Here is a 115,343-nt window from a genome sequence, read left to right as displayed (position 1 = left end):
GACTTTCTACCGATTGGAGAAATTCAATAGTGAAAGGGCACGTATTACTAGCCTATTGCGCAATAATGGCTTCTATAATTTTCAGCAAAGTGCTATAGACTTTACCATAGCACGGGACACGGTAGTGTATAACAACGATTCGCTGATCAATGTGACCACTACCATAGCCAACTACATAGATCGCTCTACCGATCCCCCCACGCAAAAACCTTATAAGGTTCACAAAATAAGGAAAGTACGCCTCTATACTGATTATGATTCTTCTTCTGAGAATACCCCCTATGATTCGCTAGAATACAAAGGGATTACTTACTATTACCGCCATAAGTTGCGCTATCGTAAGCAAACCCTCTATGATGCTATTGCCTTGCGTTCGGAGAGTATTTACCGAGATATAGACCGCAACAATGCTTATAGGCAGATTAACAACCTTAGGGCTTTTAAGTATCCCAATATACAATATCACTATGCCAAGAATGATACCTTGGAAAGGGTTTTGGAAGCGGATATACACTTGGAACCACTCAAACGCTTTTCTATAGAGACCAATTTGGAACTCTCTCGCTCCTCTATACAGGAGTTTGGGATAGGGTTTAGTACTTCTTTTATTGCAAGAAACGTCTTTAGAGGGGCAGAAACCCTAGAGGTAACTCCACGCATCACCATGGGAGCACAGCAATTCTTGGATGGTAGTTCTGCCTTTTTCAATCTCTTTGAATATGGAGGCGGTTTGCGCCTGACCATTCCGCGTATATGGTTTTTTGGTAGGATAGAATCACTTGTTCCTTATTCTAAGACCCCCCAGACCATGTTACAACTCTCCACTAGTACCCAAGAGAATATAGGTTTGGACAGGCAGAAGACCTCAGGGGTACTCCGCTATACCTGGAGTCCTAATACGGCCAATCGCAACATATTGGAAATCATGGATATAGAGTATGTACATAACAAAAATCCTGAGAATTATTTCAATGTATATGAGAGTTCGTATGAAGCACTCAATAGCATTGTAAGGAAAGAAGGCACTGCGCCTGCTCACTACTTAGATGATAGGGGCAATCTCAAAAGAAGAGAAGCCTATGAGTATTTCATCTATGATATGTTTCGCAGGGATTGGACGAATCCAGCCCAGAGGAATTTGGACTTGCTCAACCTCTATGAGCGTTTTTACCATCTGACACGCAATGACCTGATTATGGCTACCAGTTTCACCTATATGTCCAACAATACGCTGAATTACTATGAGCCTACCTATGAGCAATTCCGAGTGAAGGTGGAGACAGCGGGGAATCTTCCTCAGCTGGTGAATATCATACGTAAGCACCCTGAGGATGAGGAAGGCCAACGTAAGTTTTTGGATGTGGCTTATGCGCAATATGCCAAGGCAGAGGTGGAATACATCAAGCACTTTCCGCTATCGACTAGAAAAAATAGCGGAGAGGTCTTAGCCTTACGCGGTTTTATTGGCTTTGCCATGCCCTATGGGAATGGGAAGAATATCCCATTCTCGCGTAGCTACTTTGCGGGAGGAGCCAATGACAACCGAGGTTGGCGTGCCTACTCCCTAGGACCAGGCTCATCGGGTTCGGTTTTAGAGTTTAACGAAGCCAATTTCAAATTGGCCGCCAATGCAGAATACCGCTTTACCATAGCCAGTGCGCTGAAGGGAGCACTTTTCTTGGATGCGGGGAATGTATGGCACCTCATGGATAGTGAAAATAGGACAGAGGCCATGCTGGATAGGCTCTCGGATATATCGGATATAGCCTTATCCACTGGGTTTGGTTTGCGCTATGATCTGAATTACTTTGTCATACGTGGGGATTTCGGAATGAAGCTATACAACCCCTCACAGCGGGTTACTCAACACTGGACAAATAAGCTGAAACTCTCTAATTTTGTTTTTAACATAGGAATTAATTATCCTTTCTAATAAATTGTACAACAACTAATTAAATATTTTTAAGATGAATAAAGGACCCATTTCTCAATTTATTGAGAAGCATTTTCTACATTTTAATGCAGCAGCCTTAGTAGATGCAGCTAAGGGCTATGAAACTCACCTACAAGAAGGAGGAAAGATGCTTGTGGCGCTAGCAGGTGCGATGAGTACAGCAGAGCTAGGGATTTCCTTGGCTGAGATGATACGTCAAGGCAAGGTGGATATTATCTCCTGTACAGGGGCAAACCTTGAGGAAGATGTGATGAACCTTGTGGCACACTCTCACTACAAACGTGTACCTCACTATAGAGACCTTACACCTGAACAAGAGCGCGAACTCTTGGACGGACACTACAACCGTGTAACTGATACTTGTATTCCAGAGGAAGAGGCTTTCCGCCGCTTACAAAAACACTTAGAGGAAGTATGGCACAAGGCCGAAGAAAAGGGCGAACGCTATTTTCCACACGAATTTCTTTACCAAGTGGTACGCTCTGGTGTGTTAGAACAATACTATGAGATAGACCCTAAGAACTCTTGGATATTGGCTGCTGCTGAAAAGAACATTCCTATCATATGCCCAGGCTGGGAGGATTCCACTACGGGAAATATCTTTGCTGCCAATGTAATCAAAGGAAACCTAAAGGCACATACGGTAAAGACAGGTATAGAATATATGATCTACCTTACCGAATGGTATCGCAACAATTCTGCTGGTAAAGGTGTAGGCTTCTTCCAGATAGGTGGTGGTATCGCAGGGGATTTCCCTATCTGTGTAGTGCCTATGATGTACCAAGACCTAGAGTGGGAGGGTGTACCTTTTTGGTCTTACTTCTGTCAAATATCTGACTCTACTACCAGCTATGGATCTTACTCAGGGGCAGTGCCTAATGAGAAGATCACTTGGGGGAAATTGGATATAGATACGCCTAAGTTTATCGTAGAATCCGATGCTACTATTGTGGCACCGCTTATCTTTGCGTATATACTTAATCAGTGACGAGTGACTAATGACGAGTGACTAATGACGAGTGACTAATGACGAGTGACTAATAAAATGACTAATAATATGAAAAAACAAATTACTGATACGGTGCTGATGATACGCCCTGTGCGTTTTAGGACGAATGAGCAGACCTTGGTGAATAATTATTTCCAAAAAGGAATCGATATCACTAATGAGCAAATCAACCTAAAGGCACAAGAGGAGTTTGATGCCTTGGTCAGCAAGCTCAGGGCGGTGGGTGTACATGTCATCGTAGTGGATGATATCTACGAGCAGGATACACCTGATTCTATATTTCCGAACAACTGGATTAGCTTTCACAATAATAAGAATGTGGCTTTCTACCCCATGTTTGCTGAAAACAGACGTAGGGAGCGCCGCGAGGATATCTTAGATATAGTGGAAGCAGAAGGCTTTGAGATAGAGAACGTATATGACTATACAGAAGCAGAGAACGAAGGGCTCTACTTGGAGGGGACGGGCGCTATGGTCTTGGATAGAATCCATCGCAAGGCTTATTGTGCGCTTTCGGCCAGAGCCAGTGAGGAGCTATTCATTGAGTTCTGTGAGGATTTTGAATATACACCTGTTATCTTCAAGGCTTTCCAGCATGCAGATGGAGAGCTAAAACCTATCTATCATACCAATGTGATGATGGCACTTGGGGAGACCTTTGCTATTATCTGTCCTGATGTGATAGAGGATAAGAGCGAACGCAAGAATGTGCTCCATCACCTCAAGGAAGATCACAAGGAGATTATTACCATAAGTCCCGAACAAGTGGATTACTTTGTTGGGAATATGCTCCAAGTGAAAGGGAAAGATGCCAAGTACTTGGTGATGAGCAAGACGGCTTATAATGCCCTGACTCCTCAGCAGATAGAAGCCATAGAGCGACATACCCAAATACTCTATAGCGATCTTTCCACTATAGAGGTATGCGGAGGCGGTAGCGCCCGCTGTATGCTGGCAGAGGTCTTTGGAGTGAAAAATGAATAGTGAAAAGTGAATAGTGAAAAGTGAATAGTGAATAGTGAATAGTGAATAGCGTTTTTTCACTATTCACTTTTATCTTTATAGCCAATCATATTTAACGTGAGTTCGACGTAAGCGAAATTATATTTTTCTCCCACAGATTCCGCGGATTTTTACGGAGAGAATGATATAACAACTAAGTATAACTCCTTAATTTCCACGGATAAATAAGGCCTTTGGCCTTATAAAAATCTGTGTAAATCGCAACAGCACAATTACACAAACATAGAAAATCTGTGAAATCCGTGAAAATCTGTGGGAGCTTTCGTTATATCGAACACACGTTATTTAGATTGCGAATAAATAGAACAAGAGATTGGTTCTTAATTTGCTCTCTTTCAAGGGCTAATTGCCATTAGCCCCTACACCTGCTCATGCTAATTTTTCGCAAACTATTTCTGATTGACTTGCATTAGTGGTTGGTCTCTGCTAGCTTGAAACTCTTTGGTGGTGGTCTTACATTGGAGAGCAGCTCTGCTTGGGTAACTCCCATATAGGGATCGTGTAGCGTAGGGTGTTGCTTCTTTGTAGGAAAACCGTCATAGAGGCGATTGCTTGCGGCGTACGGATGCTTGCAAGAGGTCGTCTGCTGACACTTTCCGTTAGAGAAAGGTTTGGGTTTCATATATTTTTCAAAGTATTTTTTAGCACAACTCTTGAGTTGCTGGTGATAAGAAGTCTTTTCAGCGGGGACAAGAGCGGGGAGCTTTTGAGTGGATAGTGAATAGTGAATAGTGGAAAGCGGCGTTTCCTTAGGAAGTTGGTTGTCAGCCGAACAAGACCAATCGTCTTCGTCCAATAGAAAAGGAGCGAAAGGAGATACCTCTTCTTCCTCTTCCTCCTCAGAGGGAGTATAGTCAGTGACACTCATCACGCTTTGTTCTTCACCCACATATCCAAGCTCTAAGTTTTTGCTTGGCTTTACTCTTCGTTCTTCACTCATTGTTTTTTGTTCTTCCCTCATCATTTTTTGTTCTTCACTTTTTGATTTTCTCTCATCACTTTTTTTAGCCTCTTCTAAACGAATGATCAAACGGATGGCTGCAATGCTTTGGTTAATGGTAGGGATTACCATCTTGCCATTGCAATCAATCGCCTGGCGGCGTGCGTATGTCCAAAGTATGTCTAAAGCCTCTTCCATAATGATTAATGCCAACAATGATTAATGATTAATGCCAGCAATGATTAATGTCAGACTACTAACGTCTGAATGCAGACGACTGAATGTGGTGCAAAGGTACAACAATCACAGAGGCAAAGTCAAGGAAACGCTATGCGAGAAGTAAGAATTTATACAATAAAAAATAAAGTTAAGTATTTAAGAAATTTGAAGTTTTTCCTTAACAAAGCTGCTGACCGTTAGGCGGTGTACGCCAAGGATACGCCCAATAGCGGAGTAGGACACTCGCTTGTCCAACAGCTCCTTGATGCGTTTTTCTTGTCCTGTTGTACCTCATAGGTCAAAGAATAGATTAAAAGTATATGATTTCTGGCTAAAAAAAGCAAACTCTTGTGTAGAATAAAAATAAGTACTACTTTTGCACTACATTTTTTATAAATCAGATGCTTACCCCAGAAGAGAAAAAAGAAAAATAATTCCTTTGGAAAGAACTCAAATCTCTTTTAGATCTTTATCGAGAAATTTCTACAAGAGGCGTATAGATGAAAGCCTACTATGATAGCAGAATAGATGAAATTGTGGAACGATTAAAAGAAATTGGTAGCTAATCTAAAATTAAAATTATGTTAGAAAAAGTATTAGAACTTAAAAGACGATATGTAGAGGCACAAACCGAAGAAGAGGAAGACCTTATTAATGAACAAATGCGTACCCTTATGCATGAAAACCCTGACGAATGGGCAAAATCTATGTGCGAAAGTGCTGATGATACCGCTCGTAAGGCTAGAATATTAGCCCAAAAGGTAAATAAAAGGATTCAACAATCTGACAAAATGTTTAAAGAACTTGAAGTACTAAGTGACTGCTAAAAAGAAAAAATCGTCCCAAAGTAATATACCCTCTTCAAAACCTTTAGTTGAAGGCTTAGAGGAGGACGAATATGGTATGCCTATCAAGTACCGAGATGAAATCATGGCACTTTCCAAACAAGCCAATCGAAATATGACCAAGCGCTGGGAAGCAGCTATTGCAGAGAAAGAACGAGCTGAAAGAAAGCAGATAGCTCCTGAGGATAGTTAGAAATTGTTTAGCTTGAATAGATTTTATAAAATTTATAAACATAAGTTATTGTTTAAAAAAGATAAAATCACAATATATTCTTCTTAAATTGGATTAACATTCAAAATCATCATATAGCATAGCATATACTTCTTTTATAATGTTTAAAATTGATAATAAATAGAAATATGATAAGAAAATAGTAATGATTTCTAATGTTTTTTTAGTGTATATAGATACTAAAGATTGTAGACTTTCTTCCTTAAAGCAAAGGATACTAAGTAGAAAGCATATTAAAAAGACAGATATTCCAACAGAGAATAATATTAAGGTTGATACTTGTTGCATAAAAGCTTTGTAACGGTTAATATAATTTGTATCTTCTTCATTTTCCGTGTTAAATATTTCTTTTCGTTTTGTATAGTTTTCTTTAAGAACAAATGTAACAGAAAATAAAATTCCAGAAAAAATGCTTATAAAACTAATAATATTTGAAATGATATCATTATCAAAAGTAATGTCAAAAAATATGAATAGATAAGAAATTAAAAACGGAATGACTACAAAATATAGTAATACTTCACAGTTATTAGTCTGTTTTTTTAGTATAGAAAAACCATCTTTTAATAATTCAAATAAACTGAATTTTTCAAATAGCATAACCAATCTCTTTTTTTATTTGTTCCAAAATACCATCTGTATGTTCTTTAATTTTTTCAAAATTAAAATGCTCACTACCTATTTCTTTAATATCATCATCTAAAAATATAGTAGGTTTTATTTCATCAGGATTAGATATATTTATATTAGCTTTTCTACCTTTAGGGTCTATATAAAAAATCTTCATGTCATAGTCTTCTCTTTCAATAATATCAAAATCACTCAAATCAGAGCCAATTAAATTTTCATTCTTTTTTCGTTTTCCTAAAAGTTTATTCAGAAAAGTTTTTGCAGGTTCTCTAAAATTTGTCACAGAAAGAGTAACCTTTAATTTTTCAAAATCAGTAAAAATAGGATTAATTAGATGGCGTTTTCCTTTAGTTATCCGGTCTTTTATAACTTGAAGCTCATAAACTTGACTCTTTGACAAAAATTCATCTTTATTCTTTTTCGGAATAAAAGTATATATATTCAGAGTTACACCATATTTTGCAAAAAATTTTTGAAGTATAGCTTTAGCAAACCTTGAAATTGTATAGTCTGTATAACTTTGAATCATAAGGATACCCGCTGTATAGTCATTAGGTAACCAGAGTTTTACATAAAAAGGCATTGATACAATCTTATCTCCATTGATTGTATCAACTTGAATTTTTGAGTTTTCAATAGCATATACACCTTGTTCACTGCCTGTATTTCCACCTACAAATTCAAAATCAATGATATTTTTAGTACTTCTTATAGAGTGTTTCATATCGGAATTGTGTGAAATTCCCTTTGTTTTTTGTTTATTTATTTGGAATTTATCATCAAAAAACTTTATAAAGTCTTGTAAGAATTGATGAAACTTATTTTCTTTATCATCAGTCTCTAATTTATCAAATAATTTACTGAAAGAAAGTATTTTATCATCTCTTGAATGTCTTTCTTTTATTGTTATTCTAAAAATTTCTAATTTTAAATCTTGTGCCATTTTTATGTTTTCTTGAAGTGCAAAGGTACTAATTTTATTAAATATCCCAATCAATAATATCTTTTAATTTCCAAATATCATTGATTTTAGTGTTTTCGTAGATTATTTTATTATCTGTAAGAGAAAAACATTTTTTTATATTAGCAATTACTTTATCTAACTTGTCCTCTCTATGTTGTATTTTATCTATTTCATCCTGAGAAAGTACTTGTCGGGTTTGTATATCAGAAAAATCTTTACCTTCAAATTGCCAATACATAACTTTACATTTAGGATATATAGATTTTGAGTTGGTATCTAAAGAATCTTTATAAAAATCACTAAGTAGTTTAAACTTAAAGGTATAATTTAGTGTTGGGTGTTTAAATTCAAGTTCCATACCTTTAGCTAACAAAATTTTTCGTTCTGGTATTGAAACTGAATTTAACTTGTCTATTAGCTTAAATGCTTTTTCTAACTCTATTTTATAGATAGGAAAGGAATAATTTTGATAGTGGGCTTGAGGGTTGAGTACAAACAATTTAGATTCTTCAAAGAGAGAATTTATTTCTTCAGGAATAGGTTTGTTTATATCTTTATATCTCTCTTTCATTTTTTTCCATAAATTTTGTAAGGAAAGGAAATTGCCATCAGATTTGTATTTCACTTCATCAGGTAGTCTCTCTCTTACTATTTTTTCCAACTCTTTCCTAATATATATAGAGGCAGCCACATAATCATTTGCTTGAAAATGCTTTTTAGCTTTGTCTATAAATTCTATTTCACTATCTATTATTATTGGGTATTCTTTTTCCTCGTCTTTGCCAATAAACATTTCTTTACGCTTCCAATTATCAAGGCTATCTAACTTTTTAATTTTGAAGTATAGAAAATCATACAAATTTTTATCGTGAGTAAGAAATAATAATTGATAGTTTTTTGTAAAATCGCTTTTAGCTGATAAGAGATATTCTATTAGTTTATCTCGGTTGTTCATATCTAAACTTATCATTATATCATCAAAAACGATAAATTTAAGAACAGATGTTTCTGTATTTATTCTTTTCTTCAGTACAGCTAACCGAATAGCTATAGCAATAGCTGTAAATTTAGCTTCATTCAAAAAGGACTGAGGGCGATGAATTGAAATAGTTTTTCCTAAATAGGACGTTATCTTTAAAACTATTTTGAAAAGAGCACATTCATATTTAACATCTTTCTTGTGGTGAGTATGAGATTCATATTCCAAATGAAAATCAATATTATAGCCTAGTTCTTTTAAAATTTCAGGAGCATTTACATTAATGAAGTCTATTAAACTTCTCATTTCATTTTCAAAGTGTCCAGAAAATCTTTGAAAAGACCTGTACTCTTCACTGTGTTTATAAACCTGTATGATTTTACCTTTTGAATTGGTAGTAGTACCAGGGCCTTTTGTGATTTCTTGCCACATTTCATAGGCGTTTGATAATTGTCTATCTCTAATTTCAGAAGAAGTAAACTTTATATAGGGTAATATATAGCCTACAAAAATATCTGCTAAATCTATCTGCTCCCCATTCCAAAAGTCTTGAAATTTGTATAACACTTTATAGTTTAGAAAATCAGAAGCCATAGTTACTTCAATAGCCTCAGTATCACCATTTATAGCTGTGTCTAGCTGAGAGACTCTATATGTTTTATTGTCAGTAGTTTCTACTTCAATAAACGATTTGTAATCTTCTATCCCATTTGTAATATTAGGTTCAGCATAAATGTTGATTAAAGATTCTTCAGAGTTATCAGGATGTTTAAAATACTTCTGAAAATCTGTGATAGTATCTTTTATTGCTGCCTGAAAAAGGGTATATAAAGCCCAATAAATAGAGCTTTTGCCACTACCATTTTCTCCAAATAATAGTAGATGTTTTCCTTCCAATTCTAAAGGAATATCATTAGTAAAAAATTTAAAATTATTAATTTTGATGGTTTTAATTTTGCTCATTTCTATATGATTTTATTGATAATAGCCAATAAGTTTTCACTACGTGTGTCAAGCAATAAAACTCTTTGTCTAACATTGTTTTCGGATTGCTGATACCATTTATAAAATCTTTCAATTTGTTCATTTATCGGAAGATTTTGTATTTCTTCCATCATAGGTTTGATAAATTGTAGTACATTTACTCCAACTACTTTAGTATGAATTTCAAAATAAAGCTCATATACCATCATATCAAGTATATTTTGGAAATGAGAGGCTACATCTAGATTGGAAGTGTGAGTAAATATGTCTTCACTTACATTGGGTTGTAAATGATGTATCATATTTACTAATATTACAAAAAGTTGTTGGGTTTCCTTATTTGCTTTTTTGACAGGTAAGGCTTTCATATGGTTAGGATAAAAATGAGTGCCATCATAGAATAGTTCATTTACATAAAATTTTATGAGTTTTGAATTTAAAATACCTTGTAAATATTTATATTCAAACTCTTTTGATAATTCTATTTTTTTATTACTAATATTTCTTTTAATAGTATTATTATTCACATTTTCAAATAAATACCATAAAGTTAAGATAACTAAAGAATGATTGGCATAATAATTTTTTTCATCATATATGAATCTTAGTTTATTGATTTCACTTAATGTACAAAGACCTGCTAATTTAGGATTTTCAAATAGCTCTTCAAACATAGGATTATAAATATCCTCTTTTAAGTAATTTAAATACCTATAGCTGTTTATTATCCAACCTCCTGTATCTTTTCCCTCAAAGTACTTTTTATATCCATCTGAGAAATTATCTTTAATAAATTCTGTTTTTTCTTTACCACTAAGACTAATAGGTCTTAAACCATAATTTACAGAACAAATTTCTTCTAAATTAATAGATTTTTCATCTATTTTATCAAGAATAGACATTTTTTCTTCTGTAAGATTTATTCTAAAATTATTGTATTCAGTAGTTTTGAATACATTTTGAAAAATAGTATCATATTTTCTATTGATAAATTTCTCTGTATCTTTCTTTGAGTTTATATCTATTAGTTTAATTGAATGTTTGTATTTAGGCTCTTGTTTACTTAGTATAAGAATACAAGTTCTAACTGTCGCATTATCAAAAATATCATAGTTGAAGTTAACAATTTTTTCTATGGTATTTTTTAAAAGTTCTTGCCGCAATATTAATCCATATTCTTGTGAAAGAAATTTATTTGATGTTATAAAAGATAGTACTCCTCCCTTTTTCAATAGTTGTAGAGCCCTTTCATAGAATAGAACATATAGATCATATTTTTTATAGGCTGTTCTAAATCTATCTATATTACTCTTTATAATAAGATCTATCTTTTCTACATTTACATAAGGGGGATTTCCGATAACGATATCGAAACCTCCTTTGTCAAAGACATCTTTGAAGTAAGTATGCCAAAGAAAATAAGGGCGTTCTATTTTGGTTTGGAAACTGATAAGTTCGTTTTCTATGGTATTAAGTTCAGAAAGGCGCCTTTGATTAGCTATATAGGCTTTGTACTCTCTTCCCTTTGAGGTAAGGATACCTTTTTGGAGTTTATCTTCTAAATCTTCTTCAGAGGTAAGATTATATTTATCGAAAAAATAATCTATATTTCCTCTAATCTCAAGTTTTTCTTTGTAAATCTTAGCACGTATTTTCTCTTCTATGAGATCATTAATTTGCTTGCGCTTTAGAATTTTATCTTCTGTTGAGGTAAAATAATCTTTGATAAGTTGTTGTATATGTTCTTTATGAGTATCAGTGAAAAGAAAAATTTGCTTTGATGTTTTGAAATTATCACCAAAATCTATGGAGTCTTTATGAGCAATAATTTCTTCCTCTTTTCCTATATGGCTTAGATCCACTCCTTGGTAGCTTTCTAAAAGGCTATTGCCTTGCATGATTTTAAAATCTAAGTTAGGGAGGGGTTGTGGTTTTGGTTCATCTACTACAAGGCTGAGCCAAAAGCGTAGTCGGGCTATATCTACCGCTCCTGAATCAATATCTACACCATAAATGGTCTGCTCTATGATGTGTTTTTTTATCTGTGCGTCGTTTTGTTCTGGGATAATTCCCAATTGTTGTAGGGTAATCTTAAGATAGTATATCTCCTGTAGCAAGCCCATAGGGAAAGCCCCAGAACCAATGGCAGGGTCGCATATCTTTACATTTTCTACAGAGGCAGTGATAATATGTTCTTTTTCTCTTATATATTTCTCCTCATCCTCATTAAGAGGTTGGTGTTCTATTATTTTTGTGATAACATCTTTTATTTTTTCTGATGAATCATCAAAGGTTATTTTTGAAAGCAGGAAGGTCTTTAGGCTCTCCTTGCACATATAATGTACAATCTCCTTAGGGGTATAGAAAGCCCCTTTGTCTTTGTTGTCCTCCAAGAGGTTTTCAAAGATATGGCCTAACATTTCGGGGTCTACCGCTACTGTATGTTCGTTGGGGGAATCCTCATATACGGTAAAGTTATACTTGTCAAAGGTGTCAAAGAGGCGACTAAAGGTCTCATAGGGGAGGACTATGGAGTCAAAGTTCTCATCTTGGGATTTGTCAAAGAGTCCCCCATTGAGGTAAGGGAAACGCAAAGGATTGTCTTCGCTTTCAGAATCTTTATTGGTAAGCGTATCAAAAAAGAGAGGTACCAAACGTTTTTCATAAAAGTAAGGCCAGTCCTCTTTGGGAGTTTCTTGGTATAGGTGGTAGAGATAGTTATGGTTTCCCTCTCCCCAATTCTTACCTTTGGGGACAGCCAACCAGCCTTTTTTCTGTATAAAGTATAGGAAAACAATACGCCCCATCATACGTTTTACAAAATCACGTACGGCCTTATCATTACCCTTGAAGAGAGCTTGGTTGTGTTCTTCTTTGAAGATTTCAGCGACAAACTCTTCATAGATCTCCTTATATTCTCTAAAGAAGTCTTTGCTAAGCATTTCTACGGAGAATACTTCAAAGAAATCTTGCAAGGATAAGGGCTTCCCGACTAATTTTTTGAGCCTATCGGTAGCTGTTTTTGTTTTTTCTCCTTCTCCCAAGAGGTAAGTAAAGCGTTTTTCATCGGTGATTTGCTTAATCATTTTCCCTTGATGGTCTATTTCCTTTACGAATTCGGATATAAAGGAGAGCCTCCACTTTTTTTCTTGTACAAAAGCCACTAATACTCCATCTACATTGTATTTGTAGATTTTTGCCATGAGCTTTCTAAGGCCTACTTTGTTACGGTATAGGAGCATATCCTCTGAGATATTTACCTGATAGATACCGATAAGCCTTTCATCGGAGGTAAGATAGTTTCCCAGTTCGTAGGCTTCTTTTACCTTGTCGTGGCTCATAGGAATCCTTTGTGGCGTGCTAAGAATCCCCTCATCGGAGGAGCTGTCTTTCTCATGGAAAAGTTGGGTTAGGAAGTCTGTCCAATCTTTTTGGTTATAGGGGTGGGCTAATATATCTTTTAAATCTTTCATTATTTTATAAATGTTTCACTGATTACTATTTCTGGGGCAAAATCTATCATTTTTTCTTTTTTCTCTTTGGTCTCCTCAAAGGATGCTGTGGCATATTTCTTGGTCATGGTCAAGATCATATTTTGTACTTGGCCATAGGTGATTTTTTGTTTTTCAAGCTGTTGTCTTATTTTCTTAATCTCATTAGGAATAGCGGTAAAAGTACCTTTGTCAATGAGCTTAGATAATTGATCACAAGCTATTTTTACTTCTTCTTGATGGGAAGTACTTTTGATTTCTCTTAAGAATTTTTTAGCATGCATGGTATTTCCATCCGCTTTATCTACGGAAGTTACCATATGGGTATGGGCATGAGAGAGGTCTTTCTCAAAGGACTGTTGCGCCAAATTTACATCAGTGTAATGAGAAATGGGAAGCTCATATCCTTTTTCTGTAAAGGAGGCTTCAAATCGTTCTGCGGCCTCTAAGAAATCAATATTCTCTACTTCTTTTTGTGCATTGACTCTGTAAAATTCTCTTTTATAAGGAGATTTCATAAAGATAATGGAACCATCCTTGACGTCGTCAAAGGAAGTATTTTTATTTTTACGGGCAGTACGCGCTTTGAAAGGAATCTTGGCAATTCTTTTGAACTCCGAAGGGTGTGCGTCCTTGAACTCACGTACCAGACGTAGGTAATATAATCGCTTATCTTCTTCGCCTTCTTCACCTTCCTTGAAGAGTTCGAATTGTTCAACCAACTCTTCTTTGGTAAATACTTGGGCATCTTCTCCGAAAGCGGAATGAAAACCTTGTAGCTTGACATAAGCTTTCTTGTAGAGGCGGATTTCCTCATCTCCTTGTGCCGAAGGATAGAATAGATAGTTATAGATGACCCCTGTTTCGCTTCCTATTCGGTTGATACGTCCTAAGCGTTGCATAAGTCGGGTAGCATTCCAAGGGGTATCATAGTTTAAAAGTACATTGGCACGATGTAGATTAATTCCTTCGGCAAGAACATCGGTAGTGATGAGTATTTTCAGGTCATTCTTACGCCCTTTGGTATAGTTGGCATCAAAATTGGCCTGAATTTGCTCAAAAACTTTGTTCCTATTCTCAGAAGAAATTTTTAAAATCTTCTTAGGATCAATTACTTCAGAAAGTTTTTCATTTAAATAGTTAGCCGTATCATTACTTTCGGTAAAGATAATAAGTTGTTGAGAAGGATTTTTGTCTCTATCTAATAAAACAGTATCTAAAATATCAAATAATTTTTCTATCTTAGGATCATTAGTAACATTTTTCCATTCTTCAACAAGGTTTTTCAATGATTTAGCATCTTTTTCAAGTCCTATAAGGAAGGAAGGGTCGAAATCATCCGCAGTGAAAATGTTGTTTCTTGCATTCTCTACATTTTTTGATAGAACGATTTCGTCAATTTCCTCTTCGGAAAGGCCCTTTTCAAATAAGGCATTGATATTTAGGTCAGGGGCTATATATACCTTGTTGTTGGCAAACATCTCGATCATTCGCTGGGTGGATTTCAGTAGATTTTCCAAGGTATTCTTGAAAGCAACAAAGCTACTTTCCAAACGCTTGACCATAAGGGTTTTCATAATGGCAGCCAAGGATTGTGACACTCTTTCTGCTTGGCTATAGTATTCCTCTTGGATATCTTTCTTTAAGAAACGAATCGCTTGGTAGCGATAATAATTGATTTTGTCATCATCGGTTAGGGATAGAATAGTCTTGTAAAAAAGTTTGCTGATAGTTGGGTTAAGATAATATTCTATGGTCTGCAATGGAGCAATTTCTGGGAAAATAATACCTTGTTGCTTGATGTCCTCTAAGTATTTAGGATATTTCTTGAGGTCTCTTCGGGTACGGCGTACCGTAATTTCGGCAATTACTTTCTCACGTATCTGTTTGTATATCTCACGTATTGCTTCTATATCAGTAGTTTTGGCATCCATAATCTCCCTATATTTCTGTATCAGAGGAGAGAAGAAGTGCTGCAGGTTACTTACTTTTTCAAGGGTACTCTTACGGATATCCTGAAATAATTGTAGTTGGTAATACAAGTCTTCAGGGCGGTTATTCAGTGGTGTGGCTGAAATAAGGATTACTTTCTTTTTGTCTCCTTCTATAAGGCCTTCATTACTTCGGGGTATTTTACAGATGCGTTGCAGATGATTAAATCCTTGTGAGGTATGATTGCGATATTTGTGAGCCTCATCTACAAGAATAAGATCATATTCATCTACCTCCCAGTAGTTGTCTAAGTCAGTGCCATCGGCTATTTTACCAAGGCTTCCGTTGGTGATGAACTTCGTGTTTTTGTCCAAGCGGAAGGACTTGAAAGTTTGTTTCCAGTTACTCTCTACCGCAGGAGGGGTCACTACCAAAATTTTTGTTTGTTCAAAACCATTGGCAATACAAAACCGTTTGGCAATCATGGAAGCGACAAGAGTTTTCCCCAGTCCTACCACATCGGCTAAAAAGAAACCATTATGCTTTAGAAGCATGTCAAACCCTTGGTTTACAGCGTCTATCTGATAGCTTAGTTTCTTATAATTTGACGGTAAATCACCAATGGTATTGGGATCATAATCTATATTCTTTCCAAAGTATTCTATAAGTAGCTTGATGAATAGGTCAAAGGGGGTAAACTCTTGCCCAATATAGGTATTCTTGATAAACGATTGTACATCGGTAGGTTCTAGTATGTCTGAGTTTGCCCATAATTTAGCAAATTCATCTTTGGCAAATTGTACATCATCAAAATCTTTTAAGGCAATATTGAGTTCATAATTAGGAGCTTTCTTACTTCCAATACCAGCATCAGTAAGATTGGACGATCCCATAATAACCCAACCATCGGTATATTCACTATGTTCTTTAGGTAATAGGATATAGAACTTAGCATGAATAGAATGGCTATTGTGAATACGTACCTCAATACGCTTGTCGGCTATATCTTGTATAAAGCTTAAGATACTATCTTCAACCTCTTTGGTATATTTAGCCTCTTTGATATCCTTGATAAACTCTTTTTCAAACTCCTCTTTGGTTTTATTAGCATTGCTAAAGTAGATCATACCACGCCTTTGGGCTTCGAAGACAAGGTTATCTACATTGATACCTACTAATATTTTGATTTCTTCTACTTCTTTGAGCATCTCACGCATTTTGAAATAGCCAGAAGAGCGAAAATAGGCGGAAACAGCTTGAAATGAATGAGGTTTCATGGCTTTGAGGATACCTTCAAACTTCTTGAATAAGGTATTTCCTTCTGAATTGGTAAAAAATTTTGAACTCACGAGATTATTTTTTAATTATTCAATTTGTATATTTTTCTAATTATCTAATTTACAAGGCTCTGTTCTATTTCTGTTATAGTAGGTAGAGATGATTTTAGGTCGTCGGGGACGATACGGGTAAGTTCAAATTGGCTTACTCCTATGGGTTTACTAATGTCTCGTAAGGCAAACTCTACCTCTATATTATCCTTGTTACGACATAGGAGTATACCTATGGAAGGATTGTCAGTAGGGTCTTTTAAGTAGCTGTCTACTGCTGATAGGTAATAATTGAGTTTGCCTGCATATTCGGGTTCAAAAGCGGTATTTTTCAGTTCAATAACCACATAGCATTTGAGCTTGGTGTGGTAAAAAAGCAGGTCTAAATAGTTGTCTCGGTTACCTACCTTTAGGTGATACTGTCGGCCAACAAAGGCAAATCCTTTACCTAACTCCAAGAGGAATTGTTGTATATGGGTAAGCATTTGGTTTTCTATATCACGCTCATTGAAGTTTTCAGAAAGTTGTAGGAAATCAAATACATAAGGGTCTTTGAGGGTTTGTTGAGCTAAATCGGAAAGAGGAGTAGGCAGCGTGGTTTGGAAATTGGTAATAGCTTTTCCTTCCCGAAGATGTAGTCCTGATTTTATTTGTAAAGCTAAGACATCACGACTCCAATTGTTTTCCAAAGTCTTTCTAACATAGAAAAGTACCTCATTGAATTCTTTGACTTTTGTGAGAATCTCTACAATATGTCTCCAAGGGATTTGCCCTACAAAATTAATGGTAAATTGTTGTCTGACAGCGCTTAATTGATCTTTTGATAATTCATCACCAAGCTGGTGATGAATTACAAATTGCTCTATAGACTGTGAGGAAAAATATTCATAGAACAGTTTTATGTACCTAAGGTTAGTTTCTGAAAAACCTTTTATCTCAGGAAATTCTTTAGACAAATCCTTAGAAAGTTTAGCAATTACTTTGCTGCCCCATTCTTCTCTTTGTAGTTCTTCTGAGATATTTTTTCCTAAGTCCCAATAAAAAGAGATAAGTTCTTTATTGGCAGCAATTCCTACTTTTATTTGAGCTGTACGTACTTTGTCTTTTATGGTAGCAAGCCAATTTTTGTAATTGTTTTCCATAGTCTGTCAATTTCCTAAGTTTTTGTAATTACTTGATAATCATTTGATTAAATTCATCACCAGTCTGGTGATGAATTATAATCCGCTAATTGGATCTTCTGTTAATTATCACATCATCACATTAGCTCATTGTTTTTAGGTTGCAAAGATACTACATTTCCCCTTAAAAGTCAAGGGAAAACCTGCTCAGAAGTAAGAATTACGCAATAAAAAAACTTGCCTTTTTAGGGCAAGTTTTTTAGTTTAAAATTTGTAGGAAACCGTCACATTTATGTTGCGGGGGGCACCAGGGAAGGAGCGTAGTTTGTCATAGCCGCCTACCCAATGGGTTTTGTTCAGTACATTGTTTAGGTTCAGTTGGAGCTGTATTTGGTTGATCTTGTAGTAGAGTACTGCATTCACTAGGCCATAACCAGGGTATACAGTGGTGTTGGCTCGGCGGCCTACCTGTCCGTAGCGCTCGGTGACAAAGTTGTACCCAGCCCCCAGGCCTAAGTGCTTGAGAGGGCCTTCGGTGATGATGTACTTTGTCCAGATATTCCCCGAATGGCGAGGGGTAGAGGGGCGCTGCATGCCAAAGTCTTTTTCATTGTTTTGAGCGGTCTTGGTGATACGGGCATCTATATAAGCGTAGCTGGCCAAGATACTCCAGTTAGGGGCGATTTCTCCTGCTAGGTCAAACTCGAATCCGTTGGACTCCTCCTCACCAATTTGCATTTTGTAGTCAGGCTTACCAGGCACCGCAGGGGAAGCAGGGTAGAGGGTGTTCTGCTGGATAATCTTGAAGACGGAGGCGGTAGCACTCAGACGCCTGTTGAACCAATCCGTCTTAAGCCCAGTTTCGAAGAGCTCGCTATAGACAGGGTCGAAGGGGCCTCCATAGCGGTCAGGATCGGACTGGTTATCAGCACTCTGTGGCTCGAAGCCTTTCATCCAAGTGGAGTAGAAGTTGATGTTATCCGTAGCGGTAATGACCAGACCTACACGAGGTATAAGGGCTTGCTGTTTTATGGTTTCCTCATTCTTTTGTTTATAGTTGAGGAAGTCTTGGAAGAACTCTTTACGAAGGCCTAGGAGCACTTTTACGATACTGAATTCCAATTGTTCTTGTAGATAAATCCCATGAGAGGTCTGTAGGGTGGGTTTGGTATTACCAGCGGTAAAGATATATTTGTTGGTCTCTTTCATGGCGTTACCAGCGGTGGGATTGTTTAGGTCAAATACAGCCACATTGGTAAGCGGTTTGTTGTTGGCATCCACTACATAGGTATTGAGTTTGGCAGGATCAAAGGTGGTGGTAGTCTTTCCATTTTTAAGCAAATAGCCTCCTGCGGTCAGTTGGGAGGCACCAGGAAGTTGTTCTACTTGGAAGTAGTCATAACCTACCAAAAGAGTGTGTTTTACGGGGCCTGTGGTAAAGTTGTAGTTGAAGTAGTTATTAAAGCTATTGTTGCGGAAAGTACGTTGTCTTAGCAGTGCCTGCATCAGGATTTTGCTTTGGTCACCTGTGTTGGCTTTGTTCCCTTGTTGCATATAGTAGCTATTGGCTTGGTTATGCTCTCTGAGGTCTTCGCTATAGGAGGAGTTCAGGTAGGTACTATTGAAGGAAAGGTCTTCAGTGATCTTGTGAGTAAGCCCTAAGGTGACATTCACTTGGGTTTCTCTTAGGAAATCATTGGTTGCACTGAGCGAGCGGGTGATAGGCACCGAGTAGAGGTCGGCATCGCCAAAGATAGTTTGTCCGCGGTCTACCTTACCGTCTAAGCGATAGTAAGTTATATCTACATTGAAGCGGGTTTTCTCATTGGGAATAAAGGAGAAAGAGGGGGCAATGGTGAGGGTGTTACGCCCTTGTAGGTCGCGATACCCATCGGTGGTTTCATAACCGAGGTTCAGGCGGTAGAGCAGGCTTTTGCTTTCGTTCAAGGGGCCAGTGAAGTCGCCGTAGCTCTTGAGTGTACCCCAGCTACCAGTATTTACAGAAACGGAATGTTGGCGCTCCAAGAGCGGTTTCTTGGTCACTCGGTTGATGATACCTCCAGGGGCAGCATTGCCAAAGAGGGCAGCGGCAGGGCCTTTGATGACTTCCACACGCTCTATATTGGCTAAGGAAGAGGCCGACCAAAGGCTGGTTTGGGCACGCATTCCATTGAGCAGGTTGCCTGAATTGCGGTTCCCTGTGGTGCGGAAACCACGGATACTAAAGTCGTTATAGGTGGTGTATTGGCTTACCCCGCTGACATTCTTTACCACATCATTCACTGTGGAGGCACCTTGGTCAAGGATCACCTCTTTGGTTACATAGTTGATGGTTTGGGGAATGTCGCGGATTGCAGTGGCCGTCTTGGTACCAGAGAAAGAAGTGGTGTTCTTGTAGGAACTTTCTCGGCGACCAATGATCTCTACTTCTTGGAGCTGTTGGGCTTCTTCCTGGAGGGTAATATCCAAGTGGGTATGGGTGCCCGATAGGTTAGGAGCGACGTCAAAGTCTTGCTTTACCGTTTGGTAGCCCATGGAGCTAAAGACAAAGGTCTGTTTTCCTACAGGGACATGATGGACTTCATAGAAGCCTTTTTCATTGGTAGACGCCCCTTTGGTGGTGCCTTCTAAGATGACACTTACCCCTAAGAGGGGCTGGCCTTGTGTGTCGGTAACACGTCCGCGTACTGAGATCGCCTCTTGGGCGAGTAACGAGGGGATTATGCAGAGGAATACTCCCCAGAATAATAGATATTTACGCATATAAACAATGATTATTTAAACTAATTCAAAATAATAATTTCGGGGGTGCAAAAATAGTACATTTCTATGTTTTTTTAGTTATATAAAAGTTAATTTTTCTGGGTTCTGTAGAACTTGTAAATTCTTTGTTTAAGTTTTACAAGTGTTTGATTATTAGTTATTTATGCGAATCAATAGTTGAAAATATCTGTATAATCTAATTCGTTGAAAGTTAGTAAATAATATTTTAACTATTGATTCGAATCATTTATAGTCAATCATATTTAGAATGCGAATAAAATACGAATAAATAAGGCAAGGGATTCATTCCTAATTCGTTCTCTTTCAAGGGCTAATTGCCATTAGCCCCTACACCTGCTCATGCTAATTTTTCGCAAACCATTTCTGTTTGACTATATAATCACAAATAGCCTAAAAACGACTTGCGAAACTTAAATAACGTGAGTTCGATATAACGAAAGCTCCCACAGATTTTCACGGATTTCACAGATTTTCTATGTTTGTGTAATTGTGCTGTTGCGATTTACACAGATTTTTATAAGGCCAAAGGCCTTATTTATCCGTGGAAATTAAGGAGTTATACTTAGTTGTTGTATCATTCTCTCCGTGAAAATCCGTGGAATCTGTGGGAGAAAAATATAATTTACGTCGAACTCACGTTAAATAGTGTAATTGATTTTGCGAAGAATGAGTTAATTAACAATTAACAATTAACAATTGACAATTAATTTCGTACTTTTGCACGTTTGTAAAGTTCAATCCATGATCAAGATAAAAACAAGAGAACAAATAGAGATTATGTACGAGAGTGCCCAGGTGGTCTCTCGCACCTTAGGCATGTTGGCCAAGGAAATAAAACCTGGTGTAACTACCTTATATTTAGACAAATTGGCAGAGGATTATATCCGCTCTCAGGGGGCTAAGCCTGGTTTTTTGGGCTTATATGATTTTCCTAATACACTCTGTGTGAGTCCCAATGCTCAGGTAGTACATGGGATTCCTAACAACAAGCCTTTGAAGGAAGGGGATATTATCTCCATAGACTGTGGGGCACTGAAGAATGGTTACTATGGTGACCATGCTTATACGTTCCCTGTAGGGGAGGTAAGCGCTGAGGTGGCACAACTGCTAAAGGTAACCAAGGAATCGCTCTATATGGGTATTCGTGAGTTTAAGCTCGGCAATAGGGTAGAGGATGTAGGCTATGCCATACAGACCTATTGCGAAAAGCATGGCTATGGAGTAGTACGTGAGCTGGTAGGGCATGGGGTAGGAACCAAAATGCACGAAGACCCTGAAATGCCTAACTATGGCAAGCGAGGTCGCGGAAAGAAGTTTGTTGAGGGTATGGTGGTAGCTATAGAACCGATGATCAATATGGGGACTAAGAACATCAACCAATTGCGTGATGGCTGGACGATTCTCACCCGCGATGGTAAGCCATCGGCACACTTTGAGCATGATGTAGCACTGGTAGAGGGCAAGCCTAAGTTGCTTTCTACTTTCAAGTATATCTATGAGGCGCTGGGTATCCAGAGCCATGAGGAGGACGAATTTTTGTATAAATAATGCGGCTGATTAAGACGATACTCAATACAATTCCACGCCCTTGGCTTATTCGTGCCAGCTATTGGGTGCGGCCACTCTTGGCGTTTTATTACAAGGGTGATCGCTATACGGATCCGATAGATGGGCGTAGCTTCCGCACTTTTCTGCCCTATGGCTATGGCAAGGTGCGTGAGGGGGTACTCTCACCCTCTACGCTTTCGCTGGAGCGACATAGGTTGTTGTGGCTGTATCTCAAGCGGAAAACAGATTTCTTTTCTGCACCACTGAGGGTGTTGCATATCGCCCCAGAACAGGCTTTTTATAAGCGGTTTAGGCAGCAGGCCAATTTGGAGTATATCACCTCCGACCTATATTCGCCCTTGGCTGATGTGAAAGCGGATATCTGTGCCTTACCGTTTGAGAATGAGCAGTTTGATGTGGTTCTCTGCAACCATGTCTTAGAGCATATCCCCGATGATACGCAGGCCATGCGAGAGCTCTACCGAGTGCTCAAGAAAGGCGGTTGGGGGATCTTCCAAGTACCCCAAGAGATAGAGCGGGCAGAGACCTTTGCCGATGATTCTATTACCGACCCCAAGGAGCGGGCGCGTATTTTTGGACAATATGACCATGTGCGGATCTATGGTATGGATTACTTTGACAAATTGCGAAGTATAGGCTTTTCGGTATTGCCCTTGCCCTGCACGGAGGTCGCCACTGCCGAGGAAATAGAAAAATACAGATTGGTAAAAAATGAAATACTCCCTATCTGCTCTAAGTAGTAGGGAGTATTTTTATAGGTAGAGGCGCAATTTATTGCGTCTTTTTTATGTGAAGAAAACAATGAGCAGCTGGGCGACCATAATACGCATAAAGGTAGTAAGTGGATATATACTGGCGTAGGTGAGCGCAGGTACATCAGAGCCTGTCATGTCGTTGGCAAAAGCCAAAGCAGGAGGGTCGGTGGAGGCACCTGCCAAAAGCCCACAAGTCTCTAAGTAGTTGAGCTTACCCCTCCAGCGAGAGAGCCAAGCGGTAACCACGAGCGGTACTAAGGTGATAATAGCACCTAGTCCCATCCAGAAGAAGCCATCGCCCTCGGTAAGGGTACTGATAAAGCTCTTACCTGCATCTAAGCCTACACTGGCCAAGAAGAGGACGATTCCTATTTCACGAATCATCAGGTTGGCACTCTGGGACACATAGTGAGTAACCGAAAGGCGTCCGCCATAACGGCTGATGAGAATAGCCACGATCAGCGGCCCGCCTGCCAACCCTAATTTCACAGGGACAGGTACTCCTGGGATATGGAAAGGAATACTGCCGACTAAGACCCCTAAGGTGATCCCTAAGAAGAGTTCGGCTATATGAGGAGTGCTTAGGCGTTTCTTGGAGTTACCAAATTCTTTGGTAGCAATCTTTAGTTGCTCTTCGCTACCTACGACAGTAATGGTATCACCAAATTGTAACTTGGTATCAGGAGAGGCAACAAACTCCATCCCTGCTCTATACACACGAGTAACTGTAACTCCAAAACGTTCGTATATATTCATTTCGGATAGTTTCTTAGTGTAAGCCTCTTTTTGGGTTACATTGATACGACGAGAGATGAGTTTTTTATTCTTAGTATCCTCAGGGAAGTATTCTTCGGTCTTAACGGATGCTCCGATGAGGTTGCTGAGTTTTTCGCTATATTGCTTATCTACGACAAAAAGAATGATGTCCCCTTTGTCCAAGGTGATATGGTCATTGGCCAAAATCACTTCTCCTTTTTTGAAGATACGAGAGCAGATAAAGTTGAAGTCTAAAGTCTTGTGAATGGCACTGAGTTTTTTGCCAAAAAGAGCCGGGTTTTCTAGCTCAAAGGCTACTCGTACAATGGTGGAATGCTCTCCACGATGGCGGAAACTGTGTAGTCGCTTTTCGGCTTCTATATTAATCTTGGCGAAGGCTTTCATGCCGAGCATCGCAAGAATAATCCCCAATACCCCAAAGGGATAAGCTACCGCATAGCCAGTGGAGAGTACCGAGTCGGATACAGTAGCGCCTAAATCGCTTAGTGTAGCCTGAGCGGCTCCCAGTCCAGGGGTGTTGGTAACAGCCCCGGACATGATCCCTACCATAGTAGGCATGTCAATTCCTGTGAGATAGTGAATGGCAATCACTGTGAGCATACATAGCGATACGGCCAATACTGCCAAGGCGTTGAACTTAATCCCTTCCCGCTGGAAGGAGGCAAAGAAACCAGGGCCTACTTGTAGTCCTATTGTATAGACAAATAGGATCAGTCCGAATTCCTTTATAAAATGTTGTACTTCACCATTGATAGTGAAGCCAAAATGAGAGGCCGCAATACCTGTGAAAAGCACACAAGCAATACCGAAGGAAATCCCCCCGATGCGGACTTTTCCCAGCGCTACCCCTGCGGCAATGACAATACTATAGATGATCACCGTATAGGCCACACTCTCATGGTTGGTCATTAAGTTATAAAACCAGTCCATAAATACAATTGTTAATTGTTAATGGTTAATTATTAATAAGTTGATGAGTCAAATTGTTAATTAATCATTTGGTAGTTCCTTAATTTTTGGGATTTAGGGAATAAACAATTAACAATTGACAATTATTGTTAGTCTCCCTTTTCTTTAGACAAAAATCCTTTGTCTAAGCTATTGACATCTAAGGCATTGGCAATAAGCTCCTCGTTTTCAGCTCTTCTTCTGTATATGTCTATAGCGGTATAGACAGCTTGGCGGAAGGAGCTTTCGTCGGCGATACCTTTGTCAGCGATCGCATAAGCGGTACCATGGTCAGGGGAGGTGCGTACTTTAGAAAGTCCAGCGGTGAAGTTGACCCCCTTGCCGAAGGACATCATCTTGAAAGGAATGAGTCCCTGGTCGTGGTAAGGGGCGATGATTCCGTCAAAGTGCTTATAGTCAGAGACAAAGAAGCTATCAGCACTGTAAGTACCGAAGACTAAGATGCCTTCTTTGTAGAGCTTTTGTACCACAGGGTGTATGATTCTCTCTTCCTCATTGCCTATAACGCCTTGGTCTCCGCAGTGAGGATTGATACCCAAGACGGCTATTTTAGGGCGAATAATGCCAAAATCCATACGCAAGGAGGCCTCCATAAGGCGGATTTTTTTCTCTACTAGGGCTGGAGTTATATGCTTTACGACATCTTTGAGGGGTACATGGTCAGTGAGTAGTCCCACACGTAGCTCGTCCGATACCATGAACATCAGGCTATCACCTGCTAGCTCTTGTGCTAAGTAGTCGGTATGTCCAGGGAAGTGAAAACTCTCGGATTGGATATTTTTCTTGTTGATAGGAGCGGTTACTAGTACATCTACCGCGCCATCCTTCAGTGCAGCCACTGCTGCTGTGAGAGAGTCCAAAGCACACTGACCACTCTCAGGGGTAGGGGTGCCCAACTGGATAGTGGGAAGCTCCCGCCATATATTCATGACATTGAGTTTGTGGTCAATAATAGAGTTCAGGTGCACGATACCATTGTAGGTGAAATCAATGCCAAATTGTTTTTTCCCAAAAGCAATGACTTTGTTCGAGGCAAAGAGCACAGGCGTACAGAAGTCCAACATGCGTTCATCGGCAAAGGTCTTCATTACCACTTCCAAACCTACTCCATTGAGATCCCCTATGGAAACTCCTATACGAATATTTGTTTTTTCGGCCATTTTTTTGTTAATTTGCAGCGTATTTCAGCGTACGCGTTTTGAGGTGCAAAAATACGTAATTTTATTGAAAATGTTTACAGGAATTGTTGAAAAAATTGGTAGCGTGGCAAAAATAACTTCCCAAGGGAAGAACCGCCACTTTTTTATAGAAAGCGAGCTTGCCGCTGCGCTTAAGATAGACCAGAGTGTAGCACACAACGGGGTATGCCTTACTGTAGTAGGGATTGAGGACAATATATACGAGGTGGTAGCTATAGATGAAACCCTTCGAAAGACCGCCTTAGGCTCTTGGCAGGTAGGAGACAAGGTCAATCTCGAACGAGCTATGAAGCTCGGCGACCGATTGGATGGGCATATTGTACAGGGACATGTGGATCAGGTGGGCATTTGCCATGCTATTGAGGACGCCGAGGGCAGCCGTGTCTTTACCTTTCACTACGATCCTTCCTTGGGGAATATGACCATAGAAAAAGGCTCTATTACTGTCAATGGGGTGAGCCTTACGGTGGTAGGTTCACGAAAAGGAGCCTTCTCCGTAGCGGTGATTCCTTACACCTATGAGCATACTTGTTTTCATACCCTTGGGGTAGGGGACAAGGTCAATTTGGAATTTGACGTCATAGGTAAGTATGTCTTGGCCAAGGTGGGGGCTTTAGAACTTAAAATCTAATGGTTATGAAAAAGGTGTGTATGAGTTTGTTTTTCCTACTCTTCTCAGGGGCTATGGTGGCACAAGATGGTCTTTTTATGGGCTTGGGAGTAGGGGCAGCGTTCCCTTTGGGGGAAAATCAGCAGGCGGGGGTTATGCTAAACCCTGTATCGGTGAGCCTACAGCTGGGACATGAAGGGAGTTTTTTGGGGCTTACCGCAGGCTTTTTAATAGCTTCAAAAAGCCAATATCCTGTCCACTATCAGCGAGATACAGGAGAGAAAAAATACGTCTATGACTATACGAAAGGAACGTTTTCCTCCGCTCCTCTCTATGAGCATTTTACCTCCGAGAAGAATAGCCTCTCAGGCGTATTTGTCCTTTTGGAATATACGCATCCTTTTTGGGAGAATGAGCAGTATCACCTTGGTGGCTTGGTTTCCATAGGAGGCTGTGGGGTGAGTTTCACGCCCAAGGATGAGGGACTAAAGGATAGAAAAGACTTGGATAAGAACGAGAAAACACGTATGGTCTTTGCCTTAGGCGTACAGAATACCTTTGAGCTAGAGCGACATATTATACAACTGAGCCTTCAGTATTTCCTGCAAAACCCAACCCTATCAGGTGTAACACCTTCTCTTAAAGGTAATTATTTCCTGATGAGAGTAACCTTTTCAGGAAGATGGTGGAGCTAATGACTAATGACCAGTGACTAATGACAAACGACTAATGACCAATGACTAATGACCAATGACTAATGACTAATAACTAATAACTAATAACTAATAACTAACCACTATTCACTATTCACTCTTAACTTAAAAAGCATGACAAATCAAATTCCCCAAGAATGGAACGCTTACAGAAGCTGGATTGATGACAACCCAGCTGTGTTCCGATTGAACTTAGCCCTTGATGAAGTAGCACCTATAGAGGGTTTTTCCTATTGTGTAAGGATTACTATAGAGCTGAAAAATCCTGATGAAAATGGCTTTTCTACCAATGAACGTCCCCAAATCTATGCCATAGAGGACCAAATACTACGCCCCTTGCAGTCGGATAAGGATATATTGGTAGCGGTGCTTACTGCGCGGGGCGAAGTTACTTGGTATTTTTATTCTAAGGCACCTGAGGCCTTACAAGAACGCTTAAGTGCTACTTGGGATACTAGCATGGGTTACACCTATCAGGTGGAGTGTTCCGAGGATAAGCAATGGAATTTCTTCCTAAAAGGCTTGTATCCTAATATTTATGAAAAGCAGACCATCTATAATCGTGAGATACTTTCCACTTGTCAAGAAAATGATGACCAAGTGGAGGTACCACGTCCCATAGAACATTGGCTTTATTTTGATACAGAGCAGGATATGCTTAGTGCTATAGAAAAAGCAGCAGCTTTGGGCTTTACCGTGTATAGTAGTGAAAAAATAGTGCCAGAGGAGGGCAAGGAGGTGCAGGAGGACTTGGGCTATTGTCTGATTCTCTCCAAGGAAAATACGCCTATCGATATAGATGGAGATACTTGGGATTTGATAGATATCGCCTTGGATACCCATGGTGGCTATGATGGCTGGGAAACAATTTTAGTAAAAGAAAAATCAAATTAATTATACCAAATCAAATGAAAAAGATTATTTATATTCTGGTAGCATCATTGCTTGTAAGTTGTAATTTTTTCAAATCTTCTTCTCCTGAAAAGACAGAAGAACCTCCTATCATAACAGAAGATGAAGTAATACAAGAGGATACAGAAGATGATTATATCCCTAATATTCCTGATGGGGTGAGCGATATTGTCTTCAAAAGGGAGAAGGGGGAGGCAATCCTTATGGGGGATACCATTGCTACCTATGATAAAAAAGGGAAATTCTTGGAGTATCGCATGGATCTGGATCGGAAGTTTGTTACGATCAAGTCTATTTCGGAGCTGATGTATAATGATACTCAAGAATATTGTGATGAGTATCATTTTGTAAAGGCCGAATTACCCAATGGAGAACCTCTTATTTTAGACGGAAGGCGTGTTTATAAGCTCCAAGAGAAGCCTTTTGAAAAAGTTTTCGATGCTTCACAGGCAATTCGGATTTATCGTACAGAATATTATGGACAACCTATCTTTACAGATGAACTTACAGGGTGTGGCTCTCCTTTTGACCCTGTAGTATTAGTCTCCATAGATGGCTTTAAGGGCTTGGTTACTTTGGAGAAAAATGATTTCGCTCTTGAAGCCTTTGGGTATGACCATCCATCAAGAAAAAAAGTGGATTTTTTAGAATTTTGTAATGACGAGGGTTGCGGAGAGAAAGTACTTAATGCAGCACTAACTTCAGATGGAATTGTGCTTAAAATGCATAGAAATTTCCAAGATGGCTATACTAATTACAAGATACTTTTGACCAAAGAAGAACAAGGGTATAAGGCTACTTACTTAGACTACCCAGAGCCTTCCTATGAGGAATAAAATATAAGTATATCCTAATCAATGCATCAAGATACTAAACAAAAAAAACTCCAACAACATAAGAACCTTGCCTTAGGTCTCTTACTACTGATGTTAGTGCTCTATATAACAGCGGTCATTTGCCAGCGCAAAGCCCCCCAGTGGAGTTGGGTGGGCTATCTGAAGGCTTTTTCGGAGGCGGCTATGGTGGGAGCACTGGCGGACTGGTTTGCCGTAGTAGCACTCTTTAGACGTCCTATGGGGCTGAATATTCCGCATACCAACCTGATTGAGGCCAGAAAGAATGATATAGGCGAGAACTTAGGAGCCTTTGTGGTGGAAAACTTTCTAAAATCCCAGCAAATACGCCCTTATATCACCAAGATTAAGCCTTCCTCTTTTGTTTTGGATTGGCTTTCTAAGGAAAACACTTCTGCCCAGCTGACAGCTTTTATAGAAAGCTATCCACTTCATACCAAAGCCAGTACGCTTTTGGTACAATTCTTGAAAGAACATAAGCATGAGGGTTTACTCTCCGAGGCGCTTAAGAAAGTAGCCACTTATCTTGATACGCATCGCCAGATATTGGAGCGACAGATTGATGACCAGTTCCCTATGCTTGTCCCCGCCTTTATCAGAGAAGCAATAGCTGAAAAGGTAGCCGAAGGGCTTTATCAATATATACTCAAAATGGCACAAGAGCCCTCCCATCCTGTCCGAGAGGAGATTACAGGGGAGCTTTATAACTTTGCGCAAAGACTGGATACCCCCCAATGGCAGCAGCAACTAACGGCTTTGCTCCAAAAGGGAATCGCGCACCTTACCGAGGAGCTACGAGCCAATACGGCGCTACAATCTCAGATAGATACTTGGTTGCAGAAGATTGCCTATCAGTTTGTTCTAAGAAATAAGCAGGAGGTAGGTCGCCTTATTTCCGCTACGGTAGCGCAGTGGGAGGGGCGTCAGCTGAGTGAGAAATTGGAATTGGAGGTGGGCAAGGACTTACAATTTATTCGTGTCAATGGTACTTTAGTGGGGGGATTGGTAGGTTTGATAATTTACTTTATCACACAGCTTTTCTAAAAGCTAAATTTTGACTATCTTTGCACCCTGAAAAAGAGTCTTATATGAATTTTGAATTACTATCTACAGATGCCGCCACTCATGCCCGTGCAGGGCGTATCACTACCGACCATGGCGTGATAGAAACCCCTATCTTTATGCCTGTGGGTACAGTGGCCTCTGTCAAGGGAGTACAACAGAGAGAACTGTCCGAGGATATCTGTGCGGATATTATCCTTGGAAATACCTATCACCTCTACCTGCGCCCGACCACTTCTATACTGGAGCAGGCAGGGGGCTTACATAAGTTTATGCACTGGGACAGAAATATCCTTACCGATAGCGGGGGATATCAAGTATATTCTTTTTCCAGCACCCGAAAGATAAAGGAAGAAGGCGTGCGATTCAAAAGCCATATTGACGGCTCTTATCACTTTTTTTCTCCTGAAAAATCTATGGAAATTCAGCGCAGCATAGGGGCTGATATTATTATGGCCTTTGACGAATGTACGCCCTATCCTTGCGAATATCCCTATGCCAAGCGCTCTATGCACATGACGCATCGTTGGCTGGATCGTTGTATAAATTACTTGCAAGAGAATGCGCCTAAGTATGGCTACAACCAGTCTCTTTTTCCTATTGTACAAGGATCTGTATATGCTGACTTGCGCCGTGCCTCTGCCGAATATATCGCCTCCAAAGGGGCTGATGGAAATGCTATAGGAGGGCTCTCGGTAGGAGAACCAGCTGAGAAGATGTATGAGATTACCGAGCTGGTCTGCGATATTCTCCCCAAGGATAAGCCTCGATACCTTATGGGAGTGGGTACACCTATCAATATCTTGGAGAATATTGCCTTGGGCGTGGATATGTTTGACTGTGTGATGCCAACCCGCAATGCACGCAATGGGATGCTCTTTACCGCTCATGGTACCATTAATATAAAAAATAAAAAGTGGGAAAACGATTTTTCACCTATCGATGAAAATGGTTATACCTTTGTAGATACTTACTATACCAAGGCTTACCTGCGCCATCTCTTTGCCGCTGAGGAGTCCTTAGGTAAGCAAATTGCCTCCATTCACAACTTAGGTTTCTACCTTTGGCTGGTGCGTGAGGCAAGAAAGCATATTTTGCAAGGCGATTTCTCCCAGTGGAAAAACCAAATGGTCCGCCAGATGAATAACCGTTTGTAATCTCAGCGAAACTTTACTCAAGGAATGAAAATAATTGACCGATACATACTCAAGCGTTATTTCCTGACGTACTCCGCCCTCTTCCTGATGTTTATTCCCATCGGGATTTTGGTGGATTTCGCCGAGAAAAACCAGAAGATGACAGAGAACAATGCCCCCACTGAGGCGATTTTGAAGTATTATGCCAACTTTGTGGTGCATTTTGCCAATATTCTTTATCCGATCTTCCTCTTCCTCTCGGTGATATGGTTCACCTCCAAGCTGGCCGAGAAGACGGAGATTGTAGCTATGCTTAGTTCGGGGATTTCCTACAACCGTTTCTTGCGCCCTTATTTCTTTGGGGCAACCATACTTTCGGCTTTCGTACTAGTGATGGGAATGTTTGTGGTGCCTTACTCCAGTGGGGTGTACAATGAGTTCTATGGGACTTATCTCTCCCCTGGCTTGTATTCTAAAGGGAATAACCTCTTTAACCAGATTAATGACAACGAATATATCTATGTCAGTGACTTTGATGCTAATAAGAATGAAGGAGATAACTTTGTCTTAGAGCGTTTCAAGGGTCTTACCCTAACCGACAAGATTACGGCTTCCACCATTAAGTGGGTAGAGAAGGATAGTATAAAGACCTATGAGCTCTATAATTATACCCATCGCAAGGTAGGGGAGCTGGACGATATCTATGAGCAGGCCTATCAGAAGGATACCTTGCTCAACTTCAAAACTACCGACCTACTCCCGATAGAATACGCCGCTGAGACGAAGAATTTCTTTGAGCTAAACAAGTTTATCGCTCAGGAGCGCCAAAAGGGTTCGCCTAATATTCGCATCTATGAGCTGGTGTATTACCGCCGTTGGGCAGCGATATTCAACGTATTTATATTGACAGTCATAGGAGTTGCGGTTTCCTCGGTCAAGAAGCGAGGCGGTATGGGAGTCAATCTGGCCTTTGGGGTGCTCATAGGGTTCTCTTACGTGTTCTTTGAGCGTGTCTTTGGGATCATGGCGGAGAAGTCAGGGATTACCCCCCTTATGGCGGTGATTATCCCCAATGTGATGTTTGCTCTTTTGGCAGTTTATATGATACGAAAATCAAGGAGGTAGGTTATGAAAAACTATGTATTATTTCTCATAGGTATCTTATGTACTTCGTGCTTGGTTTCACGAATGGCAAGACCCATTATCACAGGGCGGGTATTGGATTACTATGGGAATCCTATTGCGCAATGTCAGGTAGGAGAGGTCATGACCGATAAGCAAGGATATTTCAGACTTCCTGAGCGAAGGTATCACGAATTTACTTTTATTGGTTTTGAGGCACCTGCTGTACATGTAAGTGAGCAGGTTAGTAAGGAAGGTTACGAGTCCGATATGATTGTGATGTGGGATCGCTATGGTGGTGGAGCCTCTAAAGGAACTGTTTGGACTGCAAATGATATCTATCTAAGGCGTGTAGGAGAAAAAACATCTCTGAGGGAGGTGATGGACAATGTGGAAAGACAAGTCGTCTATACAGAAGACGGTCAGCTTATGGGTTTTCTTTGTACAGACACAAGAGATATTCCTTCCACACTTAGGGTAAATGATAGGTGGAAAATGTTTGATAGTATAAAAGAAGTAGTATATTATAATCAGCAGAGGGCATACTATGTGGCGACCAAAATGCTTTTTGATAAAGGCGAATTGTGCTTCTTAGAATATCTTGATGACCAAATGACCAAGGATACGACCTATTATGGACGATATGAGTTTCTTTCGGATAGTATCGTACAAATAGAAATGAATCACCCAAAAGTAAGTGGGAAATACCATGCAGAGGATTTTGATAAATATTTCTTTAGCCTTAAAAAAATCAACTAACGACTAATAAATAATAAAATATAAAAAAATGAATTTACTAAAAGGAAAAACTGCGATTATTACCGGAGGTAGCCGCGGTATAGGAGCAGGAATTGTAAAAGCCTTTGTAGAACAAGGGGCTAATGTAGCTTTTACTTTCTATGGAACTGCTCCTGAAGAGGCTGAAGCCGAGATACAAGAACTAAAAAACAAAGGAGTTAAAATAAAGTCTTATCAGAGCAATGCTGCTGACTTTGAGGCATGCGAAGAGCTAGTTAACAAGGTATTAGAGGACTTTGGTGGTATTGATATATTGGTTAACAATGCGGGAATTACCAAGGATAATCTGCTTATGCGTATGAGTGAAGCAGATTTTGACAAAGTAATCGCCGTAAACCTCAAGTCTATCTTCAATATGACCAAGGCGGTACAGAAGGTATTCCTTAAGCAACGTTCAGGTAATATTATCAATATGAGTAGCGTGGTAGGGGTACAGGGAAATGCTGGTCAGGCTAACTATGCTGCTTCTAAGGCAGGTATCTTGGGCTTTACCAAGTCGGTAGCCTTGGAGTTGGGTTCTCGTAATATCCGTTGCAATGCTATTGCCCCAGGTTTTATAGAAACTGAAATGACCGCCAAGCTCTCTCCAGAGGTAGTACAAGGCTGGCGCGATACCATTCCTCTTAAGCGTGGCGGAACCGCTCAGGATATTGCCAACGCTTGTGTATTCTTGGCCTCCGATATGAGCTCTTACATTACAGGACAGGTGCTCCGTATAGATGGAGGTATGATCACCGCCTAAGAAATAAAAACATTTGCAGTTATAAATGGCTAAGTAACTGCAAATGTTTTTTAACTAATATTGTTAATAACTTTGTTTTGTCAATCGCAAAAATAGCCGTACTTTTACCCTCTGAAAAAATAATAAGATATTATGGGCAAAATCATAGCTGTAGCCAACCAAAAAGGAGGGGTCGGAAAGACTACCTCTTCTATTAATTTAGCGGCTGCTTTAGGGGTTTTGGAAAAAAAGGTACTCCTGATAGATGCCGACCCTCAGGCCAATGCTACCTCTGGATTGGGAATAGATGTAGAGGGTGTAGAGCGTGGAACCTACGAGGTCTTGGAACATTCCGTGGAGGCCGAAGGTACCATAGTCCCTACCAACTCGCCTAACTTAGACCTAATTGCTGCACATATAGACCTGGTGGCTATCGAAATAGAATTGGTGGATAAGCCCCGCCGTGAGTATATGCTCAAGGAGGCTCTAGCACCGATTAAGGACAGATATGACTATATCATTATAGATTGTGCGCCCTCTCTGGGACTGCTCACTCTTAACGCACTTACTGCTGCCGATTCGGTGATTATCCCTATCCAATGTGAGTATTTTGCTCTCGAAGGATTAGGCAAGCTTCTCAATACCATCAAAAGTGTACAGAAAATCCATAATCCAGCCTTGGATATAGAAGGACTGCTCTTGACTATGTACGATGCACGCCTAAGACTCTCCAACCAAGTGGTGGAAGAGGTGCAGAAACATTTCAGTGAGATGGTTTTTGAAACTATTATTCAGCGAAATATCCGCCTTAGTGAGGCTCCCAGCTTTGGGGAAACTATCATTAGTTATGATGCAGCCAGCAAGGGCGCGGCCAACTATATCAGCTTAGCAGAAGAAATTATTAAAAAGAATACGAAGGCATAGCATGGGAAAGTTAAACAAAGGACAACGATTGGGGCGTGGCTTAGGGGCCTTGCTCCCTGCTGAGGATATACAATCGGCCTCCGATACCAATGCAGATAAGCTCATCGGTAATGTACTGGAACTACCCTTAGACCAGATTACCGAAAACCCTTATCAGCCACGTACCGTCTTTAGCGAGGAAGCCCTTAGTGAATTGGCGTCTTCTATCAAGGAATTAGGGGTTATTCAGCCCATTACGGTTAGAAAAATAGATACCCAAAAGTACGAGCTTATCTCTGGGGAACGCCGCTGGAGAGCAGCCAAAATGGCGGGACTTACTTCTATTCCTGCCTTTATACGTATTGCCAATGACGAGGAATCGCTCATGATGGCATTGGTGGAAAATATCCAACGACAAGACCTAGACCCTATCGAGGTAGCGCTAAGCTACAATCGTATGATTGAGGAGCTGAGCCTTACCCAAGAGCAGATGAGTGAAAAGGTGGGTAAGAAACGCTCTACCATTACCAATTATCTACGCCTTTTGAAGTTGGACCCTATTATACAAACAGGGATTCGTGACGGCTTTATCTCCATGGGGCACGGACGCGCGCTGATCAATATTGAGGATAAGGAGCAACAATTGGAACTCTATAACCGTATCGTTGCCCAAGACCTCTCCGTACGCGATACCGAGCAGGCTGTACAACAGCTCAAGAATCCACAAAAGGTGGCGGTAATCCCTCCCAAACAAGAGCCTAAGAGCAAGGAAGCACCTGCACCACTGCCGTCTTTCGTTGCCGAGCGTCTCGAAGGACTACGCCAGCGCTTTGGCAAGCACTTTGCAGTGAAAATAGATAAGTCGGGTAAGGGAAAGATAGAAATTCCTTTCCAAACAGAAGAGGAATTAGAACGTATACAAAAAATTCTACACGGTGAGGCTTAGCTTTTACATACTGATAACGATACTCTTGGCCTCTAGGGCTTGGGCGCAATCCGATACCTTATCGGTAAAGGAGCCCCCCCCTGTGGTGGTTGCCGATAAGGTGGTCACTCCTACTTGGAATACCGATCCACTTTCTCCAGCACGAGCAGCTTTTTACTCGGCAATTATTCCAGGACTGGGGCAGGCCTATAACAAGAGTTATTGGAAAATCCCTATTGTATATTTGGCCATAGGGATTCCTACTTATCTGTATATAGAGAACGACAAGGAGCTAAACCGCTATCGGGATGCCTACAAGAGTCGTCTGGATGGGCGTACCGACGATGAGTTCTACCCTGGCCGTCAGGACGGAGTACCACGCTTAAGCACCGATGCGCTCCGCCGTGCCCAAAATCTCTACCGAAGAAATAAGGAAATGGCTATGCTCTTTGCCATAGGCTTCTATGCGCTTAATATCATTGAGGCCAATGTAGATGCTCACCTCAAACAATTCAATGTCGATGAAAATCTTTCCTTAGAACCATTCATGTATCAGAATTACTTTAATAATAGCCCCTGTATAGGACTCTCACTAACCTATAAACTTAGATAGTGACCAATGACCAATGACCAATGACTAGTGACTAACGACTAGTGACTAATGACTAATGACTAATGACTAGTGACTGACCACTAACGACTAACCACTATTGACTATTAACAATTAACAATTATAAAAAATGAAGAAGTTACTACTTAGTATCATTATTCTTTCGTTTGCTTTGCCATTACAAGCGCAGGTAAGAAAAGTGCGTCCGAGGATTATGCCTCCTATTATTCAGGTAAAAGAGGTGGATTTTAGTAAAAACGAACTGAGTTATACCTTTGAGAAGTTAAAACTCCAGAATGAACGCTGGTATAAGTTCAACTCAGTGGGGCTTAACATGAGTGAGGTAGCGTATTCCAACTGGAATGCAGGGGGGGTAAATTCCATTACCTTCCTAGCCGATGTAAAATTTCGCCGTCGTTACTTGGTAAAAAATTATTTCTGGGATAACGAACTGGTGGCCAACTATGGAATCAACGCCCAAAAAGGAGAAAGCCTTAGAAAAACTGATGACCAAGTTACCTTTACTTCTTCCTATGGTTATCGTACAGGCTTTAGGGATTGGTATTATTCGGCCAAGCTGACTTTCAACACCCAGTTCAGCGATGGTTACGACGACCCAAGAGAGGCAGACGATGAGCCAATCTCTCGTTTTATGGCACCAGGTTATCTGTATATAAGTATTGGTGCGGAGTATGCACCACAGAATGGTAAAACAGCCCTTTTCGTCTCTCCGCTTACCTTGAAATCTACCTTTGTTATGGATCAGAAATTGGCTGATAAAGGTTCTTTCGGTCTGCCTATAGCCGAATATGATAATACAGGTAGGCTCATAAAACACTCCCCTCGCAGCCTTACCAGAGTCGGTTTCTTGGTATCAGGCAAGCATGAAATGGATATCTATGAGAATGTCAAGATGACCAACCAAGCCTCCTTATATACCCAGTATGACAAGAGTTTCGGTAATATAGATATAGACTGGCAAATGTCTATAGACATGAAGATTAATAGTTTCCTACAAGCACGTATCGGTACTCACCTGAAGTATGATGATGATATCAAATTTAAAGAAGAAATATTGCCCAATGGTGCGAAACACTTATACAGCCCACGAGTACAGTTCAAACAGATATTGGGTATAGGGATCAAATACACCTTCTAAGCCCTATACCATGAATAAATCAGCGGCAATACCATCACTGAGAAATAATCCTGCATCAGTGGTGATCAGATGATTTTCATTGTTTAACAATAGGCCTTTCTCTATATAGGGAAAGGCTTCTTTGATTAAGTAGTTCAGATACTCTTGGCCAAAATCGGCTTGGATCTTCTCCAAGGAGATGCCTTTGCGTATCCTAAGCCCAGTCATAATACGTTCGTTATAGCGGTCTTTCTCTGATAGGATTTCCTGCTCTTGGGGGAGAATACCCTGAGCTATTTGGCGTATATACTTTATGTTATGAGCTATGTTCCACATACGTGCTTGCCCATTGTAGCTATGTGCCGAAGGGCCTATTCCCATATAGGGTTTTTGCTCCCAATAGGCGGTATTGTTTTGGCTAAAATAGCCTTGCTTACCGAAATTAGAGAGTTCATAATGTACAAAGCCTGCTTGCTCTAAGCGTTCCTTGAGTAAGTAAAAGTGCTGGCGGGCTTGTCCGTCATCGGTAGGAGGCATCTTGCCTTTCTGGATAAACTGGTATAAGGCGGTACGAGGCTCTACCGTAAGAGCATAGGCCGAAAGATGAGGTATCCCGAAGGAAAGCGCCCGCTCTATATTCGAGCGCCAGCGCTGCTGAGTCATATGGGGAATCCCGTAGATAAGGTCTATAGTGGTATTGGCAAATAGAGGAACGGCTTGTTCTAAAAAAGCAGTGGCCTGCACAGCACTATGTGCCCGATTCATCAGCTGTAAGTCTTCTTCATAGAAGGATTGTACCCCCACACTAAGGCGGTTAATGCCCAATTCTTTTAACTGAGCTAAGGAAAGCTCGCTATTGGGGCGAGAAAAATCATCAGGATTGACCTCTATAGTGATTTCAGCCCCTTCATTGACTTTGTAATGCTGGTAGATAGTAGCAAATAACTCGCTTAGCTCTGCAAAAGTCAATACAGAAGGGGTGCCTCCGCCCAAATAGATGGTCTGTAGGGGAGTGGTAGCCTCCGCTTTTCTTAGTTCCAGTTCCTTGCATAAGGCCTTGACCATCTCTTCTTTGTGCTTTAGGGTCGTGGAGAAGTGGAAATCACAGTAATGGCAGGCCTGTCGGCAAAAAGGAATATGTATATAGAGGCTATACATGGCTCAAGAAATTCTGTTTTCGTTTTGCTTGACAAAGGCCTCCCAAGAGGAGTAACTTTGTTGCTTTTCGGCCTTTCCGCCATTGAAAAAGTGGCAGACAGCTACGGCCAGCCCATCGGTGGCATCAAGGTGAGAGGGGAGCTCTTTGAATTTGAGCAACTGCTGCAACATCTTGGCTACCTGTTCCTTGGAGGCATTTCCATTGCCAGTGATGGCCATCTTCACTTTCTTGGGTTCGTATTCGGTAATAGGCAGATCGCGAGCCAGTCCCGCCGCCATAGCTACTCCTTGAGCACGCCCCAGTTTAAGCATGGATTGTACATTCTTTCCGAAAAAGGGGGCTTCTATGGCCAACTCGTCAGGGTGATAGGTGTCTATAAGCTCGGTGGTACGCTCGAATATGTGCTTGAGCTTGAGGTAGTGATTGTCATACTTGCTCAGTAAGAGTTCATTCATCTGAACAAAACGCATCTGGTTCTTCACTACCTCTATGATACCAAAGCCCATAACGGTCGTACCAGGGTCTACCCCTAAGATGATTTTTTCTATAACCACTTTCCTCTCTTTTAGCAAGATACTTGTAAGACCTCCATATCTCCCTTAAGGCTGATTTGCTTACAGCAGGCAGGTACCAATACAGTCTGCCCTTTTTCCAAAGGCAGTTCCATATCCCCATATTGTAGACTGCCCTTACCAGCAACCCCCATATAGATATGGAAAGATTCTCCTGAAAGGGTCAGGGGCATCTCTTGGTTAATTTTCAAATAATCTGTAGTAAAATAAGGTGATACCACAGCAGGATTAACGGTGTTTTCCGCCTTGGTATAGGTCTTGCGAAAATCATCTTTCTGCTCAAAATCAATAGCGTCCAAGGCAAGTTCTGTATGTAGTTCTCGGTAATTACCATTTTTGTCCTTGCGGTCAAAGTCATATACGCGGTAAGTGATGTCGCTGGTCTGTTGGATTTCAGCTAATAAGACTCCAGCTCCTATGGCGTGGATTTTCCCCGCTGGGATAAAGAACATATCCCCATGTTTTACCTTTTCAAAATGAAGTAGTTGGCTAAGGGTCTTGTCAGCCAAGTGGGCTTGGTACTCCTCTCGGCTCACGTTTTTATTGAAACCTATAATGATAGAAGCATCTGTATCTGCCTCCATGATATACCACATCTCAGTTTTTCCAAAGGAGTTATGGCGGGCTTTGGCCAAAGCATCATCGGGGTGTACTTGTATGGAGAGGTCTTGAGCGGCATCTATGAACTTGATAAGCAGTGGGAAGTCTGTCCCAAATCGCTTATATACGGCACGGCCTAAGAGTGCTTCAGGTGCTTGCTCTATGAGTGCCTGTAGGGAAGTACCCTTTAGAGTACCATTGCTAATGACAGAAACATCTCCTTTTACTGTAGAGACTTCCCAACTTTCCCCTATAAGAGGTTGATGGATAGGCTTATGGAGTTCCTTCTCAAGTTTCTCTCCGCCCCAAATACGTTCCTTAAAGATAGGGGCAAAGCTAAGTGGATATAGGTTCATTGGTATCAATATTTGAAAGCACAAAAGTACAATTTTTTTTAGAATTACAAGCAGTCTTAGGAGTGTTCTATATATTGGCTATTTTTGTTATTTATCTGTTAATCATGAGAGGTTTGGTTATAAATAAAAGGATAAATTTTATCTTTGTACCTTATAGAAAAGCTGTATAAAATGAAAAAAGGAATATGGATACTTTTATTTTTGTATGTCTGTCTCCCTCTAAGGGCACAGAATTCTAAAGAGTTGATAGAGATATTACTTGATTTCTGTCAGCAGGTAACCCAAGAAGAGCCTTCAGAGGAAAAGATATATGCTATTTTTCAAAGTATATCCCCTGAAAAGAAATATCTTCTTCTTGAGGAAAAGAAAAGCAGCTTTGCAGGATTCACCCAAGAAAAAGTAGCTTATATAGATCTGGATAAGGAAAAATATGATAATAATGCCAAGCTAATATCTTATAAGAGAGCAGCTGAGTACGCATACACCTTAGACCTATCCCTCCATAGTCCCTATAGTATCAAAGCTGGAAAAGTGAGCTATGAAAAGGCTATATATCCTATCTCTTTTCCTGAGCTAACAGAGAAGTTGGGGAGTGTTTTCTATGATCCTATTTTCCAACCCAAGGATACCAAAATGAGTAACTATATTTATCAGAATCCCCAGACACACAAGAAAGTAGTATTTTCTATACTATCCTATAACCCGCCTGAGGTACCCTATAATATCATATATCGCATTGAGATAGAGGACATTCGTTTCTTTGATGAAGCCTCCTTGAGAAAAGGTAAGTTTTACATGAAAGAAAAGGACTAAAATCACTTGAGAGAGAATTTGGGACTATTGCGTTTTGGTACAATTTTTGCACTTAGTACAAAAAATAATTTGTATCTTTGTACCCGAAATAAGAATCTTATGGCTTACACTATCACCATTACCAGCAACAGCCCACAAGCATTAGCTTTTATTGAATATCTGAAGACGCTTAGTTTTGTGGAATTTACAGAAACCCAGTCTAAGGAAAAAGCCCCTGCCAAGGCAAAGGCTAAAGCGGGACTTGCCAATCCTGAACCTGCCGTGTCCTCCAAAAAAGACGAAACTTTTAGAAAAAAATTTTTAAAAGCACTACAAGAAACTGCTGATGTAAGAGCAGGAAAGAAAGAAGCTATACCTTTTGAAGATTTTATCAATGAAATATAAATTTTATGTGCTACAGAATTTCAGTAAGGAGGCCAAACCCTTATTGAAAAAATACAAATCTCTCAAAAAGGATCTGATAAAACTAAAGGAGGAAATAGAAGCAAACCCTCTCTTAGGCACCTCTTTGGGTGGAGGGTTTAAGAAAATACGCCTCAACATTACCACTAAGAGTAAAGGTAAAAGTGGAGGAGCCAGAGTAATTACGCACGAAGTGGTGTTCAATATAGATACTGATGATGAAACAAAATCCGTTATTTTTGTCTCTATCTATGACAAATCGGAAATAGAAAGCAAGAAAACCACTGATTTTAAGGAAATAGTGGAAGAATTTAGAAATATGGAAGCACAACAATCCAAGAAAAAAACAAAGAAATAACTCCTTTCAGAGAGAGTTATTTTTTTATATCAATACCTTGCAAAAACTTTCATTTGTATGAGGAATGGGCACGCTAAAAAAATAAAAAAATAAATTTGCAGATTTGATAAATTGTTGTACCTTTGCACGCTGTTAGAAATACCAATAAATCAAGGTACTAACACAATAGGAATGTTTAATTAAAATAATTTAAGTGTGGACACATTAAGTTACAAAACACGCTCAGTAAATAAGCAAGCTGCTGAAAAACAGTGGGTTGTGGTAGATGCTGAGGGCCAGAAATTAGGACGTCTTGCCTCCAAGGTTGCCAAACTCCTCAGAGGTAAGTACAAGCCAAGTTACACCCCCCATGCCGACTGTGGGGATAATGTAATTGTTATCAACGCTGAGAAAATAGAACTTAGCGGACTAAAAACCGACACTAAGGAGTATCTTCGCTATACTGGATACCCTGGCGGACAACGTATTCAATCTTTCAAACAGGTACTTGCAAAGTTCCCTGAAAGAATCATTGAAAAAGCAGTAAAAGGTATGCTCCCTAAAAACAAATTAGGTGCTGCTCTTTTCCGTAACCTTAAAGTATATGCAGGGGCTACTCATAACCATGAGTCTCAAAAGCCTGTTTCTATTAACCTAAATGACCTTAAATAATGGAAGTAATTCACAAGATTGGACGTAGAAAAACCGCTGTCGCTCGTATCTACTTGAAAGAGGGAAGTGGTGTGATCACCGTTAACAAGAGAAATTTGACTGATTATTTCAATACCCCTACCCTTCAGTATAAGGTAAAACAACCTTTTGCTTTGCTTGGCATCGAGGATACTTACGATGTAAAAGTAAATGTATATGGTGGTGGTATCACAGGACAAGCCGAAGCCATCCGCCTTGCCATCTCTCGCGCGCTATGCGAATTGGACGTGGAAAACCGCGCAGTGCTTAAGCCTGAAGGCCTTCTTACCCGCGACCCTCGTATGGTAGAAAGAAAGAAATTCGGTCAGAAGAAAGCTCGTAAGAGATTCCAATTCTCAAAACGTTAATATTTTATCTAAAATCATTTATTTATTGCCGTATTCCCCTCTTGAGGAAGTTAGTTTAGCATCCAAATACTATGGGACAAATAATCACCATGTATTGCTAACTCTTAATACGGAACGTAAACTATTAAAAAAATGGCAAATTCAATAGAAGTAAAAGACCTATTAGAAGCTGGGGTGCATTTCGGACACCTTACCAGAAAGTGGAACCCTAATATGGCGCCATATATCTATATGGAAAGAAACGGTATCCACGTGATTAACCTATACAAAACGGCTGCTAAGATAGAAGAAGCCAACGAAGCACTTAAGAAAATCGCTGCTTCTGGCCGTAAAGTCCTCTTCGTAGCTACTAAAAAACAAGCTAAGGATATCGTAGCTGAAAAAGCTACTTCAGTAGGTATGCCTTACATTACTGAAAGATGGCCTGGTGGTATGCTTACCAACTTTGTTACCATCCGTAAGGCTGTGAAGAAAATGTCATCTATTGACAAAATGAAAAAAGATGGTACTTACGATACCCTTTCTAAAAAAGAAAAACTACACATCACCCGTCTTAGAGAAAAACTCGAAAAGAACTTAGGCTCTATTGCGGATATGACACGCCTACCTGCTGCACTTTTTGTAGTAGATACTCTCAGAGAACACATCGCTGTCAAAGAAGCTCAAAAATTAAACATTCCTATCTTCGCTATGGTGGATACTAACTCTGACCCTCGTGAGGTAGATTACGTAATCCCTGCCAATGACGATGCGTCTCGCTCTATAGAGAGAATCCTTACTTATGTAGTGGAAGCTATCAAAGAAGGTCTCGAAGACAAAAAAGTAGAAAAAGCAGAGGAAAAAAATACTGAAAACTAAAATTATTAATTCATAAAGTGATTATTTATAACTTTAAATAATCACTTTTTTAAAAAAATATACGAGAATATGTCAAAAATTACTGCCGCTGAGGTAAACAAACTTAGACAAGCTACAGGTGCTGGTATGATGGACTGTAAAAATGCCTTAGTAGAAGCTGAAGGGGATTTTGATAAAGCCATCGAAATACTTCGTAAAAAAGGACAAAAAGTAGCTGAAAAACGTGCCGACAGAGATTCTTCTGAAGGAGCTGCTATCGCTAAAGTAAATGCAGCACATACCAAAGGTGCTATCATCTCTCTTAACTGCGAAACTGACTTCGTAGCCAAAAATGAATCTTTCGTAGCCTTGGCCAATGAATTGGCTGAATTGGCGCTTAACTATAATGACAAGGAATCTTTCCTTGCAGCTCCTTTCCAAGGTCTTACTGTAGCTGATAAACTAACAGAACAAACAGGGGTAATCGGTGAGAAGATCGAGATTGGCCAGTTTGAAACCTTAGAGGGTAACTATGTGGATCTCTATATCCACGCAGGTAATAAGATTGCTGCCTTAGTTTCGCTTTCTGCAGCTATCGATAAGGCTCATGAGGTAGCTCGCAACGTATGTATGCAGGTGGCTTCCATGGGGGCTATCGTACTCTCAAGCAAGGATTTTGATCCTGCTTTCGTAGCTAGCGAAACAGAAGCACGTATTGCTGCTATCGTAAAAGAAAACGAAGAGCTTCGTCGCCTTGGAAAAACTGAAAAACATGTACCTAAGTACATCTCTGCCCTTCAGCTTACTCCAGAAGTGCTTAAACAAGCCGAAGAAGAAGCCAAAGAAGAACTCAAGGCAGAAGGCAAACCAGAAAAAATATGGGATCGTATCCTTCCTGGAAAAGTACAGCGCTTCATTGACGACAATACTACCCTTGACCTAGAAAAAGCACTACTTGACCAATACTACATCAAAGATGAAAGTAAGAAAGTAGCTGACTATGTAAAGGGATATAATGTAGAAATCACAGGATTTAAGAGAGTTTCTCTTGTATAATAGTCTCTCCATATTTTAATTATATATAAAGTAGAAGGAGTTTCCTTAAGTAATTAGGGAAACCCTTTTATTTTAGTTGTTAGCGATTAGTTGTTAGTTGTTAGTGATTAGTGATTAGTTGTTAGTCACTTGTCATTAGTCACTATTATAGGGTTATTATTATGAAAATAATTATTTTCTCAGCTCCTTCGGGTACAGGTAAGTCCAGTGTAATCAGGGAATTACTCAAGCAAACAGACCTGAATTTGGCTTTTTCTATCTCCACTACCTCACGTGCCCCCAGAGGCAGTGAGCGCGATGGGGTGGAGTATTATTTCGTTACAGCTGAAAGATTCCAAGAAAAAATAAAGCAACAAGCCTTTATAGAATGGCAAGAGGTATATGCAGGAAACTACTATGGGACTTATGCGAGCGAGATAGAACGACTCTCGGCCATGGGTAAGAACATTGTCTTTGATTTGGACGTCTTCGGGGGGATTAACCTCAAGAAACACTTTGGGGATAAGGCGCTTGCTATCTTCCTACAACCGCCCTCCTTGGAAGAGCTTAAAAAGCGTTTAGAACATAGGCAAACCGATACGCCTGAGAAGATTGCCATGCGTATAGATAAGGCTGCTTATGAGATAGAGCAGGCCGTTTATTTTGATAAGATTGTTGTCAATGACAATTTGCAAGTGTGCGTAGAGGAAGTAGCACAACTGATTCGTACTTTCTTAAATTATTGGTAAAAAGGTATATATGCAACCCAAGAATATAGGTCTTTATTTTGGTTCCTTCAATCCTATTCATATAGGTCACCTGATCTTGGCTAATTATTTGGCCGAGCATAGCGATTTAGATGAAATATGGCTGGTGGTTACCCCTCAGAATCCTTTTAAGGACAAAAAATCCTTGCTGGATAATGCTTCACGCTTGGAGATGGTGGCACTCTCGCTTAAGGAGTATGATAAGCTCAAGCCTTGTGATATAGAATTTCATCTGCCACAGCCCAATTATACGATTGATACACTTATTCATTTGGAAGAGAAGTATCCACAACATAGTTTTTCGCTCATCATGGGGGAGGACAACCTAAAATCCTTTCACAAATGGAAAAACTACCAGGTGATACTCAGTCGTTACCTCATCTATGTATATCCTCGCTTGAGCGAGGGAAAGGTGCTTGACGCTTTACAGGGTCATGAGCATATAGTATATATAAAAACCCCAATTATAGAGCTATCGGCTACCGCTATACGAGAGGATATAGCACAAGGCAAAGATGTAAGACCTATGCTTCCTCCTCAGGTATGGTCCTATATAGACAAATGGGGTTTTTATAAATAATTACTACTTTATCAAGTCATCTATATCCAAAGTAGCACCAATCTCTAACAGATGCAATCGCTTATGAGCATCACTGAATTTGCGTTTGGAGGCTTCTTTGTCAATTTTTATCACCTCAAAGGTATCATAGTGTACGCCTAATACATTATCGGTTTCTACAAATTTGGCAGCAGTAAGAGCATCTCTCACGCCCATAGTATAGTTGTTACCTATAGGGAAGATGCCCAAATCCACTTTGTACTGATGAGGGATAATCTTCATATCCATAGTAAGGGCAGTATCACCAGATACATAGATAGTTTTATCATTGTAATTGATCAAAAAGCCAGCTGGATTGCCTCCATAACTACCATCGGGGAAGGAAGAGGAGTGTACGGCCTTGATCATCTTGATCTTCACCTTTCCGTCCAAGAAACGATGGGAACCTCCTATATTCATATCATGTCCGTCAATTCCCAAAGCACGATAGTGGGCAAGTATTTCAGGGTTGGTAATCAGAGAGGCGCCTGTACGCTTGGCAATGGCTTCTGCATCAAGAATATGGTCGCCATGGGCGTGGGTTAGTAGGATATAAGTAGCCTCTATATCATTGATATTGATATGCTGAGCAAGCGGATTGGCACTGATAAATGGATCCACAAGAAAGTGTGCTCCTTCTATCTCAATATTGACACAGGCGTGTCCTAAATAAGTAACTTTCATATTTTTAGTAATTTAGTGTTTTCTTCTATATAAAATATTCTATACAATCCTCTTTGCTTGCTCCACTTTCATAGGAGAGGACAACAAAGCGGAAGTCAAAAGGACTGAGGTGTGTAACTAAGGTATCTATGAACTTTCCTTGACTCTCAATCATATACTCACTGAAGTTGTCCACACGCTCCTGTAAGGATTCTTTTGGGAAAAGACTCACCCGTAGGTCAATTACTCTATCAAGAGTCTCTCGGTATTTCTTTTTCTGCGCCTTGAGCAAGCGCTTTTCTAAGTTGGCCAATCCTTTGAGTTGCTTGGCTTCTTGGGCTTTGACGGCGCCAAGGAAGGATTTGTCGGTATGGGCAGCTATCTGGTACAGATGGGCAAAATGCTCCTCAAGGCACTGTCGCTGTGGAGTGAAATCAATAGGGTATTCGGAGAGTCTTTGAGTAATTTTGTTCTCTAAGACATTGTTTTTTAAGAAAATATCATGATGAGTAAGTCCCAGCTTGTGCAGTTTCTTCTCTTGGGTCTCACTGATGAGCAGCACCGAGTTGCGCAGCATGAGCATAGGGAAAGGCGCCTTGTGAAGGGCAAACATATCCTTGAGTTCTAGCCAGTAAGCGATTTCCCCTCCGCCGCCTACATAGGCCAAGTTAGGCAGAATCACCTCTTGATAGAGGGGGCGTAGGATTACATTGGGCGAGAAGTATTCGGGGAAACACTCTAAGTGTCGTAGGATTTCCTCCTCTGTGAATCGGATAGAGGTATTAAGCACTGCATAGCCCTCGGAATCCTTTACGATGCGCTCCCGTATACCGTCCTTGACATAGAAGATATTAATCTCACGAGGGTGTACCTGTTCGGGGTAATTCTTATTGACACTCTTGATATAAGCAAGGGTCTTTTCCACTTCCTTGTGGGCATCGTTCTGTAAAAGCTCTTGCCTGAAGTGAGGAACAAATAATTCCTTGAGGCGCTTATCATTGGCATCAATAATCACCAAGCCATACAAGGTAAAGAGTTCATTGACCAAGTATCGGGTAGCACTCGATAGGGTAGGGTGTTGCTCATAGGCTCTTTCAAAGAGGGAGGCCAAGTATTGTCCTTGGTGGCTCTTACCTAGGAGCACTCTGAGAATCTTAGTGATGCGCTCCAGCCCATCGGTGGAGAAATCACCTACCATACCCCCTTGTTCTGAATGCCAAGAGAGTTTTTGTTCACGAAAACTAAAGTGGTTAATCTCCTCAAAATCATGGTCTTCTGTTGCCATCCAGTAGATAGGGACAAAGTTGTATTGTGGGTACAACTTTTTGAGCTGCTCACAGCTTACAATAGTGGTAACAATTTTGTAGATGAAATATAGAGGGCCTGTAAAGAGGCTCAACTGGTGGCCTGTGGTAACCGTAAAGGTGTTTTCCTGACGTATAGCCTCTATATTATGATAGGTTTTCTTAGAAATAGATAGGTTTTTGTATTGTTTTTCTAATGCTTCGGCTAGGGTATTCCTATTTTCAGCCGAGTAGTGGGCTTGTTTTTCCTTTATCTGGGCTGGAAAATTGGTGGCCAAGGGAAAACGATGGTATAGACAGCGCAATTCTGCCTTCTGAGCGAGATAATCGGTGATAAACTCAGAAAAATACCCTGTTTCTTTAAAAGGAATATAGTCAATCATAAAATTATTTGAAATTATTAATCAGTCTCCTTATACAAAAGTTCAAAACAAAAAGGCAATAAGTCTTTTATGGAGCCTATTTCCAAGATGTTTCCTTGGGTGCTGGCGCAAAGTACCACAATGGGGCTGTCTTGGGTACACTCGTATTCCAAGAGCGCCTGTCTACAGTTACCACAAGGAGTGGTGATTTCCCCTTGGGGCGTCTTGGCATCATCTCCACAGATGGCTATCTTGAGGATTTTCTCCTGTGGATAGTTGGCCTTGGCATAAAAAAGCGCAGTGCGTTCGGCACATAAGCCAGAGGGATAGGCAGCATTCTCCTGATTGTTTCCAGTGATAACCACTCCATTGCTTAGCAGCAGCGCCGCCCCTACCCAGAAGGACGAATAAGGGGCATAGGCTTGCTCTCTACTTTTCATAGCGCTGAAAACGAGTGTTTTATCCTGCTCATTGAGTTCGCTCAGTTTGAGAGTTTTGTATTTGAATTGGTAGAGATGTTCGTTCATAAGCAGCCTATTAAGAGAGCAAAGGTAGAAAAAAAATAAGTAAAATCCTACGAAAAAGTGAAATTCTTTTTTCTTTATCAGAATTAAAAAAAAGCTAAATAAATTTAGCAAAACGAAAGTTTTTTGTACATTTGTTGCCGATTTAATAGTTGTATTATGGAATTTTTTAGTTCAATGGATACTTACTTACAAGGATTTTGGTTTATAGCGATTCCTGTATCTATTATTTTTGTTATTCAAACAGTGATGACCTTTGTAGGGGCGAATGCTTCCGATGGGTTAGCGGCTGATTTTGATGGAGATTTCTCAGGTAATGATGCGCCCTTTCAGCTCTTTTCTCTGCGCAATTTGGTGAATTTCCTATTGGGATTCAGCTGGACAGGCATTTCTTTTTATGAGTTGATAGCCAATAAGATCACCCTGATTATCTTTGCAGTTCTTGTAGGGTGTCTGTTTGTATATATCTTTTTCATTACAGTACAAGCCCTAATGAAGTTGGCCGAGGATAACTCCTTCAAGATAGAGGAGACCCTGGGCAAAACGGCACAGGTATACATTCCTATTCCTCAGTACTTATCAGGGACAGGGAAAGTAACCCTAAGTGTAAGAGGTTCTCTTCGTGAGCTGGATGCCATGACCGAAGAGGAAAAAATCCCCTCCAATACTATAGTAAGAATCGTAAAAGTACAAGACCAAGTACTCTTTGTCAAGAGGGTACAATAGTCAGTGGTCAGACGTTAGTGCTCAGAGGTCAGTGGCTGGTATTTGAGTTAACAATTAAGAATTAACAATTAATAATTAATAGAATGGATTTTTCATCACCCATTAGTTTGATTGCCGTATTTGCAGTCGTATTGTTTGTAACCATCATGTCGCTTACGGCGCGTTACAAGCGTTGTCCTTCGGACAAGATATTAGTTATTTATGGGCGTACAGGAGGTTCTTCCGCACGCTGTATCCATGGGGGCGGTGCCTTCGTGTGGCCTGTGATTCAGGATTTTGCTTACTTGGATTTGCGTCCGCTTTCCATTGAGGCTAACCTCTACAATGCACTGAGCCGCCAGAATATCCGAGTGGATGTGCCTTGTCGCTTTACCATAGCCATCTCCACTGAACCAGAGAATATGAACGCGGCCGCCGAGCGCCTCTTGGGACTCTCTCCAGAGCAAATCCAAGAGCTTGCCAAGGATATTCTTTTCGGTCAACTTCGTTTGGTGATTGCTACCATGACTATCGAGGAGATTAACTCCGACCGAGATAAGTTCCTTGATAATATCTCTAAGAATGTGGATAGTGAACTCAAGAAAATCGGTTTGAAACTCATCAACGTTAACGTAACGGATATCAAGGACGAATCAGGTTATATAGAAGCCCTTGGTAAGGAGGCCGCTGCTAAGGCTATCAACGAAGCCAAGATTAGTGTAGCCGAACAAGAAAAAATAGGGGAGACAGGTAAAGCCCTCGCCGATAGAGAACGTGATACACAAATCGCTGAAACACAGCGCGATCGTGATGTGAAAATTGCGATTACTCAAAAGAATAAAGAAATCAGTATCGCCCAAGCTAAAAAGGACGAGACCGTGGGTATTGCCGAGGCTAAGAAAGACGAGTCTATCGGGAAAGCCGAAGCTGACCGTGATAGCCGTATCAAGATCTCCGAAGCCAATGCCTCCGCTATCAAGGGAGAGAATGAGGCTAAGATAGAGATTGCCAACTCTGATGCCCTTCGTAGGGAAAAAGAAGCCGAATCCTTGCGTATTGCTATTTCAGCTGAGAAGGTACAACAAGCCAAAGCCTTGGAAGAAGCCTACTCTGCTGAGGAAAAAGCCGAATCGGCTCGTGCTGAAAGGGAGCGTGCTACCCAACAGGCCAACATCATTGTCCCTGCCGAAATAGCCAAACAACGTGTCATCATAGAAGCCCAAGCCGAAGCAGACCGCTTGCGTGAGAATGCCAAAGGGGAGGCCGACGCCATCTATGCGAAAATGGAAGCCGAAGCTAAGGGTCTCTTTGAAATCCTTACCAAGCAAGCACAAGGGTACAAAGATGTGGTCAGCGCCGCAGGAGGCGATCCTACCAAAGCGTTCCAATTGCTCCTTATAGAAAAACTTCCTGAACTGGTGAAAACACAAGTGGAAGCGGTTAAGAACATCAAGATTGATAAGATTACCGTATGGGAGTCAGGTCAAGGCGAAAATGGTAACACCTCTACAGCCAACTTTGTCTCTGGTATGATGAAGACCGTACCCCCGCTCAACGACCTCTTTAATATGGCAGGGCTTAATCTGCCTACTTATTTGACGAAAGCAAATGAACCCCCTCAAGAGGAAGTGAAAAGTGAAGAGTGAAGAATGAAAAGTGAAGAGTGAAAAGTGAAGAGTGAAAAGAGAAAAGTGAAGAGTGAAAAAACGTTTTTCACTCTTCACTTTTCTCTTTTCACTTAAATTCAAAACTTCCCACTTCTATTAAGTCCTCTTCATTGGTAAGCCTTACAGTAGTTTCTTGTTTTTGCTCCTTATCGGTACCGAAATGCGTATAGAAGGTAATACGGAGGGTTACAGGCATGAGTTGCTTTTGAGAGCGAGTACCAAAGTAATCTGCCTCTATTTTGTAAGAACCTTTGGGTGCTTTCTTGAGCATAAACTCCTCTGGCCCATAGCCTTGGGTGACATCTTTAGAGATTTTTCCGCCAAGGTAGGTAAGTTTGTTATCGAAAAAACACTTCTCATCAGTGGGGTCAGTCACCCATAAGTCCATATCACAGTTGTCGGTATCCCAAGAGAGTACCACACGTATATCTACAGGTTCTGACTTGAGCAGGCGCTTGTCCATAAAGTTTGTTTTGATTCCATTATGACGCGCCACGAGGCTATTAATGTCGTTCATGGTAACCAATTGTACATCACCAAAGCGATCGTCCCAAGCGTTTTTTACCACTTTGTAAAGTGTTTCTACAGCTTCTTGGTACTGCTTATCTTCGGCTAAGGCCAAACCTAAATCACGATAGGACTGGGGTTCTTCCTCTCGGATAGCCACTACCTTTCGGAATACTTCTATGGCTTCCTTGTAAGCCTTGTAACTGCTGAGTTTGTAACCCAATACACGGAGCAGTTGAGCGTCCTCCAAGTTCAGTTCGGCCAAGTTGGACACTACCAATACTGCCTGTGCAAGGTCTCCTCTCTTGAAGAAGTAATCCGCTACATCTACATAGAAAGAGGGTGTTTGTCCGTATTCCTTTTTGAGCTTATGGTAAGTCTCTATGGCTTTGGCAGGATCGGTGTATTCCATGACCTTGAGGTAAGGTGTATCAGGATCGTAAGCATTGAGCACAATTCTGGCTTGGGGAGGATTGTACCCTAAGGATTCAGCGGCAGGTTCAGCCAGTTCCATTTCCATTTGTTGAGCACTATTGTCTGCAATTATATCATATCCAGCAGTACCCATATCAGCCATCTTAGCATTATCATCACTGGCATCATACCTAAGCATTTCAGCAGCATTGTTGTACTCCGCTATTTCTTCTGCATGTACCATCATAGCAGGAGGGGGAGGAGGCGGTGTTCCGTATTCCTTATTTTTTTTAGTATTCTTTTTCTTGATAGGATAGGAAGTTTGCCACCACGAAGTTTGCTCTTTGGATTGGCTGATTACACGTTCCAAGGCCTGCTTCTGCTCTTCCATTTTTTCAGAGTTTATTTCGGAAGAGAGTTTGTTATATTCCTGTTCGAGTTCCTTGGGTGGGGTAATCTGATAACGAACATAATCTTCAGCTGTCTCCAGTACGATTAGGGAGTTGCCCTCGGTTACGATACCATAACGGCGACCTACCACATCAATGGCTTTGCTTTCAGCCCCCTCTCGTCTGAGTTGTGCAATCTTCTTTTCTGCCCATACGCGGCGCAAAAGAGCAAATTCCTCATCGCTTGCAGCTGTGTTTTTACTAAAGGTGAGTTCTTTTTCTACGATGACCTTGTTTGGATAGCCTAAAGATACAACCAAAGTAGCATCTTCACTATTTAGATAACCTGAAAAAGTAAAATTTTCCCCTACTAAAGTACCTTTTTGAGGATATAAGTTCACTACATTTCCCTTTTTTACCTTATAATCCAATACTTGGAAGGCTTGATATTGCAATGCTTTCACCGCCTCAGAAACCTCTTGGGTATTGAGATTGATAAAACTACCTCCAGTAGCTCCTGACAAGTATTGTAGCTTGTCCATATTGGCTACTAGTTGGGAGCTAACTACATTGACAGGGGCATGTAGCTGCCCAATGAGCCGCGTAAAGTCAAAATTCTTATCCCTAAAGTTAAAGATACCATCGGAGAAGAGGAAGTATTCATCACTTTCTTGAGGGAATAGCATCGCTTGAGGGTCTGTTGCCCCGTCATATATTAGTTTTTCTAAGTATTGTCGCAGTTCCTGCCAATTGCCGTTTTCCACTTTGAAGGGGATTGCTGGAGAGGAACGGATATGAAAGGTAGTAAGGGCTACCTTTACCTCCTTTATTTCCTTAAAATAAGCATCTAAAAGGGCAAATTCCTTGGCAAAGTCTCTTTTCTGGCTGGAAGAAGAGCAATCCCATAGGATACCTATGCGCTTGGGTTTTTCTTTTTCCCTCAGCGATTGCTTTTCCAAGGCTATATTCCCATAGAGGTAGCTATCCGTTCCTTTGGAGGCGGTTAGCAATTGAGGTTTGTCTATTTTAGGGAAGGTCAGCCCTATATTTTTGTCCAAGGTATAGTTGTCTTTCTTGACCTCACTGATATAGCTGTTGCGGCTTTGCCCGAAATTGAGTTGTAGCGTATTTTCTATATCCGCTTTAACCTTGCGCGAAACCACTTCGGTACGTAGCTTAAAGTGCTTGAGCTTCACTCCAGAGGCGATGGGTAGGAAATAGAAGTCTCGTCCGTCCCTTTGGGAGAGTTCTTGCTCGAAGGCAATGAGGATTCTACGTACGCCTTGGGCAGGCATAGGATATACACGAGCGCGGAAGTTGTTACCTTCGGTTTTTTCCAAAAGCCCAGGGTCTACATTGCGCCGTGCGATATCCTCAAAGGCTTGGCGCCCTAAGGCCTTATCCACGACTACCCCCTCGCGGAGCTTACCGTCGATATCTAAGGCAAAGCGAGAGACCTCTTGGCCATTGGATAGGGGAAACTCAAACTCGCCTTCCATCACCCTATCATTGGGGTTGTAGAAGGTCATTTCCATAGTAGTTACGGCCGTTTGTCCCATGACCAATATATCCATGGAGAGCTCTTGTAATTGCATGGGGTTGGCATTGTACTGACTCCTGACCTTCACTTCGGGCAGGACAGTTTTTTGAGCCATAGCACCTCCTACTGAAGCAAGGAAGGCTATGGAGGTTATTAAAGGTTTCATAAATCTATTGTTTATTTTAGACGAATGGTCATTATTTTAATGCGAGTTCGACGTAAGCAAAATTATATTTTTCTCCCACAGATTCCACGGATTTTCACGGAGAGAATGATGCAACAACTAAGTATAACTCCTTAATTTCCACGGATAAATAAGGCCTTTGGCCTTATAAAAATCTGTGTAAATCGCAACAGCACTATTACACAAACATAGAAAATCTGTGAAATCCGTGAAAATCTGTGGGAGCTTTCGTTATATCGAACTCACGTTATTTTAAGGACAAATTACTACTTGCCCCTACTAAAACTCAAAGCTTCCCACTTCTATGACTTCTCTTTGGTTAGAGAGGCGTACAGTAGTCTCTTGTTTTTTCTCCTGAGGGGTGCCATAGTGAGTAAAGAAAGTGATGCGAAGGCTTACGGGTAGCAGCTGCTTTTGGGAGCGATTACCGTAGTAATTTACCTCTATTTTGTAATTACCCTTGGGCGCTTTCTTGAGCATAAACTCCTCAGGGCCATAGCCGCCGGTTACATCTTGGCTTATGATACCGCCTAAGTAGGTCTGCCTGTGTCCATAGAAACATCTTTCTTCTTCGGGGTCGGTAACCCACAAGTCCATATCGGAGTTGTCGGTATCCCAAGTGAGCACTACGCGGATATCCACGGGTTCTTTTTTGAGCAAACGCTTGTCAATAAAGGAAGTGCGGAGGCCCTTTTGGGTATTTACGATATTGTTGATTTCGTTCATGGCGATTAGCTGTACCTCTCTAAAGCGCTGATCCCAAGGGCGTTCCACCACCTTGTAGAGGGTCTCTATTGCCAGCTGATATTCCCCAGCTTGGGCCAAGGCCAATCCCAAATCACGATAAGATTGGGGTTCTTCCTCACGGATAGCCACCACCTTGCGGCTAATGGCTACCGCCTCTGGGTAGGCCTTGTAAGCACTGAGTTTGTAAGCCAATACGCGGAGCAGCTGGGCATCCTCTAAGCTCAGTTCGGCCAAGTTGGACACCACCAATATGGCCTGCTGAGCATCTCCTTTTTTAAAGAAATAATCAGCCACATCTACATAGAAAGAGGGCGTTTGTCCATATTCCTTTTTGAGTTTGTAATAAGTCTCTACCGCTTTGGCTGGGTCGGCATATTCCATCACCTTTAGGTAGGGCGTATCAGGATTATAGTCATTGAGGGCTATTTTGGAGGTATTAGAAAGCTCACCACTACGATCTTCTGCCTCGCTTTGCTCTTCATCATTAAGAACTTGCGCAGTTTCTTTAGCCGCTTTTTTGTTCTGTCGTCTTTCTTTTCTGGAAGAGCGACTATAGCCGACTACCACCATTGCTTCAGCCAACTCGGCCTGATCCTCAATATTATCAGAAACAGAGCCAACACCACGTATAGCGAGCGTGGAGGAGTAAGCACGGGCATTTATACCAGCGGTACTCTCGTTGGAAGATTGATTAGCTGTATTCTTGACAGGTTGGGTACCTGCGATAGGGAAGGAGGTATTCCACCATTTGCTTTGTACTTCGGAGAGTTTTACCACGTAGTCAAGGTGTTCTTTCTTTTCTTTTTCCTTGTCTTGTTTTTCCTTATTGACAAGGCGTTCGTATTCCCTTTGAAGCTCCTTGGGAGGGGTAATCTGGTAACGCACATAATCCGCTATGGTCTCCAGAACGATCAGAGAATTACCCTCGGTGACGATGCCATATTGGCGACCTACGGCATCAATATCCTTAGCCAAAGCGCCTTCTCTTTGTAGCTGTGCAATCTTCTTTTCTGCCCATATACGACGCAAAAGGGCAAACTCTCCCGCACCTGCGGTATTATCTTTGGTAAAAGTAAGCTCTTTTTCCACGATGACCTTGCCAGGGTAGCCCAAGGAGACCACTACGGTCGCCTCTTCGGAGCTTAGTTGGCCCGCAAAAGTGAAGTTTTCCCCTACCAAAGCCCCTTTCTGAGGATATAAGGCAGTTACATTTCCACTCTTTACTTTATAGCCTAGGAGTTGGAAAGACTGGTAGCGCAAGGCCTTGAGCGCTTCAGGGAGTGCTTGGGAAGTAAGGTTGATCAGCGCTCCTCCAGTGGCTCCAGCCAAGTATTGGAGTTTGTCCCAGTTGGCTACCTGTAGAGAGCTAATTACACTCACGGGAGCTTGTAAGGACTTGACAAGTGATGGCAGATCAAATTCTTTAGCACCGAAATTGAAAATACCATCAGAAAAGAGTAAGTACTGGCCAGCACCTTTGGGGAATACCATAGCATTGCCGTCGGTTGCCCCATCATAAACTTGTTTTTCCAAATATTCCCGCAACTCCTGCCAATTGCCGTCCTTCACCTCAAAGGCTACAGGCTTGGCAGCGCGGATATGGAAAGTGGTGAGGGTTACTTCTGTATTCTTGATCTCCTTAAAATAAGCATCTAATAGTGCATATTCCTTGACAAAGTCTCTTTTTTCATTAGAAAGAGAGTTGTCCCAAAGAATACCTATGCTTTTGGGTGCTTCTTTCTCCCTTAGAGACTGTTTTTCCAATGTCATATTTCCATAAAGGTAGCTTTCATTCCCGTTGGTAGCGGTAATGAGCTGCGGTTTGTCTATTTTGGGGAAGAGAAGCGCAATATTTTTGTCCAAAGTATAGTTGGTCTGCTCTACCTCACTGATATAGCTGTTGCGGCTTTGGGTAAAGTCCAACTGTAGAGAGTTCTGGATATCCGTTTTGACAAAGCGAGAAACTACCTCGGTATGGATTTTGAACTTCTTGAGCTTAACGGCATTGGCAATGGGTAGGAAGTAAAAGTCCTGTCCGTTCTTTTGGGAGAGTTCCTGCTCGAAAGCAATGAGGATTCTACGCGTTCCCCTGCGAGGCATAGGATATACACGGGCGCGGAAGTTGTTACCTTCGGTTTTTTCGAGCAAACCAGGGTCTACCCCACGGCGTACGATGTCCTCAAAGGCTTTGCGCCCCAAGGCCTTATCCACTACAACTCCCTCGCGGAGCTTGCCGTCTATATCTAGAGCAAAGCGAGAGACTTGCTGCCCATCGGAGAGGGGAAACTCAAACTCACCCTCCATCACGCGGCTATTGGGATTGTAGAAAGTCATCTCCATTGTGGTTACCGCTGTCTGTCCTACCACCAAGATATCCACCGAAAGGTCTTGTAGTTGCATGGGCTTGGCATTATCCTCTTGGCTTACCTTTACCTGAGGTAGGATGATTTTCTGTGCAGTAGCACTCCCTATAGAAAAAAGAAGTGCTATAAAAGATAGAAATTGTTTCATATGTTTTTAAGATAAAATAAATACTTTCATAGTACAAAAAATATGCCAAAGAGTAAGTATAATCTTAAAAAAATATATATCTTTGCACACTAAAATAATTCCTATGTTAAAACATATATGTCTGCTTTCTGTAGTCATTCTTTTTGCTGCTTGCAGGGATAAAGGAAAGAATGGTGATTTGTTGGATGAGATGGCAGGTAGAGAGATCAACGAACCCTATGAGCCTCTTTTCTTACAAGACACTGCGGTAGTTTCCTTGAAGAAGGTTACTATTAAGGACAACTACTATAAGCCTGCTATAGAGCGAGAAGTGGTGGACTTCTACAAAAAATATAATTATCAAACCCGCTGGCTTTACCAGAACAAGCCTTCACCGCTTTTTGCCTCTTATATCAAGACCCTTACGGAGCTTACTGATTATGGTTTTTTCCCACAGAACTATAGGCAACATGAGTTGGATTCCTTAGTGGGGCATCTCTACCAGCATAAGGATTCCTTGTTCTTAAAGCAGTTGGAGACGACCGACCGAGAGATTACGGCCTCCTTTCTGCTGCTTACCCGTCACCTTACTCAAGGGCGTATCCCTAAGGTAGGCGATGATGTCCGTGTATGGAAGCGCAACAAACCCATATTTGACAATGTAGAGTTGCTCTTGAAGCTCAAAGATACTGATAGCCTGTCCACTGTCATAGAAGCGCTACAGCCTCAACAAACTTTCTACAAAGCGATGGCACAGAAGTATAAGGAATTGCTTAAGGATACGACCTCCTATATGCCTTTTGCTATTGCTGATTTGAAGAGCTTTGCTGTGGGCTATAGTGATAGTACTGTGGTAGCCCTGCGTAACCAGCTAGGGCTTAGGGGGTACAAACCTATGGCACAGGGAGCCCCTGCCCAGGTAGATTCACTCCTGATAGAGGCCGTTAAACAATTTCAGCGACAAGTAGGGCTTACAGCCGATGGAGTGCCAGGGGCGCTGACAATGAGCTATTTGCAGATGACTCCAACGCAGCAACGTGACTTGCTACTGCTTAATATGGAGCGCCTACGCTGGCAAAATAAGGACTTGGGAGAGGATTATATATTGATCAATATTCCCGAATACCGACTAAACCTCTACCATAAGGATTCACTGAAGTTTACCACTAAGGTAGTAGTAGGCAGACCAGATACACCAACTCCCATTTTCTCCGATAGTATTAAGTTTGTAGAGTTTCGTCCTACCTGGTCGGTACCTATAAGTATTGTGCGCAAGGAGATGATCCCTCGTATAGTAGATAGTGGGGATTCGCTAAAGTATGCTAAGCGCGGGTATAAGCTCTATGAGAATAATAAGGAGATAGACCCAGCCACAATCAACTGGAGGGATGAGAAGACTCTTAAGCGCAATTTGGCTTTTGTGGAGAATCCTTCGGCGAATAACTCCTTGGGCTTGGTCAAGTTTATCCTCCACAATGATATGAGTATCTACCTACACGATACCCCCAGCAAAAAACTCTTTGACAATACCCAACGCACCTATAGCCATGGCTGTGTAAGGGTACAATACCCCGATAGCTTGGCTTACCAGCTGCTTAAGCATACCGCGGAGTGGAATTACCAAAAGGTCAATGATGCCATGCAGACAGGCCGAGACCAGTACCGCGTACATCCTAAGCAACACTTTGTGGTGGATATATCCTACCTCACCGCTTGGGTAGATGAGGCAGGACAGCTTGTAATTCGCAATGATCCTTATCAGTTTGACAAGGAACAACTCAAGCTCTTAGAGCGTTATAAGAAGATGTAACTTATCATAGTGTAGCGGCGAATACCTCCAAGAAATGTGTGGTGATACGCTGCTTCACTTCTTCCATGGGTACCTCTCTGCCCAGTTCCGCCTTGAGGGAAGTTACCGCCTTATCAGCGATACCGCAGGGTACGATATAACCAAAGTAACTCAAGTCCGTATTCACATTGAGCGCGAAGCCATGCATGGTTACCCAGCGGGAAGCTCTCACCCCCATAGCACAGATTTTGCGCGCCTTGGGCGTGCCCACGTCCAACCATACTCCTGTTTCCCCAGGACTACGTTCGCCCTTAAGACCATAGTCGGCAAGGGTAAGGATAATGACCTCTTCCAATGAGCGTAGATACTTATGGATGTCAGGGAAGAAGTTGTCCAAGTCCAGTATAGGGTAACCCACTACCTGCCCCAGTCCGTGGTAGGTGATATCTCCTCCGCGGTTTACCTTATAGAAGGAAATATGTTTTGCCCTAAGGAATTCCTCGCTCATAAGCAGGTGCTCCATCACACCGCTTTTGCCGAGGGTCAACACATGAGGGTGTTCTACAAAAATCAAGTAATTAGGAGTAGGGGAGGGGTTCTCCGCATTGCGATTAGCGGTTTTTTGATCAATAGTAGCCTGAAAGAGGGCTTCTTGTGCCTCCCAAGCCTCTTTATAGTCTTTTAATTCCCAATCAATGAGGGTGATTTTTTTGTTCATCTCTGTTTATATATGTAGATGTCTGTTAAAAGTCTTCTCGAATAAAAAAGCTCCCACGGATTTCACAGATTTTCTGTGTTTGTATAATCATGCTACTGCGATCTACACGGATTATTATAAGACCAAAGGTCTTATTTTTTCAAGTAATCTAAGAAATCCCTTAAATCAGTAAAGAACTTAGTGTTCTTATCATTCATAAGTTTTTGAGCTTCTTCCATTGCTTTAATAGTGACAGTATTAGGAATACCTATTATCTCCTCAATAGGGAAATCAACTTTTTGTATATCAGCTTGTAAGGTTATTTTGCTCATAATTTTAAATATTTTTGGATTGATGGAAGTTACTATTTCTTACCTCTTGCAAAGGTACGAAAAAGATTTGAATTGGAATAACTTTTGTTTATTATAGATATTCGTTGTATCTTTGCAGTGTTTTTATATTTATACTATCTTAATAATCATAACAGAGACAACTTTCGCATTATGGATGAAAAAATAAAAGAACTTATCCAACATTATATCATTTTTCTTCAGGAAGATCCTTCCAACGAAGATGAAGTGTATAAGTGGAAAGCAATAGAACATTTTCAGCAATATTGGGATATAGATACTGATGATTTCTATGAAATGTTCAAAGAAGCTTTTAGAAAAAGAGGGAACTTAGTATATCAAAATCCTTTTAGTTTCTTAGATGCATTAGGTAAATATTTTCCTGAACAGCTAAGAAATTTATTTCTTATAATTTATGGTTCTGATGACTTTTATACGAAACTAAAAAGGGCTAAAGATTTTGCAGAAAATAGCATAGAAGAATTGAAAAAAAAAGCTCAATAAAATAAAATTCAATCATCAGTTGGACGAGCGAACCCTTTCCTTTTTGCTAACAATGCAGAATCCTGATGAAAATACTTTCTATAAGAAGGAGGTCTATAAGAAACTATGTGAATATTTGGATATTCCTACTAAAAAAGAAGAAAAATATTATCATTTTATAGAGTTACTTAATCATATAGTTACTTTTCTTAATAATGATATATCACTTTCTATTGAGAAAACATTTATTCCTAAAGGTTTTGATTTTCCTTTACTATTAGCACAGGATATTGTATATCAAAATATAAGCAAGGGAGATGAAGCGACAAAACTTTATTGGCTCTATAGTCCAGGTGAACAAGCTTCTAAATGGCAGGAATTTTATAACGAGGGAATTATGGCTATTGGCTGGGACGAATTGGGTGATTTAGAAAATTATACAGATAGAAAATCTATTCTTGACGCTCTAATAGATAATTATAGAGGAGGAGAAGACCAACGTAATAATGTATCTGCTATTGATGATTTCTGTAATAAAATGAATGAAGGAGATATTGTTATTGTAAAGAAAGGAACTAAAACCTTATTAGGCTATGGCAGAGTAACTTCCGATTACTATTTTGATGAAGAAAGAGAAGAATTTTTACATTGTCGTCAGGTCAAGTGGCTTAAAAAAGGAGAATGGAATCTTGATTTTACCTTACCTCGAAAAACACTCACTGATATAACTACTTATAATTCTGATATTAAAGGAATCAAATATGCTCAATATTTACTAAATATTATGAATGAAAATACACAAACACAAGAGAACAGTCTTACTACCAAACTTCTAAAGTACAAGCACCAAATTATTCTACAGGGGCCTCCTGGGACTGGTAAAACCCGTGAGGCTAAGCGTATAGCCAGAGAACTATTAGGCTTAGGGGAAAATGATTCTTTGGAGGGTTGTGAACAGTTTAAACTCATTCAGTTTCACCCCAGTTACTCCTATGAGGATTTCGTGCGAGGCATTGTAGCTAAACCTAATGAAGAGGGTGACGGTATTGTATATACTGCTGAAAATAAAATATTAGGAGCGTTTGCAAAAGAGGCTTTTAATAACTGGAATAAAGCACAACAAAATACACAAACACTAAAAGAACAGGATATCTTTGAGGCTTTTATCGAACATATCAAAGAAGAATTAGCCCAAAGTGAAGATTACAAATATCCTTTAACTGATTCTATTTATATTTTCAATGCTGATGATAAACGATTTAAATATAAAGGTGATAATTGGGAGGTTCATAGCAGAGGCTTGAATATGAATTATGCTGAAATTAAACGTATTATTGATTCAGGTATAAGAGATAGACAAGGGGTAACCAAACTAACAAACATAGGAGGGCAAGCTAGACAACACGCTTCTTATTTTATTAGAATTGTAGAAAAATACTATGAGTTTAAAGAATTCTATAACCCCAATATAACAGATAAAATACCACTTAAGCCCTATGTCCTTATTATTGACGAGATCAATAGGGCTAACCTATCGGCAGTACTCGGTGAACTTATCTATGCCTTGGAATATCGTGGAGAGGCTGTACAAAGTATGTACGCTATTGATGATGATAATACTCTTGTTCTTCCTGCTAACCTCTATATCATTGGTACAATGAATACCGCTGACCGCTCCGTAGGTCATATAGATTATGCTATTCGTCGTAGGTTTGCTTTTGTGGATGTCTTACCTAAAGACTTAACAAATAAATTGGGCGATAATTTTGCGACAAAATCATATGAAGAAGTCTCTAAGTTGTTCGAGGGTAATACATTATCTCCTGAATTTAGGAAAGAAGAAGTACAGTTAGGACACTCCTACTTCATTACTGAGCAAACACCTATTGCTATTCGTTGGGAATATGAAATCAAACCTATTTTGCTTGAATATATAAAAGATGGTGTACTGATAAATGTGGAGGAAAAAATACAAAATATAGAAAAAATAGTCTATGAAAATAGCCTTGCTTGAACATAAGAGGTATATCATCAAAAAGGATGATGTAGAAGAGGATTTCTTTGAGGCAATTCCTTATAGAGTACCTTATGAACTCAATAAAGATAGATGGGGAAATTCTGTTTATCCTTTTGAAATTAGTCACATAAACGAGGAAGAGATTTGCTTGCAAGCAGGCTATTATATAGGAGTCTTATGGCTGGTAAAACATCAAAAATATGTGTATATAGAGCCAAAGATGAATAAAAAGAAAATGATAGAAGAGGATTCTATTGAAGAAGAATGGGCAGAGATTGACTATCTGAAAATGCTTTTAGAGATTGTGGTATCCTCTCCTAATGACATTAAAGACCTTATAAAAATCTATTGGAAAGAACCACAAATTACTATAGAACAGCAAAAAGATTTTCTAACTCCTTTCCTTGTAATACAGTTTCTCCAACTCCTAAAGCGTATTGTTCGCAAAGGACTTAAAAAGTCGTATTATAAGGAGGAAGAAAACCTTTGTAGCCGTATCAAAGGTAAAATACAGATAGGAAAACACCTAAAGCAGAATGTTTTTAAGAACAAACTAACCTCTCATATATGCCAATACCAAGCCTTTGGAGTGGATAGTATAGAGAATCGTTTCCTAAAGAAGGTATTGCAGTTTGTTATCAGCTTTAAGAATACACATTCTACTCTTTTTGCGGGAAATGAAGCTGCTATAGAAGAATTGATTACCTATTGTACCCCATATTTTGAACTTATTTCAGAAGAGTTCAATGTAGAAAATCTGAAAAATATTACTATAAATCCGTTTTTCAAGGAATATAAGGAAGCTATAGAGATAGGTAAGCACATTCTTAAGCGTTTTTCCTACAATATCACTGAAACTACCCAACAAAAAGTAGCTATTCCACCTTTTTGGATAGATATGCCCAAACTTTTTGAGCTATATGTATATGTAAAACTACAGGAACAGTTCGGTAGGGAAGCGGTTACTTATCATCTCACAGCCGATTATACCGAATTGGATTTCTTGCTCAACACCCCGACGCAAAAAATGGTGATTGATGCTAAGTATAAGCCTGTTTATGAAGACAGTAGAGTGATAGATGACATTCGACAAGTAAGTGGTTATGCTCGCTTGGAAAAAGTTTATAAAAGACTTGGCTTAGAAGGCAGTAACGAACTTATAGATTGCTTAATTATCTATCCTTCATTGGAAGAAAATAGAGTATTCAACCTAGAAAACAAAAGTAAAATCTCTGAATATAGAAATATCTATAAGCTAAGTATTTCCATACCTTTAATTAACGTAAGTTCAACATAAACAAAAAAATAACAGCCCCACCTTATTAGATGGGGCTATTATTATTTATTTTACGGAGGCTCTCCGCTATTTAACTTCTTCGAAATCTACGTCTTGGACGTTGTTGTCAGGGCCTTGGTTAGGCTGAGGGCCTGGTTCGGAGTAGTTAGCTCCTGCTCCTGCACCACCGCCTTGTTGTGCTTTGTAGATATCCTCAGAAGCACTCTTCCAAGCATTATTTATTTTCTCTAAAGCAACTTCGATAGTGGCAATATCTTTGCTTTCGTAAGCTGATTTGAGTTCTTCTAAAGCACTTTCGATAGCCGCTTTCTTGTCAGAAGGGAGCTTATCACCGAACTCTTTGAGTTGTTTTTCAGTTTGGAAGATAAGTGCATCGGCTTCGTTCATTTTGGTAGCTACTTCTTGTGCTTTCTTATCGGCTTCGGCATTGGCTTCAGCATCACGCTTCATTCTTTCGATTTCTTCTTGGGTAAGTCCAGAAGAAGCCTCGATACGGATGTCGTGTGTCTTACCTGTACCCTTGTCGGTAGCTGAAACATTGATAATACCATTGGCATCAATGTCAAAGGTTACTTCAATCTGAGGTACGCCACGTGGTGCGGGTGGGATACCATCCAAGTGGAAACGTCCGATCGTCTTATTGTCCGCAGCCATAGGTCTTTCTCCCTGTAGCACATGTATTTCCACACTTGGTTGGTTATCAGCTGCGGTGGAGAATATCTGAGATTTCTTGGCTGGGATTGTAGTATTGGCCTCGATGAGCTTAGTCATTACTCCCCCCATGGTTTCAATACCAAGAGAAAGCGGTGTAACGTCAAGGAGCAATACGTCTTTTACATCTCCAGTGAGTACCCCTCCTTGGATAGCAGCCCCGATGGCTACTACTTCGTCAGGATTTACACTCTTATTTGGTTTTTTACCGAAGAAGTTCTCAACGGCTTCTTGTACGGCAGGGATACGTGTAGAACCCCCTACGAGGATTACCTCATTGATATCACTTACGCTAAGACCTGCATTCTCAAGAGCTTTCTTACAAGGCTCAATAGTACGTTGTACTAAGTCCTCGATAAGCTGTTCGAATTTGGCACGGGTAAGAGTACGTACTAAGTGCTTAGGTCCGGTGGCAGTAGCGGTGATATAAGGCAAGTTGATTTCAGTCTGCATAGAAGAGGAAAGCTCAATCTTAGCCTTTTCAGCAGCTTCTTTAAGACGTTGTAGCGCCATAGGATCTTTGCGCAAGTCTAAACCTTCTTCTTTTTCAAATTCTTCAGCGAGCCAGTTGATGATTTTTTCATCTACATCGTCCCCTCCAAGGTGGGTATCCCCGTCGGTAGAAAGTACTTCAAACACACCATCACCAAGTTCGAGGATAGAGACATCGTGGGTACCCCCCCCGAAGTCAAACACGACAATCTTATGGTCATTGTGTTGCTTATCAAGCCCGTAAGCAAGGGCAGCAGCAGTAGGTTCGTTGATGATACGCTCTACCTTAAGGCCTGCGATTTCTCCCGCTTCTTTGGTAGCTTGACGTTGCGCATCGTTAAAGTAAGCAGGTACTGTAATTACCGCACGGCTTACTGTTTGTCCTAAGAAGTCTTCAGCGGTTTTTTTCATTTTCTGAAGGATCATCGCAGAGATCTCTTGAGGAGAGTATAGGCGGCCGTCAATATCCACACGAGGAGTGTCGTTGTCTCCCTGTACCACGGCATAAGGTACACGTGCTATTTCTTGACCTAAGTCAGAATATTTGTTCCCCATGAAACGTTTAATAGAATAAATCGTTTTCTTAGGGTTGGTAACGGCTTGACGCTTAGCGGCGTCCCCTACCTTTATTTCGCCACCTTCTACGAAGGCAACCACGGAGGGGGTAGTTCTTTTGCCCTCCGCATTGGTAATCACCACAGGGTCATTACCTTCCATTACAGAAACACACGAGTTCGTGGTTCCTAAATCTATTCCAATAATCTTACTCATAATCGTATTTATCTTTATTATCTTATTTTGTTATTTACGCTTTACTAATAGGCAAGGATTGTGCCAAAAGCAAAAACATGACAAAATGACAGATGTTATTTCCAATCAATAGCCTGCTTACCTACAGAGGTGAGATAGGCATTGGTCTTACTAAAGTGTTTATTTCCAAACCAATAACCGCGATTAGCACTCAGTGGAGAAGGGTGTCCAGAGGAAAGTACACAATGCTTTTGAGTATCGATCAAGGCTATTTTCTTTTTGGCAAAACTGCCCCAAAGAAGGAAAACGATATGCTGACAATTGTCAGATATACACTTGATGACTGCATCGGTGAAAGTTTCCCAGCCCTGTCCCTGATGACTACCTGCCGTATTGGCACGGACAGTAAGGGTAGCGTTCAACAGTAGTACGCCTTGCTCCGCCCAGCGAGAGAGGTTGCCGCTTTCAGGGTAGGGCAACTTCAAGTCCTCTTCTATTTCCTTGAATATATTCACCAAAGAAGGCGGGTGAGCAATACCATCTCTTACGGAAAAAGAAAGCCCATTGGCCTGACCTTCTCCATGGTAAGGGTCTTGGCCTAAGAGTACCACCTTGAGGTCTTCTACAGGACACTTGTCAAAGGCTGCAAAAATCTCTTTTCCTTTGGGATAGCATGTATGTTCACTATATTCCTTTTTGACAAAAGCTGTCAATGCCTGAAAATAAGGTTTTTCGAACTCACTGCTCAGCAGTGCGTTCCAAGAGGGGCTGATGCGTACATTCATAAGCAGTTTATTCTTGAGCGGCTAGATAGCGTTCGGCATCGAGGGCAGCCATGGCACCACTTCCAGCGGCAATAATAGCCTGTCGGTAGTACTTATCGGCTGCATCGCCAGCTACGAATACTCCTTCTACATTGGTACGGCTACTTCCTGGTATATTTTGGATATAACCATCTTTGTCCATAGACAGATAAGGAGCGAAGATATCCGCATTAGGCTTATGGCCAATGGCTACAAAGAAACCAGTGATAGGAATTTCGGAAAGTTCTCCAGTTTTGTTATTACGTACTCTGACAGCAGAAACTAATTGCCCGTCTCCGAGGATTTCGTCCGTTTCCGAATTGAACAAAATAGTAATATTCTCTGCTTTTTTGACACGCTCTTCCATAATCTTGGAGGCACGGAAGGCATCGCGACGAACGATCATCGTTACTTTTTTACAGATTTTGGCAAGATAAAGCGCTTCTTCACAGGCGGAGTCTCCTGCCCCTACGATAGCCACGTCTTGGTTTCTATAGAAGAAGCCATCACATACGGCACAAGCCGATACGCCTCCTCCTGTATGTAAATAATGCTGCTCGGAAGGCAGTCCTAAGTATCTGGCAGTAGCACCTGTACAGATGATCACACTATCGGCATGGATTTCCTTGTCTTCGACCCATACTTTGAGCGGTTTGGCAGAAAAATCGACTTTGGTAACCCAGCCAGTGCGAATGTCGGCTCCAAAGCGGCGGGCTTGTTGTTCGAACTGCATCATCATCTCAGTTCCTGTAATCCCTTCGGGATAGCCAGGGAAGTTCTCCACCTCATTGGTAGTGGTAAGCTGTCCGCCAGGTTGTTCTCCTTGGTAGAGTACAGGAGAGAGATTGGCTCTTGAGGCATAGATAGCAGCAGTATAACCTGCTGGGCCTGAGCCTATAATTAAGCATTTGATTTTTTCTACAGACATAATATTGGTATAAAAAATTATTTTTTATTCCTCGTCGTCCCCTATGGGCTGGATCACGAAATCCTCCATAAACTTGGTGGTATAGTTTCCAGCGATATAGTCGGGATGTTCCATAAGCTGTTTGTGGAAAGGGATGGTTGTTTTGATACCCTCTACGACGAACTCGTCCAGAGCGCGCTTCATCTTAGCGATAGCCTCTTCGCGAGTCTGAGCTGTTGCGATGAGTTTGGCAATCATAGAGTCATAGTTGGGTGGAATGGTATAGCCAGCATACACATGGGTATCAAGACGTACTCCGAATCCCCCAGGGGCATGGAAAGCAGTGATACGGCCAGGAGAAGGGCGGAAGTCATTGAAGGGGTCTTCCGCATTGATACGGCATTCTATAGCGTGTAGTTTAGGAGTATAGTTGCGCCCAGAGATAGGTACTCCAGCCGCTACGAGGATTTGTTCCTTAATCAGGTCATAGTCAATCACCTGCTCGGTGATAGGGTGTTCTACTTGGATACGAGTATTCATCTCCATAAAGTAGAAATTGCGGTGCTTATCTACAAGAAATTCTACGGTACCTGCGCCTTCATATTTGATAGATTCGGCAGCCTTGACAGCAGCTTCGCCCATTCTTTGGCGGAGTTCGTCGGTCATAAACGGAGAAGGCGTTTCTTCGGTAAGTTTTTGGTGTCTTCTTTGGATAGAGCAGTCGCGTTCGGAGAGGTGGCAAGCTTTGCCGAATTGGTCTCCTACGATTTGGATTTCGATATGTCGAGGTTCCTCAATGAGTTTTTCCATATACATACCATCATTACCGAAAGCAGCGGCGGCCTCTTGAGTAGCGCTCTCGAAGGCTTTTTCGAGGTCTTCTTCTTTCCATACAGCACGCATACCCTTTCCTCCTCCTCCAGCGGTGGCTTTGAGCATGACAGGATAGCCCATTTTCTTGGCGATTTTCTTGGCTTCGGCAACATCCTTAAGCAAGCCATCGGAGCCAGGAATGGTAGGCACCCCTGCGGCTTTCATAGTAGCTTTGGCAGTAGCCTTATCACCCATTTTGTCAATCATCTCGGCTGAAGCTCCGATGAACTTGATACCATTTTCAGCACAGATCTTGGAGAACTTAGCGTTTTCGGAAAGAAAGCCATAGCCAGGGTGGATGGCATCGGCATTGGTAATCTCGGCAGCGGCGATGATATTGGTAATTTTCAGATAAGAATCCTTACTAGGGGCAGGGCCGATACATACAGCTTCGTCGGCGAAGCGTACATGAAGGCTATCGGTATCTGCTGTAGAATATACGGCCACCGTTTTAATGCCCATTTCACGGCAGGTGCGAATCACCCGTAGGGCAATTTCTCCACGGTTGGCTATCAAGATTTTTTTAAACATGTTCTAAGAATTTTAGGTCACACTTAATACACAACCCTAACTTAAGAAGGGTCAACCAAGAAGAGTGGTTGGTCGTATTCCACAGGGGAAGCGTCGTCCACTAGTACCTTTACAATCTTACCAGAGACTTCGGATTCTATCTCGTTGAATAGTTTCATGGCCTCAATCACGCAAAGGGTTTGACCTTGTACAATATTGTCCCCTATCTCCACCAAAAGAGGTTTGTTAGGTGCTTGGCGACGGTAGAAGGTTCCGATGATAGGAGATTTTATAGTAATATATTTTCCGTTTTCTTCGTCATCGTGCTCTTTGGTAGCCACAATGTTGGCTGGATCACTTACAGGGAATACAGGTTGTGGCACCACAGGGATCTGTGGTTGAGGAATTCCTTGTGCCATATAAGGCTGTTGAACAAAGACCGTTTCAGGGCGTCCTTCTTCTCCAGAGGTTTTGATGGTGATTTTCACATCTTCCATCTCTAGCTTTACCTCGCTTGCGCCTGACTTGGCAACGAATCTGATTAGATTTTGAATATCTTTTAAATCCATAGCAAATAATTATATTTTCAATGAGTTAGACATTATCTTATTGGTATGATATTTTTTCGGGGGGCAAAAATACTAAAAATATTTCACATGTCCTCTGTTTTTTTAGCAAAAAATTAAAACTTGAGATACTTTTAATATTTTTCAATAAAGATTATAAAAAATACAAAGTATATATCTTATAATTATTTATTTAGGATCGTAAGCCCACTTGAGGTATAGGGCGCCCCAAGTAAAGCCACCACCGAAGGCTGCGAAGACAAGATTATCTCCTTTTTTGAGTTGTTTCTCGTAGTCATAGAGTGCCAGAGGTAGGGTGGCAGAAGTGGTATTGCCATAACGTTGTATATTGAGCATCACCTTCTCATGAGGGAGTCCCATACGGTCAGCTGTAGCGTCGATGATACGCTTATTGGCCTGATGAGGTACCAGCCAGTCGAGGTTATCAGCCGATAGGTTATTGCGCTCAAGAATCGCATCGGTGGCATCGGCCATGCGAGAGACAGCGTATTTGAAAACTGTTTTTCCGTCCTGATACAAGTTGTTTTTACCTTCCTTGAGGGTTTCAGGGGTTGTAGGAAGGATAGAGCCACCAGCCTCTATCTTGAGGTATTCGCGGCCAGATCCGTCACTGCGCAGGTATTCATCTTGTATACCTAAGCCCTCATAGTTGGGTTCCAAAAGGACGGCACCCGCCCCATCACCAAAGATGATACAAGTAGCGCGATCGGTGTAATCCACGATAGAGGACATTTTGTCAGCACCAATCAAGAGTACTTTTTTGTATCTGCCCGATTCTATATAGCGAGCTGCCACAGACATACCATAGAGGAAGCTAGAGCAGGCCGCTTGTAGGTCAATAGCAAAGGCATTGACCGCTCCAATCTGGGTAGCCAAGTAAGCGCCAGAGATTGCCACAGGCATATCGGGAGTTACGCTGGCAAAAAGCACTAAGTCAATATCGGCTGGGTTAGTGCCTGTCTTACGGAACAAATCTTCAACCGCTTTTATGCCCAAGAAAGAAGCTCCCTTGCCTTCTTCTTTTAAAAGCCTTCTTTCCTTGATACCTGTACGGGTGGTAATCCACTCATCGGTGGTATCTACCATTTTTTCTAACAAACTGTTGGATAGAACAAAATCGGGTACATATCCGCCCACGCCTGTTATAGCAGCTGTAATTTTTGTCATAGAAATCAAAGTTTAACTGCTCTTAAAAGAGCATATGAAATAGAGGCGCAAGTTACGAAAAAAATACGAATTATGGTACAATAAAGTTATTTTTTTCTTACTTATGGCCTAAAAATTAAGGTTTAAAGTACTGGTATAGATATACGTTTTGGAAATTACCATCAAAGAAGCACCAGTCTTTGAGGGTGGCAGTACATAGGAATCCTTGTCGCAGAAATAGTTTTTGACTATAGAGATTTCCCTGATGTACATAGGCGGTAAGCTGGTGTAAGTCTAAGAAAGTAAAGGCATAGGAACATAGTTCTCCCAAGGCCTTGGTAGCAATTCCTTTTTGCCTGAAAGGAGCAGCAACGACTATAGCTACAGAAGCACGTTTGTTCCTTGGTTGATAATCGTATAAGTCGGCACAGCCAACTGCCTTTTCCTGGTAGGTAATAACAAAGCGTTGTTGCTTGGCCTGATAGATATCTTGGTGTGCATTGGCTATATAAGATAGTAATAGTTGCCGAGAGAAGGGGGCTTGGGTCTCACTTACTTCCCAGAGCGTTCGGTCGTTCTCTAGGTTATATAAAAAATCTATATCTTCAGGTTCGAGTGCTCTTAGTTGTACCATAAGTTATATGCTTATAGTTCCTTCAAAAACGAAATCAGCACCGCCAATAAGCCAAACATTGGTATATTCTTTTATTTTCAGTCCAAGAAATTCCTTTTTTACCTCAAAAGTTACCTCTAGTGTACCGCCTTTGGTCTCCAAGATGATGTATTCGGCTTTAGTTTTTCCTGTTTTGTGCATAGCAATAGCCGTAGCAGTAGCACCTGTACCACAAGAATAGGTCTCGTCCTCCACACCTCGCTCATAGGTACGCACCTTAAAACGATTGTCGGATATAGGTTCTACGAAATTGACATTGACTCCCTCAATATTGAAGGGTACTCCATAGCGTATTTCAGCTCCTTTTTTCTTAACGTCCAAGCTGTCCAAGTTTTTAACTACCTCCACATAATGAGGCGACCCTGTATCAAGGGTTACTCCTTTCTTCACCTTTTGGATATCACTGATATCCTGCATCTGCAGGTGGATAAGGTTGTTCTTGAAGATGGCCTTATGCAGTCCGTCGGGGGCGGAGAAGGTCGTTTCCTCAGCAGAGATAACACCTAGCTTGCGAGCAAAGGCTACGATACAGCGTCCGCCATTGCCACACATGGAGCTTGGATTGCCGTCAGAATTGTAATAGACCATGCAAAAATCATTCTCTGGGTCATTCTCTAGCAGGATTAAACCATCGGCACCAATACCAAAACGACGCTCACACAACTGTGCCACTAGCTTGGTATCGCCCTTTGGAAAGGTAGCAGTACGGTTATCAACCATGATAAAATCGTTGCCCGCTCCTTGGTATTTGTAAAAATGTATAACTCTCATTGTCTGTGTTTTTAAGGGCAAAATTAGGAAAAATAACAGAATAAACAAAGAAACAGAAAAATATTTTTAAGAAAGCATTTTTTATTTTGTCTTTTACTGAAAAGATTGTAATTTTGCCTCCCGAAAATAGTGAAAAGTGATTAGTGAAAAGTGATTAGTGAAAAGTGATTAGTGGTTAGTGATTAGTTTTTAAGGATTATTACTTTTTACTTTTTACCTTATTACTTTTTACCTTTTACTTTAAATTTAGATAGTTGTGTGGCGAGAGAGAACAAAATTAGTCGTTAAAGACGAGGGTTTACAGAAATTGGAGCACTCTCATGTCCTTGTAGTAGGACTGGGGGGTGTAGGGGCTTTTGTTGCCGAATTTTTAGCCCGTGCAGGGGTGGGATACCTTACCATAGTAGATGGCGATGTGGTGGATATCACTAACAAAAACAGACAACTTATAGCCCTTGATTCTACTATAGGGCAGCCTAAAGCAGAGCTTGTAGCTCAGCGGCTTAGGGACATTAACCCCCATATAGTGCTGGAGGTCATCAATGACTTTCTTACCCCTGAGACGGCTTACGACTTGGTGGATAGTCGGTTTGACTATGTGGCTGATTGTATAGATAGTATATCCCCTAAGATAAGTCTGCTTAGAGCTTGTCATGATAGTCGAGTGAAGGTCATCAGCAGTATGGGAGCAGGAGGTGTACTAGACCCCTCCAAGGTAAAGGTAGCCGACATTTCCCAAACCCGTGATTGTCCGCTAGCACGTACTATCCGCAAAAGACTCAAGAAAGAAGGTATCCAGCCTAAGTTCAAAGCCGTGTTCTCCCTAGAACTCCCAGATAAGGATATGATGGCGCTCACTGATGGGGCAAACTTCAAGCGTTCCTATTATGGCACCATGAGCTATATGCCTGCCCTCTTCGGTATCCATGTAGCAGGGGTGATTGTACGCAAACTCATAGAGTAGCTTAGAACCAAAAACCAATATTGAAGAGCCAAAGGAACTTATTCGTCTCAGGAGAATAGGTAGCCTTTAGCTCAATGGGGCCTAAGATCGTATCGGAGCTTAGCCCCAAGGCATAGCCTGTATATTTGGGCTTGGCAAACCAACTGCGCTCTGCAAACATATTGTCGTTGGCATTGGCAATATTGGCAATGGCCTTGATATAATTCTTCTTATAAAAACGATAGTTGAAAGAAAGTTCTCCCTTGAGGAAGTCATAATTCCCGAAGCTCAAGTAATCATACCCATAGAAAGGGAGAATATTTCCGAAAAAGTTATCCCCTTGTCCCCCGAATACATACTGCAAGAAAGGCGCATTGGGTAGTCCCAAGTGGAAGCCTGCCGAACACATGGCTTTTCCAGAAAGCCGATCGGTGATTCGCCAAGCGCCTCCTATATCGGCCTTGACCAAAATAATAGGATTGATTGTCTCTCCGTAGCCTGTGGAATGTAGGTACCAATGGCCACGTGCATCAAAGTACAATCCTTCGGTAGGGAAAAGAGCATTGTCCAAAGAATCATAGCGCAGATAGCTGAAAAGAGAATAGTAATTCACTTGTTCATTGAAGTTGTCAGGCTGTATTTTCGCTTTATACAACTCATGCTCTACCCCTGCTCCCACTAAGAACTTACGACGGAAGAAAATAGACTGCAAGTATAGTTGGTTCTTCAGACGAGAGAGCGTCAAGTTGGTATCCCCTGTGGTAAGCGAAAACCCATTGAAAGAGATATCACGGCGGAAATGGTCGTACCTACTCTGAAAACCATAACTGGTATAGAATCCCTTATCTACATAATAATCAAACTTATAGCGGAGGTTGTCACCAGCGATAAAGTCAAAGGAAATAAAATCGTCCTTCTGTAGGAAGCTCGAACGGCTTAGGTTCAGTAGTATGCTCGTCTGGTAAAGGTTGTCGTAGTGCAGGGACATCTTCACCCAAGTCTGTGCAGGGGCTTCCTCCAAGATAAACCGCAATTCTTCCCCCTCATCGGTGGAGCAGATATGGTAGTTGATGCCCCTAAAATTCTGGGTAGCCATGATGTTCTGCACCCCATCTTTGAGGTCTTTGAAGGAAATTTTTTCATTCCACTGAAAGCCCAATTTTCCCCTAAGATACGCATCGGAATAGTGTTTGTTACCTGAAAAGGTAATGTTGCTAATTCGTAGAGAATCAGGTATTTTGGTGTTTATAATGTCAGGGTCTTTCTTTTTGAGATGTCGCTTGAGCCAATATAGGTGAGGGAGTACCTTTTTGGTAGCTACCCGCCCAGAGTCAATAATTGCCTGTCCGTCTTGAAAGGAAATGACATTATAACCACTCATATCGGGGTGGATATATATGTCCGTTTTCTCTCTTTTCTCCTTCATGTCATTGGCAATCTTGTAGCCAGTAATCTGGAGCAATACGCTATTGGCCGAGCGCAAGTCCTTACGCTTTTTCAAGGGAGATTGTACATCCACTCCTATAATCACATCCATACCCTTGGCTCTGACCTCATCTACAGGGTAGTTGTTCATCACCCCTCCGTCGGTAAGGTAGCGACCCTCTACATCTACAGGAGCAAAAAGGGTAGGGAAGGAGCCACTGGCCATGATAGCTTGAGCCAGATCACCGTGTTCTAGGACTACTTCTTCGCCTGTTTCCACATCGGTAGCCATACAGAGGAAGGGGATCGGTAGCTTAGAGAAATCGTCAATCTTTCGTACCCTATAGGTGAGTTGGCTTAGGAAGTTATAGAGGTTTACTCCTTGAGTAAGTCCAGCGGGAAGTGCAAATTTCCCATCGCGTAGCGCCAAGGATACCATATAGCGGTCTCGGTTCTCCTTCTCATAGAAAGTCTGTGCGGAGCGAGGTACATTGTCCTGAATAATCTCCTCTAGGTCGGTAGCATGGAAGATAGAGTCCAACTGCTGGGCACTATAGCCTGCTGCATACAAGCCCCCTACAATGGCTCCCATACTAGTACCTCCTATATAGTCAATCTCCACTCCCGCTTTCTCAATAGCCTCTAGGGCAGCAATATGAGCCAAGCCCTTAGCCCCCCCTCCGCTGAGAACTAGGCCTACCTTAAGGTCTTTCTTACCTTTGAGGTCGGCTAAAGAGCGGATTTTCTCTTGGCTAAAGGCGCTGATTGTATAGAGAAACAAGAGAAGGAAGAAGAGTCGTTTCATAGCAGAAACATAGGTTATTGTTTTAGCTTAGGGTTATTCTGGTGTCGGTCGTGGTCACGCTTGGTTTTGGCGTCCATCTTCTTATCAAAGGCCTGTTGTAGGTCTATACCTGTTTGGTTAGCCAAGCAGAGAACCACAAAGACCACATCGGCCAGTTCTTCACCGAGGTCTTTGGCCTTATCGCTTTCCTTCTCCGACTGTTCACCATAGCGGCGTGCGATGATACGAGCTACTTCGCCTACCTCTTCGGTAAGTTGAGCCATATTGGTCAGCTCATTGAAGTAGCGGACACCATGTTCTTTAATCCAATTATCTACTGCGATTTGAGCGTTTTTTATGTTCATAGGGTTAAGGTTTTTGTTCACTTACATAGAGGGTCTGGTCAAGGACATCAAAGGACAGTGTTTTGTCGTCATTGAGGGTCATTTTGATCAGCAATTCCCCCCAGTCCAAGCCATCGGAGAAATCACAGATCACCCAGCGGTGGTTGAGCAATTTGATCTTATTGATCTGGAACTTAGCATTGCGGCGTGGCCGATAGGAGATCAAGGGGTGGTTTTCGTCCTTGGTTATATTGGTAGCCATAAGCTGTTGGCGTACGAACTCTTCGGGGTCTTCTATGCCATTTTCATGGAAGAAATATCGGCCATCTTCGTTAAAGCGAATATCAAAATACCGTTCTTCGGCCAGCTCATCAGTGAGTTTTTGAATAGAATCTTGTAAGCGTTCTACCGATAGGGTAGGAGTTGTCTGCATAGAAGGTTGCTTCTCCCCTTTGTTCTTACAAGCGACCAAGAGTGCTCCTGAGACAAGGAGGAATACCGGCCATTTGAGTTGTTTCATGTAATATGGTTTAGGTTATTTTACTTCAGTTCCGTTGGCAATACCTTCAGCATCGGGGTTTAGGAATACATACTTACCCTCCTTGTTTTCTACCATAAGGATCATACCATGACTCTCCACGCCACGGAGTTTGCGAGGAGCAAGGTTGGCCAGTACGGTAACCTTTTTCCCGATAATCTCCTTAGGGTCAAAGCTCTGTGCTATTCCCGATACGATGGTACGCTGGTCGAGGCCTGTATCAACCTTCAAAATCAAGAGCTTGTCTGCCTTAGGCATTTTCTCAGCTTCCAAAATCGTGCCAATACGTATGTCCATCTTAGCGAAATCCTCATAAGAGATAAGCTCTTTTTGAGGAGTAACCGCGGTGGCTAAGTTAGCCGCAGCTGCCTGCTGGTTTGCCTTTTTGCTGTTTTCCAACTTATCTATTTGTTTTTGGATGGCCTCGTCTTCTATTTTTTCAAAGAGTAGGACAGATTTTCCTATGGTATGTCCAGAGGGGATCAGGCTATCGGAATGTAATACATCTTCCCATACGGGTGCTTTGCTCATGGTAGCAAAATTGAGCATCTGCTTGAGTTTGGCAGAGGTAAAAGGCAAGAAAGGCTCAGAGGTTACCGCCAGAGCTGTAGCAATGTGTAAGGCTATATACATGATAGTTTCCACTCTTGTGGGGTCTTCCTTGATGAGCTTCCAAGGCTCTTCGTCGGCCAAGTACTTATTGCCTAAGCGGGCGATATTCATCAGTTCCTGTTGGGCTTCACGGAAACGATAGCGCTCCAAGGATTGTTCTATCTTTTGGGTAAGCTCCTTGATCTGAGCAAATACTTCTTGGTCTTCCTTGGTCAATTCATGAGGGGTAGGCACCACACCTTTGTAATATTTCTCGGTTAGCACCATCACACGGTTGATAAAATTCCCATAGATGGCTACCAGTTCGTTGTTATTTCTGGCTTGGAAGTCACGCCAAGTAAAATCATTATCCTTGGTCTCAGGCGCATTGGCAGTGATTACATACCTTAAGGTATCCTGCTGAGCGGGGAAATCCTCTAAATACTCATTGAGCCACACTGCCCAGTTCTTGGAAGTGGAGAGCTTGTTGCCTTCAAGATTAAGAAACTCATTGGCAGGAACATTTTCAGGCAGGATATAAGAGCCTTCGGCCTTGAGCATGGCAGGGAAGATCACACAGTGGAAGACAATATTGTCCTTACCGATAAAGTGAATAAGTTTCGTCTTCTCATCCTTCCAATAAGGTTCCCAGTCCTTGCCCACGCGGGCAGCCCATTCTTTGGTAGAGGAGATATAGCCGATAGGAGCATCAAACCACACATAAAGCACCTTGCCCTCGGCGCCTTCTACAGGTACGGGGATTCCCCAGTCAAGGTCACGTGTTACCGCACGAGGGCGTAGGCCGTCGTCAAGCCAACTCTTTACCTGACCATATACGTTGGGCTTCCAGTCGTTTTTATGCCCCTCAATGATCCATTTTTCAAGGAACTCGCTGTAATTCTGTAGGGGTAGGAACCAGTGCTTGGTCTCCCTTAGTACAGGTTTGCTCCCTGTAAGGGTGGATTTGGGGTTGATAAGGTCGGTGGCATTGAGCGAGGTGCCACAGCGCTCACACTGGTCGCCATAGGCTTCTTCGTTGCCACACTTAGGACAAGTACCAATCACAAAGCGGTCGGCGAGGAACTGCCCAGCCTGTTCATCATAGAGCTGCTGGGAGGTCTCTTCTATAAAATCTCCTTTGTCATAGAGGGTGCGGAAGAACTCCGAGGCTGTTTGGTAATGTATAGGCAGGGAGGTGCGAGAATAATTATCAAAGGAAATACCAAAATCGTGGAGAGAATCCTTGATAATCTTATGATATTTGTCAATAATTTGCTTAGGAGTGGTACCCTCTTTCTTTGCTTTGATAGAGATAGCCACTCCATGTTCGTCGCTTCCGCAGATAAAAGCCACATCGTTGTTTTTCAATCGCTGATAGCGTGCGAATATGTCAGCAGGGACATATACTCCTGCCAGATGGCCAATATGAATAGGGCCATTGGTATAAGGCAAAGCTGCCGTAATGGTATAACGTTCGGACATTTAGATAGTTTTTAGTTATCAGTGGTCAGTTGTCAGAGGTCAGTTATCAGAGGTAACTCTTCACTTTTCTCTCTTCACTTTTCACTTATTTTAAGGACTGCAAAATTACAATATTTTAAACACAAAGTCAAGTTTTTTCCTTATACTTTAGCATGTATCAGTCTGGTGAGCTTGATAGAGAGGTCGGTGAGGATCAGCTTGGAGTTACCATTGCGTTCTATATGATAGATAGCCTCCTCTATATTCCGCTGGATCTCCGCTATATTGTTATGATGTACAAAGGGGGCGAAGTTCTCTATCTTGAAATTGGACTGAAACTCCATATATACCAAGCTATCAGCGCCATAGTTGGCCAAGAGTGCCTGACGGAACACCTCCAAACAGTATTCGAGGAAGAGCTTTTGCGTCTCCCTGCCCTCCTTGGCGATTTTCTCACACCAAGCCAATAGGTTGGGCAATACCCCCTTGTTGCCGCGAGCACTATAGGCCATACGTACCCATTCGACAAACCATTCTTCAAAGATACGATCGTTGTCCTTTCCTATAAAGGAGAGTGCTTTGCGGTAGTTGCCTTGTGAGCGCAAGGCGATCTTCTGTGCTTGGGGCTGGCTAAGACCTTGCTTGACCAAGGCCTCAGTGATAACCTCTTGGGAGAGCCTATGAAAACGCGTGATTTGGCAGCGGGAGAGAATAGTATCGAGCAAGGCATTTTCGTTCTCTACCACAAGGATAAAGATAGTTTCGGCAGGTGGTTCCTCCAAGAGCTTCAGCAGCTTATTGGCACAATCGGTATTCATCAGCTCCGCCATCCAGATAATCATTACCTTATACCCGCCCTCGAAGGATTTCAGGGAGAGCTTGCTGGTGATCTCCTTGGCATCATCTACCCCGATTTTCCCCTGCTTGTTGGCAATATCAATGGCCTGATACCAGTCAAAGAGGCTTCCGTAAGGCGTTTCCAAGACAAATTGGCGCCATTGCTCCAAGAAAGCCGAGCTGGTGGGGTGGTCTTTCACCTGAGTGGTAATAGCTGTAGGATAAGCAAAATGCAGGTCAGGGTGATTCAGGTGTGCACACTTAATGGCTGTATGCGCATCACCCGTCTTGCATAGTAGTTCTGTGGCGTAAGCAATGGCCATAGGCAGCGTACCCACTCCCTCCTCTCCGACAAAGAGTTGGGCATGAGCTATGCGGTTGGTATCAATAGTTTCTTTTAGATATTTCTTTGTATGTGAGTTACTTAGAACGCTTTCAAAATCCATAATATAGCAAATAGCCTCGGCCAAGATGACCAAGAAAAAACAGTACAAAAGTACATAATTTTTTAGATAAGCAGGAAACCCTTCCGAAAAAAATAAGAGAGGGTATTATAACTCACAAATAATAGTTAAATAAACGTAGTAATTGCTCTAAAAATAGTAATTTTACCCCTATTTAAATCAAAACATTTACAGTAATGGAAAATACATATGCAGGCATACCTGCCGAAAATGCAACGTATGAAAACTCAAAAGTAGTACTGGTAACCGTTCCTTACGATGGCACCTCCACTTGGGGCAAGGGCGCTGATAAGGGGCCTGAATTGTTCTTGGACGCCTCCGAGAATATGGAGCTTTACGATATAGAAACAGATTCCGAACCCTACCTACATGGGGTCTATAGAGCGGGAGAAGTATCAGAGAACAGCACCCCAGAGAAGATGGTAGAGGCGGTTTATCAAAAAACTAAAGAACTGGTCAAAGACAGAGAAAAACTCTTTACCCTGATAGGCGGGGAACATTCCGTTTCTATCGGTTCTATAAGAGCCGTAGGGGAGGAGTATAAGCAACTAACGGTATTGCAATTGGACGCTCATACCGACTTGCGTCCCGAATACCATGGCTCCAAGAATAACCATGCTTGTGCTGTATTCGAGGCCAACCAAAAGCACAAACTCGTACAGGTGGGTATCCGTTCTATGGATGCTGAAGAAAAGCAATACCTACCTCACAATAGGGTGTTCTTCGCTCATGAGATAGCCAAGAATGAGAATTGGATCAATGAAGTGTTGGAAAAGGTAACAGGCAATGTATATATCACTATAGATTTAGATGCTTTTGACCCTTCTATAGCCCCCTCTACAGGAACTCCCGAACCAGGAGGCTTGCAGTGGTACCCAACGCTAAAGTTGCTTAGAAAAGTATTTAAGAAGTGCCATGTGGTTGCCTTTGACATCGTAGAACTTATGGACAGCCCAGCGGCTAAACCAACGGCTTTCTTAGCTGCCAAACTATATTATAAGATGCTGGCTTACTACCACAAGTATAACAAAAACAGCAAGCAGACCAAGAAAAAGAAAAAATGATAAATAGTTTTGAGTTTTGAGTTCGAGTTATACAACAACTCAAAATTCAAAACTCAAAATTCAAACTTAAATGGTTATGTTTTTAGAGCAAGTCATTGAAGATTATTTAGAAAACTATGCCGATGTACCTACGGAAAACCTTATATTGGTAACTCCCCATAGGCGGTCGGCACTTTTTTTGCGAGAAATCTTTGCCAAGAAGTACCGTAAAGCAGGTATCTCGCCTGAATTTATTACCTTAGACAACTTACTGGAGCGTATCTCTGGGATAAAAAAGATGTCCGAGGTGCAAGGCCTATTTGAACTCTACAAAGTATATAAAGAGCATACTACCACTGAGGTAGATGACTTTGAAAAGTTTGTCGGCTGGGGGAAAATGCTTTGGAAAGATTTTGACGATATAGACCAATACCTCATCGCTTATAATGATATATTCCCCTATGTGGAAGCGATAAAGGAAGTAGAACACTGGTCATTAGGCGAAAAACTTACCGAGATGCAAGAAAAGCACTTGGCTTTTTGGCGTACTCTGGGTACTTATTACAACGCACTCCATAAGGAGATGTATAAGCAGCGACAGGGCTACCAAGGCTTTATCGCACGGGTAGCCTATGAGCAGATGGACGCATACAAGAGGGCAAACGAAGAGAAACTACACCTTTTTGTAGGGTTCAATGCCCTAAGTGTAGCGCAAGAGAAGGTAATACAGTATATCTTGGAGGAGATGCAAGGGGATATCTATTGGGATATAGAAAAACACTTCCTCAATAGCCAACACAGTGCGGGATACTTTATAGAAAACTACTTAGACAAATGGCGCTACTACAGAAGAGGAACAACCAAGAAATGGATTGTAGAAGACCAGCTCAATACAAAGATACAAGTGTATGGGACACCTAAGCAAGTGAACCAAATACACCTGCTTACTTCCCTCTTAGAGGAAATTCCTACCAATGAACTCGAACAAACAGCCATCGTCCTTAGTGATAGTGATATGTTACTACCCTTATTACAGGCTATAGATACCAACAAACTCTCTATCAATATCACCATGGGCTATCCCTTACAACAAACGCCTGTACATGATCTTATTTCAGCTTACTTTAAGCTCTATATTTCAGGGAGATGGTATCACAAAGAAGTAAAATCACTCTTAGAGCAACCTTTCTTGAGTAGTTTGCTTTCAGAAAACTATAAAAAAGATACTATAACCTATATCAACGAACATAACTTGTCCTATGTATATAAAAAAACATTGGACAAATATAAAAAAGAAAAAGATGCTACTATTATAGATTTGCTTTTTGATGACCAGAAGAATATTTCAGTAAGCAAATTGATTAAAAACATCATAGAGTTGCTTTTAGTGATTAAAGAATCTTTGGAAAAAGAGGATAAAGAAAACCTTCTGAACTTAGAATACTTGTACAATTTCTATGAACTCTTCAATCAGATCTATTACTTACAAGAAAAACATCATTTCGTAGATAGTGTGAAGTCTTTGTACTATATCTATAATGATTTGTTGGTCAAACAAAAGCTTAATTTCAGAGGAGAGCCACTGAAAGGATTGCAAATAATGGGTATACTGGAAGCGCAGAACATACACTTTAAGAATGTACTACTCACCTCTATGAACGAGGGTATTTTCCCTAAAGGAAATACGGTTAATTCACTAATTCCTTTTGATGTCAGAGCTAATTTGGGATTGCCTACTTACAAAGAGTCTGATTATATGTATGCTTATTACTTTTATAGAATACTCCAGCACTCGGAAAAGGCAATACTTTTTTACAATACAGAAACCGATGGACTTAAAGGAAGTGAGAAGAGCCGATTTATACTACAATTGCTCTCTGACTACAAGATAAAGCCCGAAGTAAGATTCCCTGAGGTGAAGATAATAGAACAACAACCTGTTGAGATAGCTAAAGACAAACAGATTATAGACAAATTGGTCGCGATAGCCACAGGAGGTGATCCCAAACACCGAAAGGGATTCTCCTCTTCCTCACTTACTACCTATGTAAGAAACCCTATTGACTTCTACCAGCAGCAAATCTTGGATATAAGGGACGATGCTGAAGTAGAGGAAATTGTAGAAGACCGCTCACTGGGAACTATCATTCATAGAATATTGGAATTGCTTTACCAAGATTATGAAGATAAAGTCATCTCCAAACAGGATATAGACAAAATAAGAAAGGACGTAGCCGAGACAACGAAAACAGTATTCAAAGAGTACCAACAGAACGAAGAAATAGCAGGTAAAAACATCTTTGTACAACGTACCATTGAGGAATATGTGATGAAATTTTTGGATATAGACCAGAGGAATGTATCCAACAATGTGGTAAAGCTCCTATACTTAGAAGAAAAAATACAGATAGATGTCCAATATGATGATTTCCCTTTCCCTATTCGCTTCAATGGAACGATAGACCGTGTAGAACAACGAGGCGAAGATATCTATATAGTAGACTATAAGTCAGGTATTGTAGAAAAAGGACAGGTAGCCCTCAATGAGAAGAAATGGGAAAACCTGATTGTGGATTACGATTACTCCAAAGCCTTCCAATTGCTTATGTATGCCTATTTGCTCTTCAAAACGGGAATGATAGGGGAGGATAAGCGGGTATATGTAGGGAACTACTCCTTTAGAAGACTCAAATTGGGCTTTATAGGCTTTAGAAATGGTAAGGATAAGGATATAAGCCCTGTGGATACGCATGTACGAGATGCATTTGAACAAAAGCTCATACAACTCCTAAAAGAGATATATGACCCTGCGCTACCCTTTGTTGAAAAGTAGGTTAATGAAATTATGCGCTTGTATATTTTGGTATTACATTTTATTCCTATATTTGCACCCAAAAATAATAGCAGATGTCTCCTAAGAAAATAGTAATCTTTATGCTCGGTGTATTGCTCTCTTTGCTATGGCTTACCTTTGTTAGCCGTGAATATATGGACGAAGAGAACGAAGTAGCCCATGGAATAAGAATCGGTAATTTCCAAATGAAGTACCCTACTTTCTGGGATATCTTCTCCCGTCAAGAGCATATTACCAACGATAAGGCTATGGCGATTATACAGGGGAAAGAGCCTGATCTTGAGAAAGTTGAAAAAGATACAATGGGGGCGACAACTATGGTCAATAGGCATAAGTTCGTCTTCCCAGAGGATATGAATCAATTGCGAGACTCCATTGGTGCTTTCCTCTCAGCGGGAAATCCTCCCTTGGTGAGCAATGTGGAGGGGCAGATCTATTATCCTGAACCCGCTAAGGACTTTGTTAAGAAGCTGCATGAGAAGCTCAGCCAGCCCTCTTGTCGTATTCTTCATTATGGAGATTCCAAGCTAGAGGGCGACCGTATCACTGCTTATTTACGCAATGGTCTACAAACACTCTATGGAGGGACAGGGCCTGGCTACTTTCCTATCAAGATGCCTTATGGGCAGCGCAGTATCATAGAACAGACTTCTGGAAACTGGTATCGCTACGCGCTTTTCAATGCCGAACAGCGCAAGAACAAAGACCTTTTGCAGAACAATCAGTATGGGCTTTATGCCAATGTTTGCCGTTTTGCTCCCGCACGTGGTGAGACGGCAGGGCTTAAGACGGCTTCTTTTACCATTTCTCCTTCGCACTCTTATTACAATAGGCTTAGCCAGTACAACCAAGTAACTATACATTATGGTAATTGTACGACACCAGCCTTAGTCATTGTCTATGAAGATAATAAGGAGATAAGAAAGGATACGCTTATAGCCGATGGTGCCTACCATGCTTATAAGCTGAACTTTTCTGCTACGCCCAAGAAACTCAGAGTGCAGTTCTCCAGTACCAAAAGCCCTGATTTCTATGGGGTAACAGCAGGTAGCACTGAGGGGGTACAGGCAGATAATATCCCTACGCGTGGGGATTCGGGCTTTCACTTTACCCGTATTCAGGATACTTACGATGCGATGAGTCGCGAGCTGAAACCCGATATTATTATCTTCCAATTCGGGGGAAACCTTGTTCCATATCTGACCAAAAACAAGGTAGCCTCCAGCGTAAAACGTATCATTACCAATATGCAGTGGGTACAGAAGCGCAACCCCGATGCCCTCTTTATCCTAATAGGCCCCAGCGATATGCTTAAGCGAAGTACCAAGACCACTTATGACATTATCCCAGAACTGGTAGAGGAGATGAAAAAGCAAACGGCTGAGAATGGCTTTGCGTTCTTTAGTATGTACGAGGCCATGGGCGGCAAGAACTCTATGAAGATATGGTATGATAACCGCATGGCAGCCAGCGACTTGGTACATTTCTCTGACAAGGGTACCGAGCGTATGGCACAACTGCTATTCCAGAACTTGGTAGAGGACTTGCTTTCGGTACAATCTCCCGATATGTACAAAAAATAAGCTACTTTTAGAACCCGCCCAACCAGCCTTCTCGGTCAAGGCTGCGGTATTGTATGGCCTCGCCTATATGGTGCTCCTGTATGGTTTCCGCTCCTTCCAAGTCGGCTATGGTACGGGCTACCTTTAGGATGCGGTCATAGGCACGCGCCGAAAGGTTAAGCCGTTCCATGGCTTTCTTGAGCATGGCCAAGGAGGAGGTCTCTACATGGCAGTATTTGCCTATCTGTTGGCTACTCATCTGGGCATTGTAGTGGATATGTTCATACTGGGCAAATCGCTGGGTCTGTATTTCTCTGGCTCGTATGACCCGCTCGCGAATGGCGGTACTGCTTTCGGCCTTTTCCCGCTGGGCAAGTTTTTCAAAAGGTACGGGATTGACCTCTATATGTATATCTATCCTATCGAGCAAAGGCCCAGAAATCTTGCTCAAGTACCGCTGCATCTCGGCAGGGGAGCTTACCATAGGTGCATCAGGATCATTGAAATAACCACTGGGTGAAGGATTCATACTGGCAACCAGCATGAACGAAGCGGGATAGGTGATGGAGAACTTAGTGCGAGAGATAGTAACCTCTCTGTCCTCCAAGGGTTGGCGCATCACCTCCAATACACTACGCTTGAATTCGGGGAGTTCGTCCAAAAAGAGTACTCCATTGTGTGCCAAGGATATTTCCCCTGGCTGTGGATAGCTACCTCCTCCCACTAGCGCCACGTCCGATATGGTATGGTGTGGACTGCGAAAAGGCCGCTGACAGATAAGTCCATTGTCTTTGACCCGCCCCACTACACTGTGTATCTTAGTAGTTTCTAAGGCTTCTTGCAAGGTCATAGGAGGCAGTATGCCAGGTAGGCGCTTGGCCAGCATGGTCTTACCAGAACCAGGAGGGCCAATGAGTATAATGTTATGTCCGCCCGCCGCGGCAATCTCCATACAGCGCTTGACACTTTCTTGGCCTTTGACATCGGCAAAGTCAAACTCTGGGGTTTCCACATGCTTGAAGAACTCCTCACGGGTGTTTAGCTCTACCCGCTGCAAGCTATCTTCCCCATTGAGAAAGTCTATAACCTGCTTGATATTCTCCGCACCATACACCTCTAAGTTGTTCACTATAGCAGCTTCCTTGGCGTTTTGCATAGGGAGTATAAATCCCTTGAACCCTTCCTTTCTGGCTTGGATTGCAATAGGTAGTGCACCCTTGATGGGTTGCAGACTTCCGTCCAGGGAAAGCTCTCCCATGATGATATACCGCTCTATCTCCTCACACTGTATCTGTCCGTTGGCCGCCAAGATGCCTATGGCAAAGCTCAAGTCATAGGCTGACCCCTCTTTGCGCATATCGGCAGGCGCCATATTGATCGTGATTTTCTTTCCAGGGATTTTGTATTGGTTATTGTGTAGCGCTGCTTCTATACGGAAGTTACTCTCCTTGATCGCATTGTCGGGTAGGCCTACTAAGTGGTAGCCCACACCCTTATCTATATTGACCTCAATGGTAATGGTAATTGCCTCTACGCCATAAACAGCACTGCCATAGATCTTTACTAACATGCTCTTTGTTTTTGAAAAAAGATTTTTTGTGTAGAGCAAATTTACGAAAAAATAACGAATTTTGGGTTATAAAAATGATTTTTCTTTTTCTACATGGCTATATCCGTAATTTTCACTACTTTTGTCCTTGTAAAATGAGTAATCATGGAAAATATTTTCACCTATTGTCCCCACTGTGGAAGCAAGGATATAGAGTTTCCTAATTTAGTACGTTTTCTCTGTCACCATTGTGGTTTTGTCTATTACCATAATATAGCTGCTGCCGTGGCAGTTATCTTTAGGCGCGAGAGGGAAATCCTTTTTGCGGTGCGTAATATAGACCCAGACAAGGGCAAACTTGACCTCCCCGGAGGCTTTATAGACCCAGATGAGAATGCCGAAGCAGCCGCTTGTCGTGAGGTAAATGAAGAATTGGGCTTAGAGATAACACCAAGCCAACTAAAATATGTAACGACTCAACCCAATCACTATCTGTACAAGAATATTCCTTATCGTACTATGGATATCTTCTACGAATGCCCCTTGGATGTGCCTGTTTCTGTAAGGGCAGCCGATGAAATCAAGTCCTTACAATGGATTCCCATACCTGAAATAGACCTTAGTAAAATAGGTTTCGTCTCTGTAAGAACAGTCATTGAAAAATATTACTTAAACCAATGAAATTCAATTCCAAATACTTCTTTGCTGCCCTGATCATCTTTTTGGTAGAGGTAGCCATCGCCACTTTATTCAAGAGTGTTTCCTTTGTACGGGCATACTTGGGGGATATTTTGGTAGTGATACTGATTTATTGTTTTATTAGAGCCTTTTTCCGTATCAAGAACACCAAGAAATTACTTATAGGGATTTTCTGCTTTGCTGTATTTGTGGAGATACTACAGTACTTTAAGTTGGCTACTTTCTTCGGTTTTGGCAAGGGTACTCTTGGGTATATTCTACTAGGGAATTACTTTTCCTTTGAGGATATTCTCTGCTATGCCACTGGCTGTTTCTTAGTATTTATCTTTGACAAATAACAGGATTTTACTTTAAGTAACGATTTCTTCCTTTTCATGCAAAGCCTGCTATCCATTGAGGATTAACTTTTTAGAGATGAAGATTAACAAAAATATAAAGGTGTAATTTTGTTTTGTATTTCAGGATTTTATATTTTTGTCCTCAATAAATAATATAGATATGAAGAAATTAACTTTTACAATAGTTATTGCCTCGTTATTTTTGTACTTTTCTTGCAGTAAAGATAATGAGGAATCAGCAGCAGGTACTTTAGGGGTTACAGGCAGTGGTATATACTACCAATTTGCAGGTGGGTATGGGTATTATGACCTTCGCTCAGGGAGAAACATTACTGAGATATTCAAGAGCAATATAGTTGATAAGTATGATGTCTCTTGGGATGGCCAGAAGCTATTGGTGGCTTGGGCAAAACGACCTTATGGCCAATATCAGACGGATTATCTTCAATTTACCTATCTACCTATGCTTGAGAAGAAATCTGGTGCAGCTACCAGAGATGATGATTTCGATAAGCGTAAAATCAATTCCTTTGACTTCAATGGTTATGAGGTAGGTGCCGCTGGCGGGGTAGGTTTTTTCCTCTCGCCTGACGAACGTTTTGTTGCTGTACAAGCCCAAAAATCTATGGGTTATAATGATGATAATCCTGCAAGTATATTGGATAGGAGTAGCGGGCGTGTGCTAAAAGAATTTAATATTGATGGATATGAGCCGCATAGGATCAATATCGTAGGCTGGTCAAGTGTTGGGGAACTTTTCCTTAGTGTAGATAATGAACTCATAAAAGCCTCAGAAAGCAATAATTGGCATATGACCTATGTAAAAAAGCTCCCATTTGATGATATAGAGATGCTCAATATGAACCCACAAGGGACACAATTTGTCTTCAGAAGGGGTGATAAGCATATTTGGCTCTATGATATACAAGAGGACTCACACTACCAAGTAACTACTTCAAAGGTAGATGGCATTACCGATGCAAGAACTTATTATTCAGGTGGAGAGCGTCTCCCATCCTTTTCTCCAGATGGGAAGTATATTGCCTTTACAGGACAACCCAGACACTCTGCAGTGCCCTATGCCTATGACCCAGCGGTATTTGGGACTGCAGCGGTAGTCAATATGCTTATCATTATAGAGAATAATGGCAAAACTAGAGATCTTGATGCCGATAATGACGGTACTATATTCTATCCCAAAGATGGGAAATACCCCATATCAGCAGAGCAACGACTCATCTGGAGATAAAAGAAGTCACTTATTGATAATAGGTAAAGATGCGCTCTACAATGGCAGCAGGTTTGTTATTTTTGTACCAAATTTCCTCTGTGCAGTTGTTGAATTTGTCATAGTGGTAGATGGTTCTATTAGGGGAAGGAATCTGTCCGTCATCTATTTGTAGCAAATTTCCTTTCTCATCATACGTATAATACGTTCCAGAGGTAAAATCGCCTGTAAGAAGATTAAAATTTTCTTCCTTGATGAGTTGGTTATCCTTGTTGTAAGAAAAAAGAGTCTTTATAACCTCTCCTTCTAGAAAATAACTATAACTTTCTACTTCCTTTTCGTTTTCCATACAGTGGTAGGAACGAAATTCCTCTCCCTTGTATGTTTGTATCTCTACTATAGCTCCTTTGGAGTCATAGATGTAGTATCTTGTTCTCTTGTTAGAGATATCTTTCTCATCATGTAAAGGTGTTGTATAGGTGGTCTCTTCATATACTTCATTATTGGCTAAATATTGATAAGTAGTATAAAAACAAAACATCGAGTAACATTCTTTCTTTCCAGCAAGCAATGTACCTTCTTTCGTATATGTATACCAAGTATCATAGGCTTCATCGTCTAAAAGGCTAGTAGATTTGTTTTTTTCATATGTAATATTCCCTTTGCTATTATATGAATATCTATTTTTATTAATGAGTGTATTATTTCTATATTCTGAAATAGCTTTTTTCCTTTTGTTTTTATCAAACAACATTCTTATTTCAAATAAGTTGCCATCAATCTTGTATTTTTTAGAGATCATTACTTTTCCCTCGTAGAAAATTTCTTCTTCTATATGTTCGGGATTGTTTTCCTCTTTGTATTTGTATTCATCAGCTTTTGTAAGTAGATTATCCGTGTTGTATTTGTAAAATATCTTTTGGAAAAGTTTCCCATCGGTATAGTAGTTATAAAATTCTATGATATTTCCCTTTTTATCAAAGATGTATCGGCTATGTACGGGCATACGTTCTACTTTGGCATTTTTAGGAAATATCTTTGCCTCTTTTCCGTTTTTATTTTCATAATGGTAAATGAATTTCTCTACTACTTTTACTTTCCCTTGAGGCGTAATACCTAAGTTTCTAAGGTGTTCCTCCCTATATCTATTAGGGTCATCTTCTTGTGCTAAAAGAGATACATAAAAACAAGAAGAAAAATAAAATAACAAACTAAATAAAAAATGTTTCATAGTATTAAAATATTTTATTCATAATAGGTAAAAGTTCTTTCGTAGATATAGTTCTTTCCATTATTATATTTTTCTATTTTGATAAGATTTTGATAGCTATCATAAGTATAAATTATTTTTTTTATTATTTTATTTCCTTTATAAGTTATTTCAGAGAGTAAGTTATTGTTTTTGTCATATCTATAAATATCTTTATCGGCTTCTTTATTATTTTTATAAATAGTTTTTGTAAGATTATTAGCCATATCATAACTATTTGTCCAATATTCTTTTTTATTATTGCTGTTATTGCTGTATAATAGTTCTGTTTTTATTATTCTATCCTTATCATCATAATAATGAGTATAAGTTCTTACTATTTTTTCTTCTTCATAATCATAGAATTTCTTTATACGACATTTTTCATCATATTGTATTTTTTCTTTAGTAGTACTGTAATAATGTCCATTAAAAAATCTGGTATATTTTTCTTCTTCTATAAGTTGGTTTTCTTTATAATGATAAAATATATGTATTTCGTCTTCACTTCTATTCTTCTCATAAATTTCTATAGGTAAGTTATCTTTATAAATGTTCTTAATGAGAATATTCTCATCTCCATCTATATTTTCTGTAGCCAAGATAAGTCTGTTCTGGTCATCATATTGGTACTTAGTGATACTTTTTTGACTGATAGAGAATTGTGTAAAATAATAATCTTTTTTGATAAGGTTGCCTCTTTCATCATATTCAAGTTTGTATTCCGAGTCTAATTTTCCTTTTAAATAATCAAGCTTCTTTATAAGCTTTCCCTTGTTATTATAAGAATAGATAGTAGTTTCTGTGAGTGTATCATTGCTGTAATAATGACTTTCTAAGAGCTGTTGCTTGTCATTATATTTGTATAGCTCTCGGTAAATAAAAAGAGGATCACTTTCTTTAAGACTATAACCTTTTAATTCTTGTAATAGTCCTAATGGATTATAGAAATAAGAATTTTCTTCTATATAAGTTCCAAAGTTTTCTCCCCATATAAATTTTCTTAGATAAGTAAGACTATCTTTTTCGTTGTATCTCCTTTCATATTTGCTCCTTATATTGCCGTGCATATCATATTTGATAAATAGAATTTCTCTTCCTTCTTTATCAAAGCCATAAGTATAATTATTATCAAAAATTTCCTTTTTTATAGTGTCATATTTATTATATTCTATAAAATAGTGGGCAGTATGCATAGTTTTTACTTTTCCTAAAAGAGGTTTTTTGAACTCATCGTTTATAGCAGGATTTATTTTATATCTTTCTACTTTGTTAGCTGTATTTTGAGCAGATATAGCAGTGGAAAGAAATAGAAAAGGGATTAGAATATATTTCATAGTATCGTAAATTAAAATTATCTTACAGAACGGAGTATTTTTGGTAGTGATTCCTTCCAAAACTTCCAGTTATGAGTACCTTTTCGGAATATTTTGGTGTAGTTTATTTGTTTTTCGTCCAAGAACTGACTGAGTGTTCTGTTGGATTCAATCACTAAAGCATCTTCTTCTCCACATTCCAAGGTGTAAGTAGGAAAATGGTTTTTCTCTGTAGCTAATTTAGCATTGATAATGTTTTTGAGTAGGGTAGTGACAGGTTCTATAAATCCGCCGCTCGTGGAATAGGCATTGCCAAAGAGCTCATGATGTTGGAAAGCTAAGTAAGTTGCTCCGAAGCCGCCCATAGAAAGCCCCGCTATGTTTCGGTGTTCCTTTTCAGAAAGAATACGGTATCTCCTTTCTATCTCAGGAACAAACTCTTGGATAAAGAAGTCTTCATAACGCATATCCGCAGTATTGTAATAGAAAGAGTTAAACCCATTAGGGCAGATGATGATCATCTCTGTAGCGCCTTCGGCTATGGCTTTGTCGGCTGCCGTCTGTAGGCCTCCATCGCTGAACCAACTCTTATAGTCCTGATACATACCATGTAGCAGATAGAGCACAGGATACCTGCGCAGGGGTTCCTTGGCATAGCTGGGTGGAAGATATACCGCATAGTGTTGCTTCCCGCCCAAGATTCGACTTTCAAGGGTAGAGGAGAGGTCTATGGCGGCATCAGAGGGAGGGGGCACTGGGGCACTGCCTATATGAGTGGTCTTTGAACAAGAGAGCGATAGGACAAGACCGATGAGTAAAAAGATCTGTTTCATAATCTTAGGGTTTTAGGGTTATAGAAATATAGCATTAGCCAAAGAGGTGAGCGATGACCTCTTCTACTTTGGCATAGGCAATGATATTGATATTGCTTTTAGTAGCGGTGAGCTTGCAGTATTTGGAGATAAAGATGGTATCAAAACCGAGCTTTTCCGCCTCCGAGATACGTTGTTCTACGCGCTGTACGGGTCGTATTTCTCCCCCTAAACCTACTTCGGCAGCAAAGCAAAAGGTCTTAGGGATCGCCACATCTTCGTTGGAGGAGAGGATAGCCATAGCCACGCCCAAGTCAGTGGAAGGATCATCTACCGAGATTCCTCCAGTGATGTTTAGAAACACGTCCTTGCTGCCTAAGCGGAAGCCCGCGCGCTTTTCCAGTACCGCAAGGAGCATATTCAGGCGCTTGGCATTGAAGCCTGTGGTGGAGCGTTGAGGGGTACCATATACAGCACTGCTCACAAGCGCTTGTATCTCAATCATAAGCGGACGCATACCCTCTATAGTAGCCACTATCGCCGTGCCAGAGCTATTCTCATCGGTTTTGGAAAGGAGCACTTCCGAGGGGTTGTTCACCTCTCTAAGGCCTGTGGAGAGCATCTCATAGATACCCAATTCGGACGTAGAGCCAAAGCGGTTTTTCAGGGCTCTGAGGATACGGAATACATGGTTGCGATCGCCCTCGAATTGTAAGACTGTATCTACCATGTGTTCCAATATCTTAGGTCCTGCTATGGTGCCATCCTTGGTGATATGCCCCACGATAATCACGGGTACGCCTGTGAGCTTGGCATACTTGATGAGCTCTGCTGTACATTCCCGAATCTGTGAGATACTCCCTGCCGAGGCCTCTATATAATCCGAGTGGAGCGTCTGTATGGAGTCTATGATAAGGATTTCAGGGTCAAGGTCTTTTATCTGTTGAAAAATGTTTTGGGTTTTGGTTTCAGTAAGTATATAGCAATTGTTACGAGCATTGGTGATACGCTCTCCACGCATCTTGATTTGTTTTAGGCTTTCCTCGCCCGATACATATAGGGTCTTGTAGGGCATACGCATGGCGATTTGTAGCAGCAGTGTACTCTTCCCTATTCCAGGTTCGCCCCCTATGAGTACAACCGAACCAGGTACAATACCTCCCCCAAGTACATTGTTCAACTCTTGGTCACCGCTATCCAATCGCATTTCCTTTTCCGTGGTGATTTCATGTAAAGGGACGTATTTGTTGGTTTTTCTTGAGCGAGGACTATCATCCAGCTCATCTTCCTTTTTCCATTGGTGTTTTTCTTCCTTTTGGATGACCTCTTCCACAATGGTATTCCACTCTTTACAAGCGTAACATTGTCCTTGCCATTTGCTGTATTGTGCCCCACAGTTCTGGCAGAAAAAAGCAGTTTTTGTCTTTGCCATTTGTCTTTTGTTTTGACAGCAAAGATAAGAATAATTTGTCAATTAGCTCATTTGCCAATGAGTTATTTTGCCAAAAACTAATTTACTGCTGAATATATGCTAAATAATTGGTAAATCACCAAATTTTTTTTATCTTTGCGCCTTAAATCGCTAACCACTGATAACTGACAACTAACAACTGAAAATATGTTCCTAACCGCCGCCCCTCTTTTTTATTATACACGTATCAGAGAAAGATACAAAAACTCCTATTTGGCAGAGGACGTCAATCAGGTGATTATAGGTATTGACTGTGATTACTTAGATGCTAACCAATATAGTTATTCTTCCTTAGAACAGTATCATCAGCAGCAGAAAGCCATTGCTCCTTTTGCGGGGCTTTTTGGAGTGTTTTCTTATGAAACGATTCATTTCTTTGAACAAATTCCTGAGAAAGCCCAAAGGCAGTATGATTTTCCTGCCTTTGTCTTTGCCAACGCGAAGGCTTATCTGCACTACTCCAAGGTGAGTAAGGTGTATTCTTTCTATGGTGATGAGCAGCAGTATTTCCACTTCTTAGAGGAGGCTAATAACCAAGAGTTGCCTCCAACACAAGAGGCTTTTTACCAGCTACAGACCGACCTTACCCAGGAGAGGGTACATTTCTATCAAATGGTAGAGAAAGCCAAGGAGTATATACGTTCAGGCGATGTCTTCCAAGTGGTACTCAGTGAGCAGTTGTCTTTGGAGAGTAATTTGGATTCGCTTGATTTCTACCGCTACTTGAGTAAGGCCAATCCTTCTCCCTATATGTTCCACTTCCCAACCCAATATGGTGATGTGGTGGGTTCTTCTCCCGAAATTTTAGTAGATATCACAGCTAGCCAAATTCATATAGCCCCTATTGCAGGTTCTCGTCCACGTGGAAAAGATGCCAATGAGGACTTACGCCTAGAACAGGAGCTTTTGGCTGACCCCAAAGAGTGCGCTGAGCATCGTATGTTGGTGGATTTGGCGCGCAATGATATTGGCAAATTTGCCGAAAAAGGTTCTGTAGTGGTCAAAGACATGATGCATATACTTCGCTACGAACATATCATGCATATAGAGTCCCATGTATATGGCACCAAGCGTGCCGAAGTATCTCCTTTTGAGGTGATTTCTATCGTTTTCCCCGCTGGTACCCTCAGTGGTGCTCCCAAAATACGAGCGATGGAGATCATCAGCGAACTCGAATCTTTCCGTCGTAATGTATATGGAGGGGGGATCGGTTTTCTACACTTCAATGGCAATGTACAGCTGGCTATTGTCATACGCAGTGCCTTTTTTGAAAAAACAGACAAGGACAAGCAGCTCTCAAAGGTCTTTATCCAAGCGGGGGCAGGCATTGTTTATGATTCTTCCCCAGAAAGGGAGTATGACGAAATCTGCCACAAGCGGGCTTCTGTACTGAATGTATTTACCAAAAATTGTAAAGAGAAATGATATTACTGATAGATAATTACGATTCTTTTGTATTCAATGTCGCTCAATACCTCCAAGAACTCACCGAAGAGCAGGTGAGAACCGTACGCAACGATGCGATTACTTGGGAGCAGATCACCGCCCTACAACCCTCTCGCATCGTGCTCTCTCCAGGGCCAAAGCATCCTAAGGATAGTGGTATCTGTTTGGAGATTCTTCAGAAGACTACAACCATTCCTGTATTGGGTATCTGCTTAGGACATCAGGCCTTTGGTCTGGTCAATGGGGCAGAAATTAAGCGTATGGAAGTGCCCCTACATGGGAAAACCTCTACCCTTACGGTGACTGATGATAATACCCTACTTTTCAGCGGCTTACCCAAACAGTTTCAGGTAATGCGCTACCACTCTCTCTATGTAGGAAAGGAGCAACTCCCTGAGAATATTCGTGTGACAGCTCTTTCGGACGATGATATCATTATGGCCTTAGAGCACAAAGAAAAGCCTATCTATAGCATACAGTTTCACCCCGAATCATTTTTTACCGAGTATGGCAAACATATCATCAAGAACTTTATCACCCATACTCAGAAGGTACAACCCTCACAAGCTGATCATACACTTGAGAGGGCAAGAGCCAATGAGGTATTCAAGGCAGCACTGAAGAAGTTGCAGGAGAATATTCCTTTAGCCAACGAAGATTTCAAGGAAATTTGCGCTGTTATCCATACCAAACAGTATGATATTGTTCAGTTAGGGGCTCTTTTGGTCTTGATTTCAGAGAAAAGTCTTTATCCTGAATCTCTGACTGCTTTTGTAAGGAATATTTTGGCCTATAGTACTACCTTTGCCGATGAGAGTCCTATGATAGACCTCTGTGGGACAGGAGGTGATGGCCTTAAAACGATTAACATCTCCACTACAGTGGCTTTTATCGTGGCGGCTATGGGGGTGAAGGTAGCCAAGCATGGTAATCGCTCGGTAACTAGCCAAAGTGGTAGCTCTGATGTATTAGGCCAACTGGGGATTCCTTTGGAAACATCACTTTTGGAACAACTAACACACCTCCAGAAAGAGCACTTGGCTTTCTTCCATGCGCCTTTCTTTCACCCTTTGGTAGGGGAGGTGAAGGAGGTTAGGCAAAGGCTCGGTATACGTACAGTGTTCAATGTCTTAGGCCCCTTATTGCACCCCAATACCAAGCTCAAGTATCAGCTGGTAGGTCTCTACCATGAGCCTGTGCAGCGCTTGTACGCCGAGACGCTCCAGCTATTGGGTAGAAAACACGCCTTGGTCGTAAGGGGTAATGACGGGTTGGACGAGATTACCCTCTGCGATGAGACTAAGATTGTGGAAGTCAAGGACGGAAAGATACTTGAATATACTATAGCCCCTGAGATGTTTGGCTTCAAAAGGGCTTTCCATGCCGATATACAGGGAGGTACTCCAGAGGAAAATGCGGACATACTGCTAAGAACGCTCAAGGGAGAAGAACAATCTCCCAAGTCGGATATCGTGATACTCAATGCTATGTTTGCCCTCTATACAGCCGACTTTGTCAAGCATCCTGCTGAGGCCAAACCGCTTATAGAGGAGGCTATCCGTAGCGGAAAGGTGTACGAACACTATTTCAAGGTAAAAGATAAAAGGTAAAAGGAGTATGAGACAAAAGCTATTAAAATACATATTGTTTCTAATAGCTGTTTTTGTAACAGATGTTATTTTCCTATTCTTATCCATGAAGGATTATAAGGGGGGTATGTCCTCTTCTTGTTTAGAATGTTCCTTAGGAGAGGATATTTTTGTATTTTTACTCATAAAAATAGGTGTTTTAGCAGTACTACTTACTCTTTTGTTTAGAGTAGTGAAGAGGAGCGTATATTTGTATGGATTGATTTTATTATTTCTATTATCCACGCTCTACTATATTAATTATATGCTTTTTGTAGATAGAGTTGCCGCTTGGAGTACTTATTCTTTTGAGGAGACATGGATTGCCATATTTTGGGATTCCTATAGATATTTTCCTATGCTTATGATTATATATGTTCTTCTGACAAATAAGTTCATTAAAGAAATAGAAAGCATTAACTATTAATGCGAATCAATAGTTAAAAATATCTGTATAATCTAATTCGTTAAGAAGCAATTTATTGCGTCTTAGAAAGTTAGCAAATTTGTATCTTAACGATAGAATTGCATTAACAATTAACAATTGATAATTAATCATTACTTTGGATATATTATTACAAATAAAACAGCAAAGAGACCTACAACTCCAGCGAGAGTTCACTTCTGTGGAGCGCCCCTCTTTTTTTAAGGCGCTGGCACAAGAAGGCATACGTATCATAGGAGAGATCAAGCGGGCTTCTCCCTCCAAGGGACAGATTGCTTTGGAGGATTTTGACCTCTTAAAGCAAGCGGCTCACTATGTGCAGCATGGAGTGGCAGCTTTCTCTATATTGACCGAAGAAGCCTATTTCAAAGGAGATAACACCTTTATTCCTCAGGTAGTAACGGCTTTCCCTCAGGTGCCAATCCTTAGGAAAGACTTTATCTATACCCCTTTTCAGGTAGCACAGGCTAAGTTCTTAGGGGCCTCGGCTATCTTGCTGATAGTAAGAATGCTTTCCGATGAGCAGTTACAGGCACTCCACACCTTGGCCTATGACTTACAAATGGACGTGCTGGTAGAGGTACATGATGAGGCTGAACTGCAAAGAGCATTGCGTATTCCTAAGTTGAAGATTTTGGGAATCAACAACCGTAACCTCAATACCTTTGAGGTTTCCTTGCAAACTACCGAGCGACTGCTATCCCAAATTCCAGAAGGACAACGCTCTTCACTCTTGGTAGTAAGCGAAAGCGGTTATCTATCAAAGCAAGACGTACGTTATGCCGAGACCTTGGGAGTAGATGCACTCCTTATAGGGGAAGCGCTCATGAAAGGACTTTTATTCTAATGGAAAAAACAGCTTTGAAGATATGTGGCATTCGTAGTTTGGAGGAGATACAGGACTTGAAGGACTTGCCTATTGATTATTTTGGGTGTATCTTTGCTCCCAAAAGTCCTCGTTGTGTTTCTATGACATTGGCCAAAGAGATCACCGAAGTAGCCCATAGCGAAGGGAAGCGGACGGTAGGGGTCTTTGTCAATGCACCTCTTGAACAAATAATGGATACGGTACGCCTTACAGGGATAGATGTGGTACAACTGCATGGAGAAGAGTCTGCCGACTTTTGCAAGACGCTGGCAGCTAAGGGAATAGAGGTGTGGAAAGCATTCCCTGTATGGGATAAGCTGCCTGAGTTGGGTGATTATCTACCCAATATTACCTTTCCCCTGTTAGACACCAAGGGAGCCGCCGAAGGGGGTAATGGCTTTGCTTTCAATTGGCAACTATTGGAAGGGCTTCCTTCCTATAGCTTTATCTTGGCCGGTGGCGTCTCAGAGGAGAATGTACGAGAAGCGCTCCAGTATAAGCCTACAATTATAGATGTCAATAGCAAAGTGGAGCAAGGTGACAGAAAAAGCCGCTCCCTGATAGAAAAACTAATAGAAAAGATACATAAATACAATAAATAGCCTAATAATATGATAAAAAAAGCCTACTTTGGAAACTTTGGAGGGCAATATGTACCTGAAACGGCCATGTTTGCCTTAATAGAGTTGGAAAAGGAATACGAGAAAGCTAAAGGTGACCCTCAGTTCCAAGCAGAATTGGAGGATTTGCTCAAGAATTATGTAGGTCGTCCTACACCCTTATATTATGCCAAGAACCTCAGTGCGCACTACGGACATGATATCTTCCTTAAGCGAGAAGATCTCAACCACACAGGGGCACATAAGATCAATAATGCCTTAGGTCAAGTACTTTTGGCCAAACGTATGGGTAAGAAAAAAGTAATTGCCGAGACAGGAGCAGGCCAACATGGAGTGGCTACCGCTACCGCGGCGGCACTCTTAGGGCTTGAGTGTGAGGTGTATATGGGAGCCGTGGATATGCAGCGCCAACAACTGAATGTCTTCCGTATGGAACTTTTGGGGGCTAAGGTGGTTGCCATAGAGGACGGCCTCAAAACGCTCAAGGAGGCTACCACAGCAGCGATACAGTCTTGGGTGGCTGAGATAGAAACAGTTTTCTATGTGATAGGTTCTGCCGTGGGGCCACACCCTTATCCGACGATCGTAAGAGACTTCCAGTCGGTGATAGGTCGTGAAGCACGAGAGCAACTCACCGCTTTAGGTAAGCATGCCGACCACATCATCGCTTGTGTAGGCGGTGGAAGCAATGCGATAGGCATTTTCTCAGGCTTTTTGGACGATACCTCTACCGAGCTCTATGGAGCTGAGGCAGGGGGCGAGGGTATAGATACCGAGCGACATGCTGCCACTCTTACCCTAGGGCGCGAGGGAATTATTCATGGAATGAAAACCTATGTTCTGCAAGACAAGTACGGACAGATAAGCCCTGTACATTCTATCTCAGCAGGCTTGGACTACCCAGGAATAGGCCCTGAACATGCTTATTTGTTCCAAACCAAAAGAGCTCACTATGTTCCTATTACCGATGAGGAGGCTATGAATGCGCTGCTGCTGACCACTCGTAAGGAAGGTATTATTCCAGCTATTGAGAGTGCGCATGCTTTGGCCTATTTAGACAAATTGTGTCCAACGCTTCCTAAGGATAAAAAGCAAACCATTGTGGTAAATGTATCAGGTAGGGGCGACAAGGATATGCACACCGTTTTTTCAGTATTAAAAGGAGAAAAATATGAATAAGAATACCATTGCTACTGTTTTCAGTGAAAAAGAAAAGGTTAATATAGGTTACATTGTGGCAGGTTATCCCTCTGTGGATTTTACCAAATCGTTCCTCTCCAATTTGGATAGAACAGTCATAGATATCTTGGAGATAGGTATTCCTTACTCTGACCCTTTGGCCGATGGAAAGCTCATCTCTCAGGCTTCTTTTGCCGCCTCCCAAGCAGGAGTAACTACCGATACGGTCTTTGACCTGCTCGCTTCGGTAAAAGGCACAGTACATAAACCCTTAGTGTTCTTGGTCTATTACAATCTTGTCTTTGCTTATGGAGTAGATGCCTTTTTGCAGAAATGTGCAGAGGTGGGTATCAGCGGGCTGATTATCCCTGACCTGCCTTATGAAGAAGCGCAAGAGCTGGTAGAAAAACTTAGGGCGCACCATATTGCTTTTATTCCACTAGTGAGTGTAACTTCCGAGGGGCGTATCGCCTCTATAGCTTCCTTAGGCGATGGTTTTGTATATGCTGTGGGTTCTCTGGGGGTTACAGGAAGCAAACAAGTGGATTTGTCACGTCTTCAGGAGTTTATTGCGCGAGTGAGATCCCAGACTTCCTTACCTGTATCCTTAGGTTTTGGTATCAAGACCCATGCCGATGTAGCGCAGATGCGCCAATATGCCGATGGGGTCATCGTAGGTACTAGTATTGTGGCACTTACTAGCTCCAACAACCTCGAAGAGACGATTACTCAAATAAATGAACTCTTTAAATAATGATTAATTGTTAATGGTTAATTGTTAATTTGTAGGGGCGAATGGCAATTCGCCCTTTTATTGTTCGCAAATTATCCTTTTATTATTAGCAATCCTCCCTTTCGTTTTGTTTAAAAGTAGTTTTTGCTATGGGGGGTATTTTTCCTTATTTTTGCCCTTTAAAATAAAAAGCAAAATGAGATTCTTTTTCTTACTGTTTTTCTCCTCTTTGGTAGCTTTCTCTCAGCAGATAGACCCACTTCGTACCAAAGACGAACAAGCACAAACCCGCTGGGTGGATAGCCTGTATAACTCCATGAACTTGGATCAAAAAATAGGACAACTATTTATGGTTCAGGCTTTTAGTTCGCATACAGCCAAGCAGCAGAAACCTATCAAGGATTTGATTAAGAAATATCATATTGGGGGGATTATCTTCTCCAAAGGTTCCCCTGTGGCTCAGGCAAAACTTACCAATGAGTTCCAGTCTATGGCCAAAACACCGCTCTTGGTGGCTATGGATGCTGAGTGGGGACTGGCTATGCGCCTTGATTCCGTTTATGCCTTTCCGTGGAATATGACCTTGGGCGCCCTCAAGGACAATGGCTTGGTGGAACAAACAGGCAAACGTATCGCCCAACACTGCAAGCGCTTAGGAGTGCATATTGATTTTGCACCTGATATTGACATCAATACCAATCCAAAAAATCCTATCATAGGTAACCGCTCTTTTGGCGAAAGCAAGTTCAATGTTGCCCAGAAAGGCGTAGCTCTCACCAAGGGCATGCAGAGCGTAGGGGTATTGGCTTGTGGCAAGCACTTCCCTGGTCATGGGGATACCGAAAAGGATTCTCATAAGACCCTCCCTACTGTCTCCTTCTCTCGCGAACGCTTGGAGAGTACCGAGTTCTACCCCTTCCAACAGCTTATCAGTGCAGGAGTGGCCTCCCTTATGGTAGGTCACCTGAATGTACCTGCCTTAGATGAGGGCAAGCCTACCTCTATCTCCTACAAAGTGGTCTCTGGACTGATCAAGCAGCAAATGGGCTTTCAGGGACTCATCTTCTCCGATGCCTTGGGGATGAAGGGCGTGGCCGACTATGCCGAGTCTTCCCAAGTGGATCTACAGGCTTTCTTGGCGGGTAATGATATCCTTTTGATGTCCTCCGACCCAATCAAAGGGATAGAAGCACTCAAGAAGGCTTACGAGAAAGGAGAGATCAACGAATACCGCTTGGCACATTCGGTGAAAAAGATACTTAAAGCTAAGTACTGGGCAGGACTTAATAAGTACAAACCTGTGTCACTAACCAACCTTACCCAAGACCTTAATACCAAGGAGGACGACCTACTTGTAGAAAAAATCTATGAGAAGGCCATTACCTTAGCCCAAAACCCTAAAAATGTACTGCCACTAAAGAATTTAGATACTAAGAAGACTGCATACATCAAGTTTGGTGATGATTCAGGGTGGGAGTTTTTCAAGAATTTACGCTATTATCAGGACGTAGTACAGCTCAAGAGTGGTTCATGGGAGGCACTCAAGAAAGAAATGGCACCCTACGACCGTATTATCATTGGTCTGCACCGCTCTAGCGCTTCTCCTTGGACAGAATATAAGTTCAATGCTCAGGAGTTAGCTCTCCTCCAGAACATAGTCAAGGAGAAAAAGGAGGTGATACTCTCTATCTTTACCAAACCTTATGCCCTTTTGGACTTGCCAGACCTCAGCCATTTTGCGGCTGTGGTGGTGGCCTACCAGAATGTACCTTTTGCGCAGCAGAAAGCAGCCCAACTCATCTATGGGGCGATTCCTTTTGAGGGTGTCTTGCCGGTAACCGCCCATAAGAGTATCCTCTTTGGTCGTAACCTACCTACCAAACCCCTCAATCGCTTGGCCTATGGCCTACCTGAGAATGCGGGATTGAACTCGAAAAATTTTTACAAAATAGACTCTATAGTAACCGAAGCTATTCAAAAGCAAATGACCCCCTCGGCTCAAGTATTAGTAGCACGCAATGGGGTAGTGGTCTATCAGAAGAGTTTTGGCCGCTGTACCTATGATAAAAACGCCGAACAGGTAACCAATAACACCTTATATGACTTGGCTTCACTGACCAAGATTCTCTCTACCTTGCCTGAGCTAATTGACCTATATGACAAACAGAAAATAAAGCTCAATGCTTCCCTCTCTACGCTGCTCCCTATGCTCAGTGGTACCAATAAAGCCAATATCACCGTCAAGGAGGCACTCTCTCACTATGGACAATTACAGGCTTGGCTGCCTTTCTATCGTAGAACTATGGATACAAAGACCAAAGTCCTCTCTTCTGATATCTATAACTCGACACTTACGCCCAAATATCCAACTCAAGTGGCCGAAAATATATTTATCACAGATCATTATCGTGATACGATCCTACAATCTATTGCGAAAAGTGACCTGATCAAGCAAAAAAAATACCTTTATAGCGATCTTTCTTATTATTTGTTTCAAAAATATATAGAGAATACCAAGGGCAAACCGCTGAATGAGTTGGTAGAAAAAGATTTTTATAAGAGTATGGGTGCCTATCAGCTCACTTACCGCCCTTTAGATCATTTTCCTAAGGAACAGATAGCCCCTTCGGAGGAGGATAAGAACTTCCGCCAACAGCTTCTCCGTGGTTATGTAAATGATCAAGGGGCTGCTATGCTCGGTGGAGTAGCAGGTCATGCAGGACTTTTTGGTACAGCCAACGATGTGGCCAAGATGATGCAGCTCTATTTGCAAAAGGGCTATTACGGAGGGGTACGCTACTTCTCCGCCAATGCTTTTGATGCTTTCAATAAAACGTATTTTATCTCCGAACGCAACCGACGTGCCTTGGGCTTTGACAAACCGCAACTTCCTGGACAGGGAGGTTATACCTGTGGCTGTGTATCGCCTGAGAGCTTTGGACATACAGGCTTTACAGGTACCTTGGCTTGGGCAGACCCTGCCACTCAGACCATCTATGTCTTCCTCTCCAACCGTACTTTTCCTACCGCTGATAACAAAAAGTTGATTACCGAGAATATCCGTGCCAAAATCCAAAAGGTAGTACAAGAATCCATAATGTAGTTTTGAGTTTTGAGTTTTGAGTTTTGAGTTTTGAGTTCTGAGTTTTGAGTTCTGAGTTTTGAGTTCTGAGTTTTGAGTTTTGAGTTTTGAGTTTTTAGTATATGACCCCTACACAAGCACAAATCGAACAATTAGTGGCCGACCTCAATGCTATGACTTATCGTGAGGTAATTCGCATTTCGCTGTCCTTAGCTGATAACTTGGCGCTTACCGATAGCAAGTTGGGCGGAATACCTTACATTCCTCAGGGAGCTGTGCTGCCTACCGATGTCGAAGGCAAACCGCTGTTTATGTTGGCACAAATCAATTGTGAGCAGTTGCCGGAGAATACTTTATACCCCAAGAAAGGACTCTTGCAGTTTTGGATTGCTGCTACAGAAGCTCCTCTATATGGGTTGGATTATGGAGCCCCTTGTAGCAATGATTTTAAGCGGGTGATCTATTATCCCGATTTTGGAGAAGCCCTACCTATAGACGATTTTATCAACGATTATACTTTTGATAATGAAAATCTACCTTTCAATTCTAAAAGGCAATTTGCTTTGCATTTCAAAAAGGACACAGAGAGTATTTCTTTAGAAGAAAGAGCTGCTACCCAACTCTTTTTTGAGAAATGGAATGAAGCCTTTTCAACTCATATAACTACCATTGATGAGTTTTTTGATGAAGTACCTGATGATATTTGTGAGAAAATCAATGCCTATCTACTGAAAGAGCCCACTGGACACAAAATAGGCGGTTATCCTTACTTTATTGAGTATGATCCTCGTGAAGAAAATGACCCTCATACTTTCCTACTCCTGCAAATAGATATTGATAACGTAGAAGGGGAAGAGATTTGTTGGGGAAATCTCGGAGGTGTAGCTAACTTTTTTATCTCCCCTGAAGATCTGGATAATTGTAAGTTTGATAATATATTTTTTCATTGGGAAGATAATTATCAGAGCTAAAGATATAATTTAAAGTATGACCCCATTATATGCACAATGTATCCCCTATAACGAAAGTATTAAGGGACGTATAGGAGGGAACCCTCCCATAAATATAGAAACAGAAATCCCCGAAGGATATGCTTTCTATGCAACACTTGTTCATCCGGAGAAAGAGGATAAGATGTTATCTATTTTAGTTACAAAGGATATTGAAAAGTTAGTGGACAACAGCATTTATCCCAATATTGATATAAAAGTAATTGAACACAAATACGCTCCAATGGGTGTTCATTCAGAATATCGTTTAGAAAATTTCAACAACGCTATATTTTCCATAGGCGGATATACGGAAAAACAAGAGGGTAAATTTTTATTTATAAAAGCAGGAGGAAGTCCGAGGTTTATTCAAGATAAAGAGTTCTATTACAGACAACTTTTAGCAGATAATTATTCATTCTTTTTAATGATTGATGAAGAAGGATACATAGAGGGAGTTTTTGATGATGTTTTTAATTTTGGAGCATTGTATTTATACAAACACAATGACACGGGAGAGATAATCGCCGGCTTTTGGCAATGTTCATAACGATTAAGTAGCAGAATTGTAGAAAAATAACCCAAACAAATATAGGTAATGACAAGCAATTTTAAAAATAAAGTAGATTCCTATCTTTCTTCAGAAGTAGGTAGACTTTTTATTCGATATAGAACCTATGTTGATGGAATAGCTACTTTTAAAGGGCAAGAATATCCTTTTGAACTCTTCTGTAATGGTACAAAAGTAAGCGGAAGTTTGCAGGAATATTTATTAATGGAAATAGAAGAGGAACAATTATGATAACAAATCGATTAAAGAAATGTGTCAGTGCGGAAAGTTGATAGAAAAAGTAATTTTGTTTGACTATAATAGGAGTTATTAAAAATTAAGAAAATGACAAAAGAAATACTATTTGTAGGATTGGGTAGCTTTGTAGGTGGAGCCTTACGCTATATATTCTCTGGAGCCTTTAGTAGGGTGGGACGTGAGTGGGCATTTCCCATAGGTATTATGGTGGTGAATGTCTTAGGCTGCTTTTTGATAGGGCTGTTGTATAGCTACTTCAAAAATAGGGTAGGGGAGTCTCTTTTGCCTTTATTGCTAATGACAGGGGTTTTGGGTGGTTTTACTACCTTCTCCACTTTCTCACTTGAAGCCGTACAGTTATTAGAACAGCATGAATATCTAAAAGCTACTCTTTACGTGGTAGGCAGTGTAGGACTGGGAGTAGGAGCGTGCTTTGGAGGAATGAGACTGTTGGGTAATTAGGTAATTATTTCTTTGGATTTTTGCAAAAATGGGTAAATTATTTCTTTGGATTTTTGCAAAAAACGATGATTTATTTCTTTGGATAATTTAATTTTTGTACCTTTGTCGCCTGATATATAACTACTTATAAGATGTATTACCCAAGGTTAATAGACAACTACTTAAAAGAATGGGCTTTACGCCCTACTCGCAAACCTTTGTTACTAAGGGGAGCAAGGCAAGTAGGCAAATCAGCAGCCTCATTGGAGAATTTCGGAGTGTTCACCTATACCGATACAGAAGATAAGGCAGAACGTATAGTAAGAGTATGTCCGCTGTTTGCTTTATCGCAAATGGGGCAGTAAGTTCTGAAAAATGATTTGGCAATTTGGTGATTTATCACTATCTTTGTCTCTGATAATCTAAAAATACTTACTATGAGTGACGTTATTACTAATATTGAAGAATTAGACCTTATCAATGGTGTATATACCTATGCTGATTATGTGCTTTGGAAAATAAAAGATAGGTTAGAAATCCTCAAAGGTAAAATCTTTAAGATGAGTCCAGCCCCTGCTATTTCTCATCAAAAAATATCTGGGAATTTGTATGGTGAGATGTATCATTATTTCAAAGGAAAATCCTGCAAACTTTTTGCAGCTCCTTTTGATGTAGTACTCAAGAACAAAAAGGGCGTAGAAGATAGTGTCGTACAGCCTGATATCTGTGTGGTGTGTGATCCTAAAAAGTTAGAGAACGATAAGCGTTGTTTAGGCGCGCCTGATCTGATTATTGAGATACTATCACCAGGCAATACTAAGAAAGAGATGCGCTACAAATATGAACTCTATGAAGAAGCAGGTGTATACGAATATTGGGTAGTACGCCCTATTGACAAGGAAATTACCCAGTTTGTACTTGAAAATGGCAAATACCGCGCTCTTCCTCCTATCATAGAGGGAGATATGGTTTCTTCCGCTAAATTTCCAGAGTTAACAGTAGCAACGGAGGATATTTTTAGGCTATAGTATGCTATTATCTTGCAAAAAAAGTGCTTGTAGAACTTAGAACTACAAGCACTTTTCAATTAACAATTAACAATTGATAATTAACAATTGATAACGATTATTCTTTTTTCCAAATGATATCTCCTTCAGGAGCTTTAGGGCTAGCTGGGCTGCTACCTTGTAGGGATAGTACATAGCTGGCTACCTGTTGGCGTTGCTTAGCGGTAAGGGTAGCTTTCCAGGCAACCATTCCTTTACCTTCACGCCCTCCTTCGGAGATGGTGTGGAATACATTCTTGATACCACCACCTAGAATCCAGTGGTCATCGGTAAGGTTAGGGCCTATTCCTCCACCAGCGTCAGGAGCATGACACATGATACAGTTGGCTTGGAAGATGCTCTTCCCTTCTTGTAGGCTAGCCACATCGGAGAGTTCCGTAACGCTATCAGCATCAATCATACCTGGATTGGCCTTTTTGAAAGCCTCAATGGCTAATTTGGCATCGGTGAGTTCTTGTTCGTACTCAGCTTTTTGGTCAGGGCCACCGAATACTTCATACTTGAACAGATACACTACAGCAAAGATGATACATGCGTAGAAAAGGTATGTCCACCAAGGAGGGAGGTTGTTGTCTAGCTCCTGAATACCATCGTAGTTATGGTCAAGGATAATCTCAGATTCTTTTTCCAAAGGCTTCTGGTCAAGCATTTTGGCGACAAAGCGTCCCCACCAACTGTTTTGTTCGGCCAGCTCTCTTTGGCGTTTTTGCTCATCAGAAAGCAAGTGGTCTAAAAGGTCTTCCTTGCGGTAGGCAACCATCTCTATGCCGATAAGGATAAGAGTCAGAAAGATCAGAAAGCCGCCAATGGAAGGGATAGAAGTAATGGCCGAAGCTGCTTCTGTCCCATATATATATTCTAACAATAAGGCAGCGAAGCCTACAATGATAAGAATACGTATTAAAGCTAATAAATTTCTCATAAAATGTTGTTGTTTTGATCGTCGTCGTTTAAAGGAAGGTTACTAATCTCATTCAAGTCCTTTTTCTTATAGGAGAATACCCACCAGAAAAGGGCAATGAAAAAAGTAAAGCAAATAATCAAAGAAATAATCGGGTAAAGTGAAACACCTTCGATGGAGGCCATGTGGTGTTTGATAAACTTCATCATAACGAATTATTTTTCAGCGGTTTCTTTTTTTGCTTTGATATCTACACCCAATCGTTGTAAGTAGGCAATCATAGCCACGATTTCACGTTTTTCGATGGGGATAAATTGCTCTCCACGAACCTCGGCATTTTTCTTAGAAGCCTCATAGTCAGCCACAAAGTTAGGGTCGTTCTGCAAGCTATTAGCGATAGCACGCGCTTGTACGTCTAAGTTTTCATGAGCAAACTTGAAGTCGGATTCGTTGTAAGGTACGCCTAATTTGGCAAGGGTGCGCATCTTCTGTAGGAGTCTGTCGGTGTTTAGCTCATTCTTAATCAGCCAAGGATAAGAAGGCATGATACTTCCTGCAGAGGTCTGTCTTGGATCCAGCATGTGGTTGAAGTGCCAGTTGTTGTTGTACTTACCACCCAAGCGGTGCAAGTCAGGTCCGGTACGCTTACTTCCCCATAGGAACGGACGATCATAGACGAACTCTCCAGCCTTGGAGTACTCTCCATAGCGCTCTACCTCGCTGCGGAACGGACGTACCATTTGGGTATGACAGCCCACACAACCCTCACGGATATATAGGTCGCGACCTTCCAATTCGAGTGGGGTATAAGGTTTTACTTCGGCTATGGTAGGAATGTTTTCTTTAACCAATAGGGTAGGGATAATCTGTACTGCACCTCCTATGGCCACAGCTATAGTAGCCCAAATGGTCATTTGTACAGGTTTTCTTTCGAGCCAGTGGTGAAGTGTCTCACCAGCCACACGTCTCTTGCTGATAGGTGCTAAGGCTGGTGCCTCGGCAAGCTCATCGGTTACAGCTTGTCCTTGGCGGATAGTCTGTATAACATTGATAACGGCCAAGATAGCTCCAGTGATATAGAGTGTTCCTCCTATGGCACGCATAGCGTACATAGGCATAATGGCATTGACTGTATCAAGGAAGTTACCATATACTAAGTTTCCGTCGGGGGAGAACTGTTTCCACATGGTAGCTTGGGTAAAGCCTGCGATATAGAGTGGAATAGTATAGAACACGATTCCTAAGGTACCTATCCAGAAGTGGGTATTGGCCATACGTACAGAGTAGAGCTTGGTTTTCCACATCTTAGGCACGAGGTAGTAGATCATACCAAAGGTAAGGAATCCATTCCATGCGAGTGCTCCTACGTGTACGTGAGCGATGATCCAGTCGGTAAAGTGGGCAATTGCATTTACGTTCTTTAGCGCTAAAGTAGGTCCTTCAAAAGTAGCCATACCATAGCCAGTAACAGCCACTACCAAGAACTTAAGCACAGGGTCGGTACGTACCTTGTCCCAAGCACCACGTAGGGTAAGCAGTCCGTTGATCATACCTCCCCAAGAAGGCGCTACGAGCATTACGGAGAATACCACCCCAAGGTTCTGTGCCCATTCAGGAAGGGCAGTATAGAGTAAGTGGTGAGGCCCTGCCCACATATAGATAAAGATCAAGCTCCAAAAGTGAATGATGGAGAGTCGGTACGAATATACGGGTCTTTCGGCAGCCTTAGGAATGAAGTAATACATCAGTCCCAAGAAAGGGGTTGTCAAAAAGAAAGCCACCGCATTGTGCCCATACCACCATTGCACTAAGGCATCTTGTACCCCTGCATATACCGAGTAGCTCTTCATGGAGGTAAGGGAGATAGGGAACTCCAAGTTGTTGAAGATGTGCAGCAAGGCCACCGCTACGAAAGTAGCTAAGTAGAACCAAATGGCTACATAGATGTGGCGCTGTCTTCTCTTGATGAGGGTTCCAATCATATTGGCACCCCAAGCCACCCACACGATTGCAATGGCAATATCAAAAGGCCATTCCAGCTCTGCATACTCCTTGGAAGTGCTAAAGCCCATAGGGAAAGTAATAGCAGCGCCTAAGATGATTAGCTGCCAGCCCCAAAAATTAAGTTTGCTTAAGAAATCACTGTACATACGTGCCTTAAGCAAACGCTGCATAGAGTAGTAACTCCCTGCAAAAATAGCATTCCCTACGAAAGCGAAGATGACCGCATTGGTATGCAATGGACGCAAGCGACCAAAGCTCAACCACGATACGCCTTCGGTAAGCGTAGGAAACAGAAAATAGTAGGCCAATAGCAAGCCCACACTCATTCCTACAACACCCCAAAAGAGCGTCGCATAAATGAAGTTCTTAACAATTTTGTTGTCGTAATAAAATTGTTCCATTTCCATAAAAAAATGATTTAGCAAGTTTTAAGTTGTTGTTTGCTTTTCTTTCTTGTCTTTGTGGTAAGATATATGTGCTTTGTCCTCTTGTTCTTCCTTACAAGTAGGGGTTACCAATTCATCTTCAAAAAGCATGCGAATAGCAGGACTTTCTACGTCTTCGTATTGGCCACTATGGATAGCGCGCAGGTACAAAAACAAGAACAATCCTACCACTACAGTACTTATGGATATGAGCATATAGATAACACTCATTGATTGTCAAATTTGGTGCAAATATAGTGATTTTTCTTGAAAGCAAAAATAAAATTTTACTTATTTTTCACGTTTTGTTTCGTTAGTCACTAGTCATTGGTTATTAGTCATTAGTCATTGGTCACTAATCATTGGTTACTAAACCGCTCTATGAGCGATACAAAGTGTTCCCTGAACCAGCGAAAGCGACTGATGATCATAATATGGGTGCCATTGTGGATACGGATACAATCCTTAATGTTCTTGATAGGGAAGACTATGTCCTTATCTCCTTGTATATGAATGAGTTTCTCTGGGGGGAGCGTAGGGAATTGCCAGTTGAGCAACTCACGGGCACACCAAGCTAAGTAGTGGGGTGAGGCAAGACCTATATACTTGTAGTACAACTTCCTATATCGCTTGGTACGCTTCCAAAACTCAAAGCTAGCTAGCCACTCTAGGGGTAGTAGGTTCTGTAGTCTTAGCCTCTTACAGCAGCGCATCCAGCGGGGGAGTTCCTCGGCCGATTTTATCGAGGAAATAAGCACTACCCCCCTATAGGCAGGTAGCAAAGTAGCTATCTGTTGTATCAATACCCCGCCCAAAGAGACCCCTATAAGGATAGGATTGGGGGCGGTGATTCTCTGGGCTATACGAGAGGCGTAGGCAGCAAAAGACTCCTTAGCACGCGGCTCGTCCCAGTCAAGCAGATGTACCTCGTACTCCTCAGGCCACTCTAGGTGCTGAAAGATACGAGAACTGGCCGCCATACCAGGCATACAATAGACAGGAATAGCCATTTTTATTGTTTTTGGTGTAGGGTAACCCTTACTTCTTCTTCTGGAGTTAGCTTCTTATTGGGATCAGCCAAGTAGATTAGCACTTGGGCATCTACCTTGTAATAGCTCTTTTGACCATCTTTGCTGATGAGGAAAATAGTCTTATTCTCTTCGTCCCAGCCAAATTTTCCTTTTTCCTCTCGGTTAGTTTCTTTATTCTGTGAGTGTTGTAAGAGGGAATAGGTGTTATTTTCTCCTAAGATAATGGTAGTTGAGAGCAGGTCACCATCCTCGGTAGGGAGTACCCCTTCGTAGCGAATTCCTTCTTGGGCAGGGGCCTTTTCTTGGGAGGCTTCCTGCGTGGAAGGAGTATTTTCGGAGGTTTGAGGAGTATTGTTGCAAGCAGCTACAAGCAGTAGAAAAAGAATGCTAAAGCGATACATAATTATAATTAGTTATTTAATGAATAGTTTCTCGGATATGGTACCTTGGCTCTGTCTCCCTACTTCTAAGTACCAATTCGGCTAAGAAGCCTGCCAGAAAGAACTGAGTTCCTATAATCATGGAAGTGAGTGCCAAGAAAAACTGGGGGCGATTAGTGATAAGACGTCCTGTAGGGTCTATAAAGAGCTTATCTATCCCTAAGTAAAAAGCAAAGCAAAAACCTATAAAGAATACCAGTACCCCCAAGGCTCCGAATAAGTGCATGGGGCGCTTGCCAAACTTAGAGAGAAAGCCTATGGTGAGTAGGTCTAAGAAGCCGTTGATAAAGCGTTCTATACCGAACTTTGTTTTCCCATACTTGCGTGCTTGATGGATCACTACTTTTTCAGTAATATGTGAGAAACCAGCACTTTTGGCCAGTACGGGTATATAGCGGTGCATCTCTCCACGAACATCTATCGTTTTGACTACGTCCTTGCGGTAGGCTTTCAAGCCACAGTTAAAGTCGTGTAGGGTAAGGCCTGAGACCTTCCGTGCTGCCCAGTTAAAAAGCTTGGAAGGGAGGTTCTTAGTGAGCTTGTGATCATAGCGCTTTTTCTTCCAGCCTGATACCAAGTCATAGCCTTCTGCTACAATCATGTGATAGAGAGCTGGGATCTCCTCTGGACTGTCCTGCAAGTCCGCATCCATAGTGATGATCACTTCACCCTCGGCCTTTGCAAAACCTGCATTGAGTGCTTGGGACTTGCCATAATTCCTTAGAAAACGAATCGCCTTTACATGGCTATCCTTGGTACAAATCTGTTGTATGACTTCCCAAGAATGATCCGTAGAGCCGTCATCTACAAAGAGAATTTCATAAGAGAAATCCTCTCGCTCCATGACCTTTTGGATCCACTGATGGAGTTCAGGAAGAGATTCTTCTTCGTTGAATAAGGGAATAACAACCGATATTTGCATGGACAAGGATTAATTTCTGTTGAAAATTTTAAAAAAGGAACTCGCCAAAAGGGAGAGAATCAGACCAAAAAACAAGTTAGACACCAGCGATAAGTTGAATTGTATCCATGGGGCGGTATTGCCTTCCATGCTAATGCGCATCTGTTCGATAGTCTGGGCATCTACCTCTGGGTGTTGTCCCTTATAGGCTTCCAATTGTAGGCTGTTGAGAGTCTCCAAGTGGGTTGGTGCTATATATTTGATGAATATAACCCAAAAAATAGCTACTATCACCGCAAAAAGTATAGAAATACCCAGCCCTACCTTTATCATCTGTCTAAAACTGCGTTCTTTGCTCTGATAAATTCCTAAAAATATACACAAAGCAAGGACTAAGATAGGTAGAATACCAAAGAGAAACACCGTAAGTGGCTTACCATTGTAGGCATTTAAGGTGTATTGTAGCATTGTTAGGGCAATGCTAACCCCTGCTATGATATTCCCGTAAGTTAGCATCAGTCTTTGGTGCTTTTTCATAAGGTCTTTGTTTTTTCAGCCATAGTCTCTAGTAGCTTGGTAATAGGACTTTTCACAACCATGGCCAGCATAGGGTTGAACTCTCCTTCGAAGGTGTAGCAAACCTCCGTCTGTGCCTCCGATTTGGGGTCAAGGCTGATGCGAAGCGTAAAAGGGAGCTTGCCCTCTGGCGCTCCATAGATGAGTTCACTTACTGGAGTGAGCTTTTTCTTTTCCAAGAAAATTTCAGGCATACCCTTTAGGGAAAAAGAGAAAGAGGCATTGTCCTCCGAAGAGACAAAGTGTGACAAGTTCTCTGGCATGAGTTCCTTGAAAAGAGCAACATTCTCCAATTTTTCATAGACTCCTGTAATAGGTAGACCGACGGATACGATAGGGGAGGTGATTTTCATATTAGATTATTTTATGTCCATTTGTCAGGGGCTAAGCGCCACTTAGCCAAGGTTTCTAACTGGGCTTGAGAGATATAATTTCTCTCTTTGGCCTCTTCCAGTAGGGCGTTATATTGGCTGAGGGTATCTAAGCCTATAGCCGCTGAAGAGAAATTATGCTGAGCTACCTCGAATAAATAGGAGAAGATAGCGACCATACCTAGTACATCCAAGTGGTTTTCTCTCAGGGCTTTGACCGCTCCTATACTACTCATACCTGTACTGATGAGGTCTTCTATCACTACAGTTTTTTCCCCTTCGGTGAAACTGCCTTCTATCTGGTTACCACGCCCGTGCTTTTTAGGCTCTGGACGTACATAGACAAAGGGAAGGCCTAAGCGGTCAGCCACGAGCATTCCCATACCTATGGCTCCTGTGGCTACCCCTGCTATGAGCTGTACATTAGGATATTTTTCTTTGATAAATTGGCTCATGGTAAGGGCGACTTTCTCCCTTGCAGCAGGGAAGGAGAGCAGCATACGGTTATCACAATAGATAGGCGATTTCCAGCCTGAAGCCCAAGTGAAAGGAACTTCAGGACTGAGCTTAATAGCCTCAATGTCAAGCAAAGTGCTTGCAATATCTTTAGCAATGGAAGCAGTTATTTCCATGATGATTATAATTTTTTCTTAACAGCTACTTCTTGGAAGGCTTCTATGATATCTCCTTCCTTGATGTCATTGTAATTCTTGATTTGCAGACCACAGTCATAGCCCTTGCTCACCTCTTTCACATCGTCCTTAAAGCGCTTGAGCGAAGAGAGTTCGCCAGTATAGATGACCACATTCTCACGTAAGAGGCGTATCTTGGAGTTACGATATATTTTTCCATCGGTAACCATACAACCTGCAATAGTACCCACCTTGGAGATCTTGAAGAGTTCGCGGATTTCTACCGTACCTGTGACCTCTTCACGCATTTCAGGTGAAAGCATACCTTCCATCGCATCCTTCAGATCGTTGATTGCATCGTAGATGATAGAGTAGGTACGGATATCTATTTCTTCCTTCTCGGCCAAGGCACGTGCATTGGCCATAGGACGTACGTTGAAGCCCACGATAATGGCATTGGAGGCAGAAGCCAATAGGACATCGGACTCGGTGATTGCACCCACTCCCTTGTGAATGATAGAGATTTGAATCTCTTCGGTAGAGAGTTTCTGGAAGGAGTCGGTAAGGGCTTCTACAGAACCATCTACGTCCCCTTTGAGGATAATATTGAGTTCTTTGAAGTCTCCCAAGGCAATACGGCGGCCAATTTCGTCCAGAGTGATATGGCGCTGTGTACGTACAGACTGCTCGCGAAGGAGTTGGGTACGCTTGGCAGCTATTTGCTTGGCTTCTTTCTCGTCTTCAAAGACATAGAATTTATCACCTGCCTGAGGCGCCCCATCAAGTCCCAATATGGTCACAGGGGTAGAAGGAATGGCTTCTTTTACATTTCTTCCACGCTCATCTTGCATAGCACGTATTTTCCCAGAATGGGTACCTGCCAGTACATAATCTCCTATCTTCAAGGTACCTTCTTGTACCAATACAGTGGAGACATAGCCACGACCTTTGTCCAAGGCAGCTTCCACTATGGTACCTACAGCACGCTTATTCGGATTGGCGCGAAGCTCTAAGATTTCAGCCTCCAAGAGAACTTTGTCCAAGAGGTCACTCACGCCTATACCTTTCTTGGCAGAGATGTCTTGGGACTGGATCTTACCACCCCATTCCTCAACCAAGAGGTTCATATTGGCCAAGTGTTCTTTGATTCTTTC

General features: G+C 41.4%; 104 protein-coding genes and 1 pseudogene (2 of these 105 running past the window's edge). 56 read left to right on the top strand and 49 right to left on the bottom strand.

Annotated features, from left to right (window positions below):
- The 3 genes from tamL to ctlX all read left to right on the top strand — a co-directional run.
- A protein-coding gene (gene tamL, locus HMPREF9331_RS04160; protein WP_016419879.1) for a translocation and assembly module lipoprotein TamL crosses the window boundary here: on the top strand, positions 1-1,933 show its 3' portion. The gene continues 644 nt to the left of window position 1, outside the view; 1,933 of the gene's 2,577 nt are visible here — the last part of the coding sequence; its start codon lies off the left edge, out of view; the stop codon is at positions 1,931-1,933.
- 34 nt (positions 1,934-1,967) lie between these two features.
- Entirely contained in the window at positions 1,968-2,942 is a 975-nt protein-coding gene (locus HMPREF9331_RS04155) for a deoxyhypusine synthase family protein (RefSeq protein ID WP_016419878.1), read from the top strand.
- A 69-nt stretch (positions 2,943-3,011) separates the two neighbouring features.
- Complete coding sequence (ctlX, locus tag HMPREF9331_RS04150) at positions 3,012-3,947, top strand: citrulline utilization hydrolase CtlX (RefSeq protein WP_016419877.1); 936 nt, start codon at positions 3,012-3,014, stop codon at positions 3,945-3,947.
- 448 nt (positions 3,948-4,395) lie between these two features.
- Here the strand turns inward: ctlX and HMPREF9331_RS04145 are convergent, their stop codons facing one another.
- The gene (locus HMPREF9331_RS04145) at positions 4,396-5,124 is read right to left on the bottom strand and encodes a hypothetical protein (RefSeq protein WP_016419876.1); all 729 of its coding nucleotides are present in this window, start codon (positions 5,122-5,124) and stop codon (positions 4,396-4,398) included.
- Between the two features lie 177 nt (positions 5,125-5,301).
- Positions 5,302-5,430: pseudogene (locus HMPREF9331_RS13290) on the bottom strand (invertase); the annotation flags it as partial.
- 296 nt (positions 5,431-5,726) lie between these two features.
- On the opposite strand from HMPREF9331_RS13290, the gene HMPREF9331_RS04140 reads away from it, so the two are divergent.
- Together HMPREF9331_RS04140 and HMPREF9331_RS04135 are read left to right on the top strand one after the other, a co-directional pair.
- Positions 5,727-5,972, top strand: coding sequence for a hypothetical protein (locus HMPREF9331_RS04140; protein ID WP_016419875.1), 246 nt, complete (start codon positions 5,727-5,729; stop codon positions 5,970-5,972).
- On the top strand, positions 5,962-6,183 hold the full coding sequence (locus HMPREF9331_RS04135) for a hypothetical protein (protein WP_016419874.1): 222 nt from the start codon (positions 5,962-5,964) through the stop codon (positions 6,181-6,183). Before HMPREF9331_RS04140 ends, HMPREF9331_RS04135 begins: the two co-directional genes overlap by 11 nt.
- Before the next feature lie 93 nt (positions 6,184-6,276).
- Here HMPREF9331_RS04135 and HMPREF9331_RS04130 read toward each other — a convergent pair whose 3' ends face one another.
- The 7 genes from HMPREF9331_RS04130 to HMPREF9331_RS04100 all read right to left on the bottom strand — a co-directional run bounded on the left by HMPREF9331_RS04130 (position 6,277) and on the right by HMPREF9331_RS04100 (position 20,414).
- The gene (locus HMPREF9331_RS04130; protein WP_016419873.1) at positions 6,277-6,822 is read right to left on the bottom strand and encodes a hypothetical protein; all 546 of its coding nucleotides are present in this window, start codon (positions 6,820-6,822) and stop codon (positions 6,277-6,279) included.
- Positions 6,812-7,795, bottom strand: coding sequence for a hypothetical protein (locus tag HMPREF9331_RS04125; RefSeq protein ID WP_016419872.1), 984 nt, complete (start codon positions 7,793-7,795; stop codon positions 6,812-6,814). The genes HMPREF9331_RS04130 and HMPREF9331_RS04125 overlap by 11 nt, the downstream gene beginning before the upstream one ends.
- A 37-nt stretch (positions 7,796-7,832) precedes the next feature.
- Positions 7,833-9,758, bottom strand: coding sequence for an OLD family protein (locus HMPREF9331_RS04120; RefSeq protein ID WP_016419871.1), 1,926 nt, complete (start codon positions 9,756-9,758; stop codon positions 7,833-7,835).
- Between the two features lie 2 nt (positions 9,759-9,760).
- Positions 9,761-13,252, bottom strand: coding sequence for an Eco57I restriction-modification methylase domain-containing protein (locus HMPREF9331_RS04115; RefSeq protein WP_016419870.1), 3,492 nt, complete (start codon positions 13,250-13,252; stop codon positions 9,761-9,763).
- A complete protein-coding gene (locus tag HMPREF9331_RS04110; protein WP_016419869.1) occupies positions 13,252-16,551 on the bottom strand; it encodes a helicase-related protein in 3,300 nt (1,099 codons plus the stop codon). The genes HMPREF9331_RS04115 and HMPREF9331_RS04110 overlap by 1 nt, the downstream gene beginning before the upstream one ends.
- Before the next feature lie 44 nt (positions 16,552-16,595).
- Positions 16,596-17,672, bottom strand: coding sequence for a PDDEXK nuclease domain-containing protein (locus HMPREF9331_RS04105; protein WP_016419868.1), 1,077 nt, complete (start codon positions 17,670-17,672; stop codon positions 16,596-16,598).
- A gap of 243 nt (positions 17,673-17,915) precedes the next feature.
- A complete protein-coding gene (locus HMPREF9331_RS04100; protein WP_016419867.1) occupies positions 17,916-20,414 on the bottom strand; it encodes a TonB-dependent receptor in 2,499 nt (832 codons plus the stop codon).
- 762 nt (positions 20,415-21,176) lie between these two features.
- Here HMPREF9331_RS04100 and map point away from each other — a divergent pair.
- The gene (map, locus tag HMPREF9331_RS04095) at positions 21,177-21,983 is read left to right on the top strand and encodes a type I methionyl aminopeptidase (protein ID WP_016419866.1); all 807 of its coding nucleotides are present in this window, start codon (positions 21,177-21,179) and stop codon (positions 21,981-21,983) included.
- On the top strand, positions 21,983-22,744 hold the full coding sequence (locus HMPREF9331_RS04090; RefSeq protein ID WP_009642910.1) for a class I SAM-dependent methyltransferase: 762 nt from the start codon (positions 21,983-21,985) through the stop codon (positions 22,742-22,744). The genes map and HMPREF9331_RS04090 overlap by 1 nt, the downstream gene beginning before the upstream one ends.
- Before the next feature lie 45 nt (positions 22,745-22,789).
- Here the strand turns inward: HMPREF9331_RS04090 and HMPREF9331_RS04085 are convergent, their stop codons facing one another.
- Together HMPREF9331_RS04085 and pdxA are read right to left on the bottom strand one after the other, a co-directional pair.
- Complete coding sequence (locus HMPREF9331_RS04085; protein WP_016419865.1) at positions 22,790-24,466, bottom strand: putative transporter; 1,677 nt, start codon at positions 24,464-24,466, stop codon at positions 22,790-22,792.
- A gap of 128 nt (positions 24,467-24,594) precedes the next feature.
- Positions 24,595-25,665: a 4-hydroxythreonine-4-phosphate dehydrogenase PdxA gene (pdxA, locus tag HMPREF9331_RS04080; RefSeq protein ID WP_016419864.1), complete on the bottom strand. Its 1,071-nt coding sequence runs from the start codon at positions 25,663-25,665 to the stop codon at positions 24,595-24,597.
- Positions 25,666-25,735: 70 nt separating this feature from the next.
- Here pdxA and HMPREF9331_RS04075 point away from each other — a divergent pair, with 70 nt between their 5' ends.
- The 13 genes from HMPREF9331_RS04075 to HMPREF9331_RS04015 all read left to right on the top strand — a co-directional run bounded on the left by HMPREF9331_RS04075 (position 25,736) and on the right by HMPREF9331_RS04015 (position 37,229).
- Positions 25,736-26,335 carry a riboflavin synthase gene (locus HMPREF9331_RS04075; RefSeq protein ID WP_016419863.1) on the top strand — a complete coding sequence of 200 codons (600 nt, stop codon included), beginning with the start codon at positions 25,736-25,738 and terminating at the stop codon, positions 26,333-26,335.
- 5 nt (positions 26,336-26,340) lie between these two features.
- Positions 26,341-27,009 carry a hypothetical protein gene (locus HMPREF9331_RS04070; protein ID WP_016419862.1) on the top strand — a complete coding sequence of 223 codons (669 nt, stop codon included), beginning with the start codon at positions 26,341-26,343 and terminating at the stop codon, positions 27,007-27,009.
- A gap of 132 nt (positions 27,010-27,141) precedes the next feature.
- Positions 27,142-27,921: a DUF695 domain-containing protein gene (locus tag HMPREF9331_RS04065; RefSeq protein WP_016419861.1), complete on the top strand. Its 780-nt coding sequence runs from the start codon at positions 27,142-27,144 to the stop codon at positions 27,919-27,921.
- Between the two features lie 14 nt (positions 27,922-27,935).
- Positions 27,936-28,775: a hypothetical protein gene (locus HMPREF9331_RS04060; protein ID WP_016419860.1), complete on the top strand. Its 840-nt coding sequence runs from the start codon at positions 27,936-27,938 to the stop codon at positions 28,773-28,775.
- A gap of 21 nt (positions 28,776-28,796) precedes the next feature.
- Positions 28,797-29,837: a DUF445 domain-containing protein gene (locus tag HMPREF9331_RS04055; RefSeq protein WP_016419859.1), complete on the top strand. Its 1,041-nt coding sequence runs from the start codon at positions 28,797-28,799 to the stop codon at positions 29,835-29,837.
- A 44-nt stretch (positions 29,838-29,881) separates the two neighbouring features.
- The gene (gene tgt, locus HMPREF9331_RS04050) at positions 29,882-31,012 is read left to right on the top strand and encodes a tRNA guanosine(34) transglycosylase Tgt (RefSeq protein WP_040356943.1); all 1,131 of its coding nucleotides are present in this window, start codon (positions 29,882-29,884) and stop codon (positions 31,010-31,012) included.
- Positions 31,013-31,036: 24 nt separating this feature from the next.
- Positions 31,037-32,116: an LptF/LptG family permease gene (locus tag HMPREF9331_RS04045; RefSeq protein WP_016419857.1), complete on the top strand. Its 1,080-nt coding sequence runs from the start codon at positions 31,037-31,039 to the stop codon at positions 32,114-32,116.
- A gap of 63 nt (positions 32,117-32,179) precedes the next feature.
- The gene (locus HMPREF9331_RS04040) at positions 32,180-32,872 is read left to right on the top strand and encodes a carboxypeptidase-like regulatory domain-containing protein (RefSeq protein ID WP_040357014.1); all 693 of its coding nucleotides are present in this window, start codon (positions 32,180-32,182) and stop codon (positions 32,870-32,872) included.
- Positions 32,873-32,900: 28 nt separating this feature from the next.
- Positions 32,901-33,653 carry a 3-oxoacyl-[acyl-carrier-protein] reductase gene (fabG, locus tag HMPREF9331_RS04035; protein WP_016419855.1) on the top strand — a complete coding sequence of 251 codons (753 nt, stop codon included), beginning with the start codon at positions 32,901-32,903 and terminating at the stop codon, positions 33,651-33,653.
- A 132-nt stretch (positions 33,654-33,785) separates the two neighbouring features.
- Entirely contained in the window at positions 33,786-34,556 is a 771-nt protein-coding gene (locus HMPREF9331_RS04030) for a ParA family protein (protein ID WP_009642911.1), read from the top strand.
- Position 34,557: 1 nt separating this feature from the next.
- A complete protein-coding gene (locus tag HMPREF9331_RS04025; RefSeq protein ID WP_009642921.1) occupies positions 34,558-35,481 on the top strand; it encodes a ParB/RepB/Spo0J family partition protein in 924 nt (307 codons plus the stop codon).
- Positions 35,471-36,073 carry a DUF5683 domain-containing protein gene (locus HMPREF9331_RS04020; protein WP_016419854.1) on the top strand — a complete coding sequence of 201 codons (603 nt, stop codon included), beginning with the start codon at positions 35,471-35,473 and terminating at the stop codon, positions 36,071-36,073. The genes HMPREF9331_RS04025 and HMPREF9331_RS04020 overlap by 11 nt, the downstream gene beginning before the upstream one ends.
- 127 nt (positions 36,074-36,200) lie before the next feature.
- Positions 36,201-37,229 carry a DUF3078 domain-containing protein gene (locus HMPREF9331_RS04015; protein ID WP_016419853.1) on the top strand — a complete coding sequence of 343 codons (1,029 nt, stop codon included), beginning with the start codon at positions 36,201-36,203 and terminating at the stop codon, positions 37,227-37,229.
- A gap of 3 nt (positions 37,230-37,232) precedes the next feature.
- Here the strand turns inward: HMPREF9331_RS04015 and hemW are convergent, their stop codons facing one another.
- From hemW to HMPREF9331_RS04000, 3 genes are read right to left on the bottom strand one after another with little or no spacing between them, the layout of a single operon-like run.
- Positions 37,233-38,366: a radical SAM family heme chaperone HemW gene (gene hemW / locus HMPREF9331_RS04010; protein ID WP_040356940.1), complete on the bottom strand. Its 1,134-nt coding sequence runs from the start codon at positions 38,364-38,366 to the stop codon at positions 37,233-37,235.
- A gap of 3 nt (positions 38,367-38,369) precedes the next feature.
- Positions 38,370-38,915, bottom strand: a complete 546-nt coding sequence (ruvC, locus tag HMPREF9331_RS04005) for a crossover junction endodeoxyribonuclease RuvC (RefSeq protein WP_034567511.1) — start codon at positions 38,913-38,915, stop codon at positions 38,370-38,372.
- A gap of 17 nt (positions 38,916-38,932) precedes the next feature.
- Positions 38,933-39,895: a type I phosphomannose isomerase catalytic subunit gene (locus HMPREF9331_RS04000; RefSeq protein WP_016419850.1), complete on the bottom strand. Its 963-nt coding sequence runs from the start codon at positions 39,893-39,895 to the stop codon at positions 38,933-38,935.
- Between the two features lie 171 nt (positions 39,896-40,066).
- On the opposite strand from HMPREF9331_RS04000, the gene HMPREF9331_RS03995 reads away from it, so the two are divergent.
- The 9 genes from HMPREF9331_RS03995 (at position 40,067) to nadD (ending at position 45,724) form a co-directional block, all read left to right on the top strand.
- Complete coding sequence (locus tag HMPREF9331_RS03995; protein WP_016419849.1) at positions 40,067-40,708, top strand: hypothetical protein; 642 nt, start codon at positions 40,067-40,069, stop codon at positions 40,706-40,708.
- A gap of 99 nt (positions 40,709-40,807) precedes the next feature.
- A complete protein-coding gene (locus tag HMPREF9331_RS13200; protein ID WP_016419848.1) occupies positions 40,808-41,092 on the top strand; it encodes a hypothetical protein in 285 nt (94 codons plus the stop codon).
- A complete protein-coding gene (locus tag HMPREF9331_RS03985; RefSeq protein ID WP_016419847.1) occupies positions 41,082-41,468 on the top strand; it encodes a hypothetical protein in 387 nt (128 codons plus the stop codon). Before HMPREF9331_RS13200 ends, HMPREF9331_RS03985 begins: the two co-directional genes overlap by 11 nt.
- A gap of 195 nt (positions 41,469-41,663) precedes the next feature.
- A complete protein-coding gene (gene rplM / locus HMPREF9331_RS03980) occupies positions 41,664-42,119 on the top strand; it encodes a 50S ribosomal protein L13 (RefSeq protein WP_016419846.1) in 456 nt (151 codons plus the stop codon).
- Positions 42,119-42,505 carry a 30S ribosomal protein S9 gene (gene rpsI, locus HMPREF9331_RS03975; RefSeq protein ID WP_009642384.1) on the top strand — a complete coding sequence of 129 codons (387 nt, stop codon included), beginning with the start codon at positions 42,119-42,121 and terminating at the stop codon, positions 42,503-42,505. The genes rplM and rpsI overlap by 1 nt, the downstream gene beginning before the upstream one ends.
- Before the next feature lie 132 nt (positions 42,506-42,637).
- Positions 42,638-43,363 carry a 30S ribosomal protein S2 gene (gene rpsB / locus HMPREF9331_RS03970; RefSeq protein ID WP_016419845.1) on the top strand — a complete coding sequence of 242 codons (726 nt, stop codon included), beginning with the start codon at positions 42,638-42,640 and terminating at the stop codon, positions 43,361-43,363.
- A gap of 69 nt (positions 43,364-43,432) precedes the next feature.
- A complete protein-coding gene (gene tsf, locus HMPREF9331_RS03965) occupies positions 43,433-44,398 on the top strand; it encodes a translation elongation factor Ts (protein ID WP_016419844.1) in 966 nt (321 codons plus the stop codon).
- A 161-nt stretch (positions 44,399-44,559) separates the two neighbouring features.
- Positions 44,560-45,126, top strand: a complete 567-nt coding sequence (gene gmk, locus HMPREF9331_RS03960) for a guanylate kinase (RefSeq protein WP_016419843.1) — start codon at positions 44,560-44,562, stop codon at positions 45,124-45,126.
- Positions 45,127-45,136: 10 nt separating this feature from the next.
- The gene (gene nadD, locus HMPREF9331_RS03955) at positions 45,137-45,724 is read left to right on the top strand and encodes a nicotinate (nicotinamide) nucleotide adenylyltransferase (RefSeq protein WP_016419842.1); all 588 of its coding nucleotides are present in this window, start codon (positions 45,137-45,139) and stop codon (positions 45,722-45,724) included.
- 3 nt (positions 45,725-45,727) lie between these two features.
- Here nadD and HMPREF9331_RS03950 read toward each other — a convergent pair whose 3' ends face one another.
- From HMPREF9331_RS03950 to HMPREF9331_RS03940, 3 genes are read right to left on the bottom strand one after another with little or no spacing between them, the layout of a single operon-like run.
- Positions 45,728-46,426, bottom strand: coding sequence for a metal-dependent hydrolase (locus tag HMPREF9331_RS03950; RefSeq protein WP_016419841.1), 699 nt, complete (start codon positions 46,424-46,426; stop codon positions 45,728-45,730).
- A 25-nt stretch (positions 46,427-46,451) separates the two neighbouring features.
- On the bottom strand, positions 46,452-48,092 hold the full coding sequence (gene bshC, locus HMPREF9331_RS03945) for a bacillithiol biosynthesis cysteine-adding enzyme BshC (RefSeq protein ID WP_016419840.1): 1,641 nt from the start codon (positions 48,090-48,092) through the stop codon (positions 46,452-46,454).
- A gap of 17 nt (positions 48,093-48,109) precedes the next feature.
- Complete coding sequence (locus tag HMPREF9331_RS03940) at positions 48,110-48,598, bottom strand: cytidine deaminase (RefSeq protein ID WP_016419839.1); 489 nt, start codon at positions 48,596-48,598, stop codon at positions 48,110-48,112.
- 156 nt (positions 48,599-48,754) lie between these two features.
- On the opposite strand from HMPREF9331_RS03940, the gene HMPREF9331_RS03935 reads away from it, so the two are divergent.
- Both HMPREF9331_RS03935 and HMPREF9331_RS03930 read left to right on the top strand, forming a co-directional pair.
- Positions 48,755-49,321 (top strand): NfeD family protein, encoded by a 567-nt coding sequence (locus tag HMPREF9331_RS03935; protein WP_016419838.1) that lies wholly within the window; start codon positions 48,755-48,757, stop codon positions 49,319-49,321.
- An 83-nt stretch (positions 49,322-49,404) separates the two neighbouring features.
- Positions 49,405-50,946 (top strand): flotillin family protein, encoded by a 1,542-nt coding sequence (locus HMPREF9331_RS03930; RefSeq protein WP_016419837.1) that lies wholly within the window; start codon positions 49,405-49,407, stop codon positions 50,944-50,946.
- Between the two features lie 88 nt (positions 50,947-51,034).
- Here the strand turns inward: HMPREF9331_RS03930 and HMPREF9331_RS03925 are convergent, their stop codons facing one another.
- Positions 51,035-53,983, bottom strand: a complete 2,949-nt coding sequence (locus tag HMPREF9331_RS03925; protein WP_016419836.1) for a VIT domain-containing protein — start codon at positions 53,981-53,983, stop codon at positions 51,035-51,037.
- A gap of 297 nt (positions 53,984-54,280) precedes the next feature.
- Entirely contained in the window at positions 54,281-57,259 is a 2,979-nt protein-coding gene (locus HMPREF9331_RS03920) for a VIT domain-containing protein (protein WP_016419835.1), read from the bottom strand.
- Between the two features lie 103 nt (positions 57,260-57,362).
- Here HMPREF9331_RS03920 and HMPREF9331_RS03915 point away from each other — a divergent pair, with 103 nt between their 5' ends.
- Entirely contained in the window at positions 57,363-59,048 is a 1,686-nt protein-coding gene (locus HMPREF9331_RS03915; RefSeq protein ID WP_016419834.1) for a L,D-transpeptidase family protein, read from the top strand.
- Between the two features lie 4 nt (positions 59,049-59,052).
- Here HMPREF9331_RS03915 and lipB read toward each other — a convergent pair whose 3' ends face one another.
- Both lipB and HMPREF9331_RS03905 read right to left on the bottom strand, forming a co-directional pair.
- On the bottom strand, positions 59,053-59,745 hold the full coding sequence (gene lipB / locus HMPREF9331_RS03910; RefSeq protein ID WP_016419833.1) for a lipoyl(octanoyl) transferase LipB: 693 nt from the start codon (positions 59,743-59,745) through the stop codon (positions 59,053-59,055).
- Between the two features lie 131 nt (positions 59,746-59,876).
- The gene (locus tag HMPREF9331_RS03905) at positions 59,877-60,056 is read right to left on the bottom strand and encodes a hypothetical protein (protein WP_016419832.1); all 180 of its coding nucleotides are present in this window, start codon (positions 60,054-60,056) and stop codon (positions 59,877-59,879) included.
- A gap of 171 nt (positions 60,057-60,227) precedes the next feature.
- Between HMPREF9331_RS03905 and HMPREF9331_RS13195 the strand changes: the two genes are divergently transcribed.
- Genes HMPREF9331_RS13195 through HMPREF9331_RS03895 form a run of 3 tightly spaced genes read left to right on the top strand, consistent with a single transcriptional unit; the run spans position 60,228 to position 63,871 of the window.
- A complete protein-coding gene (locus HMPREF9331_RS13195; RefSeq protein WP_155848671.1) occupies positions 60,228-60,578 on the top strand; it encodes a hypothetical protein in 351 nt (116 codons plus the stop codon).
- A 52-nt stretch (positions 60,579-60,630) separates the two neighbouring features.
- Positions 60,631-62,571, top strand: coding sequence for an McrB family protein (locus HMPREF9331_RS13190; RefSeq protein WP_248641617.1), 1,941 nt, complete (start codon positions 60,631-60,633; stop codon positions 62,569-62,571).
- On the top strand, positions 62,552-63,871 hold the full coding sequence (locus tag HMPREF9331_RS03895) for a 5-methylcytosine restriction system specificity protein McrC (RefSeq protein ID WP_016419829.1): 1,320 nt from the start codon (positions 62,552-62,554) through the stop codon (positions 63,869-63,871). The genes HMPREF9331_RS13190 and HMPREF9331_RS03895 overlap by 20 nt, the downstream gene beginning before the upstream one ends.
- 66 nt (positions 63,872-63,937) lie before the next feature.
- Here the strand turns inward: HMPREF9331_RS03895 and dnaK are convergent, their stop codons facing one another.
- From dnaK to dapF, 8 genes are all read right to left on the bottom strand, one after another.
- A complete protein-coding gene (gene dnaK, locus HMPREF9331_RS03890; RefSeq protein WP_009640936.1) occupies positions 63,938-65,845 on the bottom strand; it encodes a molecular chaperone DnaK in 1,908 nt (635 codons plus the stop codon).
- 95 nt (positions 65,846-65,940) lie between these two features.
- Positions 65,941-66,609: a uracil-DNA glycosylase gene (gene ung, locus HMPREF9331_RS03885; protein ID WP_016419828.1), complete on the bottom strand. Its 669-nt coding sequence runs from the start codon at positions 66,607-66,609 to the stop codon at positions 65,941-65,943.
- 7 nt (positions 66,610-66,616) lie between these two features.
- Positions 66,617-67,558: a thioredoxin-disulfide reductase gene (gene trxB, locus HMPREF9331_RS03880; RefSeq protein WP_172539824.1), complete on the bottom strand. Its 942-nt coding sequence runs from the start codon at positions 67,556-67,558 to the stop codon at positions 66,617-66,619.
- Positions 67,559-67,579: 21 nt separating this feature from the next.
- Complete coding sequence (gene accC / locus HMPREF9331_RS03875) at positions 67,580-68,938, bottom strand: acetyl-CoA carboxylase biotin carboxylase subunit (protein WP_016419827.1); 1,359 nt, start codon at positions 68,936-68,938, stop codon at positions 67,580-67,582.
- A gap of 41 nt (positions 68,939-68,979) precedes the next feature.
- Positions 68,980-69,486: an acetyl-CoA carboxylase biotin carboxyl carrier protein gene (gene accB, locus HMPREF9331_RS03870; RefSeq protein ID WP_016419826.1), complete on the bottom strand. Its 507-nt coding sequence runs from the start codon at positions 69,484-69,486 to the stop codon at positions 68,980-68,982.
- A gap of 186 nt (positions 69,487-69,672) precedes the next feature.
- Positions 69,673-70,671, bottom strand: a complete 999-nt coding sequence (locus HMPREF9331_RS03865; RefSeq protein ID WP_009640949.1) for a beta-ketoacyl-ACP synthase III — start codon at positions 70,669-70,671, stop codon at positions 69,673-69,675.
- A gap of 115 nt (positions 70,672-70,786) precedes the next feature.
- Positions 70,787-71,284, bottom strand: coding sequence for a GNAT family N-acetyltransferase (locus tag HMPREF9331_RS03860; protein WP_016419825.1), 498 nt, complete (start codon positions 71,282-71,284; stop codon positions 70,787-70,789).
- 3 nt (positions 71,285-71,287) lie between these two features.
- A complete protein-coding gene (dapF, locus tag HMPREF9331_RS03855) occupies positions 71,288-72,094 on the bottom strand; it encodes a diaminopimelate epimerase (RefSeq protein WP_016419824.1) in 807 nt (268 codons plus the stop codon).
- A 256-nt stretch (positions 72,095-72,350) separates the two neighbouring features.
- On the opposite strand from dapF, the gene HMPREF9331_RS03850 reads away from it, so the two are divergent.
- Entirely contained in the window at positions 72,351-73,058 is a 708-nt protein-coding gene (locus HMPREF9331_RS03850; RefSeq protein ID WP_016419823.1) for a tRNA threonylcarbamoyladenosine dehydratase, read from the top strand.
- A gap of 1 nt (position 73,059) precedes the next feature.
- On the opposite strand, the gene HMPREF9331_RS03845 is transcribed toward HMPREF9331_RS03850, so the two are convergent.
- The 5 genes from HMPREF9331_RS03845 to HMPREF9331_RS03825 form a co-directional block, all read right to left on the bottom strand.
- Entirely contained in the window at positions 73,060-75,267 is a 2,208-nt protein-coding gene (locus HMPREF9331_RS03845; protein ID WP_016419822.1) for a patatin-like phospholipase family protein, read from the bottom strand.
- 14 nt (positions 75,268-75,281) lie between these two features.
- Positions 75,282-75,611 carry a nucleotide pyrophosphohydrolase gene (locus tag HMPREF9331_RS03840; RefSeq protein ID WP_009640951.1) on the bottom strand — a complete coding sequence of 110 codons (330 nt, stop codon included), beginning with the start codon at positions 75,609-75,611 and terminating at the stop codon, positions 75,282-75,284.
- A gap of 4 nt (positions 75,612-75,615) precedes the next feature.
- Positions 75,616-76,110 (bottom strand): hypothetical protein, encoded by a 495-nt coding sequence (locus HMPREF9331_RS03835; RefSeq protein ID WP_016419821.1) that lies wholly within the window; start codon positions 76,108-76,110, stop codon positions 75,616-75,618.
- 15 nt (positions 76,111-76,125) lie between these two features.
- Entirely contained in the window at positions 76,126-78,201 is a 2,076-nt protein-coding gene (gene metG / locus HMPREF9331_RS03830; protein WP_016419820.1) for a methionine--tRNA ligase, read from the bottom strand.
- A 140-nt stretch (positions 78,202-78,341) separates the two neighbouring features.
- Positions 78,342-79,511 carry a DNA polymerase III subunit gene (locus tag HMPREF9331_RS03825; RefSeq protein WP_016419819.1) on the bottom strand — a complete coding sequence of 390 codons (1,170 nt, stop codon included), beginning with the start codon at positions 79,509-79,511 and terminating at the stop codon, positions 78,342-78,344.
- A gap of 146 nt (positions 79,512-79,657) precedes the next feature.
- Here HMPREF9331_RS03825 and speB point away from each other — a divergent pair, with 146 nt between their 5' ends.
- The 3 genes from speB to HMPREF9331_RS03810 all read left to right on the top strand — a co-directional run bounded on the left by speB (position 79,658) and on the right by HMPREF9331_RS03810 (position 84,961).
- Positions 79,658-80,545: an agmatinase gene (gene speB / locus HMPREF9331_RS03820; protein WP_016419818.1), complete on the top strand. Its 888-nt coding sequence runs from the start codon at positions 79,658-79,660 to the stop codon at positions 80,543-80,545.
- A gap of 76 nt (positions 80,546-80,621) precedes the next feature.
- A complete protein-coding gene (locus tag HMPREF9331_RS03815) occupies positions 80,622-83,357 on the top strand; it encodes a PD-(D/E)XK nuclease family protein (protein WP_016419817.1) in 2,736 nt (911 codons plus the stop codon).
- Positions 83,358-83,431: 74 nt separating this feature from the next.
- The gene (locus tag HMPREF9331_RS03810) at positions 83,432-84,961 is read left to right on the top strand and encodes an SGNH/GDSL hydrolase family protein (protein WP_016419816.1); all 1,530 of its coding nucleotides are present in this window, start codon (positions 83,432-83,434) and stop codon (positions 84,959-84,961) included.
- A 7-nt stretch (positions 84,962-84,968) separates the two neighbouring features.
- Here HMPREF9331_RS03810 and HMPREF9331_RS03805 read toward each other — a convergent pair whose 3' ends face one another.
- Positions 84,969-86,510: a YifB family Mg chelatase-like AAA ATPase gene (locus HMPREF9331_RS03805; RefSeq protein WP_016419815.1), complete on the bottom strand. Its 1,542-nt coding sequence runs from the start codon at positions 86,508-86,510 to the stop codon at positions 84,969-84,971.
- Between the two features lie 144 nt (positions 86,511-86,654).
- Here HMPREF9331_RS03805 and HMPREF9331_RS03800 point away from each other — a divergent pair, with 144 nt between their 5' ends.
- From HMPREF9331_RS03800 to HMPREF9331_RS03790, 3 genes are all read left to right on the top strand, one after another.
- Positions 86,655-87,170: an NUDIX hydrolase gene (locus tag HMPREF9331_RS03800; RefSeq protein ID WP_016419814.1), complete on the top strand. Its 516-nt coding sequence runs from the start codon at positions 86,655-86,657 to the stop codon at positions 87,168-87,170.
- Positions 87,167-87,526 carry a ribosomal maturation YjgA family protein gene (locus HMPREF9331_RS03795; protein ID WP_016419813.1) on the top strand — a complete coding sequence of 120 codons (360 nt, stop codon included), beginning with the start codon at positions 87,167-87,169 and terminating at the stop codon, positions 87,524-87,526. Before HMPREF9331_RS03800 ends, HMPREF9331_RS03795 begins: the two co-directional genes overlap by 4 nt.
- Positions 87,527-87,686: 160 nt before the next feature.
- Positions 87,687-88,775: a WD40 repeat domain-containing protein gene (locus HMPREF9331_RS03790; protein WP_016419812.1), complete on the top strand. Its 1,089-nt coding sequence runs from the start codon at positions 87,687-87,689 to the stop codon at positions 88,773-88,775.
- Between the two features lie 10 nt (positions 88,776-88,785).
- On the opposite strand, the gene HMPREF9331_RS03785 is transcribed toward HMPREF9331_RS03790, so the two are convergent.
- Genes HMPREF9331_RS03785 through radA form a run of 4 tightly spaced genes read right to left on the bottom strand, consistent with a single transcriptional unit; the run spans position 88,786 to position 93,563 of the window.
- Positions 88,786-89,985: an RHS repeat protein gene (locus HMPREF9331_RS03785; protein WP_016419811.1), complete on the bottom strand. Its 1,200-nt coding sequence runs from the start codon at positions 89,983-89,985 to the stop codon at positions 88,786-88,788.
- 14 nt (positions 89,986-89,999) lie between these two features.
- Entirely contained in the window at positions 90,000-91,340 is a 1,341-nt protein-coding gene (locus HMPREF9331_RS03780) for a hypothetical protein (protein WP_016419810.1), read from the bottom strand.
- A gap of 17 nt (positions 91,341-91,357) precedes the next feature.
- Positions 91,358-92,152 carry an alpha/beta hydrolase gene (locus HMPREF9331_RS03775; protein ID WP_016419809.1) on the bottom strand — a complete coding sequence of 265 codons (795 nt, stop codon included), beginning with the start codon at positions 92,150-92,152 and terminating at the stop codon, positions 91,358-91,360.
- A 34-nt stretch (positions 92,153-92,186) separates the two neighbouring features.
- Entirely contained in the window at positions 92,187-93,563 is a 1,377-nt protein-coding gene (gene radA / locus HMPREF9331_RS03770; RefSeq protein ID WP_016419808.1) for a DNA repair protein RadA, read from the bottom strand.
- A gap of 186 nt (positions 93,564-93,749) precedes the next feature.
- On the opposite strand from radA, the gene HMPREF9331_RS03765 reads away from it, so the two are divergent.
- The 14 genes from HMPREF9331_RS03765 (at position 93,750) to HMPREF9331_RS03700 (ending at position 106,869) form a co-directional block, all read left to right on the top strand.
- Positions 93,750-95,027: an anthranilate synthase component I family protein gene (locus tag HMPREF9331_RS03765; RefSeq protein WP_016419807.1), complete on the top strand. Its 1,278-nt coding sequence runs from the start codon at positions 93,750-93,752 to the stop codon at positions 95,025-95,027.
- A complete protein-coding gene (gene trpD, locus HMPREF9331_RS03760) occupies positions 95,024-96,658 on the top strand; it encodes an anthranilate phosphoribosyltransferase (protein ID WP_016419806.1) in 1,635 nt (544 codons plus the stop codon). The genes HMPREF9331_RS03765 and trpD overlap by 4 nt, the downstream gene beginning before the upstream one ends.
- Before the next feature lie 7 nt (positions 96,659-96,665).
- Complete coding sequence (locus HMPREF9331_RS03755; RefSeq protein ID WP_016419805.1) at positions 96,666-97,103, top strand: hypothetical protein; 438 nt, start codon at positions 96,666-96,668, stop codon at positions 97,101-97,103.
- Positions 97,104-97,239: 136 nt separating this feature from the next.
- A complete protein-coding gene (gene trpC / locus HMPREF9331_RS03750) occupies positions 97,240-97,968 on the top strand; it encodes an indole-3-glycerol phosphate synthase TrpC (RefSeq protein ID WP_016419804.1) in 729 nt (242 codons plus the stop codon).
- On the top strand, positions 97,968-98,591 hold the full coding sequence (locus HMPREF9331_RS03745; protein WP_016419803.1) for a phosphoribosylanthranilate isomerase: 624 nt from the start codon (positions 97,968-97,970) through the stop codon (positions 98,589-98,591). Before trpC ends, HMPREF9331_RS03745 begins: the two co-directional genes overlap by 1 nt.
- A gap of 9 nt (positions 98,592-98,600) precedes the next feature.
- A complete protein-coding gene (trpB, locus tag HMPREF9331_RS03740; protein ID WP_016419802.1) occupies positions 98,601-99,788 on the top strand; it encodes a tryptophan synthase subunit beta in 1,188 nt (395 codons plus the stop codon).
- Positions 99,781-100,542 (top strand): tryptophan synthase subunit alpha, encoded by a 762-nt coding sequence (gene trpA / locus HMPREF9331_RS03735; protein ID WP_016419801.1) that lies wholly within the window; start codon positions 99,781-99,783, stop codon positions 100,540-100,542. Before trpB ends, trpA begins: the two co-directional genes overlap by 8 nt.
- A 175-nt stretch (positions 100,543-100,717) precedes the next feature.
- Positions 100,718-103,624: a serine hydrolase domain-containing protein gene (locus HMPREF9331_RS03730; protein ID WP_016419800.1), complete on the top strand. Its 2,907-nt coding sequence runs from the start codon at positions 100,718-100,720 to the stop codon at positions 103,622-103,624.
- 101 nt (positions 103,625-103,725) lie between these two features.
- Positions 103,726-104,574 carry a YwqG family protein gene (locus HMPREF9331_RS03725; RefSeq protein WP_016419799.1) on the top strand — a complete coding sequence of 283 codons (849 nt, stop codon included), beginning with the start codon at positions 103,726-103,728 and terminating at the stop codon, positions 104,572-104,574.
- 16 nt (positions 104,575-104,590) lie between these two features.
- The gene (locus HMPREF9331_RS03720) at positions 104,591-105,142 is read left to right on the top strand and encodes a hypothetical protein (RefSeq protein WP_016419798.1); all 552 of its coding nucleotides are present in this window, start codon (positions 104,591-104,593) and stop codon (positions 105,140-105,142) included.
- 48 nt (positions 105,143-105,190) lie between these two features.
- Positions 105,191-105,394 carry a hypothetical protein gene (locus HMPREF9331_RS03715; protein WP_016419797.1) on the top strand — a complete coding sequence of 68 codons (204 nt, stop codon included), beginning with the start codon at positions 105,191-105,193 and terminating at the stop codon, positions 105,392-105,394.
- Positions 105,395-105,487: 93 nt separating this feature from the next.
- Positions 105,488-105,862 (top strand): fluoride efflux transporter CrcB, encoded by a 375-nt coding sequence (crcB, locus tag HMPREF9331_RS03710; protein ID WP_016419796.1) that lies wholly within the window; start codon positions 105,488-105,490, stop codon positions 105,860-105,862.
- Positions 105,863-105,993: 131 nt separating this feature from the next.
- Positions 105,994-106,206 carry a hypothetical protein gene (locus HMPREF9331_RS03705; RefSeq protein WP_016419795.1) on the top strand — a complete coding sequence of 71 codons (213 nt, stop codon included), beginning with the start codon at positions 105,994-105,996 and terminating at the stop codon, positions 106,204-106,206.
- Positions 106,207-106,278: 72 nt separating this feature from the next.
- Positions 106,279-106,869 (top strand): Uma2 family endonuclease, encoded by a 591-nt coding sequence (locus HMPREF9331_RS03700; RefSeq protein ID WP_016419794.1) that lies wholly within the window; start codon positions 106,279-106,281, stop codon positions 106,867-106,869.
- Between the two features lie 97 nt (positions 106,870-106,966).
- Here the strand turns inward: HMPREF9331_RS03700 and HMPREF9331_RS03695 are convergent, their stop codons facing one another.
- The 10 genes from HMPREF9331_RS03695 to infB all read right to left on the bottom strand — a co-directional run.
- Entirely contained in the window at positions 106,967-107,830 is an 864-nt protein-coding gene (locus HMPREF9331_RS03695; RefSeq protein ID WP_016419793.1) for a cbb3-type cytochrome c oxidase N-terminal domain-containing protein, read from the bottom strand.
- A 194-nt stretch (positions 107,831-108,024) separates the two neighbouring features.
- A complete protein-coding gene (gene ccoN / locus HMPREF9331_RS03685) occupies positions 108,025-110,220 on the bottom strand; it encodes a cytochrome-c oxidase, cbb3-type subunit I (RefSeq protein ID WP_009642450.1) in 2,196 nt (731 codons plus the stop codon).
- A gap of 21 nt (positions 110,221-110,241) precedes the next feature.
- Positions 110,242-110,469 (bottom strand): cbb3-type cytochrome oxidase assembly protein CcoS, encoded by a 228-nt coding sequence (gene ccoS, locus HMPREF9331_RS03680; protein WP_009642468.1) that lies wholly within the window; start codon positions 110,467-110,469, stop codon positions 110,242-110,244.
- Between the two features lie 128 nt (positions 110,470-110,597).
- Complete coding sequence (locus HMPREF9331_RS03675) at positions 110,598-111,248, bottom strand: alpha/beta fold hydrolase (protein WP_016419791.1); 651 nt, start codon at positions 111,246-111,248, stop codon at positions 110,598-110,600.
- Positions 111,249-111,250: 2 nt separating this feature from the next.
- A complete protein-coding gene (locus HMPREF9331_RS03670) occupies positions 111,251-111,670 on the bottom strand; it encodes a copper resistance protein NlpE N-terminal domain-containing protein (protein ID WP_016419790.1) in 420 nt (139 codons plus the stop codon).
- A 16-nt stretch (positions 111,671-111,686) separates the two neighbouring features.
- Entirely contained in the window at positions 111,687-112,631 is a 945-nt protein-coding gene (locus tag HMPREF9331_RS03665) for a glycosyltransferase family 2 protein (protein WP_016419789.1), read from the bottom strand.
- Positions 112,632-112,640: 9 nt separating this feature from the next.
- Positions 112,641-113,147 (bottom strand): DUF4199 domain-containing protein, encoded by a 507-nt coding sequence (locus HMPREF9331_RS03660; RefSeq protein WP_016419788.1) that lies wholly within the window; start codon positions 113,145-113,147, stop codon positions 112,641-112,643.
- Positions 113,144-113,539: a hypothetical protein gene (locus tag HMPREF9331_RS03655; protein WP_016419787.1), complete on the bottom strand. Its 396-nt coding sequence runs from the start codon at positions 113,537-113,539 to the stop codon at positions 113,144-113,146. Before HMPREF9331_RS03655 ends, HMPREF9331_RS03660 begins: the two co-directional genes overlap by 4 nt.
- An 11-nt stretch (positions 113,540-113,550) precedes the next feature.
- Entirely contained in the window at positions 113,551-114,189 is a 639-nt protein-coding gene (gene pyrE, locus HMPREF9331_RS03650; protein WP_009642473.1) for an orotate phosphoribosyltransferase, read from the bottom strand.
- A 5-nt stretch (positions 114,190-114,194) separates the two neighbouring features.
- Positions 114,195-115,343, bottom strand: the 3' end of a protein-coding gene (gene infB, locus HMPREF9331_RS03645) for a translation initiation factor IF-2 (protein ID WP_016419786.1). 1,725 nt of this gene lie beyond the right edge of the window; 1,149 of the gene's 2,874 nt are visible here — the last part of the coding sequence; its start codon lies beyond the right edge, outside the window; its stop codon occupies positions 114,195-114,197.

This window comes from Capnocytophaga granulosa ATCC 51502 (assembly GCF_000411115.1).
Lineage (GTDB): Bacteria > Bacteroidota > Bacteroidia > Flavobacteriales > Flavobacteriaceae > Capnocytophaga > Capnocytophaga granulosa.
The sequence above is the reverse complement of the archived record's forward strand: the minus strand, read 5'-3'. Positions and strand labels throughout refer to the sequence as shown.

Excerpts from the sequence above, each read along its gene's own strand:
- HMPREF9331_RS03675 (WP_016419791.1), bottom strand. The coding sequence starts at position 111,248 with ATGGCTATTCCTGTCTATTGTATGCCTGGTATGGCGGCCAGTTCTCGT.
- HMPREF9331_RS03780 (WP_016419810.1), bottom strand. The coding sequence starts at position 91,340 with ATGAAATATATTCTAATCCCTTTTCTATTTCTTTCCACTGCTATATCT.
- HMPREF9331_RS04015 (WP_016419853.1), top strand. The coding sequence starts at position 36,201 with ATGAAGAAGTTACTACTTAGTATCATTATTCTTTCGTTTGCTTTGCCA.
- HMPREF9331_RS03865 (WP_009640949.1), bottom strand. The coding sequence starts at position 70,671 with ATGACAAAAATTACAGCTGCTATAACAGGCGTGGGCGGATATGTACCC.
- HMPREF9331_RS03905 (WP_016419832.1), bottom strand. The coding sequence starts at position 60,056 with ATGAGCAAAATAACCTTACAAGCTGATATACAAAAAGTTGATTTCCCT.
- HMPREF9331_RS03695 (WP_016419793.1), bottom strand. The coding sequence starts at position 107,830 with ATGAGAAATTTATTAGCTTTAATACGTATTCTTATCATTGTAGGCTTC.
- accB (WP_016419826.1), bottom strand. The coding sequence starts at position 69,486 with ATGGATTTAAAAGATATTCAAAATCTAATCAGATTCGTTGCCAAGTCA.
- HMPREF9331_RS03950 (WP_016419841.1), bottom strand. The coding sequence starts at position 46,426 with ATGAAAGTTACTTATTTAGGACACGCCTGTGTCAATATTGAGATAGAA.
- HMPREF9331_RS04030 (WP_009642911.1), top strand. The coding sequence starts at position 33,786 with ATGGGCAAAATCATAGCTGTAGCCAACCAAAAAGGAGGGGTCGGAAAG.
- HMPREF9331_RS03985 (WP_016419847.1), top strand. The coding sequence starts at position 41,082 with ATGAAATATAAATTTTATGTGCTACAGAATTTCAGTAAGGAGGCCAAA.
- HMPREF9331_RS03810 (WP_016419816.1), top strand. The coding sequence starts at position 83,432 with ATGTCTCCTAAGAAAATAGTAATCTTTATGCTCGGTGTATTGCTCTCT.
- HMPREF9331_RS03705 (WP_016419795.1), top strand. The coding sequence starts at position 105,994 with ATGTATTACCCAAGGTTAATAGACAACTACTTAAAAGAATGGGCTTTA.
- HMPREF9331_RS03915 (WP_016419834.1), top strand. The coding sequence starts at position 57,363 with ATGTTAAAACATATATGTCTGCTTTCTGTAGTCATTCTTTTTGCTGCT.
- HMPREF9331_RS13190 (WP_248641617.1), top strand. The coding sequence starts at position 60,631 with ATGCAGAATCCTGATGAAAATACTTTCTATAAGAAGGAGGTCTATAAG.
- HMPREF9331_RS03795 (WP_016419813.1), top strand. The coding sequence starts at position 87,167 with ATGAAATTCAATTCCAAATACTTCTTTGCTGCCCTGATCATCTTTTTG.
- gmk (WP_016419843.1), top strand. The coding sequence starts at position 44,560 with ATGAAAATAATTATTTTCTCAGCTCCTTCGGGTACAGGTAAGTCCAGT.
- HMPREF9331_RS04065 (WP_016419861.1), top strand. The coding sequence starts at position 27,142 with ATGACAAATCAAATTCCCCAAGAATGGAACGCTTACAGAAGCTGGATT.
- HMPREF9331_RS04120 (WP_016419871.1), bottom strand. The coding sequence starts at position 9,758 with ATGAGCAAAATTAAAACCATCAAAATTAATAATTTTAAATTTTTTACT.
- HMPREF9331_RS04090 (WP_009642910.1), top strand. The coding sequence starts at position 21,983 with ATGCGGCTGATTAAGACGATACTCAATACAATTCCACGCCCTTGGCTT.
- accC (WP_016419827.1), bottom strand. The coding sequence starts at position 68,938 with ATGTTTAAAAAAATCTTGATAGCCAACCGTGGAGAAATTGCCCTACGG.
- pdxA (WP_016419864.1), bottom strand. The coding sequence starts at position 25,665 with ATGGCCGAAAAAACAAATATTCGTATAGGAGTTTCCATAGGGGATCTC.
- HMPREF9331_RS04075 (WP_016419863.1), top strand. The coding sequence starts at position 25,736 with ATGTTTACAGGAATTGTTGAAAAAATTGGTAGCGTGGCAAAAATAACT.
- speB (WP_016419818.1), top strand. The coding sequence starts at position 79,658 with ATGGAAAATACATATGCAGGCATACCTGCCGAAAATGCAACGTATGAA.
- HMPREF9331_RS03725 (WP_016419799.1), top strand. The coding sequence starts at position 103,726 with ATGACCCCTACACAAGCACAAATCGAACAATTAGTGGCCGACCTCAAT.
- HMPREF9331_RS03895 (WP_016419829.1), top strand. The coding sequence starts at position 62,552 with ATGAAAATAGCCTTGCTTGAACATAAGAGGTATATCATCAAAAAGGAT.
- map (WP_016419866.1), top strand. The coding sequence starts at position 21,177 with ATGATCAAGATAAAAACAAGAGAACAAATAGAGATTATGTACGAGAGT.
- tsf (WP_016419844.1), top strand. The coding sequence starts at position 43,433 with ATGTCAAAAATTACTGCCGCTGAGGTAAACAAACTTAGACAAGCTACA.
- HMPREF9331_RS03730 (WP_016419800.1), top strand. The coding sequence starts at position 100,718 with ATGAGATTCTTTTTCTTACTGTTTTTCTCCTCTTTGGTAGCTTTCTCT.
- HMPREF9331_RS04055 (WP_016419859.1), top strand. The coding sequence starts at position 28,797 with ATGCATCAAGATACTAAACAAAAAAAACTCCAACAACATAAGAACCTT.
- rpsB (WP_016419845.1), top strand. The coding sequence starts at position 42,638 with ATGGCAAATTCAATAGAAGTAAAAGACCTATTAGAAGCTGGGGTGCAT.
- radA (WP_016419808.1), bottom strand. The coding sequence starts at position 93,563 with ATGGCAAAGACAAAAACTGCTTTTTTCTGCCAGAACTGTGGGGCACAA.
- HMPREF9331_RS03775 (WP_016419809.1), bottom strand. The coding sequence starts at position 92,152 with ATGAAACAGATCTTTTTACTCATCGGTCTTGTCCTATCGCTCTCTTGT.
- HMPREF9331_RS03700 (WP_016419794.1), top strand. The coding sequence starts at position 106,279 with ATGAGTGACGTTATTACTAATATTGAAGAATTAGACCTTATCAATGGT.
- HMPREF9331_RS03720 (WP_016419798.1), top strand. The coding sequence starts at position 104,591 with ATGACCCCATTATATGCACAATGTATCCCCTATAACGAAAGTATTAAG.
- HMPREF9331_RS03755 (WP_016419805.1), top strand. The coding sequence starts at position 96,666 with ATGAGACAAAAGCTATTAAAATACATATTGTTTCTAATAGCTGTTTTT.
- dnaK (WP_009640936.1), bottom strand. The coding sequence starts at position 65,845 with ATGAGTAAGATTATTGGAATAGATTTAGGAACCACGAACTCGTGTGTT.
- HMPREF9331_RS04085 (WP_016419865.1), bottom strand. The coding sequence starts at position 24,466 with ATGGACTGGTTTTATAACTTAATGACCAACCATGAGAGTGTGGCCTAT.
- HMPREF9331_RS03815 (WP_016419817.1), top strand. The coding sequence starts at position 80,622 with ATGTTTTTAGAGCAAGTCATTGAAGATTATTTAGAAAACTATGCCGAT.
- HMPREF9331_RS03995 (WP_016419849.1), top strand. The coding sequence starts at position 40,067 with ATGAAAAAAGGAATATGGATACTTTTATTTTTGTATGTCTGTCTCCCT.
- HMPREF9331_RS04045 (WP_016419857.1), top strand. The coding sequence starts at position 31,037 with ATGAAAATAATTGACCGATACATACTCAAGCGTTATTTCCTGACGTAC.
- HMPREF9331_RS04140 (WP_016419875.1), top strand. The coding sequence starts at position 5,727 with ATGTTAGAAAAAGTATTAGAACTTAAAAGACGATATGTAGAGGCACAA.
- HMPREF9331_RS03940 (WP_016419839.1), bottom strand. The coding sequence starts at position 48,598 with ATGAACGAACATCTCTACCAATTCAAATACAAAACTCTCAAACTGAGC.
- pyrE (WP_009642473.1), bottom strand. The coding sequence starts at position 114,189 with ATGGAAATAACTGCTTCCATTGCTAAAGATATTGCAAGCACTTTGCTT.
- crcB (WP_016419796.1), top strand. The coding sequence starts at position 105,488 with ATGACAAAAGAAATACTATTTGTAGGATTGGGTAGCTTTGTAGGTGGA.
- HMPREF9331_RS03765 (WP_016419807.1), top strand. The coding sequence starts at position 93,750 with ATGTTCCTAACCGCCGCCCCTCTTTTTTATTATACACGTATCAGAGAA.
- HMPREF9331_RS13195 (WP_155848671.1), top strand. The coding sequence starts at position 60,228 with ATGGATGAAAAAATAAAAGAACTTATCCAACATTATATCATTTTTCTT.
- HMPREF9331_RS03745 (WP_016419803.1), top strand. The coding sequence starts at position 97,968 with ATGGAAAAAACAGCTTTGAAGATATGTGGCATTCGTAGTTTGGAGGAG.
- HMPREF9331_RS03835 (WP_016419821.1), bottom strand. The coding sequence starts at position 76,110 with ATGAAACAACTCAAATGGCCGGTATTCCTCCTTGTCTCAGGAGCACTC.
- nadD (WP_016419842.1), top strand. The coding sequence starts at position 45,137 with ATGCAACCCAAGAATATAGGTCTTTATTTTGGTTCCTTCAATCCTATT.
- tgt (WP_040356943.1), top strand. The coding sequence starts at position 29,882 with ATGAATTTTGAATTACTATCTACAGATGCCGCCACTCATGCCCGTGCA.
- fabG (WP_016419855.1), top strand. The coding sequence starts at position 32,901 with ATGAATTTACTAAAAGGAAAAACTGCGATTATTACCGGAGGTAGCCGC.
- HMPREF9331_RS03920 (WP_016419835.1), bottom strand. The coding sequence starts at position 57,259 with ATGAAACAATTTCTATCTTTTATAGCACTTCTTTTTTCTATAGGGAGT.
- HMPREF9331_RS03800 (WP_016419814.1), top strand. The coding sequence starts at position 86,655 with ATGGAAAATATTTTCACCTATTGTCCCCACTGTGGAAGCAAGGATATA.
- HMPREF9331_RS04155 (WP_016419878.1), top strand. The coding sequence starts at position 1,968 with ATGAATAAAGGACCCATTTCTCAATTTATTGAGAAGCATTTTCTACAT.
- rpsI (WP_009642384.1), top strand. The coding sequence starts at position 42,119 with ATGGAAGTAATTCACAAGATTGGACGTAGAAAAACCGCTGTCGCTCGT.
- HMPREF9331_RS03660 (WP_016419788.1), bottom strand. The coding sequence starts at position 113,147 with ATGAAAAAGCACCAAAGACTGATGCTAACTTACGGGAATATCATAGCA.
- HMPREF9331_RS04070 (WP_016419862.1), top strand. The coding sequence starts at position 26,341 with ATGAAAAAGGTGTGTATGAGTTTGTTTTTCCTACTCTTCTCAGGGGCT.
- HMPREF9331_RS03805 (WP_016419815.1), bottom strand. The coding sequence starts at position 86,510 with ATGTTAGTAAAGATCTATGGCAGTGCTGTTTATGGCGTAGAGGCAATT.
- ung (WP_016419828.1), bottom strand. The coding sequence starts at position 66,609 with ATGAATGTACGCATCAGCCCCTCTTGGAACGCACTGCTGAGCAGTGAG.
- bshC (WP_016419840.1), bottom strand. The coding sequence starts at position 48,092 with ATGATTGACTATATTCCTTTTAAAGAAACAGGGTATTTTTCTGAGTTT.
- HMPREF9331_RS04105 (WP_016419868.1), bottom strand. The coding sequence starts at position 17,672 with ATGGAAAACAATTACAAAAATTGGCTTGCTACCATAAAAGACAAAGTA.
- HMPREF9331_RS03930 (WP_016419837.1), top strand. The coding sequence starts at position 49,405 with ATGGATTTTTCATCACCCATTAGTTTGATTGCCGTATTTGCAGTCGTA.
- HMPREF9331_RS04025 (WP_009642921.1), top strand. The coding sequence starts at position 34,558 with ATGGGAAAGTTAAACAAAGGACAACGATTGGGGCGTGGCTTAGGGGCC.
- HMPREF9331_RS03935 (WP_016419838.1), top strand. The coding sequence starts at position 48,755 with ATGGAATTTTTTAGTTCAATGGATACTTACTTACAAGGATTTTGGTTT.
- HMPREF9331_RS04115 (WP_016419870.1), bottom strand. The coding sequence starts at position 13,252 with ATGAAAGATTTAAAAGATATATTAGCCCACCCCTATAACCAAAAAGAT.
- HMPREF9331_RS03925 (WP_016419836.1), bottom strand. The coding sequence starts at position 53,983 with ATGAAACCTTTAATAACCTCCATAGCCTTCCTTGCTTCAGTAGGAGGT.
- metG (WP_016419820.1), bottom strand. The coding sequence starts at position 78,201 with ATGTCCGAACGTTATACCATTACGGCAGCTTTGCCTTATACCAATGGC.
- trpB (WP_016419802.1), top strand. The coding sequence starts at position 98,601 with ATGATAAAAAAAGCCTACTTTGGAAACTTTGGAGGGCAATATGTACCT.
- hemW (WP_040356940.1), bottom strand. The coding sequence starts at position 38,366 with ATGTATAGCCTCTATATACATATTCCTTTTTGCCGACAGGCCTGCCAT.
- HMPREF9331_RS04100 (WP_016419867.1), bottom strand. The coding sequence starts at position 20,414 with ATGCGTAAATATCTATTATTCTGGGGAGTATTCCTCTGCATAATCCCC.
- HMPREF9331_RS03655 (WP_016419787.1), bottom strand. The coding sequence starts at position 113,539 with ATGAAAATCACCTCCCCTATCGTATCCGTCGGTCTACCTATTACAGGA.
- HMPREF9331_RS03845 (WP_016419822.1), bottom strand. The coding sequence starts at position 75,267 with ATGAAACGACTCTTCTTCCTTCTCTTGTTTCTCTATACAATCAGCGCC.
- ccoN (WP_009642450.1), bottom strand. The coding sequence starts at position 110,220 with ATGGAAATGGAACAATTTTATTACGACAACAAAATTGTTAAGAACTTC.
- HMPREF9331_RS04000 (WP_016419850.1), bottom strand. The coding sequence starts at position 39,895 with ATGAACCTATATCCACTTAGCTTTGCCCCTATCTTTAAGGAACGTATT.
- ccoS (WP_009642468.1), bottom strand. The coding sequence starts at position 110,469 with ATGAGTGTTATCTATATGCTCATATCCATAAGTACTGTAGTGGTAGGA.
- HMPREF9331_RS13200 (WP_016419848.1), top strand. The coding sequence starts at position 40,808 with ATGGCTTACACTATCACCATTACCAGCAACAGCCCACAAGCATTAGCT.
- HMPREF9331_RS03840 (WP_009640951.1), bottom strand. The coding sequence starts at position 75,611 with ATGAACATAAAAAACGCTCAAATCGCAGTAGATAATTGGATTAAAGAA.
- HMPREF9331_RS03665 (WP_016419789.1), bottom strand. The coding sequence starts at position 112,631 with ATGCAAATATCGGTTGTTATTCCCTTATTCAACGAAGAAGAATCTCTT.
- HMPREF9331_RS04130 (WP_016419873.1), bottom strand. The coding sequence starts at position 6,822 with ATGCTATTTGAAAAATTCAGTTTATTTGAATTATTAAAAGATGGTTTT.
- dapF (WP_016419824.1), bottom strand. The coding sequence starts at position 72,094 with ATGAGAGTTATACATTTTTACAAATACCAAGGAGCGGGCAACGATTTT.
- HMPREF9331_RS04145 (WP_016419876.1), bottom strand. The coding sequence starts at position 5,124 with ATGGAAGAGGCTTTAGACATACTTTGGACATACGCACGCCGCCAGGCG.
- ctlX (WP_016419877.1), top strand. The coding sequence starts at position 3,012 with ATGAAAAAACAAATTACTGATACGGTGCTGATGATACGCCCTGTGCGT.
- HMPREF9331_RS04060 (WP_016419860.1), top strand. The coding sequence starts at position 27,936 with ATGAAAAAGATTATTTATATTCTGGTAGCATCATTGCTTGTAAGTTGT.
- lipB (WP_016419833.1), bottom strand. The coding sequence starts at position 59,745 with ATGAACAAAAAAATCACCCTCATTGATTGGGAATTAAAAGACTATAAA.
- HMPREF9331_RS04040 (WP_040357014.1), top strand. The coding sequence starts at position 32,180 with ATGGCAAGACCCATTATCACAGGGCGGGTATTGGATTACTATGGGAAT.
- HMPREF9331_RS03715 (WP_016419797.1), top strand. The coding sequence starts at position 105,191 with ATGACAAGCAATTTTAAAAATAAAGTAGATTCCTATCTTTCTTCAGAA.
- HMPREF9331_RS03670 (WP_016419790.1), bottom strand. The coding sequence starts at position 111,670 with ATGTATCGCTTTAGCATTCTTTTTCTACTGCTTGTAGCTGCTTGCAAC.
- HMPREF9331_RS04125 (WP_016419872.1), bottom strand. The coding sequence starts at position 7,795 with ATGGCACAAGATTTAAAATTAGAAATTTTTAGAATAACAATAAAAGAA.
- trpD (WP_016419806.1), top strand. The coding sequence starts at position 95,024 with ATGATATTACTGATAGATAATTACGATTCTTTTGTATTCAATGTCGCT.
- HMPREF9331_RS03785 (WP_016419811.1), bottom strand. The coding sequence starts at position 89,985 with ATGAAACATTTTTTATTTAGTTTGTTATTTTATTTTTCTTCTTGTTTT.
- HMPREF9331_RS03860 (WP_016419825.1), bottom strand. The coding sequence starts at position 71,284 with ATGGTACAACTAAGAGCACTCGAACCTGAAGATATAGATTTTTTATAT.
- trpA (WP_016419801.1), top strand. The coding sequence starts at position 99,781 with ATGAATAAGAATACCATTGCTACTGTTTTCAGTGAAAAAGAAAAGGTT.
- HMPREF9331_RS03790 (WP_016419812.1), top strand. The coding sequence starts at position 87,687 with ATGAAGAAATTAACTTTTACAATAGTTATTGCCTCGTTATTTTTGTAC.